This window comes from Streptomyces sp. NPDC044719 (genome assembly GCF_056433405.1).
In genome coordinates this window covers 1,013,287-1,128,629 of record NZ_JBWKHE010000001.1, presented here as the reverse complement: position 1 = coordinate 1,128,629, position 115,343 = coordinate 1,013,287, and the positions used below count along the sequence as shown (strand labels likewise).

Sequence of the window (115,343 nt, the reverse complement as noted above, 5' to 3'; positions counted from 1 at the left end):
TGACGACCTCGGCGACCGACTCGGTGACGTTCCAGTCACCCGATCCGGCCAGGGCGGCCTTGAACTCGGCAGCGGTGATGAATCCGTCGCCGTCCGTATCGATCCGCTCGAACTGCTTGCGTGCTTCCTCGATGTCCGCCACCGGTCCGCCCCTACTCTCGTGCTCTCGTGTTCTGCGTCGTGCTGACGCAGGTCAGATTAACCGGCCGTCCGTGCCTCCAGCGCGGCGACCACCCAGGCGAACTCCTCGTCGTAGGCCGGCTGGGGCCCGAGGCCGTTGACGACGGCCTGGAGTTCGCGGTAGCGGGCGACCCGTGCGTTGGAGGCGGCCGTGAGGCGTTCGAGCACGGCGGACCGGTCGGCGTCGCCGAGCAGGTCCCTCAGGACGTCGCCGGCCTCCGGTGCCTCGGGGGCGATGCCGCGCTGGCGTGCCTCGGTGGCGAGCTGGACGAGCCGGCTCATGAACCACAGGGACGAACCGGCCGGAACGTCCGGCCCCCGGTCGGCCGCGTTGAACTCGATCATCTGCCGCATCTGCGCGCGGAAGCCGGGGTCCTGGATCAGCTCGGCGAGCTCCACCCAGGCGTCCACCTGCTCGGGCGTGGGGTCGTCGGGCAGTTCGGCGGCCGCGAAACGCAGCCTGCCGCGGATGTCCGGGTCGGCGGTGTCGATCCCCTCGAAGATCTCCGCCATGAAGTCCTCGACGATCCGCCGGCGTTCGGCCGCCGAGAGCCGTGCCAGTCTGTTCATGAGTGTCATCTCCTCCACGCTGGAACCCCGCCTCGCGACCGTCGACAGCACCGCACGGGTCACCTTGAGCGACCGGATCTGCGCGTCCAGCGCGACCACGTGCGCCGCGGCGACCCGCGCGACCGTGGTCTCGCCGGCCAGGACCCGGCGGACGTCCGCCAGGCCGAGGCCGAGTTCGCGCAGGGTGCGGATCAGCTCCAGGCGGGCCACGGACGCGGCGTCGTACAGCCGGTAGCCGCCCGCGGACCGGGCCAGCGGGGGCAGCACGCCCTCGTCGGACCAGTAGCGGATGGTGCGCACGGTCAGTCCGGTGACCCGGGCCAGTTCCCCGATGGTGAGCAGTCCGGTGCCGTCGTCGGTCATGTCCGCGAGTCTGGGCCCTCCAGTGGGTGGAGACTCAACTCTCGCGCTCCCCCGCGGTCACCGGAAGATGCCCGTGTGACCGAGGGAGTAGCGGCCGGGCTGCGGGTAGACCGCGAGGCCGTGCGGGCCGCTGCCGACGGGGATGCGGGCGAGCTGGGCGCCGGTGCGGGTGTCGATGGCGTAGACCTCGGCGTCGTAGCGGCCGGAGAGCCACAGGACCTTGCCGTCGGCGGAGACGCCGCCCATGTCGGGGCTGCCGCCGTCGGGCAGTTCCCACTTCTTGGTGAGCTTGTCGCGGGTGAAGTCGAAGACCGAGATGGTGCCTTCGCCTCGGTTGGAGACGTACATCTCGCGGGAGTCGCGGCCGACGTAGAGGCCGTGACAGCCCTTGCCGGTGGGCAGCAGGGTGGGCTCGGTGAACTTGTCGCCGTCCAGGACCCACATCCCGTGGGCCATCATGTCGGCGATGTAGAACCTCTTGCCGTCCGGTGAGACCTTCACGTCCTGCGGCATGGCGCCCTCGAACGGCAGTCTCTGCTGCCCCACGACCTTCATCTTCTCGGTGTCGACCTTGAGCAGCTCGCCGCTGAACTCGCAGGAGACGATGAAGTAGCGGCCGTCGAGGGAGAAGTCGGCGTGGTTGACGCCATAGCAGGAGACCGGGACCGTCTTCTTCCGGTCCATGGTGTGCGGGTCGCGGAAGACCAGCTCGCGGTCGAGGGAGGCCATCACGACGGCGTACTTGCCGTTGGGCGTGAAGTAGAGGTTGTAGGGGTCGTGGACCTCGACCTCCTTGCCGGCCTTGCCGGTTTCAGGGTCGATCGGGGTGAGGGTGTGGCCGCGGTTGTTGTTGACCCAGAGCGTCTTGAGGTCCCAGGAGGGTACGACGTGCTGGGGCTGCCGGCCCACGGGGATCGTCTCGATGATCTCGTACGTCTTCGGGTCGATGACGGAGACGGTGTCGGACTCGGTGTTGGGGACGTAGACCCGGGACGGGAAGCCCTTGACCACGGGTGACAGCTTGTTCGGGCGGTCGGCCGCGTACACGTCCTTCGGGTCGAGGACGGGCGGCATGCCCGGCAGGCCCTGGACGGTCTTCTTCTCGGGCGGGGCGGGCACGGCGGCCTTGGTGGGGCGTGTCCCGGAGGTCCGCTCCTCGCCCTGGGTGCCGCAGGCGGCGAGAACGGCGAGGGCGGCGCCCGCGACAAGGGCGCGCTTGACGAAGTGGCGGTGCATTGGACCATTTAAGGGGCGCCCCACCAGGAAACCGGTGATTCGCCCGATCGACGTCCAGGTGAGTCGTCGCAGGTCACACCCACGGTCGAGCCCCCGCCCCGCCTGCGGCCGTCAGCGGTCGGCGACCCGCATCTCGAACCATGTCGTCTTGCCCCGGGGCAGCAGATCGACCCCCCAGCGGTCGGCCAGCTTGTCGACGAGGAAGAGGCCCCGGCCGCTGACGTCCATCTCCTGGACCGGCATCAGACAGGGCAGCCCGCGGGAGGGGTCGCGGACCTCGACGCGGATCCAGCCGCGGCGCCGGTGCAGACGCAGCCCGAAGACGCGGGCGCCGGTGTGGCGTACGGCGTTGCCGACCAGTTCGGAGACGAGCAGGACCGCCTCCTCGGTGATCTTGGGGGTGAGTCCCCAGTGGCGCAGGACCACGACCTGGGTGAGCCGTCTGGCGGTGGCCGCGGACTCGGGGCGGGACGGGAGTGGGACCTCTGCCTCCGTCGGGTTGCCGTACAACTCCAGCGCCTTCAGCGCGCGTTCGTCCTCGACGGTCGGCGACCAGCGCGCCGCGGCCGCATGTGCGTGTCCCCGCGGCTGTTCCATACCCTCCAGCCCCGCCATGCCCCCCATCATGGCCGTCCGGGGGGCCCGACGGGGCCGTTCCCGGGGAATAGACCCCCCGGAATGGGCCCGGAACCGGCAGTCGGACGGCATATGCCGACGGCACTTCGGAGTCCTCCACAGCCCACTTGACCTGCGGATACGGCACGTTTCGGGGCAAGCGGCGAAGCTCCCCGGCCGGACACGCTTAAGGCTGCCTTAAGGCTGCCATAAACCGCTCCGTCGAGGGACCCCGGATCAGACGCCGTGTCAATTGCAAGCCCCTGGAGGGGTGTTCAGAGGAATGGTTCAGAGGAACTTCGCCTTGCCCGGCCCCTCCTCCACGAAGCTGCGCATGCCGCGCTCGCGGTCCTCGGTGGCGAACAGGCCCGCGAACCAGTTGCGTTCGATCGTCAGGCCGGTCTCGATGTCCGTCTCCAGACCGGCGTCGATGGCCTCCTTGGCGGCGCGCAGCGCGAGTGCCGGGCCCTGGGCCAGCTTGGCGGCCCAGGCGTGCGCCTGCGCGTACACCTCGTCGGCGGGCACGACCCGGTCCACCAGGCCGATCTCCCGCGCCTCGTCGGCCTTCACCATCCGGCCGGTGAAGATCAGGTCCTTGGCCTTGGAGGGACCGACCAGGCGGGCCAGGCGCTGGGTGCCGCCCGCGCCGGGGATCAGGCCGAGCAGGATCTCGGGCTGGCCGAGCTTGGCGTTCTCACCGGCGATGCGGTAGTCCGCGCACAGCGCGAGTTCGCAGCCGCCGCCGAGCGCGTAGCCCGTCACGGCCGCGACGACCGGCTTGGGGATACGGGCCACCGCCGTGAAGGAGTCCTGCAGGGCGCGGGCGCGCAGGACCATAGCGGCGTGGTCCATCGCCTGCATCTCCTTGATGTCCGCGCCGGCCGCGAACACCTTCTCGCCGCCGTAGACCACCACGGCCCGCACGTCGTCGCGGCGCGTGGCCTCCTCGGCGAGTTCCTTCAGCCGGTCCTGCGTGGCGATGTCCAGCGCGTTCATGGGCGGGCGGTCGAGACGCAGCGTGCCGACGCCTTCAGCGACTTCGAGAGTGACGGTCATGTGCAGCAGGTTAACCAGGACTAACGCCGAAGGCCCCGGTGCTGTCCGTCACACCGGGGCCCTTGTCGTCAGCTCGGAGCTACTTCTTCCACTTCTCCCACGACATGTTCCAGCCGTTGAGCCCGTTGTCCGGGTCGACGACGCGGTCCTCGGAGTTCTTGACGACCACCACGTCGCCGATCATCGAGTGGTTGAAGAACCAGGCCGCCGGCACCTTCTTGTCCCAGCCGCCGCGCACGTCACGCAGACCGATGCAGCCGTGGCTGGCGTTGTACTCGCCGAAGGCGCCGCCCGCCCAGTAGTTGCCGTGCAGGAAGGTGCCGGAGGTGGTGAGGCGGATGGCGTGCGGGACGTCCTTGATGTCGTACTCGCCGCCGTAGCCGACGGTCTCGCCGTTCATCCGGGTCACGGGGAGCATCTCGCTGACGACCATCTGGCCGTTCCAGGTCTCCATTCCGGGCTTGCCGGTGGTGACCGGGATGGTCTTGAACAGCTTGCCGTCGCGCATGACCTTCATCGTGAGCTTCTTGGCGTCGACGACGGAGACCTGGTTGCGGCCGATGGTGAAGTCGACCGTCTTGTCCTGCTCGCCGTAGACACCGGAGCGCCCCTCGACGCCGTCGAGGTTCAGGTCGACGGTCACCTTGGTGCCGGTCTTCCAGTACTTCTCGGGCCGGAAGTCGAGCCGGTCGTTGCCGAACCAGTGGCCCTCGACGTCCACGGCCGGCTCCGTCTTGATGCGGATGGCCTTCTCGACGTCCTCCGGGTTGGTGATGCCCCGGTCGAAGCGGATGGAGAACGGCATCCCGACGCCGACCTTCGAGCCGTCCTCGGGGGTGAAGGTGCCGGTGAAGGTGTTCTTGGGCGTCAGCGTGGTGAAGTCGGCGTCCTCGGCGGCCGTACGGCCCTCGGAGTCCTTGGCGACCGCGTGGACCGTGTACTTGGTGGCGGCGGCCAGATGGATGGACGGCGTCCAGGTGGCGCCGTCATCGGATATCTCGCCGTCGACCTTCTTGCCCTTGGCGTCCTTGACCTCGACCTCGGTCAGCTTGCCCTTGGCCGCAGTGACCTTCAGCTTCCCGCTGGTGTCGACGGACTTGGCTCCGTCCTTGGGGGTGATGCTCACCACGGCCTCGGACTGCTTGCTCTGCGCGCTGTCCGAGCCCTTGCCGGTGCCGTCGCCCCCGCCGGCACCGGCTCCGCTCTCCCCGCCGCCACACGCCGTGACGGCGAGGAGCAGCGAGCCGAGTATCAGCGCGAGCAGTCCGTGCCTGCCCCCAACCGACGCCCCCGATATCGGTCGCCCGTTCAAGTCGTTCTCCCCTCCCCGGGCCTGGTCAGGCCCGCAACCCCTGCGCGTCCCCCGCGCACCGGCGCATAGTAACCACAAGGCGCCGGGCACCGGCGGCCCGCGAATGTCACTGTTCCGTCCCAACGGCAGCGCCGGGTCGATCCGCCCCTGTCCGACTACTTCACCGCACTGCCCGCTTTCCATGCGTTCCAGGTCATGTTCCAGCCTCCGAGGCCGTTGTCGGGAGAGACCTCTTTGTCCTTGCTGTTGACGACCTCGACGACGTCCCCGACCAGACTGCGGTCGAAGAACCAGCCGGCCGGGGTGTCCGAGCCGCCGCCCTTCACATCGCGCAGTCCGATACAGCCGTGACTGACGTTGCTCCGTCCGAAGACGGTGTGGTCCGCCCAGTAGTTGCCGTGCAGGAAGGTGCCGGAGTCGGTCAGGCGCATGGCGTGCGGGACGTCCGGGATGTCGTACTCGCCCTTGCCGTCGCGCTTCTTGAAGCCGACCGTGGCTCCGTTCATGCGGGTGACGTCGAGCATCTCGGTCACCACCATCTTCCCGTTGTACGTGGTCGTCTCGGGGGCGCCGGCCGTGACCGGCACGGTGGCGAGGGTCTCGCCGTCGCGCCGGACCTCCATGGTGTGCCGGGCGGCGTCGACCACGGAGACCTGGCCGCGGCCGACGGTGAAGGAGAACGTCTTGTGCTGCAGGCCGTAGACGCCGGGCGCGCCCTCGACATCGCGCAGGCGCAGGTCGACGGTGACCTGGGTGCCGGGTTTCCAGTAGTCCTCGGGACGGAAGTCGAGGCGGCTGCGGCCGAACCAGTGCGGGCGGATCTCGACGGCCGGGCGGGAGGTGACCCGCACCGCGCGTTCGACGACGGCACGGTCGGCGATCTCCCGGTTGAACTCCAGGGAGACGATCATGCCGGTGCCGACCGTGGCACGGTTCTCCGGGGCGACGTAGCCGATGAAGCGTTCCTCGGGGACGTACGTCGTGAAGGTGGTGTGCCGGGCCGAGCGGTGACCGTCGCCGTCCACGGCCACCGCGTCGACCGTGTACTTCGCGGCGAGCGCCAGCCGCTTCTCCTTCGGCGCCCAGCTCAGGCCGTCGGCCGAGACCCGCCCGGGCACCGGGGACTCCTGCGCGTCCTGGGACCTGGTGACCTTCACCGACTCCAGCCTGCCGTCGGGCACGCGCACCCGCAGCGTCCTTCCGGGGCGCACGCCCCTGCTGCCGTCCTCGGGCGACACCTTGATGACGTCCTCGGGCGCCGGGGGCGCGCCGAACGCCCCGGCGATCCCGCCCGCGTCGTCCGAGGTACAGCCCGTGGCCCCGGCCAGGAGCCCTGCCCATGTCACTACGGCGGCCAGCGCGGCCCTCGCGCGCCGCGCGCGCCCTTGTACGTGCCTCACGGGGTACCCAACGACCGGCCGCGTCCCCGGGAAACGACCATGCCCGCCCCCGGGGAAACGTGAGTGCGACCCATGCTCTGGGCAGAACAGTGTGGAGGACGACGCGCAGGGGAGCCCCGGCCCGGGCCGCAGTACAGGACCGCACCCCCCTGTCCCCCGTCGTTCCACGAGCCGCGGGAGGCTGACAGGTGTCCAGCGCAGCCGAGCAGGAGGCGGTGGCCGGCCATCAGGCCACCGGGAACGGGCGCCAGGCCGCCGCCGCGAACGGCGTACGGCGGCCCGCGCCGCCACCCACGGTGCCCGCCTGGCCGGGCGCGGCGACTCCGCTGGGCGCCCGGTTCCGGGTCGGCCCCGACGGGGTGGCGGGAACCAACTTCGCCCTGTGGGCGGGCGGGGCGGAGGGGGTCGAGCTGTGCCTCTTCGACGAGGCCGGCAAGGAGTCGCGGGCCACACTGACCGAGCTGACCCACGAGATCTGGCACGGCTTCGTCCCGGGCGTGCTGCCCGGCCAGCGCTACGGCTACCGGGTCCACGGCCGCTGGGACCCGTGGACCGGCGCCCGCTGGAACCCGGCGAAGCTGCTGCTCGACCCCTACGCGCGCGCGGTGGACGGGGACTTCGGCCTGCCGCCGGAGGTGTACGGGCACGTGCGCGACTGGCCGCAGCAGCACGTCGCCGACACCGTGCGCGACGACCGGGACTCGGCGCCGTACGTCCCCAAGGGCGTCGTCGTCCACGATGACGACGACTGGGCCGACGACCGCCGCCCGAAGACCCCGTGGGCGGACTCCGTGATCTACGAGGTGCACGTCAAGGGCTTCACCCGGCTGCACCCGGACATCCCCGAGGAATTGCGCGGCACCTATGCCGGCCTCGCGCACCCGGCCGCGATCGAGCACCTGGTGAAGCTGGGCGTGACGGCGGTGGAGCTGCTGCCGGTGCACCAGTTCGCGCACGAGGACCATCTGCTGCGCAGAGGCCTCGGCAACCACTGGGGCTACAACTCCATCGGCTACTTCGCCCCGCACGCGGCCTACGCGGCCTCCGGGACGAGGGGCGAGCAGGTCGGCGAGTTCAAGCGCATGGTGCGCGCCCTGCACGCGGCCGGGATCGAGGTCATCCTCGACGTGGTCTACAACCACACGGCGGAGGCGGGCGAACTCGGCCCGACGCTGTCCCTGAAGGGCATCGACAACCGCGGCTACTACCGCCTCCAGGACGACCCCCGCCGCTACGCCGACTACACCGGGTGCGGCAACACCCTGCACGTGGTCCAGCCACAGGTGCTGCGCCTGATCACGGACTCGCTGCGGTACTGGGTCACTGAAATGGGCGTCGACGGCTTCCGCTTCGACCTGGCGGCGGCGCTGGCCCGCTCGATGCACGACGTCGACATGCTCTCCCCGTTCCTGGCGGTCATCGCCCAGGACCCGGTGCTGCGCCGGGTGAAGCTGATCGCCGAGCCGTGGGACGTGGGGTCGGGCGGCTACCAGGTGGGGGCGTTCCCGCCGCTGTGGACGGAGTGGAACGACCGGTACCGCAACGCCGTACGGGACTTCTGGCGGCACGCGCTGCCCGACGTACGGGAGATGGGATACCGGCTGTCGGGCTCCAGCGACCTGTACGCCTGGGGCGGGCGCCGGCCGTACGCGTCCGTCAACTTCGTCACCGCGCACGACGGCTTCACCCTGCGCGACCTGGTGTCGTACGAGCGCAAGCACAACGAGGCCAACGGCGAGGGCAATCGCGACGGCACGAACGACAACCGGGCCTGGAACTGCGGGGCCGAGGGCGAGACGGACGACGAGGAGATCAGGGCCCTGCGGCGCCGGCAGCTGCGGAACCTGCTGACCACGCTGCTGCTGTCCACCGGTGTGCCGATGCTGGTCGCGGGCGACGAGCTGGGCCGCACGCAGCGCGGCAACAACAACGCGTACTGCCAGGACAACGAGATCAGCTGGGTGGACTGGGGGCTGCTGGAGGAACCCGGCTGGCGCGCCCTGTTCGAGCTGACCTGCCGGCTCATCGAGCTGCGCCACCGGCACCCGGTGCTGAGGCGCCGGGCGTTCTTCTCGGGCCGGGCCCAGACCGCGGACGGGCTGCGCGACCTGGCCTGGTTCACGTCCCGGGGCACCGAGATGACGGAGCAGGACTGGTACGCACCGGCCGCCACGCTGGGGATGTACCTGTCCGGCCGGGACATCCCGGGCCGGGACGAGCGCGGGGCGCAGGTCCTCGACGACAGCTTCCTCGCCGTGCTGCACGCGGGCGAGGCGCCGGTGCGTTTCGAACTGCCGGGGCCGCCCTGGGCGGAGCGGTACGAGGTCGTCGTCGACACGAGTCTGGAGGAGCAGGGGGAGGCACCGGGCGTGGAGCACCGGGCGGGGACGGAGATCACGATGCCGGCGCGGGCGGTGCTGCTGCTGCGGGTGGCGGGCTGAGGCATCGTTTCGCCTGGTAAGGCTGCCGCATTGTTGCGGGGCGTTGCGGGGTGTTGCGGCGCGTTGCGGGTCCGTGAACTCGGCGGGGATCTTCTTGACCCCGTCGCCGGGCCGCTGGCAGCGTCCCTGCTGAGCCGTGGCCTCCCCTTCCCCTCCCTTCTTCCGAGACTCCAGGACCCCGCATGCCCGAAATATCCCGTCGTGCCCTCGGTGCCCTCGTCGGCGGTGGTGCCGTGGGCGCCGTCGCCGGTACGGCCACCGGTGCCGAAGCCGCCCCCGCCGAGCGGCCGTTCAGGGCCCGCCCCGGTGCCGGGTCCGGCCGCCGTCCCAACGTCCTCGTCATCCTGGGCGACGACCTCGGCTGGGCCGACCTGTCCTCCTACGGCGCCCCCCACATCAAGACGCCGAACCTGGACCGGCTGGCCCGCCAGGGTGTGCGGTTCACCGACGCCTACTCCGGCTCCTCGACCTGCTCCCCGACCCGGTTCAGCCTCTACACCGGGCGCTATCCCGGCCGCACCGAGGGCGGACTCGCCGAGCCGATCGCAGACCGGTCGCAGGGCCTGGACCCGAACCACCCCACCCTGGCCTCCCTGCTGAAGAAGACGGGCTACGCCACCGCGCTCATCGGCAAGTGGCACTGCGGCTGGCTGCCCGACTACAGCCCCACCAAGTCCGGCTGGGACGAGTTCTTCGGCAATCACGGGGGCGTGCTGGAGTACTTCTCCAAGCTCGGGCAGCTCGGCGAGCACGACCTCTTCGAGGGGGACGCCGAGTACAAGGACCTGCGGTACTACACGACCGTGCTCACCGAGCGGGCCGTCGAGTACGTCGGCCGGGACCACGACCGGCCCTGGCTGCTCAACCTCAACTTCACCACCCCGCACTGGCCCTGGCTCGCCGAGGGCGACGAGGAGACCGGCGCCGCGATCGCGGCGAAGATCGCAGCGGCGAAGTCCCGGTCCGAGGTCAGCAAGGCCCTGAACCACTACGACGGCGGCTCGGTCGAGAAGTACACACAGATGGTTCAGAGCCTGGACGCGGCCGTCGGCGAGGTGCTCGCCGCCCTGCGCCGCTCCGGGCAGGAGGAGAACACCGTCGTGCTGTTCGCCAGCGACAACGGCGGCGAGCGCTGGTCGTACCTGTGGCCCCTCAGCGGCGGGAAGTTCTCTCTCCAGGAGGGCGGCATCCGGGTGCCCACGATCCTGCGCTGGCCCGCGCGTGTCGATGGCCGTCAGGTCAGCCACGAGCCGAACTTCTCGCCCGACTGGACCGCGACCCTGCTGGAGCTGGCCGGCGCCCGGCCCGACCCGGCGTATCCGCTGGACGGCACGAGCCTGGCCGGATACCTGCTGCGGGGCGAGCGGCTGCACGAGCGGGATCTGTTCTGGCGGGTGCGCGGCAATCGGGCACTGAGGCGCGGCGACTGGAAGTACTACCGGGACGACAAGGGCACCGACCACCTGTACGACCTGGCCGCCGACTCCCGCGAACAGGCCGACCTCGCTCCCGACAAGCCGGAGTTGCTCACCGAACTGAGGGCCGCCTGGGAGAAGATCGCGGCAGGTCTGCTGCCGTACCCGGGCTAGCCCAGGATGCCTCGTTCATAGGCCGTGGCCACCGCTGCCGCCCGGTCCTTCACGCCCAGCTTCGCGTAGAGATGCGTGAGGTGGGTCTTGACCGTGGCCTCGCTGATGAAGAGCTCACGGGCGATCTCGCGGTTGGAGGTGCCCTTGGCGACGAGGGCCAGGACCTCGCGCTCGCGGGCGGAGAGGGTGTCGCTGCCGGGGGCCCGGGGAGTACGGACCGCCGAGACCAGGCGGGAGGCCACGGCCGGGGAGAGGACGGTCCGGCCTTCCGCCGCCGCGCGGACCGCCGCGAACAGTTCGTCCCTCGGGGCGTCCTTCAGGAGGTAGCCCGTCGCGCCCGCCTCGATCGCGGGGAGGGTGTCGGAGTCGGTGTCGTAGGTGGTCAGGACGAGGACCTTGGCGCGGGCACCGGTGCGGGTCAGTTCGCGGATGGCGTCCACTCCCCCGCCGCCCGGCATGCGCAGATCCATCAGGATCACGTCCGGGTCCAGGGCGGCGGCGAGCGCGACCGCCTCGACGCCGTTCGCCGCCTCCTCCAGGACACGGAAGCCCGGCGCGGACTCGAACATGCCGCGCAGACCGTCCCGTACGACGGGGTGGTCGTCGACTATGAGCAGGGTGATCGCGGCGTCATCGGTCATGGCGGACCAACGGTACGCGAGCCGAGACGGCCGTACCGAGGCCCGGCTCGGACTCGACGGTGAGCGAGCCGGCGACGCGTTCCGCGCGGGCGCGCATGCCGTCGAGGCCGAAGCCGCCGGAGCCTGTGCGTTCGGGGACGGCGAGCGGGTCGAAGCCGCGGCCGTCGTCGCGGATGTCGAGGATGACCTCGTCGCCGAGGAAGGACAGAGTGACACCGACCCGGCCGGCGGCGGCGTGCCGGGCGGTGTTGGAGAGGGCCTCCTGGACGATCCTCAGGAGCGTGGCCGCGATCTCCTCGTGGAGTCGCTCGTCGGTGCCGGTGACCGTGAACTCGGCGCGCACGCCCGTCCGTTCGCCCCATTCGGCGACCGTCTTCTTCAGGGCCTCCGGCAAGCCGGCGTCGGCCAGCGCCACGGGGGCGAGGTTGTGCACGGAGCGGCGGGCCTCGCCGAGGCTGTGCCGGGCCAGGTCCGAGGCGCGTTCGAGGTGAGTGCGGGCCACGGCCAGGTCGGGGGCGTTCGCGACGACCTGGAGCTGGGCGATGATGCCGGTCAGCCCCTGGGCGATGGTGTCGTGGATCTCGGCGGCCAGCCGCCGGCGCTCGTCGGCGACTCCGGCCTCCCGGGCCTGCACCAGGAGCTGGGCGTGCAGGGCGGCGTTCTCGTCGAGGGCCTGCTGCAGGGCCGCGTTGGTGCGCTCCAGTTCGGTGATGCTGGCGGTCTGGATCCGGGTGCGTTCCTCCTCCCGCGCGGCCAGCTGGCCGAAGACGACCAGCAGCGCGATGTGGACGCAGAGCAGCGCGCCGAACACTGCCCAGTTCAGCAGCCCGTGCAGGGGCATGCCACCGGACTGCGACCCCGCGATGGTCACCGCGGTCGCCAGCAGGCCGAGTTTGAGCGGCCGCCCACGCAGCAGCCGGTCCGGGCCGACGAACCCGGCGGCGGCGTAGAACGCGAAGAACGGGTTGCACCAGCTGAGCGCGAATCCCAGCGCCGAGCGCGTGAAGTAGTAGCAGGCGCCCGGCACCGACGGGGCCAGGGGCCGGCCGCGGGACCAGCGCCCCCACCACACCTGGAGGATTACCGCCGCGCCGACCAGGGCGACGGCGGTGTACCGTTCCGCGGTGCTCATGCCGACCGCGTCGACGGTCGTCAAGGCGAGCACGGTGCCCGCCGCCAGCATCCCGTACGGCCCCCAGCGGAAGTACACCGCCCACCGCTGCTCCACGCCCGCCACATCCGTCATGCCCACAGTGTCGGCCACGGCCGTGCCCCCTCCCCGGGCGCCGGTCAAGCCCAGCGGAACCAGCGCGCGGCCGACGTCGAGAGCGCCGCGGTCCACGCGGCGAGGACGGCCAGGTGGCCCCAGCTCGGCCAGTCGCCCGCTGCGGCCTGGTCCAGGGCCCGTGCGGCGGCGCCGAAGGGGGTGCACTGGACCATGCGGCCCAGCAGATCCGGCATGGCCTGCACGGGCACCCAGACCCCGGCGCAGAACATCATCGGGAAGAACACGGCCGTCCCGATCGCGGTCGCGATCTTCGTCGTACGGGCCCGTGCCGAGATCACCGCGCCCAGTGAGATGGCGGCGAGTACGGCGAGGAGCAGCGCGAGCAGGTATCCGGCGGGTTGTGCGGGCAGCCGTACGTCATAGGCGAGCCGTCCGACGACGAGCGTGAGCAGCGCGGAGGCCAGGGCCGCCACGCCGTTCACCAGCATCTGGGCGGCCAGCAGGGCCGAGGGCCGGACGGGAGTGGTGGAGAGCCGGCGCAGGATGCCGTTCTCGCGGTAGCCGGTGAGGGTCGGCGGCATCGCCTGGACCCCTGCCATGATGAGGGCGACCAGCACGCAGACGGGCACATAGACGTCGACGATCCGCAGCCCGCCGAGTCCGTCCTGCGACTCGCGGAAGGACGGCACGGAACCGAGGACGCCCAGCAGCAGGGCCGGGAACAGCAAAATCCAGAAGAGACTGCCCGGCTCGCGCCGGAAAAGCCGGAACTCGCTGCGCAGAACCGCGGGGTTGATCAGTGCGGTGCTCATGCCGAGGCCTCCGTGAGGTCCAGGAACGCGTCGTCCAGCGTGGCGTCGGTGACGCGGAGTTGACGGGCGGTGATGTGGTGGCGGGCCAGCAGCGACAGCAGCGCGTTGACCGTTTCGTCCGTGCCGGACAGCGTGATCCGGCCGTCCTTGTTCTCGACGGCGACCAGGGCGGGGAGCGTTTTCAGCTCGCGGTCGTCCAGGGGCGTGGTCGGGGTGAAGCTGATGACGGTGGCGCCCGCCGAGCGGCGGATCAGCCCGGACGGGGTGTCCAGGGCCGCCACCCGGCCCTTGTCGATCACCGCGATCCGGTCGCACAGCCGCTGCGCCTCCTCCATGAAGTGGGTGACGAGGAGGACGGTGACGCCGTTCGCGCGGATGTCCTCGATCAACTCCCAGGTGTCGCGGCGGGCCCGCGGGTCGAGGCCGGTGGTGAGCTCGTCCAGGACGACGACCCGGGGGTCGCCGATCAGGGCGAGCGCGATGAACAGGCGCTGCTTCTGGCCGCCGGACAGCTTGGCGAACCGGGTGGTCAGCTTCTCCTCGAGGCCGAGGCGTTCGGCCAGCGGGCGCCAGTCGACGGGGCGCGGATAGAACGCGGCGTAGAGCTCCAGCGCCTCACGGACGGTGAGTTTGGGCTGGAGCCGGCTCTCCTGGAGCTGGGCGCCCAGGATCTGGGCGACCCGCTCGTGGTCGGCGACCGGGTCGAGGCCGGTGACGCGGACGCGGCCGGAGTCGGGGACACGCAGGCCCTCGACGCATTCGACGGTGGTGGTCTTGCCGGCGCCGTTCGGGCCGAGGATCCCGAAGATCTCGCCCTCCTCGACGGCGAAGGAGACGCCGTCCACGGCCGGGCGGCCGGCATAGGCCTTGCGCAGGTCGGTGACTTCGATGACGGACATGGATTGAGGGTCCCGGTGCGGCGGGGCCGCGCACATCGCCCGTCGCGCTCGAACGGGCATCAGCCGATCGGCTGATGCCCGCCCTACGACCCCCCGAACAGGCAGGTCGTAGGACCAAGGAAGGACCCCGGCTCGGAGAAAACTCGGTGGGCAGTGTCAGTGGCGATCCGTAGGCTCACTGCTGATGGCCACCTCAGCTGCCCCCACCCGGAATCGTTCTGCCGTGCGCACGCTGCTGCGCCTGTGGCCGTACGTGCGGCCCGCGCGGGCACGGCTGTTCAGCGCCGCGTTCGTGGCGATACTCGCCTCCAGCACGGGCCTGGTGATCCCGCTCGTCCTGAAGTGGATGGTGGACGGGCCGGTCGCCGACCGGGACCCGGCAGGGGTGTGGCTCGGGGCGCTGTGCCTGCTGCTGCTCGGCTTCGCGGAGGCCCTGCTGTTCGGGCTGCGGCGCTGGCTGGTGGCGCGGCCGCTGGCGCACGTCGAGGCGTCGATGCGGGCGGATCTGTACCGGCACCTGCAACGGCTGCCGGTGTCCTTCCACGACCGGTGGGCCTCCGGGCAGTTGCTGTCCCGGGGGATGACGGACCTGATGCTGCTCCGTATGTTCCTCGCCTTCCCGTTGACGTTCCTGCTGGTCAACGGGGTGACGATAGTGATCGGCGTGGTCATCATGCTGCTCCAGGACTGGACGCTGGGGCTGGTGATCCTCGGGCCCGCCGTGCCCGTGATGGTGACCTGCGTGATCTTCGAGAAGCGCTACGCCGAGGTGGCGCGGCGCGCGCAGGACCAGGTCGGCGACCTGACCACGGTGGTCGAGGAGAGCGTGCTCGGCATCCGCATCATCAAGGGTTTCGGACGCCACCGGAGTCAGGCGCGGGCGTTCCGCGACCTGTCGGGGAAGCTGCGCGGCACGGAGCTGCGCAAGGCGCGGCTGCTGGCATCGATCTGGGGCGTCATCGTGACGCTGCCCGAGTTGGCCATCGGGGCGGCGCTCGTCGTCGGGGTCGTACAGGTCGCCGACGGGGGCTTGTCGGCGGGGACGCTGGTGGCCTTCCTGTCCACGGCGCTGGCCCTGCGGTGGCCGGTGGAGTCGATCGGCTTCCTGCTGGCCATGAGCCAGGAGGCGGCGACGGCCACCGAGCGGTACTTCGAGGTGATGGACGAGGAGGTGGAGGAGGCCGACGAGGGCGACGAGCGGAGGGCTGCCGCTTCGCCCGGTCGCTCACCGGACCGGGAGGACAGGGGACTGCGCTTTCACGACGTCCGGTTCCGCTACCCCGACGCGCCCGCGGACTCCTCACCCGTCCTCCAGCACATCGACCTCCACATCCGCCCCGGCGAGTCCATGGCCCTGGTCGGCTCCACCGGCAGCGGCAAGACCACCCTCACCGCGCTCATCCCCCGTCTCTACGAGGTCACCTCGGGCCGCATCACCCTCGACGGCGTCGACATCACCGAGCTGTCGAGGGACGCGCTGCGCGCCAAGGTCGCCGTCGCCTTCGAGGAGCCCACGCTCTTCTCGGCCGCGGTCGGCGACAACGTTCTCATGGGGGCCGACGGCACGGCCGGGACGATGGAGCTGGAGCGCGCTCTCGCCGTCGCCCAGGCCGACTTCGTGCACGCCCTGCCGCAGGGGACGGACACCCAGGTCGGCGAGCAGGGCCTCAGCCTCTCCGGCGGGCAGCGGCAGCGTCTCGCGCTGGCCAGGGCTGTCGTCGGACAGCCGGAGTTCCTGGTGCTGGACGACCCGCTGTCGGCCCTGGACGTGCACACCGAGGCCGCCGTGGAAGCCGCCCTGCGGCACGTCCTGGCGGACACGACCGCCCTGATCGTGGCGCACCGCCCCTCCACCGTGCTGCTCGCCGACCGGGTCGCGCTGCTGTCCGGCGGCCGGATCGCCGCGGTCGGCACCCACCACGAACTGCTGCGTACGAACGCCGAGTACGCGCACTTGATGTCCGGAGAAGAGTCAGGGGAACCCTCAGGGGAACAGGAGGGCGCACGATGACGGCGGCCACCGGCACACCGGCCGACAGGAAACCCGGCGACGAACCCGACGACCGGCCCGCCGCCACCGGCGACCCCTTCGACCAGGACCTGCTGCCCACTCCCCCGGGTGCCACCGCCGCCCTGCTGCGCTCACTCCTCGCGCCCCTGAAGGCCCGCGTCACGGTCACGACGATCCTGCTGCTGCTCCAGCAGGCGGTCGTGCAGGCGGGCCCGCTGCTCGTGGCGTACGCCATCGACCGTGCCGTGCCGGCGTTCCGGGCCGGGGACCACGGGCCGCTGATCACGGTGGGCGTGGGCTATCTGGTGTGCGCGCTGGCCGCGGGCGGGCTGCAGTACGCCTTCGTCTCCGCCGCGGCCCGCGTCAGCCAGGACGTGCTGCTCGATCTGCGCGGCCGGATCTTCCGCCACGCGCAGGCGCTGAGCGTCGACTTCCACGAGCGCTACACCTCGGGCCGGCTCATCTCCCGCTCCACGGCGGACGTGGAGTCCCTGCGCGAACTGCTCGATGAGGGCCTGCAGGAGCTCGTGACGGTCATCCTGTCCTTCGTCTACATCTCGGCGATGCTGCTCTGGCTCGACCTGGGCCTCGGGGGCGTGGCGGTGGCGTCCCTGGTGCCGCTCTACGCCCTCGTACGGCTGTACCAGCGGCGCGCCGGGCGGGTGTACCGGGCGCGGTCCACCGCCATCGCGGCGGTCATCGTGAAGTTCGTCGAGACGATGAACGGCATCAGGCCGGTGCGCGCCTTCCGCCGCGAGGCCGTCAACGACGCGGACTTCGGCGTGCTCAACCAGCGGCACGAGCGGACCAACGGCAACGCGCTGCTGGAGATGGCCCGCTACGTCACCGGCTCACGGCTGGTCGCCAACACGGCGGTCGCGGCGATCGTCCTGTGGGGCGCCTACCGGGTCGCGGGCGGCACCCTGGCCCTCGGTGTGCTGGCGGCGGCCGTGCTGTACCTGCGGCGGCTGTACGACCCGATCGACCGGCTCGGGATGTTCCTCAACTCGTACCAGTCGGCGGCGGCCTCGCTGGAGAAGATCGCCGGGCTGCTCGCCCAGACCCCTTCCGTCCCCGAGCCGGCGGACCCCCGGCCGCTCCCGCCCCTGGCGAGCGAGCACCCGGGCCGCGAGGTCGTCTTCGACGGCGTGAGCTTCGGCTACCGCACCGGCGGTGAGGTGCTGCCCCGCTTCGACCTCACGATCCCGGCCGGGCAGACGGTCGCGGTCGTCGGCTCCACGGGCGCCGGAAAGTCGACCCTGGCCAAGCTGCTGGCCCGGTTCTACGACCCCTCGGACGGCCGGGTGCTGCTGGACGGTGTGGACCTGCGCGACCTCGCCGTGCCCGACCTGCGGCGCGGGGTGGTCATGGTGACGCAGGAGTCGTTCCTGTTCTCCGGCACGGTCGCCGAGAACATCGCGATCGGCCGCCCGGACGCCACCCGGGCGGAGATGGAGCAGGCGGCCAAGGAGATCGGCGCGCACGACTTCATCAGCGCCCTGCCCGACGGCTACGACACCGACGTACGCAAGCGGGGCGGCCGTATCTCGGCCGGGCAGCGGCAACTCGTCGCGTTCGCCCGGGCGTTGCTGGCCGACCCGGCGGTGCTGATCCTCGACGAGGCGACCAGCTCGCTGGACATCCCCGGCGAGCGTGCCGTGCAGCGGGCGATGGCGACGGTCCTGAAGGGGCGCACGGCGGTGGTCATCGCGCACCGGCTCTCGACCGTCGAGATCGCGGACCGCGTCCTGGTGATGGAGCGGGGAAAGATCGTCGAGGACGGCGGCCCGGCCGAACTCGTGGCGGGCACGGGCAGGTTCGCGGATCTGCACCGGGCCTGGCGGGACAGCCTGGCGTAGCGGAGCGGCGGAGGCGGGCGGATGATCGACGCGTACGAGGACCCCGGCACACCCGACCGCCGTGGCGGTGCCCGCTACCTGTGGTGGCTGGTCACCCGGCAGCCCTGGCGGTGTGCGGCCGGGGCCGTGTTCGGCAGCGTGTGGATGGTGCTGCTGGCGGCCACGCCGTACCTGATGTCCCGGGCGATCGACGACGGCCTCGAGCCCGGCGACATGGGCGAACTGGTCCTGTGGAGCGGGGCGCTGTTCGCGGTGGGAGCGTTCAACTCCTGGCTGAGCATCATGCGGCACCGCACGATGACCCGGGTGCGGATGGACGCCAACTTCCGCACGGTGAAGGTGGTCGTCGGGCAGGCTGTGCGGCTCGGCGCCTCCCTGCGGCGGCAGGCGGGCGCCGGGGAGGTCGTCACGATCGGCGTGGGCGACGTGCAGACGGTCAGCCAGTCCCTGACGGTCGTGGGGCCCGGGATCGGTGCGGTCGTGGCCTACCTCGTCATCGCCGTCCTGCTGGTGTCGGTCTCTCCGCTCATCGCCGCGGTCGTCCTGCTCGGCATCCCGGTGATCGTCCTGCTGGTCGGGCCGCTGCTCGGCCGGTTGCAGGGCTCCGAGACGGAGTACCGAGAGCGGCAGGGCGTCCTCACCGCCCGGATCGGCGACCTGGCGGGCGGACTGCGGGTCCTCGCCGGCCTGGGCGGCAAGCAGCTGGTGGCGGACGCCTTCCGCGGCGACTCACGGCGGCTGAAGGAGCAGGGGTACCGGGTCGGTGCGGTGACCAGCTGGGTGCAGGCCCTGGGGATGGGCCTGCCGACCCTGTTCCTCGCGGTGGTGACCTGGCTCGCGGCCCGCATGGCCGCGCGGGGTGACATCACCGTGGGCGAGCTGGTGTCGGTGTACGGCTATGTGGCGGTGCTGGTGGGCCCGGTGTCCTTCTGGGTCGAATGCGGCTACCAGATCAGCCGCGGTGTGGTGTGCGCGCGGCGGGTCGTGGCTTTCCTGCGCCTGGAACCGATGCCCGACACCGGCACGCTGGACGCGCCTTCCGAACCCTCGGCCCTGCACGACCCCGAGTCGGGTGTACGCGTCCTGCCGGGCCGGTTGACGGCCTTGGTGGCTGAACACCCGGCAGACGCCACAGCAGTGGTGGACCGCCTGGGCCGGTACGCCCCGTCGAACGTGACCTGGGGCGACACCCGCCTGGACGAGATCGCCCTGAGCCAGATCCGGGCACGCATCGTGGTGGCCGACCACGAGGCCGACCTCTTCGCAGGAAGCCTCCAGGAGATGATCGCCCCTTTCAGGGGCGCGGGGAACTGCGCGAACCACCCCGACGCACCCGCAGACGCCACTCCAGACCACGCGGCACGCCGGATGGCGCTCCACACAGCCGCAGCCGAAGACATCGTCCAAGCCCTCCCCCACGGTCTGAACACCCCGATGACCGCCCAGGCCCGCAACCTCTCCGGTGGCCAACGCCAACGCATCCGCCTGACAAGAGCCCTCCTGGCCAACCCCGAAGTCCTCCTCGGCATCGAACCCACCTCAGCCCTGGACGCCCACACGGAGGCCACCGTCGCCGCCCGGCTCGCAACGGCCCGCCAAGGCCGTACCACGGTGGTCACCACCACCTCCCCCCTGGTCCTGGACCACACGGACACCGTCCACTACCTGAAAGACGGCAAGGTCGCGGCCTCCGGCACCCACCACGAGCTCCTCGACAGCACCCCCGGCTACCGCGCCCTCGTCGCGAGGGACACCGAGGAGGTCCTGGGATGACCCGCGGCCACCTCCCCGTCGCCGAACGGACCGACGTCCGACGCGCCCTGCTCGAACTCGTCCGGGCCGACGGACAGGCCTTCACCACCGTCCTGGCCCTGAACGCCCTCGCCGCCGTGGCCGGTCTGGCGGGCCCGTGGCTGCTGGGCCGGATGATCGACGACGTCCGGGCCGGGCAGGGGGTCACCGCCGTCGACCGGCTGGCACTCGTCCTCCTGCTCTGCGCACTCGCACAGTTGCTCCTCGCCCGCTGGGCCCGCTACGTGGGCCACCGCTTCGGCGAACGCACGCTCGCCCGGGTACGGGAGCGGTTCGTGGACCGCGCACTGACCCTGCCGGCCTCGGTGGTGGAGCGCGCCGGCACCGGTGACCTGACAGCCCGGGGTACCTCGGACGTCACGACCGTCGGCAACACACTGCGCGACGCCGGCCCGATGCTGCTCATCAACCTCGTGCAGGCCCTGTTCCTGGCCGGCGCGGTGTTCTTCCTGGACCCGCTGCTCGGCGCCCTCGGCGTGCTGGGCCTGACGCCCATCTGGCTGGCGTTGCGCTGGTATCTGCGCCGGGCCCGGGACGGCTATCTCGCCGAGGGGGCGGCGACCTCGGAGGTGGCGGAGATCCTCGCGGCGACCGCGGCCGGAGCGCGCACGGTTGAGGCGTTCCGGCTCCAGGAGCAGCGCACCGCCGCGAGCCGGGACGCCCTGGAGACGTCCCGCCGTACCCGCTTCCACACCCTCTACCTGCGCAGCGTGTTCTTCCCGGCGGTGGAGGTCTCGTACGTCCTCCCGGTGGCCGGGGTGCTGGTGACCGGCGGGGCGCTGCACGCGTCGGGCTCGATGAGTCTGGGGGCGGTCGTGGCGGCGGCCCTGTATCTGCACCAGCTGAGCGGGCCGCTGGACGAGATCCTGGTCCGGGTCGAGCAACTGCAGAGCAGCGGCGCCTCGTTCGCCCGGGTGGAGGGACTGGCCCGGGCCCCGCGCGCCCCCGGTGAGGGCGAGTGTCCGGATCCGGTCGGCGACCGCATCGACGTCACCGGCGCGCGCTACGCCTACGAGGGGGGCGCCGAGGTGCTGCGCGGCGTCGACCTGACGGTGACACCCGGGGAGCGGCTGGCCATGGTCGGGCCTTCCGGGGCCGGCAAGACCACGCTGAGCCGGCTGCTGGCGGGCGTCGACGCGCCGACCGCCGGCTCGGTGACGGTCGGCGGCGTGCCCGTGGCCGGGCTCGGACCGGAGCGGCTGCGACGCCAGGTCGTCCTGGTCACCCAGGAGCACCATGTGTTCCTCGGCTCGGTCCGTGACAACCTGCGGATCGCCGATCCGTCCGCCGGTGACGCGCAGGTGTGGAAAGCGCTGGCCGTGGTCGGCGCCGACACCTGGGTGCGGGAGCTGCCGGAGGGCCTGGACACCCGGCTGGGGCAGGGCGGTTGCCGTACGGACGGTGCACAGGCGCAGCAACTCGCGCTCGCCCGGGTGGTGCTGGCGGACCCGCACACGCTGATCCTGGACGAGGCGACCGCCCTGCTCGACCCGACGACCGCCCGGCACACCGAGCGTGCCCTGGCCGCCGTCCTGGAGGGGCGCACCGTCATCGCCGTCGCCCACCGGCTGCACACCGCGCACGACGCCGACCGGGTCGCGGTGATGGAGGACGGACGGCTGACCGAACTCGGCACGCACGACGAGCTGGTGGCGGCCGGCGGGGCGTACGCGGCCCTGTGGCACTCCTGGCACGGGGACCCGCCCGAGGACCGCGAAGGGTCCGAGAACCGCGAAGGGTCCGTATAGCGAACATGAACTTCCGGTCAACGAACCTTTTCCGGCCATAGTCTTGACGCGGTCCTGACAGAAAGCGCACTCCCCTGCCACGCTTCCCACGACTGCTCTACAGAAACCCCACTGCAACACCTCCACCTCCCCAGGCCGGGCGACCCCCGGCCATGCAGAAGGAGTCAGTGTTGAGAAGCAGTTCCTCGCGAAGAGGCACCTCCCACAGACGCACTCCCCACACCCCTCGTCGTACCGCGGCCGTGGCCCTCGCCGGCGTCGCCGCGCTGATCGCCACCGCCGTCCAGGCCGGCACCGCCACCGCGGCCCCGGAGGACAGGGCTCCGGCGGCCGCGAGCAAGGCGAAGCCGGGCTCGGAATCGGTACGGCTCACCCCCGCCCAGCGCGCCGCGCTGATCCGGGAGGCGAACGCCGGCAAGGCCGAGACCGCCAAGGACCTGGGCCTCGGCGCCCAGGAGAAGCTGGTCGTCCGCGACGTCCTGAAGGACCGCGACGGCACCGTGCACACACGCTACGAGCGCACCTACGCGGGCCTGCCCGTCCTCGGCGGCGACCTGGTCGTCGAGAGCACGAAGGCGGACGCCACCGCGTCCGTCACGAAGGCCACCCGCGCCGCGATCGCGCCGGCCACGACGAAGGCGGCGGTGTCCGCCGCGAAGGCCCGGCAGCAGGCTTTGACCGCGGGCAAGGCCGACGAGGCCAAGAACCCCGGCATCAACCGGGAGCCCCGCAAGGTGATCTGGGCCGCGAGCGGCAAGCCGGTCGTGGCGTACGAGACCGTCGTCGGCGGCTTCCAGCACGACGGCACCCCGCAGGAACTGCACGTGGTCACCGACGCCACCACCGGCGCGAAGCTGTACGAGTGGGAGGCCATCGAGACCGGGACCGGCAACACGGTCTACAGCGGCACGGTCGACCTCACCACGACCCAGTCCGGGTCGACGTACAACCTCACCGACGGCGCCCGCGGCAACCACAAGACGTACAACCTCAACCGCGGCACCTCCGGCACCGGCACCCTCTTCTCCGGCCCCGACGACGTGTGGGGCAACGGCACCCCCTCCAACCTGGAGTCGGCCGGCGCCGACGCCCACTACGGGGCCGCGCTGACCTGGGACTACTACAAGAACGTGCACGGCCGCAGCGGCATCCGCGGCGACGGCGTGGGCGCGTACTCCCGGGTCCACTACGGCAACAACTACGTCAACGCGTTCTGGTCGGACAGCTGCTTCTGTATGACCTACGGCGACGGCTCGGGCAACGCGAACCCGCTGACGTCGATCGACGTGGCCGCCCACGAGATGACCCACGGTCTGACGTCGAACACCGCCGGCCTCAACTACAGCGGCGAGTCCGGCGGTCTGAACGAGGCCACCAGCGACATCTTCGGCTCGACCGTCGAGTTCTACGCCAACAACTCCTCCGACGTCGGTGACTACCTCATCGGCGAGGAGATCGACATCAACGGCGACGGGACCCCGCTGCGCTACATGGACAAGCCGAGCAAGGACGGGGCGTCCAAGGACAGCTGGTACTCCGGCATCGGCTCGATCGACGTGCACTACTCCTCGGGCCCGGCGAACCACTTCTTCTACCTGCTGAGCGAGGGCAGCGGCACCAAGACCATCAACGGTGTCACGTACAACTCGTCCACCTCGGACGGCCTTCCGGTCACCGGCATCGGCCGGGACAAGGCGGAGAAGATCTGGTTCCGCGCGCTGACCACGAAGTTCACCTCGACCACCAACTACGCGGGCGCCCGCACCGGCACCCTCGCCGCGACCGGTGAGCTCTACGGCACCGACAGCGCCGAGTACAAGGCGGTCCAGCACGCGTGGGCGGGCATCAACGTCGGCACCCGCCCCGGCGACGGGGGCGGCGGCGGCACGTCCTTCGAGAACGCGGCCGACGTGGCGATTCCGGACCGGGGCGCGGCGGTCACCTCGCCGGTCACCGTGACCGGCCGGACGGGCAACGCGCCCGCCAACCTCCAGGTCGCCGTGGACATCGTCCACACCTACATCGGTGACCTCAAGGTGGATCTGGTCGCACCCGACGGCACGGCGTACACGCTGAAGGGCTACGGCACCGGCGGCAGCGCGGACAACATCAATGAGACGTACACGGTGAACGCCTCCTCCGAGGTCGCCAACGGCACCTGGCAGCTCCGGGTCCAGGACAACGCGGCCATCGACACCGGCTACATCAACAGCTGGAAGCTCACGTTCCCGTAGGCCGCAGGCAGTAGGCCGCGACGGGTTCCCAAGTCAGGGCGCCGCCCCGGTGGGTTCGACTCCCCCGGGACGGCGCCCGCTTCACATGCCCGGAACCGTCAGCCCGGTCGTCGATTTCCGGCCAACATCACGCGTTACTCCTGACATGTACGCGCCCTTGGTGCCACTCTTCCCCCACCCGCCGCACAGCACCCCAGCAGTTCCCCCACATCAAGGAGCTCGTGTGACCCCCCTCTACGCGCGTCACAAGCGCACCACGCTGGCCATCGCCACCGCCGTCGCCGCCGGCGCCCTGCTCACCACCGGTCTGACCTCCGGCAGCAGCGTCGCCGCCGACTCCTCTTCCGAGCCGGCCCTCGCCGCCGCCCCCGTCCTGCTCTCCGCGCCCGCCCGCACGGCTCTGGTCAAGGAGCAGCAGGCAAACGCCCCGGAGACCGCCGACGAGATAGGCCTCGGCGAACAGGAGAAGCTGGTCGTCAAGGACGTCGTGAAGGACGCCGACGGCTCGGTCCACACCCGCTACGAGCGCACCTACGCGGGCCTGCCGGTCCTCGGCGGCGACCTCGTCGTGCACGAGTCGAAGTCCGGCGCGACAAAGGGCGTCACCAGAGCGACGAAGGCCGCTCTGAAGGTCGCCTCCCTCAAGCCGGCGGTCGCCGCCGCCAAGGCCGAGAAGCAGGCCGTGACGCTCGCCAAGGCGGCCGGCTCGGAGAAGACCGAGGCGAACTCCGCTCCCCGCAAGGTGATCTGGGCGGCCGACGGCAAGCCCACCCTCGCCTACGAGACCGTCGTCGGCGGCCTCCAGGAGGACGGCACGCCGAACGAGCTGCACGTCGTCACCGACGCCGCCACCGGCAAGAAGCTCTACGAGTACCAGGCCATCGAGACGGGCACCGGCAACACCACGTACAGCGGCAAGGTCGACCTGACCACCACCAAGTCCGGGTCTTCGTACAACCTCACGGACGGCACGCGCGGCGGCCACAAGACGTACAACCTCAACCGCGGCACCTCCGGCACCGGCACTCTCTTCTCCGGCACGGACGACGTCTGGGGCACCGGCAACCCGTCCAACCTGGAGACCGCCGCCGCCGACGCGCACTACGGCGCCCAGGTGACCTGGGACTTCTACAAGAGCGCGTTCGGCCGCAGCGGCATCCGCAACGACGGCAAGGCCGCCTACTCGCGCGTCCACTACGGCAACGCCTACGTCAACGCCTTCTGGTCGGACAGCTGCTTCTGCATGACCTACGGCGACGGCGAGGGCAACGCCAACCCGCTGACCTCGCTCGACGTGGCCGCCCACGAGATGAGCCACGGTCTGACCTCGGCCACGGCCGGCCTCAACTACAGCGGCGAGTCCGGCGGTCTGAACGAGGCCACCAGCGACATCTTCGGCGCGGGCGCCGAGTTCTTCGCGAACAACTCCTCCGACGTCGGTGACTACCTCATCGGCGAGGAGATCGACATCAACGGCGACGGCAGCCCACTGCGCTACATGGACAAGCCCAGCAAGGACGGCTCGTCCAAGGACGCCTGGTCCTCGAGCCTCGGCGGCCTGGACGTCCACTACTCCTCCGGTCCCGCCAACCACTTCTTCTACCTGCTGTCCGAGGGCAGCGGCTCGAAGACCATCAACGGCGTGACCTACGACTCGCCCACCTCCAACGGCTCCACGGTCACCGGCATCGGCCGCACCAAGGCGCTGCAGGTCTGGTACAAGGCGCTGACGACGTACATGACGTCGACGACCAAGTACGCGGCCGCCCGCACGGCGACCCTGAACGCGGCCAAGGACCTCTACGGCGCGAGCAGCACCGAGTACAAGGCGGTCGCGGCCGCCTGGTCCGCCGTCAACGTCGGCTGACCGAAGCACGACCCGCGGGCGGTACCCGGAGCGAAGGCAGGTCCGGGTACCGCCCTACTCTTGGGGACCATGTCTTCGGAGGACTTCACGTACGCCGATGTCGGCGCCACCCGCGAGGAGCACTTCTGCCCGCCGGGATTCCACCCCATGAACGTGCGCACCCGCCTCGGGGAGGGCGAGGAGGTCTTCCGCCGGGCCTCTGAGGCGGTGCTCACCTGGGAGATGCACCGGGCCATGGGCGTCGGCGTCGACGCGAGCGCGGAACGGGCCGCCCCCGGCGTCGACGTCACCGTCACCCTCGCCGGCATGATCAAGGCCCCCTGCCGCGTGGTGTGGACGGTGGAGGAACCCCGCCGGGCGGGCTGGGCCTACGGCACGTTGCCCGGCCACCCGGAGACCGGCGAGGAGTCGTTCATCGTGGACCGCACGGGAGACGGCACGGTGTGGCTGACGGTGAACGCGTTCAGCCGGCCGGCCAAGTGGTACGCAAAGGCGGGCGGCCCGGCGACCAGGGGATTCCAGCACGCGTACGCACGCAGGTGCGGCAACGTCCTACGGAACATCGCAACGCAGGGTGGTGACGGTACCTAGGGGCGCGGGGCTGTATCTGTTTGCGGCTCCGCCGCGTGGGCGCGACCAGCCCCCACGCACCCGCAGACAACCCTCAGCGCATCAACAGCCCCGCAGCCTCCACAAGCTCCTCAGAAGGCCCGGCCACCAAGCCCAACTCCGCACTGGAAGCGAGCAGCCGGTGAGCCGGCAGAATCCGCACCGTGTACCCGAACGGCCCGGTGCGATCCAGGGACAAGGCCCCTTCGTACACCCACCGCCCGTCCTCCCCGGGGGACCCGACCGGCTTCAGAGGAACAACCGCCGCGTCCCCGATCCGGTCCTCCTCGTCCACCCGCCCCGAGACGACCTGCACATCCACATCGTCCGGCCCGAGCTCCCCGAGCCCGATGCGCACCCGCAACCCCAGCGTCGTACCGAGCTCGGCCAGCGCCTCGGACGCCGACGTCTCCACATGGTCGACGGTGACGCCCGGCCAGGCCCCCCGCACCCGTGCCTTCCACTCGGCGAGCTCCCGCGCCGCGTCCGGCCGCATCGACCGGTGGGCCAGCGCAGCCGGCGCATAGAGCCGCTCGACGTACTCGCGGACCATGCGCCCGGCCAGCACCTTCGGCCCGAGCAGGCTCAGGGTCTGGCGGACCATCTCGATCCAGCGGTCGGGAAGCCCGCTGCGGCCGCGCTCGTAGAAGCGGGGCGTCACCCGCTGCTCCAGCAGGTCGTACAGCGCCGCGGCCTCTATGTCGTCGCGCCGGTCAGGATCGGTCCCGACCCCGTCGGCCGTGGGGATGGCCCAGCCGAAGTCCGGCTGGAACCACTCGTCCCACCAGCCGTCGAGGACGGACAGATTGAGACAACCGTTGAGCGCCGCCTTCATGCCGGACGTGCCGCAGGCCTCCAGCGGCCGGAGCGGGTTGTTCAGCCAGATGTCGCAGCCCGGGTACAGCTTCTGCGCCATGGCCATGCCGTAGTCGGGCAGGAACACGAGCCGGTGCCGCACCCGCGGATCGTCCGCGAACCGCACCAGCTCCTGCACCAGCCGCTTGCCGCCGTCGTCCGCGGGGTGCGCCTTGCCCGCCACGACGATCTGGACCGGCCGCTCGGAGTGCAGCAGCAGGTCCATCAGCCGGTCGCGGTCGCGCAGCATCAGCGTCAGCCGCTTGTACGACGGGACGCGCCGGGCGAAGCCGATGGTGAGGACGTCCGGGTCGAGCACTCCGTCGATCCAGCCCAGCTCGGCCGTACCGGCCCCGCGCTGCCGCCAGGAGGCCCGCAGCCGCTCCCGCACCTCGGTCACGAGCTGCTCGCGCAGGCCCCGCCGCAGCTCCCAGATCTCCTGGTCGGCGATGTCCGCCACCGCGTCCCAGCGGTCCGAGCCGCCGACGGTCAGCGCGTCCTCGGCGCGCTGCACGCCGATCTGCCGGGCGCCGAGCCGGAACACCTCCGGGGCGACCCAGGTGGGCGCGTGCACCCCGTTGGTCACGGACGTGATGGGCACCTCGTCGGCGTCGAAGCCGGGCCACAGGCCGGAGAACATCTCACGGCTGACGTTGCCGTGCAGCAGGGACACCCCGTTGGCGCGCTGGGCCAGGCGCAGGCCCATCACGGCCATGTTGAACAGGTTGGGCTCCCCGCCGGGGTAGGTCTCCATGCCGAGCTTGAGGACGCGCCCGACGTCGATGCGGGGCAGCTCCGCGTCCGGGCCGAAGTGACGGGCGACCAGCTCACGGTCGAAGCGGTCGATACCGGCCGGGACGGGGGTGTGGGTGGTGAAGACGGTCCCGGAGCGGACCGCCTCCAGTGCCGCGTCGAAGTCCGAGCCCGCCGCGCAGAGTTCGGCGATCCGCTCCAGACCGAGGAACCCGGCGTGCCCCTCGTTGGTGTGGAACACCTCCGGCGCGGGGTGCCCGGTCAGCCGGCAGTACGTCCGGACCGCCCGCACACCTCCTATCCCCAGCAGCATCTCCTGCAGCAGCCGGTGCTCGCTGCCGCCGCCGTAGAGCCGGTCGGTCACGCCGCGCTCGCCGAGGTCGTTCTCCTCGACGTCCGAGTCCAGCATCAGCAGCGGGACGCGGCCGACCTGCGCCAGCCAGATCCGGGCGCGCAGCTGCTTGCCGCCGGGCAGGGCGAGGGCGACCTGGGCGGGGGTGCCGTCGGGCTCCTCGAGGAGGACGAGGGGCAGCTCGTTCGGGTCGAGGACGGGGTAGTGCTCCTGCTGCCAGCCGTCCCGGGAGAGGGTCTGGCGGAAGTAGCCGTGCCGGTAGAGCAGCCCGACGCCGATCAGCGGGACGCCCAGGTCGCTGGCCGCCTTCAGATGGTCGCCGGCCAGGATGCCGAGGCCGCCGGAGTACTGCGGCAGGGCGGCCGTGATGCCGAACTCGGGTGAGAAGTAGGCGACCGCGGCGGGAAGTTCCTCGGGCTGGGTCTGGTACCAGCGGTCGCCGGTCATGTAGTCGTGCAGATCGCCCGCGACCGCGGCGAGGCGGCGCAGGAACCGGCGGTCCTCGGCCAGGTCCGCGAGCCGCGCGGGTGGCACGCTGCCCAGCAGCCGGACCGGGTCGCACCCGGAGGCGGCCCAGCGCTCGGGGTCGACGGACTGGAACAGATCACGGGTCTCCGCGTGCCACGACCACCGCAGATTGCGGGCCAGATCGCCGATCGGCCGGAGGGGGTCGGGGAGAACGGGTCGGACGGTGAATCGACGGATCGCCTTCACGGGTTCCACCTCGGCGCGTTCGCTGGTTGACGCAGGGCTTGGACACAGGGCTTCATCGACGTCTCCTACGACAGTACCGGCGGATGTGCCGCCGCCGCTGAGGCTCCGCCGCCGCACCCTCGATCGGCCTGAACAGCACCATCCACGGATATGGCCGATTCCACCCCCATAGGCGTCCTTGTGGTGTTTCACGGGCCACGAGAGGCTGCCCCTGGCGTACTGGCCCGTGCCCGCCGTACGCGGCGCCGCGCGGCAGCCGTACGCCGAGTCGAGGAGGGGAACTCGGACCATGGCACGGACGCGCACCCGGCGCCCGCGCTGGACGGGGGGCCTGACCGCGGCGATCTGCGCCGTGGTGCTTTCGGCCATCACCCTGCCCGCGCACGCCGTACCGGAGGGGCGGATACTCGGCGCCGGAGGACCCGGCTCCGTGCACGGCAGTTATCTGGTGACACTGGAGGAGGGCACGCGGGCACCGTCGGCGGCCGGGCAGGGCCTGGCCGAGACATACGGGGTGGACATCAGCCACACCTACGGCACGGTCCTGAACGGCTACGCGATCAGGGCGAACGCGAGACAGGCAGCGCGGCTGGCCGCCGATCCACGGGTCGCCTCGGTCGTCCAGGACACTCGCGTGCGGCCGGACCGCACGCGGCAGGACCCGGCGCCCTGGGGGCTGGACCGCGTCGACCAGCCGAGTCTCCCCCTGGACCGGAGCTACACCTGGCCCGCTTCGGCGGGCGCCGGGGTGACGGTGTACGTGATCGACAGCGGCGTCCGGACCACCCACCGGGACTTCGGCGGCCGGGCGAGCCACGGCTGGGACTTCGTCGGGAACGACAAGGTCGCGGCGGACGCCAACGGCCACGGCACGCACGTCGCCGGCACGGTCGCCGGGAAGACCCACGGCGTCGCCAAGAAGGCCCGGATCGTCTCCGTGCGCGTCCTCGACGCCGCGGGCGCGGGCACCACGGCCCGGGTGATCGCCGGGATCGACTGGGTGACCCGGCACGCGAGGAAGCCCGCAGTGGCCAACCTCAGTCTGGGCGGCCCGCGCAACGAACGGCTGGACGCCGCCGTCCGCGCCTCCATCGCCTCCGGCGTCACCTACACGATCGCCGCGGGCAACGACGGCAGGCCCGCCGGGCTCTACTCCCCGGCGAGCGTCAAGCAGGCGATCACGGTCGGCGCGACCGACCGCGGGGATACAAAACCGGCCTTCTCCAACCACGGCCCGGCCCTCGATCTCTTCGCCCCGGGCGTCGGCATCACCTCCGCGGCCGCCGCGAGCGACACCGCGCGGGCCACGTTCTCGGGCACCTCGATGGCCTCTCCGCACGCGGCGGGCGCGGCCGCGCTGTATCTGGCCGACCATCCGAAAGCGGCTCCGTCCCAGGTCGGGAGGGCTCTGACGGCGGGAGCGGCGACCGGGAAGATCTCCGGCCGGGGCATCGGTTCGCCGGACAAGTTACTGCGGGTGCCGCACCCGTAGGGCGAAGGAGCAGCCACACACAAGGGCCGGCCTCGTCCTTCGCGGACGAGGCCGGTCTTGTGTGTCGACATACCCCTGAGTAGTTAACAAAGTGCCGGATTGCCCACCCGAATAGGGTGGGAAGGCTCCTCCGGGTACCCCTCTCTGGAGCACCACGCAGGACCCACCTCCCCATAGACATCCGCCCACCCACGTTGACGCGGACAGGAGCGGTCATGCCCGCCAAGCACCATTCGTCACCACCCCCGACCCGCCGCACCGGGGCGCGCGCGCCCGGCGGCGAGGAACGTCCCGTGCGCCCGGCCGACGCCGGTCCACCGGTCCCGCAACCACCCCCCGCGGGCGAGGCGACCGCCGTCGGGCGCATACCCGTGCTCGATGTCCGTCCGGTCGTCCAGCAGGGACGCCGGCCGGCCAAGGCCGTGACCGGCGAGACCTTCGAGATCTCGGCGACCGTGTTCCGGGAGGGGCACGACGCGGTCGCCGCCAACGCCGTCCTGAGGGACCCCGAGGGCCGCCCCGGGCCGTGGACGCCGATGCGGGAGCTGGCCCCCGGCACGGACCGGTGGGGCGCCACGGTCACCGCCGGGGAGCCCGGCCTGTGGACGTTCACCGTGGAGGCGTGGGGCGACCCGATCGGAACCTGGCGCCACCACGCGCAGATCAAGATCCCGGCCGGCATGGACACGGACGTCGTCCTGGAGGAGGGCGCACGCCTGTACGAGCGGGCTGCCGACGGCGTACCCGAGGAGAAAGGCCTGCGGGACGTGCTCCTGGCCGCCGTCGACGCCCTGCGGGACGAGAGCCGCCCGGCGGCCGCGCGGCTCGCCGGTGCGCTGACGCCGGAGGTGGAGGAGGTGCTGGCCCGGCATCCGCTGCGGGACCTGGTCACGACCTCCGAGCCGCTGCCGCTGCTGGTGGAGCGGGAGCGGGCCCTGTACGGCTCCTGGTACGAGTTCTTCCCCCGCTCCGAGGGGACCCGGCAGCAGCCGCACGGCACGTTCCGCACCGCCGCCCGCCGGCTGCCCGCGATCGCCGCCATGGGCTTCGACGTCGTCTACCTGCCCCCGATCCACCCCATCGGCACGACCTTCCGCAAGGGGAAGAACAACACCCTCTCCCCCGGCCCCGACGATGTCGGGGTGCCCTGGGCGATCGGGTCCCCGGAGGGCGGTCACGACGCCGTCCACCCCGCCCTGGGCACCCTGGAGGACTTCACCTGGTTCGTCGGCCGGGCCCGGGAGCTGGGGATGGAGGTGGCGCTGGACTTCGCCCTGCAGTGCTCCCCCGACCACCCCTGGGTGCAGAAGCACCCCGAGTGGTTCCACCACCGCCCCGACGGCACCATCGCCTACGCCGAGAACCCGCCCAAGAAGTACCAGGACATCTACCCCATCGCCTTCGACGCCGACATGGACGGCCTGATCGCCGAGACGGTGCGGGTGCTGCGGCACTGGATGGACTGCGGGGTGCGGATCTTCCGCGTGGACAACCCGCACACCAAGCCGGTGGTGTTCTGGGAGCGGGTGATCGCGGAGATCAACCGCACCGACCCGGATGTGATCTTCCTGGCCGAGGCGTTCACCCGCCCGGCGATGATGGCCACCCTGGCCCAGATCGGCTTCCAGCAGTCCTACACCTACTTCACCTGGCGCAACACCAAGCAGGAGCTGACCGACTACCTCACCGAGCTGTCCGGGGAGGCCGCGTCCTATATGCGGCCGAACTTCTTCGCCAACACCCCCGACATCCTGCACGCCTACCTCCAGCACGGCGGCCGGCCCGCCTTCGAGGTCCGGGCCGTCCTGGCCGCGACCCTCTCGCCGACCTGGGGCATCTACTCCGGCTACGAACTGTGCGAGAACACCCCGCTCAGAGAGGGCAGCGAGGAGTACCTGAACTCGGAGAAGTACCAGCTCACCCGCCGCGACTGGGACGCCGCCGAGCGTGAGGGGCGCACCATCACCCGGCTGCTGACCAGGCTCAACACCATCCGCCGGGAGAACCCGGCCCTCCAGCAGCTGCGCGATCTCCACTTCCACGACGCGGACCAGGAGGCGGTGATCGCCTACTCGAAGCGGAAGGGTTCGAACACGGTTCTGGTGGTCGCCAACCTCGACCCCCACCACACCCAGGAGGCGACGGTCTCGTTGGACATGCCGCAACTCGGCCTGGACTGGCACGAGTCGGTGCCGGTGCGCGACGAGCTCACCGGCGAGACCTATCACTGGGGCAGGGCCAACTACGTGCGTCTCGAACCGGGCCGGAGCCCCGCGCACGTCTTCACGGTGCTGCGACCGTCCACCCCGCAGATCGGAGGGTCACCCACAACATGATCGTCAATGAACCCGTTCAGGACACCTTCGAGGACACTCCTGCCAGGGACCGCGACCCGGAGTGGTTCAAGCGCGCCGTCTTCTACGAGGTGCTCGTCCGCTCGTTCCAGGACAGCAACGGCGACGGCGTCGGTGACCTGAAGGGCATCACCGCCAAGCTCGACTACCTCCAGTGGCTCGGCGTCGACTGCCTGTGGCTGCCGCCGTTCTTCAAGTCCCCGCTCCGCGACGGCGGCTACGACGTCTCCGACTACACGGCCGTCCTCCCGGAGTTCGGCGACCTCGCCGACTTCGTGGAGTTCGTCGACGCCGCCCACCAGCGCGGCATGCGCGTGATCATCGACTTCGTCATGAACCACACCAGCGACCAGCACCCCTGGTTCCAGGAGTCGCGCAAGGACCCCGACGGGCCCTACGGCGACTACTACGTGTGGGCCGACGACGACAAACAGTTCCCTGACGCGCGGATCATCTTCGTCGACACCGAGGCCTCCAACTGGACCTTCGACCCGGTCCGCAAGCAGTACTACTGGCATCGTTTCTTCTCCCACCAGCCGGACCTCAACTACGAGAACCCGGCCGTGCAGGAGGAGATGATCTCCGCGCTGAAGTTCTGGCTGGACCTGGGCATCGACGGGTTCCGGCTGGACGCGGTGCCGTACCTGTACCAGCAGGAGGGCACGAACTGCGAGAACCTCCCGGAGACGCACGACTTCCTGAAGCGGGTGCGCAAGGAGATCGACGCGCAGTACCCGGACACGGTGCTGCTCGCCGAGGCCAACCAGTGGCCCGAGGACGTCGTCGACTACTTCGGCGACTACCCCAGCGGCGGCGACGAGTGCCACATGGCCTTCCACTTCCCGGTCATGCCCCGCATCTTCATGGCCGTGCGACGGGAATCCCGCTACCCGGTCTCCGAGATCCTGGCCAAGACCCCGGCCATCCCCTCGAACTGCCAGTGGGGCATCTTCCTGCGCAACCACGACGAGCTCACGCTCGAGATGGTCACCGACGAAGAGCGCGACTACATGTGGGCCGAGTACGCCAAGGACCCCCGCATGCGCGCCAACATCGGCATCCGGCGCCGGCTCGCCCCGCTGCTGGACAACGACCGCAACCAGATCGAGCTGTTCACGGCCCTGCTGCTGGCCCTGCCAGGCTCGCCGATCCTCTACTACGGCGACGAGATCGGCATGGGCGACAACATCTGGCTCGGCGACCGCGACGCGGTGCGCACGCCGATGCAGTGGACGCCCGACCGCAACGCGGGCTTCTCGTCCTGTGACCCGGGGCGGCTGTTCCTGCCGACGATCATGGACCCGGTCTACGGCTACCAGGTCACGAACGTCGAGGCGTCGATGTCATCGCCGTCGTCGCTGCTGCACTGGACCCGCCGCATGATCGAGATCCGCAAGCAGAACCCCGCCTTCGGGCTCGGCACGTACACCGAGCTGCCGTCGACGAACCCGGCGGTGCTGGCCTTCCTCAGGGAGTACGAGGACGACCTGGTGCTGTGCGTGAACAACTTCTCCCGGTTCGCGCAGCCCACGGAGCTGGATCTGAGCGCCTTCGAGGGGCGGCATCCGGTGGAGCTGTTCGGCGGGGTGCGCTTCCCGGCCATCGGCGAGCTGCCGTATCTGCTGACCCTGGCGGGCCACGGTTTCTACTGGTTCCGGCTCCGCGGTGACACCGTATGAGGGCCGTGTGAGGCCTGGAACGGCCTGCTGAGGCCTGATCCGCGGGGCAGGCCGCAAACCCCCGCGGCGGGGCGTTTCTCCTGCCCCGCCCGGGGCACGCATCAAGAACACCCCACCCGGTGACGCATCACACATGGGTGAAAGGACGCGACGTCATGTCGGAAGCCGTCACACGCACCGTCACCACCCCGCCCGGCCTTCTCGCCTCCCTGGATCCACTGCTGCGGGAATGGCTGCCACGGCAGCGCTGGTTCGCCGGCAAGGGACGTCCGGTCACCGGGTTCACGCTGGTCGAGGCCACCGAGCTGCTCCCCTCCAGTGCCAAGCTGGGCCTGTACCACCTGCTGGTCCGCGCCCATCAGCCGCTCGTGCCGTCCCACGGCGCGCCCGGCCACCCCGGCGACTGCTACCAGCTGTTGATAGGCGTGCGCGAGGCGCTGCCGCCTCGGCTGGCGCCCGCGCTCATCGGACACGTACCGACGGGGCCGCTGGCCGGCCGCACGGTCTACGACGCCCTGCACGACACCAGGCCCGCCGAGCTGCTCCTGGAGGCGCTGCGCACCCAGGCCCGTATCGGCAGGCTCCGCTTCGAGCGGGACCCCGGCCAGGACATCCGGTCCGGCCTTGTGCCCCGTGTGGTGACCGCCGAGCAGTCCAACTCGTCCGTCGTCTACGGAGATACGTTCATCCTGAAGCTGTTGCGCCGGATCGTGCCCGGGGTCAACCCCGATCTGGAGCTGCCGCTGGCGCTGGCCCGCGAGGACTGCCCCCGGGTGCCCGCGCCGACGGCCTGGATGGTCGCGGACATCGACCCCATGGCGGACCCGGTCGTCTCGGCGGGCCCGGGGGACCTCGCCGGCCAGCCGTATGTGCTGGGGGTGCTCCAGCCGTTCGTGCAGGGCGCCTCCGACGGCTGGGAGCTGGCGCTGCGCGAGCTGGCCAAGGGCGAGGACTTCGGCGCCGAGGCACGGGCGCTGGGGCGGGCCACCGCCGAGGTGCACACCGCGCTGGCTCGCGCGTTGCCGACGGTCACGCTCGGTCACATGCAGCTCCAGATCATGGTGGACGGCATGCTCGAGCGGCTGGAGGCGGCCGTCCAGGCGGTGCCCGCGCTGCGGCCCTACGCCGACGGGCTGCGGTCCGCGTTCGCGGCGCTGGGCGATCTGGCCGCCGAGGGCCGCACCTGGACCGCGCAGCGCGTGCACGGCGATCTGCATCTCGGGCAATGCTTGCGCTCACCGGCCGGCGAGTGGTCGCTGATCGACTTCGAGGGCGAGCCGGCCCGGCCCCTGCCCGAGCGGCGTATGCCGCAGCCGGCGGTGCGGGATGTCGCCGGCATGCTGCGGTCCTTCGACTACGCGGCCCGCTCGGCCGATCCGCCCCAGCCGGACTGGGCCGAGACGTGCCGGTCCGCGTACTGCTCCGGCTACGCGGAGGCCTCCGGCCGCGATCCGCGCACCGACCCGGTGCTGCTGCGCGCCTACGAGACGGACAAGGCGATCTACGAGGTGGTGTACGAGGCCCGGCACCGCCCCGACTGGCTGCCGGTGCCCTTGGCCGCCATAAGCCGGCTCTCCTCGTCCGGCCATCTGACCTGACTGACCCACCTGCGCCCAGGAGGCTGCGCCCGTGACCCCCCGCTCCGAGTCCAGCGGTTCGCACCCGAAGAAGACGGCCGGGGAGAAGATCCCCGAGCAGCCGACGGCCGCCCAGCGCAAGAGCGCCGCGAAGAAGACGGCGGTACCGAAACAGGCGGCGGCGAAGAAGGCCGCCGCCAGGAAATCGGCCCCGGCGCAGTCACCGGCGACGAAGTCGACGGCCGCGAAGCCGACCGTGGCGAAGAAGGCTGCCGCGAAGAAGGCCGTGACGAAGAAGGCCGTGGCCAAGAAGGCCGTCGCGAAGAAGGCGGACCCCGCGAAGGCGACCGCGGCGAACTCGACCGCCAAGAAGGTGGCCGCGACGAAGGCAGCCGCCAAGAAGACCCCTGCGAAGAAGACGGCCACGAAGGCGACGGCCGCGAAGCCGACGGCCGCGAAGAAGACAACGGCCACGAAGGCTGCCGCCAAGAAGGCCACGACCGCGAAGGCGGCGGGCACCAGGACCACGGCCGCCAACCCCCCTGCCACGAAGGCGGCGCCGAAGAAGGCCCCCGCCAAGAAGGCCCCCGCCAGGACAACGAGCGCCACGAAGGCCGCCCCCGCCCAGGTCGTCCCGCCGGAGATGGAGATCGCCGTCTCGCCCGCCGTCGACGCGGTGGACCGGGAGCGGCTGCTCGGCGGGACGCATCACGACCCGCACTCCGTGCTCGGCGCGCACCCCGTGCCCGGCGGGGTCGCGTTCCGGGCGTTCCGGCCGTACGCCCTGTCGGTGACCGTCGTCGCCGGGGAACTGCGGGCGGAGCTGCACGACGACGGGGAGGGGTTCTTCTCCGGGCTGCTGCCCCTGCGGGAGGTTCCGGAGTACCGGCTGCTCGTGGAGTACGAGGGCACGGTCCTGGACACCGAGGACGCATACCGCTTCCTGCCCACGCTGGGCGACCTCGACCTGCATCTGATCGGCGAGGGCCGGCACGAGGAGCTGTGGACGGCGCTGGGCGCGCACCCGATGACCCACGAGGGCGTGACGGGCACCCGGTTCTCGGTGTGGGCGCCGAACGCGCGCGGCGTGCGCGTGGCCGGCACCTTCAACTTCTGGGACGGCACCGGCCATGTCATGCGGTCGCTGGGCTCGTCGGGCGTGTGGGAGCTGTTCCTGCCGGACATCGGCGAGGGCGAGCTGTACAAGTTCGAGATCACGCGGCCCGACGGTTCGAAGACGCTGCGCGCCGACCCGCTGGCCCGCCGCACCGAGGTGCCGCCCGCGACCTCGTCGGTCATCACGTCCTCGGCGTACGAGTGGGGCGACGCCGAGTGGCTGTCCCGGCGCGCCGAGGCCCCGGCACATGAGGCGCCGTTCTCGGTGTACGAGGTGCATCTGGCCTCCTGGCGCCCGGGACTGACGTACCGGCAACTGGCCGATCAGCTCCCCGGGTACGTGAAGAACCTGGGCTTCACGCACGTCGAGCTGATGCCGGTCGCCGAGCATCCGTTCGGCGGCTCCTGGGGCTACCAGGTCACGGGTTTCTACGCGCCGACGGCCCGGCTGGGCACGCCCGACGACTTCCGGTACCTGGTCGACTCGCTGCACCGGGCCGGGATCGGCGTCCTCATGGACTGGGTGCCGGCCCATTTCCCGCGGGACGACTGGGCGCTGGCCGAGTTCGACGGGCGGCCCCTGTACGAGCACGAGGATCCGCTGCGGGCCGCGCACCCCGACTGGGGCACGCTGGAGTTCGACTTCGGGCGGCGGGAGGTGCGCAACTTCCTCGTCTCGAACGCCCTGTACTGGTGCGAGGAGTTCCACATCGACGGGCTGCGCGTGGACGCCGTCGCCTCGATGCTCTACCTCGACTACTCGCGCGAGGCGGGGCAGTGGACGCCCAACGAGCACGGCGGCCGGGAGAACCTGGACGCGGTGGCGTTCCTGCAGGAGATGAACGCGACGGTGTACCGCAGGGTGCCCGGCGTGGTCACCATCGCCGAGGAGTCGACCGCCTGGGACGGGGTCACCCGGGCCACGCACCACGAGGGCCCGAGCGGCTTCGGCGGGCTCGGGTTCGGGCTGAAGTGGAACATGGGCTGGATGCACGACTCGCTCCAGTACATGAGCCATGAGCCGGTGCACCGCAAGTACCACCACCACGAGATGACGTTCTCGATGGTGTACGCGTACAGCGAGAACTACGTCCTGCCGATCTCCCACGACGAGGTCGTGCACGGCAAGCGTTCCCTGGTGTCGAAGATGCCGGGCGACTGGTGGCAGCAGCGCGCCGGGGTGCGGGCCTACCTCGGCTTCATGTGGGCCCACCCGGGCAAGCAACTGCTCTTCATGGGGCAGGAGTTCGCCCAGGGCGCCGAGTGGTCGGAGGCGCACGGCCCGGACTGGTGGCTGCTGGACCCGGGCTACGGGGCCGAACCCGACCACCGGGGCGTGCGCGACCTGGTCCGCGACCTCAACACCGTCTACCGGGCCACCCCGGCGCTGTGGCGCCTCGACACCGACCCGGCCGGTTTCGAGTGGATCGTCGGGGACGCCGCCGACGACAACGTCCTCGCGTTCCTGCGGCTTGACCCGGAGGGCACCCCGATCCTGGCGGTGTCGAACTTCGCGCCGGTCGTCCGCCAGGACTACCGCCTGGGCGTGCCCGAGGACGTCCCCGCCTGGCACGAGGCCGTGAACACCGACGCCGCCCGCTACGGCGGCAGCGACGTCACCAACCCCGACCCGGTCAAGCCCGAGGCCCAGCCCTGGCACGGCCGCCCGGCCAGCATCCGCCTCACCCTGCCGCCGCTGTCGACGGTGTGGCTGCGCCCGGCGTAGGCGGCCGCTGTGACACCTCTGTGACAGGAGGAGTGGCTTCCGCCACAGCCCGTGCGGTCGGGCCCTGGTGGGGTGGCGGCATGCGCCGTGCCACTTCACCGGGCCGTGGGGGCCCGTCCGCGCGGGAGGGCGGTGAGGGCGTGGTGATCGGGCTCCGCGCCCGGAAGGCCGGGGCGTCGGCATGACGCTGCTTCCCGTCTTCGTCGGACTCGTGGTGGCCCTGGTCGCGCTGCGCGGGCTGCTGGCGCATCCGCTGCTCCCGCTGTGGGTGCGGACCACGGTGTTCTGGGCACTGCCGTGCGGTGCCGTCACCTGGGTCGTGATCATGACGGCGGACGACCCCGTCCTGTTCCCGGAGACCGCGCCCTGTCCCGCCGAGCCGATGCGGGAGGGCGTCCTCGGGGACGGGAAGGCCTGGGGAGTCTCCACGCCGTTTCCGCCCCGGGCCTACTGCGAGTGGGAGGACGGCACCACCTACGACCTCGCGCCCGGCGCCGAGTTCCTGTTCTGGGTCTTCTTAGCCCTGACGGTCGTACCGCTCACGGCCGGGCTGTGGCACGCCCTGCGGGATCCGAAGTCGCTGCTCCGGTAGGCGCGGGCCCGCCCGCCAGGCAACTGGTCGGGCGGGCGGGTGAGTTCCACGGCGGCGAAGCGGTCGAGTGTGACTACGACACGAACTGTCATCGCTCCTGCACGAAGGATTCCGACAGCGCTTCCGGCAGTTCCCCGGTGTGCAGCACGCCGAGCCGCTGGGTGGCCCGGGTCAGGGCCACGTACAGGTCGCTGGTGCCGTACCGGCCGGGCTCGACCACCAGGACGGAGTCGAACTCCAGGCCCTTGGCCTGGCGCGGGTCGAGGAGGACGACCGTCTGCGTGAGGTCGGGTTCGGCGCCCGCCGTCACGCCGTCCAGCCGGGCCGCGATGCCGCGGTGGAGGTCGCGCGGCGCGATCACCGCGAGCCGCCCCTCGGCCGGGGTGAGCTCCTCGACCGCCTTGGCGACCGCGCCCGGGAGGTCGTCGGTGGCCCGCGCCCACGGCCGTACACCCGTGGAGCGGACCGAGCTCGGCGGCTCGAACTCCGGGTCCTCGGCGCGGACCACGGCCGCCGCCGCGTCCATGATCTCGGCCGGGGTGCGGTAGTTGACGCCCAGTCGGTTGTGCTCCCAGCGGTCCTCGACGTACGGGCCGAGGATGCCCGCCCAGGAGCCGACCCCGGCCGCCTCCGCCGTCTGCGCGGGGTCGCCGACCAGGGTCATCGAGCGGGTCGGGCTGCGCCGCATCAGCAGCCGCCAGGCCATCGGCGACAGCTCCTGCGCCTCGTCGACGATGATGTGCCCGAACGCCCAGGTGCGGTCGGCCGCCGCGCGCTCGGCGGCGCTGCGGTGGTCGTCCTCCTCGTGCCGCTCGGCGAACCGCTCGGCGTCGATGACGTCGTGCGCGGACAGCACCTCGCTGCCGTCGGGGTCGCTGTCCTCCTTGTCCTCGAACTCGTAGGTCCGGGAGGCGTACGACACCTCCAGCACGCCCTGCGCGTAGGCGATCTGCTCCTCCCGCTCGCGCGCGGCGCGCTCCCGGGCCAGCCGGTCGTCCTCGCCGAGGAGCTCGGCGGCCTCGTCGAGCAGCGGCACGTCCGCGACCGTCCAGCGCCGGGTCACCGGGCGGCGTACGGCCTCGGCGTCCTCGGCGCGCAGGAACTCCTCGGGCGCGGCGAGGAAGTCGGCGACGAGCCGCTGCGGGGTGAGCACCGGCCAGAGCTGGTCGATGGCGGACCAGACGTCGGGGTTCTCGGCGATGTCGTCGCGGATCTGGGTGATGTCGCTGGGGTCGAGCAGGCTGGATCCGTCGAAGGGGTCGGTGCCGATCCGCTCGGCGTACAGATCCGTGAGCGCGTTGAGGATGTGGCCCTCGAAGTGCTCGCGGGCCGCGTTGTGCGGCAGCTTGGCGGCGCGGGTGCGCTCGCGGGCGACGTTCACCAGACCGTCGTCGAGCATGAGGATTTCGCGGTCGTGCTCGATGGCGATGACGGGGTCGGGCAGCGCCTGCCGGCTTCGGACGACCTCGGCGAGGACGTCCGCCATGCCGGCCCGGCCCTTCACGGCGGCGGCCTCGGGCGTGTCGGTCGCGGTCGCCTTCACGCCGGGGAACAGCTCGCCCACGGTCGCGAGGAGCACGCCCGTCTCACCGAGGGAGGGCAGCACCTCGCCGATGTAGCCGAGGAACGCCGGGTTGGGCCCGACGATCAGTACCGCCCGCTTGGCGAGCAGCTCGCGGTGCTCGTACAGCAGATACGCGGCGCGGTGCAGGGCGACGGCCGTCTTGCCGGTGCCCGGGCCGCCCTCCACCACCATGACGCCGCGGTGCGGGGCGCGGATGATGCGGTCCTGGTCGGCCTGGATGGTCTGCACGATGTCGCTCATCCGGCCGGTGCGGGCCGAGTCGAGGGCGGCGAGCAGCACGGCGTCGCCCGTCGGGTCCTCGTGGCCGGTGCGGGTCTCGTCGCCGAGGTCGAGGATCTCGTCGTGCAGCTGGGTGACCCGCCGGCCGTCGGTGGCGATGTGCCGCCGGCGCCTCAGGCCCATCGGGGTGTGACCGGTGGCCAGGTAGAAGGGACGGGCGACGTCGGCGCGCCAGTCGATCAGGACGGGGGTGCGCTCGGCGTCGTCGGTGCGCAGCCCGATCCGGCCGATGTGGTGGGTGACGCCCGAGGTGAGGTCGATCCGGCCGAAGCACAGGGAGCCGTCCACCGCGTTCAGCGCGGCGAGCAGCCCGGAGCGCTCGGCGACGAGGATGTCCCGCTCGAGTCTGGCCTGCATGGGCGTGTTGCCCTGCGCGAGCGCGTCCGTGACGGAGGTCTCGGCGTCGCCGCGCAGGGCGTCGACGCGCGCGTACAACCCGTCGATGAATTCCTGTTCCTGCCGCAATTCATCGTCCGGAAATTCGGTGTTTGACAATTCCACTCCCGCCCGGATATACTGTGCTCACTGAACTTCGCGTGACTTCTTTCGAGTCGAAGTCGCGAACAAACAAATATACGCAGGGAAATCCCCCGAGCGCAATTGCTCGGGGGATTTCCTGTTGTCCGGGCGGGTCGCCTAGAGCACCTCGGCCAGCTCCTCCAGCAGCCGCCGCTTCGCCCGCGCCCCCACCATCGACTTCACGGGCTCACCGCCGCGGAACACCATGAAGGTCGGCATGGACAGCACCTTGTAGGCGTTTGTCGTCTCCGGGTTGGAGTCCACGTCCAGCTGCACCACCTTCAGCCGGTCGCCCTCCTCGAATGCGAGCGCCTTCAGCACCGGGGCCATCTGCCGGCACGGCGGGCACCAGCCGGCGGTGAACTCCACCAGCACCGGCAGATCGGCGCCGATCACCTCCGCCTCGAAATCCGCGTCCGTCACGTCGGTCACCATGTGTCCCCTCCCAGCTCGCACTGCGGCTCCGGACCGCCCGGAGTCTCCGCCTCGGCGGCCAGCTCGGCCCGCGCCAGCTGCCGCGCGACCGTGTCCCGGACGGTGGTCAGCTCACCGATCAGGGAGTCCAGTTCACCCAGCTTGCGCCGGTAGACCGCGAGCGACGCCGGGCACGAGTCGCCCTCGGGGTGCCCGGCCCGCAGACACTCCACGAAGGGCCGCGTCTCCTCCAGGTCGAACCCGAAGTCCTGCAGCGTCCGGATCTGCCGGAGCAGCCGCAGATCGGTCTCGTCGTAGCTCCGGTAGCCGTTGCCGGTGCGCCGCGCGGGCAGCAGCCCCCGCGACTCGTAGTACCGCAGCGTCCGCGTCGTGGTCCCGGCCCGTGCGGCCAGCTCGCCGATTCGCATGCGTCGAACGTATTCCTTGACGCCCGCGTCAAGGCAACAGCGGTTTCCGCTCCACCGGGGAGGTCAGCACGATCGACGTCGTCGTGCGCCCCAGCGCGGAGACGCCCTCCAGGACCTCCTCCAGGTGGACGGTGTCCCGGACGGCGACCTTGAGGATCCAGCAGTCCTCGCCGACCACGTGGTGCACCTCGGTGATCTCGGGCCGCTCGATCAGCTCCAGGGTCCTCGGGTGCTTCAGGTTGTAGCCGCCGTGCGGGTTCACGCGGATGAACGCCTGGATGCCGTAGCCGAGCCGGGCCGGGACGACCTGGGCGCCGTAGCCGCTGATCACGCCCGCGGCCTCCAGCCGCCGCACCCGCTCGGTGACCGCCGCCGGACTGAGCCGGACCCGGCGGCCCAGCTCGCTGAGCTTGATCCGGCCGTCGGTCTGGAGCAGGTGGAGGATCTGCCGGTCCAGCGCGTCGAAGATCGCCGAGGTTTCGTCGGCGGCGGGACGCAGATGCCGTGGTTCTTTCGGTGCTGCGGCCTGAACTCCCATGGTTCCCCCTTCAGTACACGGATGTACGCCAGGAGAATTATGGCCATGGAAAAGGTCCGGAACGTACTGGTCATCGGTGGAAACCGTTACGTCGGAAAGCGCCTGATCGCACAGCTGCGGGACGAAGGGCACCGGGTGAGCGTGCTGAACCGGGGGTCCTCCCCGCCGCCGGCCGGAGTGGAGCAGCTGGTCGCTGACCGGGACAACGAGCACGCGCTGACCGAAGCGCTCGGCTCGCGCGTCTTCGACGCCGTCGTCGACCAGGTCTGTTACACCCCGCGCCAGGCGGCACTCGCCCGCCGTGTCTTCGCCGGCCGTACCGGCCGCTATGTGATGACCTCGACGGTCGAGGTGTACGAGTACGAGGACTCCCCCGCCCTCGTGCGCGAGGAGGCCGTCGTCCCGTCCACGGTGCCCGTGGACCTCGAACTGCCCTGGGACGACCCGGTGTTCCGGGAGGCGCACTACGGGGAGGGCAAGCGGCAGGCCGAGGCGGTCCTCGCGGCCGACGGCCCGGCGCTGCCGTACACGGCGGTGCGGGTGGCCCATGTGCTGGGCGGGGACGACGACTTCACCGGACGGCTGGCCCACTACGCCGAGCGGATACGCACCGGCGAGCCGATCGCCGTCCCGGCCGTGAACCGGCCCGCCACGTACATCCACGTCGACGAGATCGCCCGCTTCCTCGCCTGGGCGGCGGGCGAGGAGTTCACCGGGCCGGTGAACTCCGCCTCGCACGGGGCGTTGAGCACCGAGGAGTTGTGCGAGGCGGTGGCGGCGCACGTCCCGGGCGGCCGGGCCGTGTTCCGGCCCGTGGAGGTCGGCGAAGTCTCCCCGTTCTCCTTCCGCCGCTCCTACGGCATGGACAACGGCCGTGCCACCCGGCTCGGCCACACCTTCACCGACGCCCGGCAGTGGTTGCCGCGTGCTGTCGCCGAGACCCTCGGAAAGGGCGACTGACGTGCGGTACAGGACACTGGGCGGACTGCGGGTGAGCGCGATCGGGCTCGGCGCGATGCCGCTGTCCCTCGAAGGCCGGCCGGACGAGGAGCGTGCCCTGGCCACCGTGCACGCCGCGCTCGACGCGGGCGTGACCCTCCTGGACACGGCCGACTCCTACCATCTGCCGGGCGCGGAGCCCGGCCACAACGAACGCCTGCTGGCCCGGGCACTCGCCACGTACGGCGGTGACACCTCGGACGTGCTGGTCGCGACGAAGGGCGGCCGCGGCCGGCCGGCGGGCGGCGACTGGACGGTGAACGGCCACCCGCGTCATCTCAAGGCCGCCGCCGAGGCCTCCCGCGAGCGCCTCGGTGTGGAGGCGATCGGCCTCTACCAGCTCCACAAGCCGGACCCCGCGGTGCCGTTCGAGGAGTCGGTCGGCGCCCTGCGGGAGCTGCTCGACGCGGGCACGATCCGGCTGGCCGGGGTGTCCAACGCGGACGCGGAGCAGGTCCGCCGGGCGCGCGAGGTCCTCGGCGACCGGCTGGTGTCGGTGCAGAACCGCTACTCCCCCGCCGTCCGGGACAGCGAGCCGGAGCTGCGGCTGTGCGCGGAACTGGGGCTGGCGTTCCTGCCGTGGAGTCCGCTGGGCGGGCTGGCCCGCAGCTCCCTGGACGGCCCGTCGCGGACGGAGGGAGCGGACCGTTTCGCGGCCTTCCACGCCGTGGCGGCGGAGCGCGGTGTCAGCCCCCAGCGGGTCGGGCTGGCCTGGCTGCTGGCGCGCTCCCCGGCCGTCATCCCGATTCCGGGGTCGAGCCGGCCGGAGACGGCCAGGGACTCGGCGGCCGCGGCGGACCTGCTCCTCGGCGAAGAGGAACAGGCCCGCCTGGACGAGGCCGCCGAGCAGGGCCCGGTCACGGTCAACGGGGGTCGCTAGTCGACCAGTTCGGGGTCCCGGCGCCGCGGCGCCACCTGCCCGGCCGGGGCCGTGCCGGAGAGCTTCGCGCCTTCGACGTCGAGGTCCGGAAGCAGCCGGTCGAGCCACCGCGGCAGCCACCAGGCCGACTTGCCGAGCAGGGCGAACAGGGCGGGGACGATCGTCATACGGACCAGGAAGGCGTCGAAGAGCACCGCGGCCGCGAGGCCGAAGCCGATCATCTTCACGAAGTCGTTGTCCTCCACGATGAAGCCGGAGAACACGCTGATCATGATGGCGGCGGCCGCGGCCACCACCCGGCCGCCGTAGCGGAAGCCGGTGACGACGGCCTCGGCGGGCCGCGCCCCGTGGACGTAGGCCTCCCGCATCCTGGTCACCAGGAACACCTCGTAGTCCATGGCGAGTCCGAAGACCACGCCGATCATGAAGATCGGCATCGTGCTCATGATCGGGCTCGGCTGGTCGACGCCGAAGACATCGGCGAGCCAGCCCCACTGGAAGACCGCGACGACGGCGCCGAGCGCGGCGGTCACCGAGAGCAGGAAGCCGAGCGCGGCCTTGAGCGGCACGAGGACCGAGCGGAAGACCAGCATCAGCAGCAGGAAGGCCAGGCCCACGACCAGGGCGAGATAGGGCAGCAGCGCGTCGTCGAGGGTCTCGGAGAAGTCGATGAACATCGCGGTCTGGCCGGTGACCAGGACCTCGGCGCCGGTGTCGGCCCGGAAGCCGTCGGCGAGGGAGCGCAGATGGCGCACCAGGTCCTCGGTCGCGGCGTCGGTGGGGCCGGTGGCCGGGACGACGTTCAGGATCGCGGTGTCGCCGGCCTCGTTGGGCGTGGCCGGGGTGACGGTGGCGACGCCGTCCTGCCCGGCGATCCGCTCGCCGACGGTGTCGGCCGCGGCCTTGGCGTCCGGGCCCTCCACGGTGATCGTCAGCGGCCCGTTGAACCCGGGGCCGAAGGAGTCCGAGAGCAGGTCGTAGGCCTTGCGCTGGGTGGTGTCGGGGGCCATGGTGCCCTCGCCGGGCAGTCCGAGCTCCAGGCTTGCGGCGGGCAGGGCGACCGCGCCGAGGCCCAGGACGGCCAGGACCAGTACGGCGACGGGGTGGCGCAGGACGTAACCGGCCCAGCGGGAGCCGAGGTTGGGCTTGCGACGGGCGTCCTTCGCGGCGAGCTTGTCGGCCTTGCGCTGCCGGCGGGCGCTGAGCGGCTTGCCGGAGAAGCGGTGGCGGTCCCGGCGGCGCAGGACCTTGACCGGCGCGAAGCCGAGCAGCGCCGGCACGAAGGTGAGGGCGACCAGGACGGCGATGGCGACGGTGCCGGCGGCGGCCAGGCCCATCTTGGTGAGCATCGGGATGTTCACCACGGCCAGGCCCGCGAGGGCCACGATGACGGTGAGCCCGGCGAAGACGACCGCGGAGCCGGCGGTCCCGACCGCCCGTCCGGCGGCGTCGGCACGGTCGCGGCCCTCGGTGAGCTCGGCGCGGTAGCGGGAGACGATGAACAGGGCGTAGTCGATGCCGACGGCGAGGCCGAGCATCATCGCCAGGGTCGACGTGGTGCTGGACAGCCCGAGCGTCGCGCCGAGCGCCGTGATCGCGGATATCCCGACGCCGACCCCGATGAGGGCCGTGAGCAGGGGCATCCCGGCGGCGATCACCGAGCCGAAGGTGAGGAGCAGGACCACGGCGGAGACCAGGATGCCGATCTTCTCGCCCGTGCCGCTCATGGCGGCGTCGATCTTCACGGCGTCGCCGCCGGCCTCCGCGGTCAGGCCGGCGTCACGGGCCTCGGCAAGTGCGTCGTCGAGGGCGTCGTGCGCCTTGTCGCCGACCTCGGTGGCGGGGACCTTGTAGGTGGCGACGGCGTAGGCGGTGGAGCCGTCCTCGCTGACCGCCTTCGTCGTGAACGGGTCGCTCACCGAGGCGACCTGCGGGGACTTCCTCAACTCCGCCACCAGCGCGGCGACTTGGGCCTTGCGCGCGGGGTCGGAGAGCTTCCCGCCCTCGGGCGCACGGACCACGACCCGGGCGCTCGCGCCGTCGGCGCTCGCGTCCGGGAATTTCTTCTCCAGCAGGTCGAAGGCCTTCTGCGACTCCGTGCCGGGCATCGAGAAGGTGTCCGCGGGCGGCGCCGGGGCGGCGGATGCGGCGAAGCCCGCACCGCCGAGGACCACCACCCACAGCAGCACCATCAGCCATCGGCGCCGGAAGGCGAGACGGCCCAGTTTGTAAAGGAAGGTAGCCACGGCTGGGAACTCCTGTCGGTGGGCGAGGGACGGCATCAGTGTTGGCGCTGAAGTGATGCCACCATGGCACCACTTCGACGCTCCCGCAAGCTCCTTCTTGCCCTTCACGGCATGGCGAAGCCTCAAAACGAGAAAGAAAGGCCAGGTCAGATGGCCTCAAAACAAGATGAGGTCAAGATGGCTCGCCCTGGCGCCACTCATGTGCCATCATGGCGTCATGGACCTCACGCCCTACGTCGACGCCCTCCGGCGCGAGCTGGCTGTCGCCGCGGATGCCGGTGGTGACGACGCCCGCGCCCTGGCCGAGCGGCTCACCGCCCCGCTGGAGTCCGCCGTCCGCCTGACCCTCCTCGACGCGCTGGCCGCCGCCATGGGCGAGGTCACGCGGGAGCTGGCGCCGGGTTCGGTCGATGTGCGGCTGCGCGGATCCGAGCCCGAGTTCGTGGTGACGGCGCCGCACGCTCCCGAGCCGTTCCGGGAGGCGCGGGAGCCGGTCGCGGCCCCCGTCGCGCCCGCGCCGCCGCCCCTGCCGGCGGAAGCCGACGACGGCACCATGGCGCGGATCAACCTGCGTCTCCCCGCCCGGCTCAAGGCCCGCATCGAGGAGGCCGCCGCGACCGAGGGGCTGTCGGTCAACGCCTGGCTGGTGCGGGCCGTGTGCCTCGCTCTCGACGGCGGGGAGCGCGCGAGCCCGCCGGGCCGCGACAGGGACCCGGTCGGCCGGAGCCTCACCGGCTGGGTCCACTAGGCCGCTCATCACCCGCCTCACCGGCGGGACCACCCACCCAAGCCAAGAGGACGGGACAGTCATGCCTGCTTTCGACACCCCCGAACCGATCTCCGTCACCCTCGAGCTGGAGGTCGGCACCGCCCGCGTCACCGCGGGCAAGCGCACCGACACCGTCGTGGAAGTGCTGCCGCGCAACGGCTCCGACGACAACGACGTACGCGCCGCGCAGCAGACCCAGGTCACCTGCTCGGGCGGCCGCCTCACGATCAGGGCGCCCAAGAAGCGCTCCCTGTTCGGCAAGCCGGGCGCCATCGAGGTGAGCGTCGAACTCCCCGCGGGATCCGATGTCCGCGGCACCTCCGCCATGGGCGGCTTCCTCTGCGAAGGACGCCTCGGAGACGTCACGCTCAAGACCTCGCTCGGCGAACTCCAGGTCGACGAGGCGGACGGAGCCGTCCTCAAGACCGACCACGGCGACATCCGCCTGGCCCGCTCGACCGGAGACGTCGAGATCACCGGCGCCGGCCGGGTCGAGGTCGGCACGGTCGCGGGCACGGCGACCGTCAAGAACAGCAACGGCGCCACCGAGGTCGGCGAGGTCACCGGCGGTCTGAAGACCAACGCGGCCAACGGCGACATCTCCGTCGGCATCGCGCACGGCGACGTGGGCGCCAAGTGCGCCAACGGCCGGATCGAGATCGGCGTCGCCCACGCCGGGGTCGACGCGATGGCCTCCAACGGCCGTATCCGCGTCGGCGACGCCAGGCGCGGCCGGATCGAACTGCGCACCTCCGTCGGCGACCTCGAAGTGGGCATCCACGAGGGCACCGCCGCCTGGCTCGACCTGAACGCCAAGTACGGCACGGTGCGCAACTCGCTCGGCTCCTCGGCCGGCCCGGCGGACTCCGACGAGACCGTCGAGGTGCACGCCCGGACCTCGGCCGGCGACATCATCATCCGCCGCGCCTGACCTCGCCCACCCCGGCCCGGTACGCACCACACACCCCGCCCGGACGACCGCAGGAGGACCCATGCCGTACGACCCGACGGCCGCCGACACCACCACGGCCGGCACCACCGCCGAGGAGCCGCCCACCCTGCCCACCGACCGGCACACCGGCTGCCCCTTCGACCCGCCCGCCGAACTCACCGCGCTGAGCGACCATCCGCTGCGCCGCCTGCGCTACGCCGACGGACACACGGGCCGGCTGGCCACCGGCCACGCCGCGGCCCGCGCGATCCTCGCCGACCGGCGCTTCAGCTCACGCTACGAACTCCTGCACATGCCGGTGCCGGTCCCCGGGGCGCCGGCGGAGCTGCCGCCGGCCCCGGTCGGCGACATCACCGGCCTCGACGCCCCCGAGCACACCCGCTACCGGCGTCTGCTCACCGGCAAGTTCACCGTCCGGCGCATGCGCCGGCTCACCGAGCGCGTCGAGCGGTTCACCACCGAGTGCCTGGACGCCATGGCGCAGGCCGGGCCCACGGCCGACCTGGTCGAGGCACTGGCGCGGCCCGTGCCCGCGCTCATGATCTGCGAGCTGCTCGGCGTGCCGTACGCCGACCGCGAGCGGTTCCAGAGCCAGGTGGCGACCATCTTCGACCAGGCGGCGGACGCGGAGGCGAGGGGCGGTGCCTACGCGGCGCTGCTCCAGTACCTGAACGAACTGGTCCTCGTCAAGCGCGCCGACCCCACCGACGACCTGCTCAGCGATCTGACCACCTCCGACCTCACCGACGAGGAACTGGCCGGGATCGGCGGGCTGCTGCTCGCCGCCGGGCTCGACACCACCGCGAACATGCTCGCCCTCGGCACCTTCGCCCTGCTGAGCAACCCCGACCAGCTCGACGCACTGCGCGCCGACCCCGGCCTCGCCGAGCAGGCCGTGGAGGAACTGCTGCGCTACCTCAGCGTGGCCGACCCGATTCTGCGGTCGGCGCTCGAGGACGTCGAGGTGGAGGGCCGGTTGATCAGGGCGGGCGAGACGGTGACCGTCTCCGTGCAGGCAGCCAACCGTGACCCGCGCAGGTTCCCCGACCCCGACCGGCTCGACATCCACCGCGAGGCCACCGGGCACCTCTCCTTCGGGCACGGCCCCCACCAGTGCCTGGGCCAGCAACTCGCCCGCGTCGAGATGGCCGTCGTGTTCCCCGCGCTCCTCGCCCGCTTCCCCACCCTGCGCCTCGCGGTGCCGCCCCAGGAGGTGCCGCTGCGCGAACGCTCCAACATCTACGGCGTGATCAGCCTGCCCGTCACCTGGGACGAGGAGTAGCCGCATGAGCGACGAGCCGCTGCGGATCAACGTCGACCGTGAGCGCTGTGCCGGCGCCGGCATGTGCGTCCTGACGGCTCCCGAGGTCTTCGACCAGGACGACGAGGAAGGCCTGGTGGTGCTCCTGCGCCCCGACCCGGCCCCCGAGCACCGGCCCGCCGCCCGGACGGCCGCCGGTCTCTGCCCCGCCGGAGCCATCGCCCTCGGCACTGCGGACTGACGGGCCCGGCTACTCGAAGTCGCCGCCCTGCCACCCCTCCTCGCCCTCGGCATCCCCGCTGCCCTCGGCGCCCGGCACCCCGAGCAGACGCCGAGTCAGCCGGTCGTGGTCGGAGAGGAGTTCGTCGAGGGCGGCGCGGACGTCCTCCGCCTCCGTGCGAGCCGACTCGCGCTCGGCGGCGATCAGCACGGACCTGCGGACCAGCTCCCGGGTGAAGGACGCCGTCGTGCCCTCCGTGCGGGCCACCACCTCGTCGGTGATCTCCTTGCCCAGACCGAGGCCGGAGCCGTACAGATCGAGCAGCCGGGCGCGCCCGCCGGCGTCCGGCAGGGGGATCTCCACTGCGAGGTCGACCCGGCCCGGGCGCTGTGCCAGGGCCGGTTCCAGGAGGTCGGCGCGGTTGGTGGTGAGCAGGAAGGCGACATCGGCGTCGTCGCCGAGGCCGTCCATCTCGTTCAGGACCTGGAAGAGCAGGGGCTGCTCGCCACCGCCGTGGTCGCGGGCCTCGGCGACGAGGTCGCAGTCCTCCAGGACGACCAGCGCCGGCTGGAGCATCCGGGCCAGGGCGCAGGCCGGCCCGATGGCGTCGATGCTCGTCCCGGACAGCACGACGACCGTGAACTCGGGGAGATGGGAGAGGAGGTACCGGATGGTGTGGGTCTTGCCGGTGCCGGGCGGGCCGTACAGCAGCAGTCCGCGCCGCAGGTGCTGACCGGCCGCGCGCAGTCGCGCACGGCGCCGGGCCACTCCCACGACCTGCCGCTCCACGCGCTCCAGCAGCCCGTCGGGGAGCACGATGTCGTCGCGGGTCAGTCCGGGCCTGCGGTGGAAGCGGAACGGTCCGAGGCCGTGGCCGAACTCCGACCCCTCGAAGGAGAGGACCTGGCCCCGGAAGATGTTGAGTTCGCGCACGAGGGTGTCGAGCTCGGCGAGCAGCCGGTCGGCGAACTCCTTCTCCCCGGCCAGCACCTCGATCTCCACCTTGTCGCGCCCGTACTCGTCCTGCGGGCCGCGCAGCAGCACGGCGAACCGCTCGTCGCCCTCCGCCCCGAGGTAGAACCCGCAGGAGACACAGGCGAGTTCCGTGTCGGGCGAGACGGGCAGCTGGGCGTAGTCGACGGCGCCGACGGTGAACCGGTCGTAGCGGTCGGCCGCTTCGAGGATGTCGCCGAGGGTCAGCTCACCGTGGTGCTGGGCACCGCGCATCCCGACGAGTTCGTACGACCGTCCGACCCCCTCGAACCAGCGCTCCAGGGCGAGATGCACATTGGGCAGGTCGTACGGCGGATAGGCGGCCTTGACCACGGGCCGGTCGCCCGGGGTGGAGCCCAGATGCTCACGGAGCCTCTTGGAGAGGTCGCGGCTGCCGTCGTCGTCCCGCCGCTTCGGGCGGGCCACGGCCATCAGGAACTCCTGGAACAGCTCACCGATCTGCTCCATGGAGAGGGCGGACGCCTCCCGTCCGGCCCCGTACCGCGCCCCGTACTCGTCCGAGCTCATGATTTCGACGTGCTGTGAGTCCCCCATGCCCCGCCTCCGTGCGTGCGCTCTGCGGCCAAGGTGTCCCAGCCTGTGCCCCGGCGTCCGGACGGGTCAACGCATTTGGGGGTGCGGGTGAGGAGCGGCGGCGGAAACGGCGACGCCGAGCGGACAGGTCCTGGGGGAGGTGGACCTGTCCGCTCGGCGTTTCAGGACCGGGCGGCTGAGCGACGGGGGGACGTTCAGCCGCCCGGAGTCTCGGGGAGCGTGGCGCGACCGTCAGGTCTTCGCCAGTTCCTTCTCGCCGCCCTGCTCGGGCACCTCGACGTGCTCGTCGGACGAGCCGCCGTGGTCGTCGTCCAGCAGCGTCTTCTCGTCGAAGGGCAGCTGACCGCTGAGGACCTCGCCCACCCTCTCCTTGTCGATCTCCTTCGTCCAGGTACCGATCAGCACGGTGGCCACGGCGTTGCCGGCGAAGTTGGTCAGGGCGCGGGCCTCGCTCATGAAGCGGTCGATGCCGACGATCAGGCCGATGCCGTCCACCAGGGCCGGCTTGTGCGACTGCAGACCACCGGCCAGGGTCGCGAGGCCCGCGCCGCTGACACCGGCGGCGCCCTTGGAGGCGACCAGCAGGAAGAGCAGCAGCGGGATCTGCTCGCCGATGGACATCGGCGTGCCCATGGCGTCGGAGATGAACAGCGAGGCCATGGTCATGTAGATCATGGTGCCGTCGAGGTTGAAGGAGTAGCCGGTCGGGACGGTGATGCCGACCACCGGCTTGCTGACGCCCAGGTGCTCCATCTTCGCGATGAGCCGCGGCAGCGCGGACTCGGAGGAGGAGGTGGACACGATCAGCAGGAACTCACGGCCCAGGTACTTGAACAGCGTGAGGATGTTCAGGCCGGAAATGACGCGCAGCAGCACGCCGAGCACGATGAAGACGAACAGGAAACAGGTGACGTAGAAGCCGAGCATCAGCACGGCGAGACTCTTGAGCGCTTCCAGGCCGGCGGAGCCGGTGACGGCGGCGATGGCGCCGAAGGCACCGATCGGGGCGGCCCACATGACCATGGCGAGGATGCGGAAGACGAGCCGCTGGATGTGCTCGATGCCGCGCAGGATCGGCTGGCCGGCCGAGCCCATGCCCTGCAGGGCGAAGCCGGCGAGCAGGGCGATCAGCAGGGTCTGCAGGACCGACTCGTTGGTGAAGGCGGAGACGATCGTGGTCGGGATGATGCCGAGCAGGAACTCGCTGGCGCCCTTGGCCTCGGTATCGATCTGCTCGTGACCGGCGTTCTTGATCGCGTCGGTCACCGCGAGGCCGGTGCCCGGCTCCAGGATGTTGCCGACGATCAGGCCGATGCCCAGGGCGACCAGCGACATCACGGTGAAGTAGACCAGGGCGATACCGCCGACGGCACCCACCTTGGCGGCGTTCCTTACCGAGCCGATGCCCAGCACGATCGTGCAGAAGATGATGGGCGAGATCATCATCGTGATCAGGTTCACGAAGCCCGTGCCGATCGGCTTCAGCCCGACAGCGAAGTCCGGTGCGGCCATACCCACCGCGATACCGGCAGCGACCGCGATGATCACCGCGATGTAGAGATAGTGGGTGCGGTCCCGCTTGGGTTTGCGTGCGGCAGGTGCCGTATCGGCTGCGCTGGTCACGGCGGCCCTCCTTGACGACGTCGTCGGCATCACCGGCGTGCGGCTCACGTCCGGGAATTCCGGGAAACACAGAGCGGAGCTCCCGGAGATGCGTTATGGGGAATGCCGTGACTATGTCCTGCCCTGTGAGCGCGGTCACCCTTCCGTTCATTTAGTTCACAATCAGCCACGAGGCAGACTGACGACATGCGCTTCTCCGTCCCCCGACCCCGCAGCCTGGCGGCCCAGCTCTTCGCCATGCAGGCCGTACTGATCGCGGTCGTCGTGGCCGGATGTGCTCTGTTCACCTATGTCAGCGACCGCAGCCAGGCCGAGGAGGCCGCGAAGCGCCAAGCCAGGGCCGTGGCGCTGTCCGTCGCCGACTCCCCGTCGGTGCTGGCCGCGGCCCGCGCCCCCGACCCGACCGCGGAGCTCCAGCCGTACGCGCTGAAGGTCATGCGGGACACCGAGGTCGACTTCATCACGATCATGAACCCGCAGGGCATCCGCTGGACGCATCCCGACCCGGACCAGATCGGCCAGACCTTCCAGGGCCACACCGAGCGGCCCCTGCGGGGCGAGACCTTCACCGAGACCTACACCGGCACCCTCGGCCCGTCGGTCCGCGCAGTCACCCCGATCAACAACGGCAAGCAGATCGTCGGCCTGGTCAGCGCGGGCATACGGGTCGAGGCGATCAGCGAGCGCGTGCAGAGCCAGGTCACGGCCCTGCTGGGCGTCGCCGCCGGGGCACTGGCCCTGGGCGCCATCGGCACCTATGTTGTCAACGCCCGGTTGCGCCGCCACACCCACGGGATGAACGCGGCCGAGCTCAGCCGGATGCACGACTACCACCAGGCCGCCCTGCACGCCGTACGGGAGGGGCTGCTGATGCTGGACGGGCAGTACCGTGTGGCGTTGATCAACGACGGGGGGCGGGAGCTGCTCGGCGTGGAGGGGGACGTGGTGGGCAGGTCGGTGGCGGAGCTCGGGCTCCCCGCCCCGCTGACGGGCGCGCTGCTGGCGTCGGAGCCGCGGGTGGACGAGGTGCATCTGACGGCGTCGCGGGTCCTGGTCATCAACACCTCGCCGGTGTCGGGCGGCGAGCGGCGCGGTACGGTCGTCACCCTGCGTGATGTCACCGAACTCCAGTCGTTGATGGGCGAGTTGGACTCTGAACGCGGCTTCACACAGGCGCTGCGCTCGCAGGCGCACGAGGCGGCGAACCGGCTGCACACGGTCGTCTCGCTGATCGAGCTGGGCCGGGCGGAGGAGGCGGTGGAGTTCGCGACGACCGAGCTGGAGCTGGCGCAGGCGCTGACCGACCAGGTCGTGGCGGCGGTGAGCGAGCCGGTGCTGGCGGCACTGCTGCTGGGCAAGACGGCCCAGGCGAACGAGCGGGGCGTGGAGCTGATGGTGTCGGAGGACAGCAGCCTGGACGACGGCCTGCTGCCCGAGACCCTCCCGGCGCGGGACCTGGTGACGATCCTCGGCAATCTGATCGACAACGCCGTGGACGCGGCGCAGGGCAGCGAACGGGCGCGGGTGACGGTGGCGGCGTACACCCGGGACACCGAGGACTGCCCCGAGCTGGTGCTGCGTGTCTCGGACACGGGCCCGGGCGTCGACCCGGAGCACGCCGATGCGGTCTTCCAGCGGGGCTTCACGACCAAGCCGTCCGGCCCGGGCGGGCGAGGTCTCGGACTGGCGCTGGTACGGCAGGCGGCGCAGCGGCACGAGGGGACGCTGTCGGTGGCGGAGGCCGACGGGGGCGGGGCCCAGTTCGAGTCACGGCTCCCGCTGCGCGAGTCCGGCGCGGTCGCCGCAGGCGTGACATCCGGAGGCCCGGTGTCCGAGGGCTCTGGAGGCTCCGCATGACGAGCGACACGACACATGCGAATGCCATCCGGGTCCTGGTGGTGGAGGACGACCCGGTGGCCGCCGACGCCCATGTGATGTACGTCGGACGGGTCCCCGGGTTCGTGGCCGTGGGCAAGGCGCACACGGGCGCGGAGGCCCGCCGGGCCCTGGAGCGCACCCCGGTGGACCTCCTGCTGCTCGACCTGCACCTTCCGGACGTGCACGGCCTGCAGCTCGCCCGGTCCCTCAGAGCCGCCGGCCACCACGCGGACGTGATCGCGGTGACCTCGGCGCGTGATCTGACCGTCGTTCGCGAGGGCGTCTCGCTCGGCGTCGTGCAGTACGTCCTGAAGCCGTTCACCTTCGCCACGCTGCGCGACCGTCTCGTCCGGTACGCCGAGTTCCACGCGTCGGTCGGCGAGGCGAGCGGCCAGGACGAGGTGGACCGGGCCCTGGCGGCCCTGCGCGCCCCCGGCCCGGCCGCCCTGCCCAAGGGCCTGAGCGCGCCGACGCTGGAGCGGGTGACCGTGACGCTGCGGGACAGCGCGGAGGGCCTCACGGCCGCCGGCGTCGCGGAGACCGTGGGCATCTCCCGCATCACCGCCCGCCGTTATCTGGAGCATCTGGTGGACGCGGGCCACGCGGCCCGCCGCCCGCAGTACGGCACGGTGGGGCGCCCGGAGTTGCAGTACCGCTGGGTCACGGGTCAATGACGGTTCACCGTACGCCGATCAATCCACCGCACACGCATTGACCTGACTAGACCACTCAACTTAGGTTCACGACGCAGCCGTCCAGGCCACAAAGAAGTGCGCCCGCAGGAGGTCGTGCCCGTGCGCCCCACCGCCGCTCTCACCCCCCTCGTCGCCCTGGCCCTCGCCGTGTCCACCCTCACCGCCTGCGGCGGGGGCTCCGGCAGCGACCCGGACACCGTGAAGATCTCCTTCAAACAGTCCACGGACAACTCCATCAAGGTGATGGACACCTATCTCGCGGACATCAAGAAGCAGTTCGAGAAGGCCCACCCGGGCAAGAAGGTCGAGCTCGTCCCGATCAAGGCCCCGGACTCGGAGTACTACACCAAGCTCCAGCAGATGCTCCGCTCCCCCAAGACCGCCCCCGACCTGGTCTACGAGGACACGTTCCTCATCAACTCGGACATCACCAGCGGCTATCTCAAGCCCCTCGACCCCTATCTCGCCAAGTGGCCGGACTGGGACAAGTTCATCGACACCGCGAAGGCGGCGGCCAAGGGCGAGGACGGCAAGACGTACGGCGTCCCCGACGGCACGGATACCCGCGGCCTCTGGTTCGACAAGGACATCTTCAAGAAGGCGGGCCTCCCCGCCACCTGGCAGCCGAAGACCTGGAACGACATCCTCACTGCCGCCCGCACCATCAAACGCAAGGTCCCCGACACGATCCCCCTCAACGTCTACACGGGCAAGCCGGTCGGCGAGGCCGCCACCATGCAGACCTTCGAGATGCTGCTCTACGGCACGAACGACGGCACCACGGACCCCCTCTACGACAAGTCGAGCAAGAAGTGGATCGCCGGCGGCCAGGCCTTCAAGGACGCGCTCTCCTTCGTCGAGACGGTCTACAAGGAGAAACTCGGCCCGGACGTCTCCGACGCGCTCGACCCGAACGTCATGACCCGGGTCCGCGGCGAGTGGCTCCCGCAGGGCAAGCTCGGCATCGCCCTCGACGGCTCCTGGCTGCCGCAGGACTGGCTGCCCGGCAGCGGCCACGAGTGGCCCGAGTGGTCTCAGAAGCTGGGCCTGGCCGCCATGCCGACCCAGAACGGCCAGGCGCCCGGCAAGGTGAGCATGTCCGGCGGCTGGACCTGGTCGATCCCGGCCAAGGCGGGCAACCCGGACCTGGCGTTCGAGTTCATCAAGACCATGCAGACCAAGGCCAACGCGCAGAAGTGGTACGTCGCCAACTCCGGCATCGCGGTCCGCGAGGACGTGGCGAAGGACCCCGCGTACGCCACGGCCCAGCCCGGCACCAAGTTCTTCACGGACCTCGTGGCGAACACGCACTACCGCCCCGCCTACCCGGCCTACCCCAAGGTCTCGGTGGCCGTCCAGGAAGCGATGGAGGGCGTCACGACGGGCGACACGTCGGTGGACGAGGCGACGAGCGCCTACACGGACGCGCTCAGGGACGCGACGGACAACCAGGTGGCCGAGAAGTGACCCGATGACCGCCACGGCCCCCCACCCCCGGCTCACCGAAACCTCCAAGGACACGCACCCGGCAGCGCGCGGCCCCCGCCTGCCGGTGCGGCTCCTCCCCCTGACCCCCGCGGTCGTCCTGCTCCTCCTCTTCCTGGCCGGCCCGATCGCCTACAGCGTCTACATCGCCTTCACCGACCTCCAACTGACCGGCCAGGCCCAGGAGTCGTTCGTCGGCCTCGACAACTTCACCCGGGCCTTCGGGGACGAGGCGTTCCTGAACGCCGTATGGCTGACCCTGGTGTTCACCGTCCTGTCCTCCCTCATCGGACAGAACACGCTGGGCCTGGCCCTGGCGGCGCTGATGCAGCGCGCGTCGAAACCGGTCCGCACGCTCACCGGCGGCATCGTCGTCACTGCATGGGTCCTGCCGGAGGTCGTGGCGGGCTTCCTGCTCTACGCCTTCTTCCGCCGCGAGGGCACTCTCAACGCCATCCTGGACTGGCTGCACCTGCCCTCCCAGAACTGGCTGTTCACGCTGCCGATCCTGGCGGTCTCGTTCGCGAACGTCTGGCGCGGCACGGCCTTCTCGATGCTGGTCTACTCAGCGGCCCTGAACGAGATCCCCAAGGAGATCACCGAAGCCGCGGAGGTCGACGGGGCCGGGGGCTGGCGCCGCATGTGGCACATCACCCTGCCCATGATCCGCCGGTCCATCGGCACGAACCTGATGCTCAACACCCTCCAGACCCTCTCGGTCTTCGGCCTGATCTGGGTGATGACGCGAGGCGGCCCGGGCGGCAGAAGCCAGACACTGCCCCTCTTCATGTACGAACAGGCCTTCCAGAACAGCCTGATCGGCTACGGCACCGCGGTGGCCCTGCTGCTCCTCCTGGTCGGCTCCCTCTTCTCTCTCGTCTACCTGCGCCTGCTACGGACGGAGGTCTGACCGGGCATGGCCCACACCCTCTCCTCCCGCCGCACGACCCGTCGCCTCGCGGCCGACGCGGGGCTCCTGGTCGTCGCCGCGGCCTTCGTGCTCCCCCTGGCCTGGGTGGTCCTGTCCGCCCTCGACCCCCACGCCGGCCTCCGGGTGAAGGCTCCCGACGGCCTCACCCTGGACAACTTCGACGCGATCCTGACCCCCGAGATCACCTTCACCCCCCTCCTCAACAGCCTGATCCTGTGCGGCGGCGCGACCCTGCTCACGGTGGCCTCAGCCGCTCTCGCGGCCTACCCGCTCTCCCGCTTCCGCTCCCGCTTCAACCGCCCGTTCCTGCTGACGATCCTCTTCGCCACCAGCCTGCCCATCACGGCGATCATGGTCCCGGTCTACGCCCTCTTCGTCCAGGTGGACCTGATCGACACCACGCAGGGCACGATCTTCTTCTTCGCCGCCTCCCAACTCCCCTTCGCCATCTGGCTGATGAAGAACTTCATGGACGGCGTACCGAAGGAACTGGAGGAGGCGGCGTGGACGGACGGGGCGTCGGCGTTCCAGTCCCTGGTCCGCATCGTCCTGCCTCTCATGGGCCCCGGCGTGGCCGTCGTGACGGTCTTCTCCTTCGTCATGATGTGGGGCAACTTCTTCGTCCCCTTCATGCTCCTGCTCACCCCCGACCAGATGCCGGCGTCCGTCAGCATCAACGACTTCTTCGGCAACCGGGGCATGGTGGCGTACGGCCAACTGGCCGCGTTCTCCATCATCTACTCGACGCCGGTCATCCTCCTGTACGTACTGATCTCCCGCCGCCTGGGAGGAGGCTTCGCCCTGGGCGGGGCGGTGAAGGGCTGAACGCGTCGGGGATGGGGCCGGAGTGGGTGCGCAGCTCGGCGCGACGAGGCACCGCTGCGCCCACCCGTGCCGCCCCTAGCGGCACGCATGCCCGCAGCTAAGCCGCTACGGCGGGCCCGCAGCGCGGCGACTGCGGCAGCTGGGGCTGGTGGCGCGAGCCGAGACGCGCCCGCAGCCGCCGGCTCACGGAAGGGGATGTGTCGGGGGGTGTCCGCCCGCAGCGGTTGTCGCGTCAACGAACAGTCAGTCGGTTCGCAACCCCATCGCGACGTTCCGAGGACGGACACCCCCGGCGCGGCCCCGACCCACCACCACCGCGCAGGCGACTACCGCACCAGACACGGCCGCTTCCCGTCGAACTCCCACCCCGGGACCAGGTACCGCATCCCCACCGCATCGTCCCGCGCCCCCACCCCCTTCTCCCGGTACAGCTCGTGCGCCGCGAGGAGCCGGTCCATGTCGAGCCGCACCCCCAGCCCCGGAGCGTCCGGAACCGCGACCTCCCCGTCCACGATGCGCGGCGGCGAAACGGTGAGCCGCTCCAACCCCTCCTGCCAGATCCAGTGTGTGTCGAGCGCGTTGTACTCCCCCGGAGCCGCGGCCCCGCAGTGCGTCACCATCGCCAGCGAGATGTCGAAGTGGTTGTTCGAGTGACACCCCCACGTCAACCCCATCGCGTTGCACAACTGCGCCACCCGCACCGACCCCCGCATCGTCCAGAAGTGCGGATCGGCCAGCGGAATGGACACCGACTGCAGAGCCAGCGCATGCGCCAGCTGACGCCAGTCAGTAGCGATCATGTTCGTCGCCGTGGGCAATCCCGTGGCCCGCCGGAACTCCGCCAGCACCTCCCGCCCGGAGTACCCACCCTCCGCCCCACACGGATCCTCGGCGTACGCCAGCGTCCCCACCAACGGCCGGCACAGCTCTACCGCCTCACGCAACGACCACGCCCCGTTCGGATCGAGCGTGACCCGCGCCTCGGGAAACCGCTCCTTCAGCGCCCGCACCGCCGCGACCTCCTCCGCCCCCTCCAGCACACCCCCCTTGAGCTTGAAGTCCCGGAACCCGTACAGGCCGTACGCCGCCTCCGCCTGCCGCACGATCGCCTCCGGCGACAGCGCCTCCTCGTGCCGCACCCGGTACCACTCCACATCCGAGTCCGGCTCCCGGACATACTCCAGATCGGTCCGGTCCGGATCACCCACGTAGAAGAGATAACCCAGCACCCGCACCGAGGTCCGCTGCTGCCCATCCCCCAGCAACGCCGCGACGGGCACGTCGAGATGCTGCCCGAGCAGATCGAGCAGCGCCGACTCCACCGCGGTCACCGCATGAACCGTGGTCCGCAGATCGAACGTCTGCGCACCCCGCCCACCGGCGTCACGGTCGGCGAACCGTTCCCCGATCTCCCGCAGCACCCGCTGGTAGTCCCCCACCCTGGCCCCGACGACGAGCGACTCGGCGTCCCGCAGCGTCCGCGTGATCTTCTCCCCGCCGGGCACCTCGCCCAGCCCCGTGCGCCCCTCGGAATCGGTGAGAACGACGATGTTGCGGGTGAAGTACGGCCCGTGCGCACCGGAGAGGTTCAGCTCCATACTGTCCCGGCCCGCGACGGGGTAGACGGCGAACTCGACGACGGTCGGCTGACGGCTACTCATGTTGATCCAAATCCCTTGTGTCATAGATGAACCGGCCTACAACCCGAAAACGTCAAGCGCCCACTCGACCGCCAGCACGCCCCCGAGCCCGAGCACCGCGAGCACCGTCGTATAGGACGTACGCACCTTGATCGCCTCGACGACGGACAGGTTGAAGTACTCCTTGAACAGCCAGAACCCGGGGTCGTTCACGTGGGAGAACGCGATGGATCCACACGCCACGGCGAGCACCATCACCTCCGGGTGCACCCCACCGCCCGCCAGCAGCGGCAGCGCGACACCGGAGGCCGTGACGACGGCGACCGTGGCCGAGCCGAGCGCGATACGGAGGATGACGGCGACGAGCCAGGCGAGGACGATCGGCGAGACGGACCAGCCGTCGGTGACGTCCTTGATGTAGTCGGAGATACCACCTTCCACCAGGACGTTCTTGAACGCCCCGCCCGCACCGATCACCAGCAGGATCATCGCCATCGCCTGGGCCGCCGAAGCGCAGGAGGCGCCGACCTCGCTCAGGCTCCGCCCGATCCGCGGCCCGAACACCCAGATCGCCAGGCACAGGGTCAGCAGCAGGGCGATCGGTGCCGAGCCGATGAAGGCCACGACGTGCAGGAACGGGCTGTCTCCCGAAGCCGCCATGTCGGTCACGGCCGCGGCCACGATCAGCACCACGGGGAACAGCGCCACGAACAGCGACCACCCGAGCCCGGGCATCTCCTCCTCGCTGAACTCGCGCTCGCTGACCAGACCCTTGGGGATCGTGGGCGTCATCCGGGCGACGAACGGAAGACGCGGCCAGGTCAGGGCGATGAGCGCCCCGGCGGGTACGGCGATGAACAGGCCGTAGAACAGCGTCAGTCCGACGGAGGCGTGGAAGGTCGCGGCGACGGCGGTGGGGCCGGGGTGCGGCGGCAGGAAGCTGTGCATGGTGGACAGGGCGATGGACATCGGCAGCCCGACCCACAGCAGCTTCGCTCCGGTGACCCTGACCAGCGTGAACGCGATGGGCACGATGATGACGAAGGCGACCTCGTAGAACATGGTCACGCCGATGAGCATGGACGTGACCACCATGGCCACTTGGACCCACCGCGGGCCGAAGGCGTCGAGGAGCTTGCCGGCTATGCGCTGTGCGGCGCCCGAGTCCCCCATCACCCGGCCGACCATGGCGCCGAGTCCGATAGTCAGCATGGTGTCGCCGATCTGGTCCCCGATGCCCTCGGAGAGGACGTCGGGGATCGTCGCCACCGGAATGCCACGGACCAGCGCGACACCCACCGCGACCAGCAGCAGGGCCGCGAAGCCGTTCATTCTCAGCCGGGTCATGAGCAGGAGCAGGATCAGAACGCTGATCCCGACTACGAGCAGAGGCAAGGCAGTTCCCCTTTGAACTGGTGAGAAGCTCTCATCCCTATATGCAGATGGCGTCCACGTATGCAGATGGAGGCTAAGTGCGTGAACGGGAGGGGTCAATGCCCCGGGCGATCACAGATTGATGTGGACCTACGATGAGCCCATGCAGGAGAGGAGAGGCGTCCGCGGGGTGAAGTCGGCGACCCGGACCGTCGCACTGCTGGAACTGCTCGCCGAGCGGGGCGAGCAGCCCTCACGCCTCGACCAGCTCGCGGAGGACCTGGACGTGCCGCGCAGCAGCATGTACCAGCTGCTGCAGACGCTCGTCGACTCCGGCTGGGTCCGCACCGACGCCACCGGCTCCCTCTACGGCATCGGGATCCGCGCGCTGCTCACCGGCACCGGCTATCTCGACGGGGACCGCAGCATCCGGGTGGTCCGGCCGTACCTGGACGAGGCGTCGGACGCACTCGGCGAGACGATCCACATGGCACGGCTCGACGGCCGGGACGTCGTCTACCTCGCCACCCGCGAGTCCCACGAGTATCTGCGCACCATCAGCCGGGTCGGCCGCCGTGTCCCCGCCCACGCCGGCGCGCTGGGCAAGGCGCTGCTGGCCGAGCGCGCCGACGACGAACTACCCCTCGGAGACGGGCCGTTGACCGGCCTCACGGACAACACGCACACCGACCGCGCCACCCTGCTCGCCGACCTGGCCCGGGTGCGCGAGCGCGGCTACTCCATCGACCGCGAGGAGACGGTTCCGGGCATCGCCGGCTTCGGCTTCGCCCTGCGCTACGGGACACCGGCGGTCGACGCGATCAGCTGCTCGGTCCCGGTGGCCCGGCTGACCCCGGAGCACGAGGCCCGCATCGTCTCCGTGATGAACGACGTCCGAGCGAGGATCGAGTCCCGGCTGCCCCCGGTGTCGGGCGTACCGGACTGGCGCTGAAACGCGGAAGGCCGTGGTCGGGACTGCCCGACCACGGCCTCGCGCACGACGCTTCAGGGGATTCGCGAAGGACCCCTCAGCCGGTCGCCCCGTCCGGCAGTACCCCCGGCCGAAACGGCTCCACACCCTCGAGCGTCCGCACCCGAGTCGGCTCGATCAGGAGCATCACCCGGCGCTCACCGGGCAGCATCCACGGATACCGGTCCTGCCCGAGGTACTTGCGCGTCAGCCGGTCCATGCCCCGCTCCGCCTCCTCGCCCTCCACGAAGCGGACGACCTTCCCCCGGATCTCGGCCCGGTCGTACGGGTTCTCCGGGTCGTGATGGGACAGCGAAACGTACGGATTGCGCCGCAGATTCTCCTCCTTCACCCGCCCGATCGAGGTGTTGACCATGACGTACTCGTCTTCGATGTCCGCCCACATGGGCGACACCTGAGGCGCCCCGTCGGCCCCGACCGTCGCGAGATGCCAGAAGTTCGGCGCGAGGAGTCGCTCGCGAATATGCCCGTTGAGCTTGCCGTTCACGTCATTCACTGCCTTTCCGGACCCATGATCATCGGGCCCGGGGTCATCCCTACCCCCAACCCGCCCCGACCTACAAGCCGATCTTCAGCCCCGGCCGAACCCGCCGGTAGCCGTAGTTTCCTACAATCCGTGATCCTGGCCGAACAGACCGTAGTCATCGCACCACCGTCCCCCTAGCTTGTGGCGCGTGCGCCGACCTTCAGCCCGCCCGAGCCAGACCACCCCCACTCCCCCTCAGTCCGCCCCGACGGCCCCGCCCTTCAACGCCCCGGCCGCCCGCCGCCTGCGCGCGGCCCTCGGCATGACGCCCGAGCACGTCGCCCACGGCATGCGCGTCTCGTACGGACACCCCCGCGTCACCCCGGACCACGTCATCGACTGGGAGCGCGGGGCCTCGGCCCCGTCCAACTCCGAACTCACCGCCCTCGCAGGCGTGCTGTGGTGCTCACCCGGCGAGCTCATCGGCAGACCCCGCACCCTGCGCGAGCACCGCATCGCCCGCTGCCTCGCCCCGGAGGACGTGGCCCGGGCCGTGGGGCACGACGTCCACGCGTATCTGCGCATGGAGGAGACCGACACCTGGCGCGGCACGGAGCGCCAGTCCGGCGCCCTCGCCGACATACTCGGCCTGTGCCTGCGCGACTTCGTCACCGTCACGGGCCGGAACGCCAAGCTCGGCGACCTGTTGCGCAGCGCGGTCAGCACCCGCTGGCAGGCCTATGTGCGTCCGGTGGGCAAACTCGTACCGCTCGACCGGCCGTTCCTGGAGGGGGCCCTGCGGGCACTGCACGAGGACTACCAGGGCCACATGGCCGCCACCCTGAGCTGGGGCGGCGGCAGCGGCGACGCGGGCGGCACCGCCCGCGACTTCCTCGACCGGATCGTCGAGCACTTCTGGACGAGAATCCAGGAAAGCCCGGCCGGGAACACCGGCGCCTAGAACGCGAGGACCGGAACACCAGGCCCGGAACACCAGACCTGGAACACCAGACCTAGAACACTGACTCGGCCTCGTCCATCCGGTCCTTCGGTACCGTCTTCAGCTCGGTCACGGCCTCCGCCAGCGGCACCATCACGATGTCCGTCCCGCGCAGCGCGGTCATCCGGCCGAACTGTCCCTGGTGCGCCGCCTCCACCGCGTGCCAGCCGAACCGTGTGGCGAGCACCCGGTCGTAGGCGGTCGGTGAGCCGCCGCGCTGGACGTGGCCGAGAATGACCGGCTTGGCCTCCTTGCCGAGCCGCCGTTCCAGCTCGTGGGCGAGGGCCGCGCCGATGCCCTGGAAGCGCTCGTGACCGAACTTGTCGATCGCGCCCTTGCCGTAGTCCATGGTGCCGTCGGCGGGGTGGGCGCCCTCGGCGACGCAGACGACCGCGAACTTCTTGCCGCGGGCGAAGCGCTCCTCGACCATCTTGACGAGATCAGCGGGGTCGAAGGGGCGTTCCGGCAGGCAGATGCCGTGCGCGCCCGCCGCCATGCCGGACTCCAGCGCGATCCACCCGGCGTGCCGGCCCATGACCTCGACCACCATCACCCGCTGGTGGGACTCGGCGGTGGTCTTCAGACGGTCCATCGCCTCGGTGGCGACTCCCACCGCCGTGTCGAAGCCGAAGGTGCGGTCCGTGGAGGAGATGTCGTTGTCGATCGTCTTCGGGACGCCCACGACGGGCAGGCCCGCGTCGCTCAGCATGCGGGCGGCCGTCAGCGTGCCCTCGCCGCCGATCGGGATCAGCGCGTCGATGCCGAACTCGTGGATCATGTCGGAGGCGTTCTCACAGGCCTCGCGGAGCCGGTCGCGCTCCAGCCTGGACGATCCCAGGATCGTGCCGCCGCGGGCCAGGATGCCGCTGACCGCGTTCAGGTCGAGGGCGCGATAGCGGCCGTCCAGCAGGCCGGAGTAGCCGTCCTCGAAGCCGATGACCTCGTCGCCGTAGTTGTCGACCGCCCGGTGCACGACCGACCGGATCACGGCGTTCAGGCCGGGGCAGTCGCCGCCTGCGGTGAGAACTCCGATACGCATCGTGCTGTGTCTCCTGCTCGCTGTTGACACCGGTGAGCCTCTGCCGATTGTTTCACGCTCCCCAGCCCGGCGGGGTACCCGACTCTGACGGGCGCCTTATCCATCGGCGGAGGTACTGTCAAGACGGTTCTGCTCACCTCGGTGGGCGATTTTTCGACCCCCCACAGAGACATACCGGACATCCCACTGAGACGAAACGGAGAGCGCGCGTGACCCGCAGCGTGTACGTGACCGGCATCGACCGCGGCGACGGACGCCAGGTCGTCGAACTGGGGGTCATGGAGCTCCTCACCCGGCAGGTCGACCGGGTCGGCGTCTTCCGCCCCCTCGTCCATGACGGACCCGACCGCCTCTTCGAGCTGCTGCGCGCCCGCTACCGGCTCGCCCAGGACGCGGTGACCGTCTACGGCATGGACTACCACGAGGCGTCCGCCCTCCAGGCCGAGGCCGGCACGGACGAGCTGGTGTCCACGCTCGTCGAACGCTTCCACCTGGTGGCGCGCGAGTACGACGTGGTCCTGGTCCTCGGCACCGACTTCGCCGACACCCAGCTCCCGGACGAGCTGTCGCTCAACGCCCGGCTCGCGAACGAGTTCGGCGCGTCCGTGATCCCGGTCGTGGGCGGCCGCAAGCAGACCGTCGAGTCGGTTCTCGCCGAGACGCGCAACGCCTACCGGGCCTACGACACGCTGGGCTGCGACGTCCTGGCCATGGTCACCAACCGTGTCGCCCGCGAGGACCGCGACGAGATCGCCCGCCGGCTCGATTCCCGGCTCCCCGCGCCCTGTTACGTCCTGCCCGACGAGCCCGCGCTGTCCGCCCCGACGGTCTCGCAGATCAGCCACGCGCTCGGCGGCAGAGTGGTGCTCGGAGACGACTCGGGGCTCGCCCGGGACGTGCTCGGTTTCGTCTTCGGCGGTGCGATGCTGCCGAACTTCCTGGGCGCCCTGACCCCGGGCTGCCTCGTCGTCACCCCGGGCGACCGGGCCGACCTGGTCGTCGGCTCCCTCGCCGCGCACAGCGCCGGCACCCCGCCGATAGCCGGTGTGCTGCTCACCCTGGACGAGGTGCCCGGCGCGGACATCCTCACCCTCGCCGACCGCCTCGCGCCGGGCACCCCGGTGCTGTCGGTGGCCGGCACCAGCTTCCCCACCGCCGAGCAGCTCTTCTCCCTGGAGGGGAAGCTGAACGCGGCCACCCCGCGCAAGGCGGAGCGGGCACTGGGCTTGTTCGAGCGGTTCACCGACACCGGCGAGCTCACGCGCCGGGTTTCCGCGCCCAGCAGCGACCGCGTCACACCGATGATGTTCGAGCACAAGCTGCTGGAGCAGGCCCGTTCCGACCTGCGCCGCGTGGTGCTGCCCGAGGGCACCGAGGAGCGTGTGCTGCACGCCGCCGAGGTGCTGCTGCGCCGCGGCGTGTGCGAGCTGACCCTGCTCGGCCCCGTCGACCGGATCCGCAAGAAGGCCGCCGACCTGGGCATCGACCTCGGCGAGTCCCAGCTGATCGACCCGGCCGAATCCGACCTGCGCGACGCCTTCGCCGAGAAGTACGCGGCCCTGCGCGCCCACCGGGGCGTCACCGTGGAGCTGGCGTACGACGTGGTCTCCGATGTGAACTACTTCGGCACGCTGATGGTCCAGGAGGGCCTCGCCGACGGCATGGTCTCGGGCTCGGTGCACTCCACGGCCGCGACCATCCGCCCGGCCTTCGAGATCATCAAGACGAACCCGGACGCCGACATCGTCTCGTCGGTGTTCTTCATGTGCCTGGCCGACAAGGTCCTCGTCTACGGCGACTGCGCGGTCAACCCCGACCCGAACGCCGAGCAGCTCGCGGACATCGCCATGCAGTCGGCGACGACGGCGGAGCGGTTCGGCGTGGAGCCGCGCATCGCGATGCTGTCGTACTCCACCGGCACGTCCGGCTCCGGCGCCGACGTCGACAAGGTGCGCGAGGCGACCGAGATCGTGCGCACCCGCAGGCCCGACCTGAAGATCGAGGGCCCGATCCAGTACGACGCCGCCGTGGAGCCGTCGGTCGCGGCGACCAAGCTGCCCGGCTCCGAGGTCGCCGGGCAGGCCAGTGTGCTGATCTTCCCCGACCTGAACACCGGCAACAACACCTACAAGGCCGTGCAGCGCTCGGCCGGCGCGATCGCCGTCGGCCCGGTGCTCCAGGGTCTGCGCAAGCCGGTCAACGACCTGTCCCGGGGCGCTCTCGTCCAGGACATCGTCAACACCGTCGCCATCACGGCGATCCAGGCCCAGTCCCCGGCCCCGGCCCCGAGTGAGAAGGCAACCGCCCAGTGAGCGCCTCCCGTGTCCTCGTCCTCAACTCCGGCTCGTCGTCACTGAAGTACCAGTTGCTCGACATGGGCGACAGCAGCCGGCTGGCGGTGGGTCTTGTCGAACGCATCGGCGAGCAGACCTCCCGGCTCAAGCACACGCCGGCCGGCGGCGAGAGCCGGGAGCGCGGCGGGGCGATCGCCGACCACGACGCGGCGCTGAAGGCCGTGGCCGAGGAGCTCGCCAAGGACGGCCTCGGTCTGGACTCGCCCGAACTGGCCGCGATCGGGCACCGGGTGGTGCACGGCGGGAAGCACTTCACCGAGCCGACCGTCATCGACGACGCCGTGCTCGCCGAGATCGAGCGGCTCATCCCGGTGGCCCCGCTGCACAACCCGGCCAACCTCACCGGGATCCGCACGGCCCAGGCGCTGCGGCCCGACCTGCCGCAGGTCGCCGTGTTCGACACCGCGTTCCACACGACGATGCCGGAGTCGGCCGCCCGCTACGCGATCGACGTGAAGACGGCCGACGAGCACCGCGTGCGGCGCTACGGCTTCCACGGCACCTCGCACGCCTACGTCTCCAGGGCCACCGCCGAGCTGCTGGGCAAGGACCCCGCCGAGACGAACGTGATCGTGCTGCACCTGGGCAACGGGGCGTCCGCCTCGGCCGTGCGGGGCGGTCGTTGCGTGGACACCTCCATGGGTCTTACGCCTTTGGAGGGGCTCGTGATGGGTACGCGCTCCGGAGACATGGACCCGGCCGTCATCTTCCATTTGATGCGTGTTGGTGGAATGTCCGCCGACGAGATCGACACTCTTCTCAACAAGAAGAGCGGTCTGATCGGTCTGTGCGGCGACAACGACATGCGGGAGATCCGCCGTCGCGTCGACGAGGGCGACGAGCAGGCGGAGCTGGCGTTCGACATCTACATTCACCGCCTGAAGAAGTACATCGGTGCCTATTACGCCGTGCTCGGACGGGTGGACGCGGTCGCGTTCACCGCCGGTGTCGGCGAGAACGCGGCGCCCGTGCGGGAGGCCGCCCTGGCGGGCCTGGAGGAGCTGGGCCTGGTGGTGGACGGCGAGCGCAACGCCGTACGCGGCGACGAGGCGCGGCTGGTCTCGCCCGACGGCGCCCGGGTGGCGGTGGCGGTCGTACCCACTGACGAGGAATTGGAGATCGCGACACAGACCTACGCGCTGGTAATTGGTTCGGGGAATCACACCTGAGCGGCATCCCGCCCTTTTGTATTTTCCGCCAGACGGAATATTCCGTTGCGAAACAAACCGATAGGATCGCCCCCATGCGCCGTTCGAAAATCGTCTGTACTCTCGGCCCCGCGGTCGACTCCCACGAGCAGCTTGTCGCGTTGATCGAAGCCGGCATGAACGTGGCCCGCTTCAACTTCAGCCACGGCTCGCACGCCGAGCACCAGGGCCGGTACGACCGGGTCCGTGCCGCCGCCAAGGAGACCGGCCGGGCCATCGGTGTCCTCGCCGACCTCCAGGGCCCGAAGATCCGTCTGGAGACCTTCGCCGAGGGTCCCGTGGAGCTGGTGCGCGGTGACGAGTTCACCATCACCACCGAGGACGTCCCGGGCGACAAGACGATCTGCGGGACGACCTACAAGGGCCTGCCGGGTGACGTGACCAAGGGCGACCAGGTCCTGATCAACGACGGCAACGTCGAGCTGAAGGTCACCGAGGTCGAAGGCCCCAAGGTGAAGACGATCGTCATCGAGGGCGGCGTCATCTCCGACCACAAGGGCATCAACCTCCCCGGCGCGGCCGTCAACGTGCCCGCGCTGAGCGAGAAGGACATCGAGGACCTCCGCTTCGCGCTGCGCATGGGCTGCGACCTGGTCGCGCTGTCCTTCGTCCGCGACGCCAAGGACGTCCAGGACGTGCACCGGATCATGGACGAGGAGGGGCGCCGCGTCCCGGTCGTCGCCAAGGTGGAGAAGCCGCAGGCGGTGCAGAACATGGAGGACGTCGTGATGGCGTTCGACGGCGTGATGGTCGCCCGTGGTGACCTCGCCGTCGAGTACCCGCTCGAGAAGGTCCCCATGGTGCAGAAGCGCCTGATCGAGCTGTGCCGGCGCAACGCCAAGCCGGTGATCGTGGCGACCCAGATGATGGAGTCGATGATCACCAACTCCCGTCCGACCCGCGCCGAGGCCTCCGACGTGGCCAACGCGATCCTGGACGGTGCGGATGCCGTCATGCTGTCGGCGGAGTCTTCGGTCGGCGCGTACCCGATCGAGACGGTCAAGACGATGTCGAAGATCGTCACCGCGGCCGAGCAGGAGCTGATGTCCAAGGGGCTCCAGCCGCTCGTCCCGGGCAAGAAGCCGCGCACGCAGGGCGGTTCGGTGGCCCGTGCGGCGTGCGAGATCGCCGACTTCCTGGGCGGCCGGGGCCTGGTGGCCTTCACCCAGTCCGGCGACACCGCCCGCCGGCTCTCCCGCTACCGCGCCCAGCAGCCGATCATCGCCTTCACCACCGACGAGGGCACCCGCAACCAGATGGCGCTCAGCTGGGGCGTGGAGCCGTACGTGGTGCCGTTCGTGAACAGCACCGACGAGATGGTCGACCTGGTGGAGCAGGAACTGGTCAAGCTGAACCGCTTCAACGACGGCGACATCGTGGTCATCACCGCCGGTTCGCCCCCCGGCGTCCCCGGTACCACCAACATGGTCCGCGTCCACCACCTGGGCGAAGCCAAGTCCTGACCCGGAACGGGCCGTGAAGGCCCCTGAACGGCACCGAGGGCGCCCCCTGGATCCCAGGGGGCGCCCTCGTCTCTTACGTGGCCTTTGCCACTGAGAATCCCTCTACCGCTCTTTCGCTTCCTGTGTAACTCTTGTGAAGCCCTTGGGGAGAGGGTGCGGGGGAAGCGTGCCTGACCAGCGCGCGAGTGCATCTGTCCAGCTTGGACAACTCCTGACGAAGTGACCTGCCGGCAGTCCGACCACGACTGCCGCGCAGCCATGTCCGCCTGCCCTCCTCCTGGGTCGACCATTCATCCAGCAGACAGGCGACGACATGCGAAAAGCCCTGCGCTCACGGGGGTTAGCCGGTACCGCCCTGGTGGCGGCATCGGCCGTACTGACGGGACTGGTGTACGCGGCACCGGCCCGGGCGGACGATCCGCCGGCCGAGGACCCGGACGCCGGCCAGTTCCGGATCAGTCTCGGTGCGGACGCCCGGACGAACCGGTGCGTGGCCGGTACGGCGCTGCACATCGGCGGCCCCTCGCTCAAGGCCGCGGCCGCCAAGGCCCTGAGCGGCACCGACGCCGAGCTCACCGGGGCCCTGGAAGGGCACCAGGTGGGCCTCGGCACCCTCGGTGACGCCCGCACCAAGGACAACGACGGCGTCATCGACTACCTGGACCAGTCCCGCAAGCGCAAGACGCGCTGGGAGACGGCCAACAAGATCTACGCGCAGACGGGCTGGACCTCGGGCACCGAGTACCACGCTCCCGAGTTCGACGCGGACGTCGTCGCCTTCACCCTCGGTCCGCAGCGGGACCTGTACGGCCGGCTCGGGCAGGACGGCCGCAGCGTGCCCACCAAGGCGTCGGTCGACCAGGCGAAGAAGATCGCCGCCGACATCAAGGGCCAGGACGACTGGAACGACTTCGCGGCCGACTCGATGTTCCGGGACACCGACGTCCGCGGCCCCTACAACTGGACCACCGCCAGTGACGTGGCGTCCTTCCTGCGCCACGGCGGCTTCGTCACCAAGCCGCTGGAGGAGGGCTCCGCCGAGTACCGCATGGAGGTCGAGGCCCTCAAGGTCGCCTGGGGCGGCTGTGACAGCGCCAACCCCGTCGACGCCCGGCGGATCCTCACCCCCGCGGTCCTGACGGCACATCAGGAGTGGGAGCAGGAGTACGCCGCGCAGGCCAAGCCCCGCGCCACGGTCATGGCCGCCGAGGCGACCGCGTCGGCCGAGGCCCGCAAGGCCACCGAGGCGATGATCGAGTCCATCGGACAGGCCTGGCTGGCCGAGCAGATCCTGCTCTGGCAGAAGTACTGGGCGGGCCAGCCCAAGGACAACATCCACCGGCCCAAGGCAGCGGTGTTCACCCAGGCCAAGACGGACATGGCCAACGCCCAGAAGCGGGCCGCGGAGCAGCTGACGCTGGCCAACAAGGCGGTGGCCTCCGCCAAGACGGCCTCCGGACAGGCCACCACAGCGCAGAACGACGCGTACGCCATCGCTGACGCGGCCAAGACGCCGCGCGGCCGGGGGCTGCTGTACACCCAGCAGTCGGTACAGGTCGCCAAGGCCTCGTACGCAGCGGCCCAGGCGGCGGCGAAGGCCACCCAGACCGCGGTGAACGCCGCCAAGGCGACGGTGGCCGACAGCAAGGCGCTGTTCGCCCTCTCCCAGACCCAGGCGCACGCCATCAACACCGAGTTCCGGCGCATCGCCGCGCAGGAGGCCGCCGCCCAGGCGAAGGCGGCCCGGGTGTCCGCGGACGCGCTGGCCAAGGAGGCCGCCGCCAACGCCACGAAGGCGAAGAACGCCCAGGCGACGGCGGAGGCGGCCGAGAAGACGGCGAAGGCGGGCGCCGCGACGGCGGCGGCCGAACGTGCCAAGGCCGAGAAGGAACGCGACACCGCCAAGCGAGAGCGGGCCAACGCGGCGGCCGAACGGGCCAAGGCGAAGGATGCCGAGCAGCGAGCGCAGGCGGATCGAGATGCCGCCGGCCGGGCACGCGGCGCCGCGGAAACGGCGGGCGGCACCGCCGCCGCCAAGCGTCAGGAGGCCGAGGAGGCCGAAGCGCAGGCGTACTTGGCCCGCGATCTGGCCGTCTCGGCCGAACGCAAGCGTGACTCCGCCAAGTCCAGGGCGGCCGCCCTGGAGGCCGCCGCCGAAGCTGCCAAGGGTTCGGCGGCCGCGGGTGAGGCCCGTGAGGCCGCGACAGAAGCCCGCTCCGCCGCCACCGAGGCGACCGACGAGGCGCGCGACGCCCGGGCCGCTGCCGACGATGCGAGCGAGGCCGCCGTGAAGGCTCGGGCAGCCGCGACGCGCGCCGACGCCGCCGCGTCCCGTTCCCGCGCCGCTGCTGACAACGCGTGGTCCGCGTACGAGACCACGCGCGCCGCGGCCGCCACGGCACACGCCGCCGCGGCCGAGGCGATCGACGCCGCAGCCGCGGCCAAGAAGAACGCCGACGACGCCGAGGCCGAGGGCAAGAAGGCCGCCGCCGCGGCAGTCACGGCACGCCAGGAGGCCACGGCCGCGAAGGCCGAGGCCGCCAAGACGGCCACCTGGGCCGCCACCACGGCCGGTCACGCCTTCGCGGCGGGTGAGGCGGCCACCGCCGCCCGCGACTCGGCCGCCGAGGTGATCAAGCCTGCCAACCAGGCCATCGCCACGGGCACCCCCTACAAGGAGACCGACGTCTCGGCCGCGTTCGCGGTCCTCGTGGGACAGACGTCCAAGCCGATCGCGGAACGCCAGGCCGCCGCCGCCAAGGCCAAGGCCGATGAGGCCGCCAGGGCGGCCAAGGAGGCCAAGGCCCTGGCGGAGAAGGCGAAGGGCGACGCCAAGCTGGCCGCCCAGGCCGCCGCCGCGGCAGCCGACGACGCGGCACAGGCCGCGGCCTCGGTGGCCGCCGCGCGCGCCTCCGCGGCCGAGGCCGCCACCGCCGCGGAAGCGGCGAAGAAGGCCGACGCCAACGCCCAGAAGTACGACCAGCAGGCCGGTACGGACGCCGTCTATGCCGGGATGGCCGCGAACGAGGCGGAGTCCGAAGCCGCCGCAGCGGACCGTGAGGCCGACGAGGCGGAGAAGGACGCAAGCAGTGCCCGCTCTGCCGCCACCGCGGCGGAGAAGGACGCTGCGAGTGCCCGCGGCACCGCCACCAAGGCGGAGCAGGACGCCACGGCGGCCGAGACGGCGGCCAAGAACGCCGACGGTGCCGCGAAGGAAGCCGACCAGGCTGCCGATCGCGCGGAACAGGAGGAGCGCAAGCGGCTCGAACAGCAGCGCCGTGAAGCCATGGAGACGGGCGACACCGGTGTGTCCGGAGGGAATCCGGGACCGGCCCTGAGCGCCGACGACGAGGCCATCCTGCGGGCCCAGTGCGGCCAGCAGTGCGTCGACGACTTCCGCGCCGCTCAGGCGGCCGTCTCATTGAGCGTGATCGACTGGGTGAAGGCCAACGGCGGCGAGATCCTGCTGGAGGTGCTGGGCGTCAACAACGTCAAGCGCTGCTTCGGTGAGGACGACATCGAAAGCTGCCTGTGGTCCTTCGTCGACGTGGCGTCCCTCGCGCTGGTCGTGGGCAAACTCCCCGCCGTCGGCAAGGCGATAGTCCGGGTCGCCAGCGGTATCTCCGAGTTCTTCGAGAAAGCCGCGTGGGGCAAGAAGACCCTCGCCCGGCTGAAGGACATCATCGAGAAGTACCGCAAGGGCCAGCTCGGCGAGTGCGTGCTGGACGCCGCGGACCTGTTCAGCGGCGCGGCCGGGGTCTCCAAGGCCAAGGGTCTCGCAGCCGCCAAGGCGGCCGGGGGCAAGAAGCGGTTCTGCGGGATCGACCACATCTCGCCGATCGACGGGGACTGGTGCACCAAGCGGGGTGCGCACGTCAACCTGAAGAACGGCCGCGAGGTCGGGTTGCAGACCACCAACGTCAAGGGCGGCATCATGGGCTACCCGATCGACGTCAAGGCGGGCCCGGCCACCAACGACGAGATCCGTGCGGTCGTCCAGACGCTCATCGACGACGACCGGCTCCGTGAGGACCTGATCGCCAAGTCCAGGGACGCGATGCGCATCTTCAACCAGGACGCCGCGAACCAGAGGTACAACGAGAAGCTGGAGACTGGCCAGAAGCCCAAGCCGCTGAGGTGGGGCTGCAAGACCAACTTCGCGCCGAAACTGAAGTTCCTGATCGACGCGTTGAACGAGATCAGCCGCCAGAAGGGCGTCGGGTAGGCACCTACGCAGAGCTGAAGGGGGCCGGTCCGCGCTGCGGGCCGGCCCCCGTCTTCGCCTCAGTGGCAGACGTGAGGGGCGCCCCGGGCGATCGCGCTGTGCAGGACCGTGCCGCTGTCCCCGGACTCGTCCGGGGCGGTCCGGCGAAAGGTGAAGTGCACGTCCGCGAGGGAATGGCGCACCACGAAGGTGATCTGGTCGGCCGGCTCGGGCCAGGGCCCCTCCTCGGCACGTATTCCGGCCGAGGAGAACGCATCGCGAAGCTGCGTGGCGGTCACGGCCGACGGCAGTTCCTCCGTCTCGCCCGGTGCGCCGCTCGGAAGATCGACGGGCCCGGCCCCGGTGCTCAGTGCCACCGCCTGGAGGATGTCGCAGCAGACCTCGAGACGTACGTCGCCGTAGCGCACGTTGCGCGGCTCGCCCCTCTTCCTCCGCCGGCCCGGGAAGTACTCCCCGTCCTGAGGCGGTCCCAGCCGCTCGGAAACGTCAGCGAGAGACGCCCCCGGTTTGAGAGCGCCGATTCCGCCGGACTCGGCGAACCCCGTCAGCACGTCCACGATGGTCATGCCTCGATCATCCCCCATCTGTCCCGTACAGCGGCGAGGGCGCCCCCTGTGGCCAGGGGGCGCCCTCGAGTCCGTCGGGTACGTCAGTCCGTGACGTACTGGTGCAGCCCCGGCACCGTCAGCGTGCCGCCGAACTGGCCGGCCTGGACGACCTTCACGTTGGTGAAGTAGATCAGCGGGATGTTCAGGGGCGGCGGGTGCTCCGGGTCGAAGGTGACCGGGATCAGGCCGAGCAGGTTGCCCGAGATCTTCTCCGTGTACATCACCGTCTTGCCGTCGGTGATCGTGGACGTCGACCCCTTCGCCGCCTGGACGTGGTGGGTCTTGCCGGACGCCTTGTCCGTGACGAGCTGGTGCAGGTCCCCGATGTCGGTCCCGTCGTTGATGACGTACTTCAGGACCTTCTTGGTGGCGCCGCTCGCGGTCTTCACCTGGACGATGCCCTGGTAGTCGGCACCCTTCAGCGTCAGCGAGCTGGCCTCCAGGCGCCAGGGCTCGTCGGGGACGAGGAGCTCGTTGTCCACCCCGCCCTCGGCGTCCGTGGCGGCGGGGCAGTCCTCGGGGTCCACGGAGGGGCTCGCGGACGGGCTGGGGGAGGCGGTGGCCTTCCCCGCCGCGTCCTCGGCCTTCTCGGCCGCCTTCTCGACGGCGTCGGTCGTGTCCCCGGCCGCCTTCGTCGCCGCGTCCGTCGTGTCCTTGACGGTGTCCTCGACCGTGTCGGTCGTCTTCTTGACGGCGTCGGACGCGTCGCCCTCGCTCGTGTCCGAGGACTTCTCGGTGTCCTCGGCCGTGCTCGTGTCGCCGGACGGCGAGGCGGACGCGGAGGGCGTGGGGCTCGGGCTCTCGGTGGACTTGCCGCCCGTGAGGATGCCGCCGATCGCGTCGCCGATGTCCTCGAGGACGTTGCCGCCGCTCTCGGACGGCGACGGGCTGGGCGTCGCCTCGTCTTCGTCGCCCGACGTGCCCTCGGATGCCGAAGGGGTCGGGGTGGGCTCGGTCTTGTCGCCCTCGTCGTCGGAACCTGAATCCGACGAAGAGGACGAGCTCTCCTTGTCCGCGCCCGCGTCCGAGCCGGCGGACGCCGAGGGAGTCGGCTCGGCCGTGCCCTTGTCCTCGTCCGCGGCCTCGCTCTCGCTCGGCGAGGGCGACGGGGAGGCGCCGTCCTTGTCGTCCTCCATCGCCGCGAGGCAGTCCTTGTACTCGTCGGCCTTCAGGCTGTTGGAGGTCGACGGCTGCTCGTCGGCGAGGGCGAGCGTCGGGGTGAATCCCATGCCCATGAGGACCGCGGTGGGCATCGCCGCCATGGCTATCGCCTTGCCGGCCGGCATCTGGAACCGGGTGAAGAGCGGCTTCTTGGGAGCCGCGTGGCGTGGCCCCGTTCTCGCCTTCGCCTGGGCGGCGGGAGAACCGTCGCGGTGGTCAGCCGACACGGTACCCCCCGTTGTGGGCCTCGGACCGGACGCCGTCCGCGGGGCCGCCGTCGCCGGTCCCGAACGGAGGGTGCGTCCCGCCCGTCTCACCGGCCGGGCTCTCGGGAGAGGGCTCCACGGCTCCTTCTCCCGTCGGTCCCTGACCGGCCGCCCGAGGCCCCTTCCCCGTGTCCTCCGTCTTGCCCGGCACCCAGGCGACGGCGAGAGCGCCGCCGAGCATGGCCAGCAGGAAGCCGATGAGGAAGCCCCCGATGTTGGAGACCACCAGCGACACCAGGGCGAGGATGATCGCCGCGACACCGGCGAAGACCCGCGTCGCCTGCTGGAACCACATGGTCAGTCCCAGGGTGATCAGCAGGACCCCGATGATGAGGGAGCCGGCACCCGCGGTGGTCGCCATGGTGAGCGACATGGTGCCCAGCTTGAGGGTGGCGTAGGGGAAGTAGGCGATCGGCACCCCGCCGAGGATGGTGAACAGGCCTGCCCAGAACGGCCGGGTGCCCCGCCAGTCACGGAATCGCCGACGCAACCGGGCGAAAGTCCCGGCGCTCTGGACCGGAGTCTCGGCACTCATGGAAAACAGCTCCCTCGGTCCGATGGAGGTACGTACCGGCTCGGCCGTAGGCGTGTGGAGAAGCCGGAAAGTCTAAGTCTGTGTAGTGGTCCGGCGCTGGGCCGGGCCCGAGGGGCGGGGAAGCGACGGCCTCCCCGCCCCTCGAAGGGGACGGGTCAGCCGCCCCCGGACACCCGTGGGACGGAGGCTGTCAGTAGCACTCCATACCCTTGTCCATGCCGAGCTTCATCGACAGGCCGCTCAGCTTGAACGTGCCCGCCGTGGTCGCCCACGCCGTCTGCTTGACGCCGTAGAGGTCGGCCTCCCTGGCCTGCTGGGCGAACCCGCCCGGCAGCGTGGTCTTCGTGTCCTTGACGGCAGGACCACGGGTCTTGTCCTTGACCGCGACACCGATGTCGATGTCCTTGAACTCCGCGTCGGCGTCGAGCTGAGCGACGTCGATGTAGAGGTTCTCGGCCTTGACCGGCTTCTTGGCGTCGTTCCCCGCCTCAAGACGGAGGTAGACCGTCTTGCCTATGAGGGGGATCGGCGTCGCGACCGACTGGCACATCTTGCTGATCGTCGCGTCGTCGAACGACGAGATCGCGACGGGAACCTGCGTCTTCTTCTCACCGTCGGTCGAGGTGTAGACGCTGTCGATTCCGCCGTACTGAGCGAAACCCTCACCGTGCAGGTGACTGGCCGACACCTTGAACTGCTGGCCGGAGACGCTGAACGACGCGGCCAGCGCGCCCTGCGCGAGTCCTACACCCACACATGCCGCAGCGGCGACGCTGGGCACCATGACCACAGCGAACCGCTTCCATCTGGTCCCGCCACGCACCTGGGACTCCATATTTCCTCCTTCTCGGACGTACATCTCCTGTCCTGGCTCGCCCCAAGTAGCGGCTCAGCCGGGCAGGGATGGGAGAAGTGCTACGTCCTCGGGAAGGAGAGCGCCTGCACTCGGCGGCGCAACTCGCGCCCGAATCACCGGCGATCACCCCCGAGCGACAACCACTGGTCGCGCCTGACACGCATCACGCACAACCCTGCTGGACAGGCTTCGCCGGATGGGCGAAGACCCCCCTGTCCAAGAGCCGGCGCCACTGCCGCCGGCTCTGCTCGGTGGGGACCCAGGACGTCCCGCGACCCAACCGGCTGCCGGGGTACGGGAATGGACCGAGCGTGGCCGATCGTGGTGCATTCTCGCCGCCCGCACAAGGGGGTTCGTTACTGGCTAGTAACGGCCGTATAACCGAACAACGACCCATCGGTCTCGGGCGACGACACAGGGTGGCCCCGACCGGCGGTACAAAGCTGTTGATCGATGGACAGAAACCGACAGATCAACGCCTGCGACTTACTCGCAGTAACAGCGGCCGCGATTACCAAGTTTTGGTAAAGCGCGGCCGCAGTGACGCTCTGTGGGCAAATCTTTCACGTGGGCACCACAAGCCCACGTGTTTAACGACTGGTCAGAACAGGGCGCGTGCCAGGGCCCTGCGTGCCGCGATCACCCGCGGATCCTCCGGCCCGACCACCTCGAACAGCTCCAGCAGCCGCATCCGCAGGGTGTCCCGGTCGTCACCCACCGTGCGCTGCACGGTCTCGATCAGACGGCCGAAAGCGTCCTCGACATGGCCGCCCACCAGATCCAGGTCGGCCGCGGCGATCTGCGCCTGCACATCAGCGGGCTTGTCGGCCGCGTCCTTGCGCACCTGCTGCGGATCGACGCCCTGCACGCGCTGGAGCAACTCGGCCTGGGCGAGGCCCAGTTTGGCCTCTTCGTTGCCCGGGTCCTCGTTCAGCACGTTCTTGTACGCCTGGATGGCGCCGCCCAGATCACCCGAGTCCAGCGCCTGTACGGCGGCCTCGAGGAGCGCGTCGTACGGACCGGCCGGGCGCTCGGGAGCCGCCGGGGCGCCGCCCGCCTCGGCATCGGGGTCGACGGTGAGGCCGGTCAGGCCGAAGCGCTGCTCGGCGACCTGCACCAGCTGGTCCAGGGTTCCCCGGATCTGCTCCTCGCCCGCGGCCCCCTGGAAGAGCGGCAGCGCCTGCCCCGCGACGACCGCGAACACCGCGGGGATCCCCTGGATGCCGAACTGCTGCATCAGCATCTGGTTGGCGTCGACGTCGATCTTGGCGAGCAGGAAACGGCCGTTGTACTCGACGGCCAGCCGCTCCAGGACCGGGCTCAGCTGCTTGCAGGGCTGACACCACTCGGCCCAGAAGTCGATGACGACGGGCACTTCGGCGGACCGCTGCAGGACTTCGGTCTCAAAGCCCGCCTCATCGACGTCGATGACGAGGTCGGCCGGGGAGATCGCCCCCGCACCACCCTCCCGGGCGGCTTGGGCACGTGCCTGCTCCGCCTTCGCCTTGGCCTCCTGGGCCGCCTTCACCGCGGCGAGGTCGACGACTCCGCTCATGGACATGTTCCGTGGCTGCATGCGCCTATCCTCCCCCGTACTGCGCGCGTGTGTGAAAAACGGTGTGAAAGCCGGGCTGGTCGGGTCCCGTCGGCGCCGGGTCCCCACCCCACGCCGTGCCACCGAAGCCCGTGTACGTCCATCACGGGCTTTCGCTACGAGACGTAGCGTAATGCCACGCCTGACCGGCGGACCACCACCCCCCGGTGATCTCCCTCACGGCCACACAGGAACCGCCCGTTATGGTCATGGCATGCACAGCCGCAGCCCAGCCAGCCGCACGGGGCGCCCGCGCAGCGCCGCGGCGGACGCCGCGATCCTGGCTGCCACGCGGGCGGCACTGGTGGAGCTGGGCTGGTCCAAACTCACCCTGGGAGACGTCGCGACCCGCGCCGGGGTTGCGAAAACAACCCTCTATCGCCGCTGGGCGGGCAAGAACGAGCTGGTCGTCGACGCGGTGGCGGAGCTCTTCGACGAACTGGAGCTGCCGGACAGCGGCTCGCTGGCCACGGACATCGAGGGCGTCGTGCTCCAGTTCGCGGCGATCCTGGCCCGGCCGGAGGCGAAAAGCGGCCTGATGGCGGTGGTCTCGGAGGCCACCCGCGACGACGCCTTGCGTGAACGCATCCGCGCGTCGGTGGTCGAGCGCCAGAAACGCCTGGTCACGGAGGGCCGTTCCCGGGCCCAGGCGAGAGGCGAGCTGCCCCCCGAGCCGGACCAGGACTCGGCGGCCCGCACGGCCGACCTGATCTTCGACATGGTCGCGGGTGCGGTGGTCCACCGCACCCTGGTCAGCGCGGAACCGGCAGACGAGGAATGGGTCCGCGGCTTCACGAGGGTGCTGCTGCACGGTCTGGCTTAGCTGCGGGCATGCGTGCCAGACGCCGCGGAGCAGGCGTGGATTTGTCAGACAGGCCCTAGGGGCGGCACGGGTGGGCGCAGCACCAACGCCGAGCACTCAGAACCCCGCAGGCTCCGTGTACACCCCCCACTCGTCCCGCAGCACCCCACAGATCTCCCCCAACGTCGCCTCGGCCCGCACAGCCACCAGCATCGGCTCGATCATGTTCGCGCCACTGCGCGCAGCCGCCAGCATCCCCTCCAGCGCGCCACGCACCGCGGCATCGTCGCGCCCGGCCTTCCGCCCGCCGAGCAGGCGCACCTGCTCCCGCTCCACCTCGTGACTGACCCGCAGGATCTCCAGGTCCCCGGTCACGGACCCGTGGTGTGCGTTGACCCCGACGACCCGCTTGTCCCCCTTCTCCAAAGCCCGCTGGTACCGGAACGCCGACTCCGCGATCTCCCCGGTGAACCACCCGTCCTCGATCCCGCGCAGGATCCCGGAGGTGATCGGCCCGATCGGGTGCCGCCCGTCGGGGTGCGCCCGCAGCCCCCGCTCCCTTATCTGCTCGAAGATCTTCTCCGCGTCGGCCTCGATCCGGTCGGTGAGCTGCTCGACGTACCAGGAACCGCCCAGCGGATCGGCCACGTTGGCGACCCCCGTCTCCTCCATCAGTACCTGCTGCGTCCGCAGCGCGATCTCCGCCGCCTGCTCGCTGGGCAGCGCGAGCGTCTCGTCGAGGGCGTTGGTGTGCAGCGAGTTGGTCCCGCCGAGCACGGCCGCCAGCGCCTCCACGGCCGTCCGTACGACGTTGTTGTACGGCTGCTGCGCGGTGAGGGAGACCCCGGCCGTCTGGGTGTGGAAGCGCAGCCACTGTGCCTTCTCGCTCCGCGCCCCGTACACGTCCCGCATCCACCGCGCCCAGATCCGGCGCGCCGCACGGAACTTGGCGATCTCCTCGAAGAAGTCGACGTGCGCGTCGAAGAAGAAGGAGAGCCCGGGGGCGAACACGTCGACGTCCAGCCCGCGCGACAGCCCCAGCTCCACGTACCCGAAGCCGTCCGCGAGCGTGTACGCCAGCTCCTGCGCGGCCGTCGCCCCGGCCTCGCGGATGTGGTACCCGGAGACGGACAGCGGCTTGTACGCGGGGATGCCGGCCGCGCAGTGCTCCATCAGGTCGCCGATGAGCCGCAGATGCGGTTCGGGCTGGAAGAGCCACTCCTTCTGGGCGATGTACTCCTTGAAGATGTCCGTCTGGAGCGTGCCGTTCAGGACGGCCGGGTCGACGCCCTGGCGCTCCGCCGCCACCAGGTACATGCAGAAGACCGGCACGGCCGGGCCGCTGATGGTCATGGACGTCGTCACGTCGCCCAGCGGGATGTCCTTGAACAGGACCTCCATGTCGGCGGCCGAGTCGATGGCGACACCGCAGTGTCCGACCTCGCCGAGCGAGCGCGGGTCGTCGGAGTCGCGGCCCATGAGCGTCGGCATGTCGAAGGCGACCGAGAGCCCGCCTCCGCCGTTGCGGAGGATCATCTTGTAGCGCTCGTTGGTCTGCTCGGCGTTGCCGAACCCGGCGAACTGCCGGATGGTCCAGGTACGCCCTCGGTAGCCGGTCGCGTACAGGCCGCGGGTGAAGGGGTACTCCCCCGGCCAGCCGATCCGCTCGAACCCCTCGTACCTGTCTCCGGGCCGCGGCCCGTACACCGGCTCCACAGGGTCGCCCGAGAGCGTGGTGAAGTCGGCCTCGCGCTTGCGCGAGGCGTCGTACCGGGCCTGCCAGCGACGGCGGCCTTCCTCTATGGCGTCAGCGTCCATACCATCGAATTTACTAGGACGTCCAAGTAAATGTCGATGGGAGACCGCCGCACGTTCGTCCGTACGGCGGTGTTGTTACGCCTTGACCGGCGCCGGCGAGTCCTCGGCGAGACGGGACTCCAGCTCGTGGCTGATCTTGCGCTCCACGAAGAACGCGGCCGTCGGGACGGTCCCGGCGAGCAGCACCCACACCTGCTTGCCGACCGGCCACTTCGCCTTCGAGCCCAGGTCGAAGGCGAAGACCAGGTACAGGACGTACAGCCAGCCGTGCGCGATGCTGACGACGCGCGTGAAGTCCGCCGCGCCGTTCAGGTCGAGCACATACTTGCCGATCATGCCCAGGGTCAGCAGGACCAGCAGCACGCCGGTGACATAGGCCATCACGCGGTAGCGCGTCAGCACGCTCTTTTTCATGCCGTCGAGCGTAACGACCCGTTCCGGGGGATCTTGCCCCGGGTCACTGCTCCTCGAAGTCCCCCGCCGCGATCCGCAGCGGCCGCAGCATCGCGAAGATCTCCCCGCACTCCTCGGCGTCGTACACCCCGAGCCCGAAGTCCATCGCCATCAGGTCGCGGGTGGCCGCCTCGACCACCTCGCGACCCTTCTCCGTGATGCTCGCGAGGGTGCCGCGCCCGTCGTTGGGGTTGGGCCGCTTGTCGACGAGGCCCGACTTCACCAGCCGGTCCACGGTGTTCGTCACCGACGTGGGGTGCACCATGAGCCGCTCGCCGATCTTGGACATCGGCAGCTCGCCGGACTTGGAGAAGGTGAGCAGCACCAGCGCCTCGTAGCGCGCGAACGTCAGCCCGTACGGCTTGACCACCGCGTCGACCTCGGCGAGGAGGATCTGCTGGGCGCGCATGATCGAGGTGATCGCGCCCATGGACGGCACGTTTCCCCAGCGCTGCTTCCAGCGTTCGTCGGCGCGCGCGATCGGATCGAAGGAGAGACTGAGCGGCTTCGGCACGAACCCGACCTTACCGGCCGGTCACATGGTGGCCAGCCCCGTCTCGCCCTTCGGTCCGCCCGCCTTCCGGCTGCGCCATCCGGGGGCAGGGCAAGGCCATGTCCTTTAGATGGTGATTCATACGAGTATGTAACTATTGGCATCCGATGCATCACCGAACGTCACCTTCCTCACAGGGAGCGGCATGAGACGGCTGAACCACGCCCTCGCGGTACTCGCGGTGCTCGGTCTCGCTGCGGGCTGCTCGTCTGCTCACGGCCGCGCCGACACGGCGTCCGACACCGGCGACGACACCACGAAGGCCGGCTACGCGGCCGGCTCCCCCTTCTGGGTCGACCCCGAGAGCCCCGCGGCCCAGCAGGCACAGCTCTGGCAGCAGCAGGACCGGGAGGAGGACGCCGAGCTGATCCGGCGGATCGCCGACCGGCCGCTCGCGCTGTGGCCGCCCGGCGAGACCGATCCGGCACCGACGGTGCGGGCGGCGGCCTCGGCCGCGAGCGAGGAGGGGAAGACGGCGGTCTTCGTCGCGTACAACATCCCGCACCGGGACTGCGGCCAGCACTCGGCGGGCGGGTCGGAGGACGCGGACGCCTACCGGGAGTGGATCGGGCAGTTCGCCGACGCCCTCGGCGAGGCGGAGGCCCTGGTCGTCCTGGAACCCGACGCGGTCGCGCACATCGTGGACGGCTGCACGCCCGGCGAGTACCACGCCGAGCGCGAACAGCTGCTCAGCGAGGCGATCACCCGGCTGAAACAGCAGCCGAACACCAAGGTGTACCTGGACGCGGGCAACGCGGACTGGATCCGGGAGCCGGACAAGCTGGTGGAGCCGCTGCGGCGGGCCGGCATCGAACAGGCCGACGGCTTCGCGCTCAACGTCTCCAACTTCCAGACCGACGACGAGACCACGGAGTACGGCGTCCGGCTCGCCGAGGCGCTCGACGGCAAGCACTTCGTCATCGACACCAGCCGCAACGGCAACGGCCCTCTGCCCGGCGTCTGGTGCAACCCGCCGGGCCGGGCGCTCGGCACCCCGCCCACGACCCAGACCGGCGAGGAGACCCTCGACGCCTACCTGTGGATCAAGCGGCCCGGCGAGTCGGACGGAGACTGCGAGGGAGGCCCGGACGCCGGACGCTGGTGGCCGGAGTACGCCCTGGAGCTGGCGCGCAACGCGGAGGACTGAGCCGGCCCTCCCCCGACGCCCGACCCCCTCCCCCCGGGCCCTCCCCCGACGCCCGACCCCCTTCCCCCGGCCCTCCCCCCCCTCGCTCACTTCACGTGGATCCACTTGGCCCGCGAGGGCGTGCCCTCGGCGTCCGTCACGAACAGCATGTACCAGCCGGGCGGGACCAGGGCCGGGTCGCGGGGCACCTCGAACGTCACCGAGCCGCCCTTCCTGGTGATGTCCAGCTCGATGGAGCGCTGCTCGACGTCGGTCGTGTGCGTGACCGCGCTGGGCCGCATCAGCCGCGCCTCGGCCACGCGTTCCGGGTGGTCCGTACGGAACGTGATGGTGTGGTCCTTGTCCAGCTTCTCCGGGCCGCCCTTCAGTACGGGGCGGTTCCGGGGGTTCTTGTGCAGCGCGGGCGGGGTGAAGACCTCCATGCGCTGCTCGAAGTGGCCCAGCTTGGTGTTCTGCTGGTTGTCGAAGAGCGGGTCGGAGCCGAAGGTGGCGATCCTGCCGTCGGGCAGCAGCAGCGCCTCGGAGTGGTAGTTGCGCCCCACCCTCGGCGCGGCGGCCTCCCGGAAGGCGTTGCTCTTCGGGTCGTAGAACTGCGCCTTGAGGATGTTGCTGGCACTGCGGCCGCGGTAGTCCCTGGAGCCGTTGGACGTGAACACCGTGTCGTCCGGCATGATCACGCTGTTCAGGTAGCGCGTGCCCTGCGGCAGGTCGGGGCCGTCCCGGAAGGCCGGGTTGTCCTTGTTCAGGTCCACGACGGCCGTGCGCGGGGTCGACTTCCTCGACTCGCCGACGCCGCCACCGCCCAGGATCATCACCTTCTGGTCCTGCGCCGGGGGCAGCAGCACGGAGGCCGAGGTCTCGGTCTGGTCGAGGTCCGTCAGCCCGGGCACCTTGCGGAACGTGTTCTTCTCCAGGTCCCACAGGCCGGGCTCACGGCCCCGGTCGGCGGGCCCGTAACCGGCGTTGGAGGCCGGGTAGAACAGCTTGCCGCCCTTGGTGAGGAACAGCGCGGGGTACGTCGGGAAGTACCGCTTGGGCCCCGGCGACCACTTCTTGGTCTCCGGGTCGTAGATCTCGTTGTCGCCCGGGTCGATCATGCCGACGTCGTCCAGGCCGGACACCGCCAGGACCCGGCCGTCGTCGAGGCCGACGAGCGTCGGGTACCAGCGGGCCTTGTCCATCGGGTCGACGGGGATGTACTTCTCCGCCTTCGGGTCGAACTCGTAGGCGCCGCGGATGCCCTGGAAGTCCTGCTTGTCGAGGTTGATCTTCTCCGACAGGCCGTACACGTTATTGCCGGCCTTGCCCGTCAGGCCGACGACGGCGTACTGCGCCTGCTTCCGGGTGGCCGACAGGGGCCCCTCGTCCACGGCCTCCACCCAGACCCGGGCCTCGCTGGCGGTGACCTTGGTCTTCCAGGGCTGCATCACACCGCGGCTGTTGTAGGTGATCTTCTGGGTGCGCTTGGCCTTCGGGACGGTGACGTCGAACTTGGTGACGTACTCGAAGCCGGCCGGTGAGCGGAAGCGGGTGCCCTTCTTCAGGAACACCGCCTTGTCGGGACTCTCGTTCTTCACCCGCATGCCGCCGCCGGCCCGGGTCACCTCGGCGCCGAGGCGTTCGTAGCGTGCGGTGCCACCGGCCACCAGCAGGCGGCCGTCGGGGAGCTGGGCGTGGCCTGCGCAGAAGAAGTCCTCCGGGGTGGGGATCTTCTTGTAGGTGTTCTTCTCCGGGTCCCACAGGATGGTGTCGAAGTCACCCGCGTCGAACTTGCGCTGCTCGTTGCCCGACCCGGCGACGATCAGCACTTTGCCGGTGTGCAGCAGGGCCGCGTGGATGGCGTTGGTGCGGTACTCCTCCGGGATGTCGAGCTGGGTCCAGGAGCCGTACTTCGCCATGTACTCGGGCTGGGCGATCTTGTACTCGTGGTACTGCCTGGACACGAAGTCCAGCGCGGCCGGGGCGTTGAGGCCTGCCAGGACCGCGATGCCGCCGATCCCCAGGACGGTTTTCTTGGTCTTCTGCGAGAGCTGGTAGGCCATGGCCTAGCTGCCTCCTGTCGGGGTGCCGGAGACCGGGGCCGCGGGGGACGCGGTGGCGAGGGCGGGGGCGGGCTCCTTGCCTTCGGGCACGCGTGGGTGCGGGTGCGGGGGTGCCGCTTCCTGCACCTGTCCGGGTGCCTGTTCCTGTGCCTGCGCGTCGGCGTCGGTGAGCTGCCGCTCCCGGCGGTCCTTCCAGGCCGTACCGGCCCATACCGCGGCCGGTGCCAGGGAGATGGCCATGCCGAGCAGGGCCCAGGTGCGCATCGCCGCATGCGTGTGGTCCAGGGCCACCGAGGCGGCCAGGGAGGTGGCCAGCAGGCCCGCCCAGAAGAGGTGGATACGGAAGGTGGCCAGCTGGTCGGGGGAGGCGTCGTTGCCCTTGGGCGTGACGACGAACCGGCTCGGGCGGCGCATGACCGCCTCGCTGAGGGACTTGAGGTAGATCGGCGCGGACAGGGCCGACATCCCCATGCCGGCCAGGCCGCCCGAGCCCTCCGGTTCGTGCGGTGAGACGTTGTGCCGGCGGTTCCACAGGTACAGCCCGATCTGGCAGGCGGCGGCGTCGCTGTAGAGCATCATCCAGACCGACACGGCGACCTCGGTGCCGGAGGCGCCGAACCAGAGGAAGAGGAAGCAGCTGAAGATGCCGAGGAACCAGTTGACCGCGGTCATCGGGTAGTACACGAGCATGAGCGTGTAGGAGAGCAGCCGGCCCGGCGGCATGCTGAGGGGTGCCTTCCAGTACTGCGTGATGAGCGTCTCGTAGGTGCCTCGCGACCAGCGCATCTGCTGGGTGAAGAAGTCGGTCCAGGAGGCGGGGCCCTCGCCGACGGCGAGCACGTCCGGGGTGTAGACGGACTGCCAGAAGCGGTTGGTGTCCGGGTTGCGGTGCTGGTGGATCTCGAAGCCGGTGGCCATGTCCTCGGTGATGGAGTCGTACAGCCCGCCGATCTGCTTGACGACGGAGATCCGTACGACGTTGTTCGTGCCGACGAACATGGGGGCGCGATAGTGGTTGCCGGCGCGCTGGATGAGGGCGTGGAAGAGGAACTGCTGGGACTCGGCTGCCTTGGTGACGGGGTTGTGGTAGTTGCCGTACACCTGGGGGCCGACGACGAAGGCCACGTCGGGGTCCCTGAAGTAGCCCATCATCCGCTCCAGGAAGTTGGGCATCGGGACGTGGTCGGTGTCGACGGACGCGAAGAAGTCGTACGCGTCGCCGTGCATGGCGATCCAGGCGTTGTAGTTGCCGTGCTTGGTGCGGGCCTTGTGGACGCCCGAGTCGCGGTTCCACTCGGGGACGCCGCGCCGGGTGAAGTGGCGTACGCCGAGTTCCGCGCACATGGCCTTGACCTCGGCGTCGTCGCCCTCGTCGAGGAGCCAGACGTCGAGGGTTCCGGGGTGGTGGATGCGGGTGGCTCCTTCCAGGGTCGCGCGGACCATGGCGAGGGGTTCCTTGCCGGGGACGTAGGTGGTGAGGAAGGCGACGCGGGTGCCCGGTTCGGGGACCACGGGGACGGGGTCGCAGGCGACCATCGTGGCGTGGGCGACGGAGGCGACGTTGACGAGCATGAAGAGTTCGATCAGGCCGATCGCCATCAGCATGGTGACGTCTAGACCGATGAGCCAGCGCTGGGCGCCCTCGCGTTCCACCCAGTGGGTGGGCCAGACGAGGTAGACCATCAGGGCACCGGTGAGCAGCGGTGCGAGGCTCATCAGGAGGACGGCTCGTATTCGGCGGGGCTCGCGGGCGAGAAGCGAGACGTACTGCACCCGGTACTCCTCACCGGACGGCTCCGTGAGCGGTCCGGCGAGTCGGCTGTAGGAGTCGTAGTCGTAGCCCTCCGGCCGCACAGTGCCCTCCAGTAATTGAGGCCTGATCGGAGAACCGATACCCCGATACCCATACAAAAATGGATCTTTGGGGCGCTGTCGAACTGAGAGCGTCCAGGTGGGTGGCGGGACGGGCATATGCCCGCGGCAGCATCTATCCCAGCTGCGGGCATGAAAGAACCCCGGCCCGCATCGGACCGGGGTTCCCGTCGTCACTTCTGCTCTCGAGCACACCTACTCGGCGAGATACCGCTCCACCGTCGCGACCTTGGAGGTCAGACCGTCCGTCACACCGGGCCGGATGTCCGCCTTGAGGACGAGGGACACGCGGGGCGCCCGCCGCTCGACCGCGGCCACCGCACGCCGGACGACGTCCATGACCTCGTCCCACTCCCCCTCGACGGTCGTGAACATCGCGTCGGTCCGGTTGGGCAACCCCGACTCACGGACCACCCGCACGGCATCGGCGACGTACTCCCCCACGTCCTCACCGACCCCCAGCGGCGTCACGGAAAAGGCGACGATCACGCCTTCACCGCCCCTTCCTGACGCGCCCGGGAGGCGATGACCGCGTCCTCGGCCTCACGCCGCAGCTTGCGGTCGGCGAAGAAGCCGCCGGCGGGCAGCACCGAGAGCACGAAGTACAGCGCGGCGGTCTTCACCGGCCACTTCGTCCGGTTCCACGCGTCGGCCCAGAAGATCACGTACAGGATGAACAGAACACCGTGCACCATGCCCATCACCGGGACGGCATTGAAGTCCGTGGTCCGCTTCAGCACCGAGCAGATCAGCAGGAGGAGGAAGGAGATCGCCTCGGGTGCCGAGACCAGGCGGAGGCGGCGGAGGGCGGTGGCGGTCTTGAGGTCCACGGGTCACCTTCGGTGGGAGAGACGCGGCGGTCTGAACGGGCTGGACGGTCTGAGGGTTTGTGAACGCACGCACAAGCGTCCGCCCATTGTGGCAAACAGCCGAGGGGCCCTTGGCCCGGGGTCCGGCTCCCCGCCCCCTAAGGGTGCGATCAGGGACTTTCTCCACCCACGGGCCCTGTCCACAGGGCCCGGCCTGCGGATACCTTCCCGTACGTGGCGATGTTCCGACTTCAGAGCAACAAGGTGCTCGCCGTCGACATGACCGGAGATGCCGTGAAGGCGAAGAACGGCTCGATGGTCGCGTACGACGGCGAGATGGCCTTCAAGAAGCTCAGCGGCGGCGGCGAGGGCATCCGGGGCATGGTGACCCGGCGGCTGACCGGTGAGCAGATGACCTTGATGGAGGTGAAGGGGCGCGGCACCTGCTGGTTCGCGGACCGCGCCTCCGAGATCAACCTGGTCGGTCTCCAGGGGGACAAGCTCTACGTCGAGTCGAGCAACCTGCTCGCGACCGACGGCGGGCTGCGCACGGGGACGGAGTTCACCGGCCTGCGTGGCGCCTCGCAGGGAAACGGGCTGTTCACGACGTCCGTCGAGGGCCACGGCCAAGCGGCGATCATGTCGGACGGGCCGGCGGTGGTGCTGCGGGTGAGCCCGCAGTATCCGCTGACCGTCGACCCGGGGGCCTATGTGGCGCACCAGGGCAATCTCCGGCAGTCCTTCCAGTCCGGTGTGACGTTCCGCACGTTGCTCGGGGAGGGCGGCGGCGAGGCCTTCCAGATGCGCTTCGAGGGGGACGGGCTGGTGTACGTACAGCCGAGCGAGCGGAACACGATCGCGGGAGACGTCTGACATGGCCTTCCGGGAGATCAACGCGAAGATGGTCGAGGCGACGGTGGCGCCCGGTCAGCGGCTGTTCAGTCAGCGCGGCGCGATGCTCGCGTACAAGGGCGAGGTGTCCTTCACGCCCAACACGGCGGGCGGCCAGGGCGGGATCATGTCGATGATCGGCCGCCGGGTCGCCGACGAGGACACGCCCCTGATGACCGTGGAGGGCAGCGGCACCGTCCTCTTCGGGCACGGCGGGCATCACATCCAGGTGATCCGGCTCGCCGGCGACACGCTGTACGTCGAGGCGGACCGCCTGCTGGCCTTCGAGGGCTCGCTCCAGCAGGGCACCATGTTCCTCGGCTCGCAGGGCGGCGTGATGGGCATGGTCCGCGGCCAGGTCAGCGGCCAGGGACTGTTCACGACGACGCTGAAGGGGCACGGGGCCGTCTCGGTCATGGCTCACGGCGGGGTGATCGAGATCCCCATCACGCCCCAGCGGCCGGTGCATGTGGACCCGCAGGCCTACGTCGCCCACCACGGCGACGTCCGCAACAAGCTGTCCACCGCCCTGGGCTGGCGGGACATGGTGGGCCGCGGCTCGGGCGAGGCGTTCCAGCTGGAGCTCAGCGGCAGCGGTGCGGTGTACGTCCAGGCGTCGGAGGAGAAGCTGTGAGCACCTACGGAACTCCGGGCGCCGGCCCCGCGGTCTTCGACCCGGCATCGCTGCCGCCCGACGACAACGTCACCCCGTACACCTTCTGCGTGGAACTGAAGGGGAGTCAGTGGTTCCTGCAGAAGGGGAAGATGATCGCCTACTACGGCTCGATCGACTTCAACGGCGTGGGGCACGGCCGGCTGGACCGTCTGGTCCGTACGTCGTTCCATTCGCCTCTGCACGCGAGCGACTGGGTCGTGGCGGAGGGCTCGGGCAAGATGCTCCTCGCCGACCGGGCCTTCGACGTGAACTCGTTCGACCTCGAGGACGGCAATCTGACCATTCGCTCGGGCAACCTCCTCGCTTTTCAGCCAACTCTGGCACTGAAGCAATCAATCGTGCCGGGTTTTCTGACCCTCATCGGAACCGGAAAGTTCGTGGCCGCGTCGAACGGGCCGGTGGTGTTCATGGAACCCCCCATTCGGGTCGACCCCCAGGCCCTGGTCGGATGGGCCGACTGCCCCTCGCCCTGCCACCACTACGACCATGGGTACATGACCGGTGTCATGGGCGGTCTACGTGCGCTGACGGGCCTCGGAGGGGCCTCAGGCGAGGAGCACCAGTTCGAGTTCGTCGGCGCCGGCACGGTGCTGCTGCAGTCGTCCGAGACCCTGATGGCCGAGCAGGCCACGGGGGCCGTTCCGCACCAGGCCGGTGTGCCCGGCGGCGGGGCATCCGGCCCCCCGCACGGTCAATCCGGCGCACCGCGTCTTCCCGGACAGCTGGGGGACCTCCAGCGTCGCTTCGGGCTGTGAGCGGTAGTCTGCGGAGTGTGACATCGAACGCCTGCGCACCAACGTTCGGCAGGCGTGCGATGTCACGCGAAAACCCTCACTAGTTCGCCTTTCAACATTTTAGGTAGACTTCATTCATGGAGACCGAGACGGCCACGCGCTGGCTGACCGATGCGGAGCAGTGCGCTTGGCGCACCCACCTGGAGGTCAACAGGCTGTTGACGTACCAGCTCGAGAAGGACCTGCAGCCGTTCGGCCTGACAATGAACGACTACGAGATCCTGGTGAACCTCTCCGAGTCGGAGGACCAGCGGATGCGGATGAGCGACCTCGCCTCCGCCACCCTCCAGTCCAAGAGCCGCCTCTCGCACCAGATCACGCGCATGGAGAACGCGAACCTGGTCCGGCGGGAGAACTGCGAATCCGACCGCCGGGGGCTCTACGCGGTCCTCACCGATCACGGCATGGCGACGATGCAGAAGGTGGCGCCCCACCACGTGGCGTCCGTGCGCAGGCACTTCATCGACCTGCTGTCCCCCGAGGCCCTGACGGAACTCGACAAGGCTCTCAAGCCCATCGCGGAGCACCTGCGCGGACAGCGCGGGCGCCCCTGACCCGAACGGCACACCCCCGCCGGTCGGGCGACAAAACCTAGGCGAGCGGCAGGCGGAGTTCGAACAGGGCTCCGCCTGCGGGTCCCTGTGCGGCCGTGAGCGTCCCGCCGTGCCGTACGGCGACGTCCCGGGCGATGGCGAGCCCCAGGCCGGCACCGCCGTCGTCCCGGCTGCGGGCGGCGTCCAGCCGTACGAACCGTTCGAAGATCCGCTCACGGTCGGCCTCGGGCACCCCGTCCCCGTCGTCCGCCACGCCGATCACGGCCCGGTCCCCCTCCCGCCGTACGCTCACGGTGACGGCCGACCGGGCATGCCGCTGGGCGTTGTCGAGCAGATTGGCCAGCACCCGCCGCAGCTGCCCCCGCGATCCGGCCACTTCCACCGGCTCCGCGTCCACCGTCACCCCCGTGCGTCCCTCGGCCTCCTCCCGGGCCAGCCCGGCGAGGTCGACCCCCGCGTCGCTGGGCCGCTCCCCCGCGTCCAGCCGGGCGAGCAGCAGCAGGTCGGCGGCCAGGTGCTGGAGCCGCACGGTGTCCTCCACGGCCCCGTCGAGGTCCAGCAGTTCGGGATGCGCGGCGGCCACTTCCAACTGCGTGCGCAGCGAAGCGATGGGACTGCGCAGCTCGTGGGACGCGTCGGCGACAAAGCGCCGCTGCCGCTCCACGGAGGTCTCCAGCGCCGCGAGCGTCTCATTAGTAGTGCTGGCCAGCCGGGCGATCTCGTCGTGCGTGTCCGGCTCCGGGACGCGCCGCGCGAGGTCCTCGGACCGGGTGATCGCGGCCATCTCGCTCCGGATGCCCTCGACCGGCCGCAGGGCCCGCCGGGTGACCAGCCAGGTCACTCCCGCGACGACCCCGAGCAGCAGCGGGAACCCGATCAGCATCACCGTCAGCGCGGTCCGCACGGCCCCGTGCTCGGCGGCCAGCGGCGAACCGGCGTAGACCTTGAGGGTCCCCCGGTCCTTGGTCTCCACCTCCACGGCGGCGAACCGGTAGTCCTCCGCGTCACCGTCGATCGTGGCGGACCCGTTGCTGAAGACACTCTCCCCGGCGATCTCCCCCGGTTCGAGGGCCTCTTCGTGGTCGTCGGCGTCGTCGTCCTCGTCCCCGCGGAGCGCGGCCGGCGGCTGCGGCTTCACCTGGTCGGAGTCGGTGCCGCTGATCTTCTGGAGATCCTCGCTGGCCGCGACCAGCCGCTTGTGCTCGTCGAGGACCTGCACCGGCCCGTCGTCACCGTCCAGCCCGGACAGCTTGTCGTACGGCGTCCCGGTGGCGAGCTCGGAGGCGACAGCCCGGGCGGACTGCTCGGCCTGCGTCCCGGCCTCGCCGATCAGATTGGACCGCAACGACAGCAGCACGGCGGCCCCGGCCGCGACGAGCGCCACCGCGACCACAAGCGTGGCGCCCAGCGTGGCCCGCGCCCGGACGGACCCGAACAGCCGCCTCATGGCGACTTCTCCAGCCGGTACCCGGCCCCGCGCACGGTCCGGATCAGCCCCGGCCGCAGCTTCCGCCGCAGGGTGCTGATGTACACCTCGACGATGTTGGGATCACCCTCGTAAGCGAAGTCCCAAACATGCTCGAGGATCTCGGACTTGGACACGACCTCCCCGGCCCGCAGCACAAGCTGCTCCAGCACGGAGAACTCCTTGGTCGTGAGGGCCACCTCCTCCTCCCCCAGAAACACCCGCCGAGCAGCCGTGTCCACCTTCAGGTCCCCGTGCACATGCACGGGCGAGGCCCCGGCACCCACTCCACGCCGCCGCAGCAGCGCCTTGATCCGGGCGACGAGCACGACGTACGAGAACGGCTTGGTCAGATAGTCGTCAGCCCCCGTGTCCAGCCCCTCAGCCTCGTCGTACTCACCGTCCTTGGCGGTCAGCATCAGGATCGGCACCTCGTGCCCGGCGGCGCGCAGGGCCGCGCAGACCCGGTAGCCGTTGAGGCCGGGCAGCATGATGTCGAGGATCACCAGGTCGTACGTCCCCTCCGAGGCCTGGTGCAGCCCCTCCCGTCCGTCGTGGACGACGTCCACGGCGTACCCCTCGGCCGTCAGGCCCCTGGCGAGCGACAGGGCCAGCCGCTTCTCGTCCTCCACGATCAACAGGCGCATGGGTAAAGAGTGGCAAAACCAAGCTGAAGATCCCTTCAGGGGGCTTCAGGTTCCTCTCAGCCTCGATCAGCCACCTTGGAACACGTCGAAAACAAAACGACTCGGGAGGAATCCGCATGAAGCGCAACATCGTGATCGCCGCTGTGACCGCTGCCGCTCTGATCGGAGGCGGTACGGCCACGGCTCTCGCGACCACGGGAGACGGCGGGGACTCGGCGCGGCAGGCGGCGAACACTCGGCTGTCGGACGACGACACCCGTGACGACCAGGACGACGACAACGGCCGCGACGACGACGCCGCGCAGACGGCTTCCGGCGACGTGACGGCGCCCGAGGCGATCGCCTCCGCGCTGAAGCACACGTCCGGCACGGTCGTCTCCGCCGAGCTGGACGACGAGGACGACAGCGACAAGGTGATCTGGAAGGTCGACGTCCTGTCCGGTGACAACACCTGGCACAGCGTCCGCGTCGACCCGTCCAACGGCAAGGTCCTCGGTGCGCAGACCGACGACGAGGACGACACGGCGCAGGTGCGGACGGCCCTGAAGGGCTCCTCCGTGACGGCCGAGGAGGCCGCGAAGGCTGCCGCCGGCAAGGGCACGGTGACGTCCGTCGACCTGGACGAGGACGGCAAGAACAAGTCCTGGGAGGCCGAGACCCGCACGTCCGGCGGCGCCGAGCAGGACTGGAAGATAGACCTCACCACGGGCAAGGTCACGGCAGACCGCTCGGACGACCAGGACGACACGGACGACCAGGACTGACCGCCCCCTCCCCGATTCCAACGCCCCGGCGTCTCCACTGGCGCCGGGGCGTCGCACGTCTCGCATTGCCCGCAGCTAAACGGTACGGCGGGTCTGCAGCTAAGCGGCTACTGCGGGTCTGCAGCTAAGTGGCTACGGCGGTCCCGCAGCGCGGCGACTGCGGCCACTGTGGCCGATGGCGCGGGAGCCACGACGCGCACCCGCACCCGCCGGCTCACGGAAGGGGACGTGTCGGGGGGTGTCCGCCCGCAGCGGTTGTCGCGTCAACGAACAGTCAGTCGGTTCGCAACCCCATCGCGACGTTCCGAGGACGGACACCCCCCGACGCGGCCCCGACCCACCACCCGGCGCAAGGCGCGAACGCGCACCCCCACCAAAGGGCCACAGGCCGCCGCAGGCACCCGCTCAGCCCTCCGTCAACCCCGCCACCAGCTCATCAGCCGCCCGATAAGGATCCAGCTCCCCCGCCACGATCCGCTCGGCCAACGCCCCCAGCCGCCGGTCCCCGTGCAGATCCCCGATTCGCTCCCGCAGCGCCGTCACCGCGATCGTCTCGACCTCCCGCGCCGCCCGGGCCGCCCGCCGCTCCGCGAGCACCCCCCGCTCCTCCATCCAGGCACGGTGCTTCTCCAAAGCCTCGACGACCTCGTCCGTGCCCTCCCCCCGCGCCGCGACCGTCTTCACGATCGGCGGACGCCAGTCACCCGGCCCCCGGGACTCCCCGAGCCCCAGCATGTGGTTCAGCTCGCGAGCCGTCGCATCGGCCCCGTCCCGGTCCGCCTTGTTCACGACGTACACGTCACCGATCTCCAGGATCCCGGCCTTGGCCGCCTGGATCCCGTCCCCCATCCCGGGTGCCAGCAGCACCACGGACGTGTCCGCCTGCGAGGCGATCTCCACCTCGGACTGCCCGACCCCCACCGTCTCGACGAGGACGACGTCGCAGCCCGCCGCGTCCAGCACCCGAATCGCCTGGGGCGCGGCCCAAGCGAGCCCGCCCAGCTGCCCCCGCGTCGCCATCGAACGGATGTACACCCCGGGATCCGACGCGTGCTCCGACATCCGCACCCGGTCCCCGAGCAGCGCCCCGCCCGAGAACGGGGACGACGGGTCGACGGCGAGCACGCCGACCCGCTTCCCCTGCTTGCGATACGCCGTCACCAGCGCCGACGTGGACGTGGACTTGCCGACCCCGGGCGACCCGGTCAGCCCCACCACATACGCCCCACCCGTCAGCGGCGCCAGCGCCGCCATGACCTCCCGCAGCTGCGGGGACGCCCCCTCCACCAGGGAGATCAACCGGGCCACGGCCCGCGGCCGGCCCTCCCTGGCCTGGGCGACCAGCGTGGAGACGTCCTGCATCACAGCTCCGTTCATGTCCTGAAGGCGAAGGCGAAGGCGAAAACCAAGTGCCGAAACCCGCTCCTCAGCCCTTCGGCACCCGCACGATCAACGCGTCACCCTGACCACCGCCACCGCACAGCGCCGCCGCGCCCACGCCACCGCCCCGCCGCTTCAGCTCCAGCGCGAGGTGCAGCACGAGACGCGCACCGGACATCCCGATCGGGTGACCCAGGGCGATGGCACCGCCGTTGACATTCACCTTTTCGGTGGACAGCCCAAGATCCTTCATTGACTGCACGGCCACCGCCGCGAACGCCTCATTGATCTCGACGAGATCGAGCTCCTCGACGCCCAGGCCCTCCTTCTTCAGCGCGTGCAGGATCGCGTTGGACGGCTGGGACTGCAGCGAGTTGTCCGGCCCGGCCACGTTCCCGTGCGCCCCGATCTCGGCGATCCACTCCAGGCCGAGTTCCTGGGCCTTGGCCTTGCTCATCACCACGACGGCGGCGGCACCGTCGGAGATCTGCGAGGCGGAACCCGCCGTGATCGTGCCGTCCTTGGCGAACGCCGGACGCAGCTTCCCGAGCGACTCCGCCGTCGTGTCACCTCGGATCCCCTCGTCCTTGCTGAACAGCACCGGGTCACCCTTGCGCTGCGGGATCTCGACGGGCGTGATCTCGGCGTCGAACAGGCCGTTCTTCTGCGCGGCGGCCGCCCGCTGGTGCGACTGCGCGGCGATCTCGTCCTGCTCGGCCCGGCCGATGCCCAGCCGGGTGTTGTGCTTCTCCGTCGACTCGCCCATGGCGACGTTCTCGAAGGAGTCCGTCAGCCCGTCGTACGCCATGGCGTCGATCATCTCGACCGCGCCGTACTTGAAGCCCTCACGGGACTTGGGCAGCAGGTGCGGCGCGTTGGTCATGGACTCCTGACCGCCGGCGACGACCACGTCGAACTCACCCGCGCGGATGAGCTGGTCGGCGAGCGCGATGGCGTCGAGACCCGACAGACACACCTTGTTGATGGTCAGCGCCGGCACGTTCATCGGGATGCCGGCCTTGACCGCGGCCTGGCGCGCCGGGATCTGCCCCGCCCCGGCCTGGAGCACCTGCCCCATGATCACGTACTGCACCTGGTCGCCGCCGATCCCCGCACGGTCGAGGGCGGCCTTGATCGCGAAGCCGCCGAGGTCGGCTCCGGAGAAGGACTTGAGCGATCCGAGCAACCGCCCCATGGGCGTACGCGCGCCCGAGACGATCACCGAGCTGGTCGTTGCAGAAGACATGAGCCGCAATCCCCTTACCGGCTGCACAGCCGAGGAGTGAACGAGGGTTTACTTCGAATGTACTGACCGGTACTCCACCCCGTCATCCGGCTGTCGGTGTGATCGCGCGCACGTTGCGTAACCACCTCCGGAGCGCTGCACTGAATCCATGCTGACGCGAATCGACCACATCGGAATCGCCTGTTTCGACCTCGACAAGACCGTCGAGTTCTACCGTGCCACCTACGGCTTCGAGGTGTTCCACTCCGAGGTCAACGAGGAGCAGGGCGTGCGCGAGGCCATGCTCAAGATCAACGATACGTCCGACGGCGGCGCCTCGTACCTGCAGCTTCTCGAACCCACCCGCCCGGACTCCACCGTCGCGAAGTGGCTCGACAAGAACGGCGAGGGCGTCCACCACATCGCTTTCGGTACGGCGGATGTGGACGCGGAGTCCGCGGACATCCGCGACAAGGGCGTACGCGTGCTGTACGAAGAGCCGCGACGCGGTTCCATGGGGTCACGAATCACCTTCCTGCACCCCAAGGACTGTCATGGCGTACTGACAGAACTGGTCACTTCGGCGCCTGTTGAGTCACCTGAGCACTGACCCTCGTACATAGGGGCCGGTAGGGTTGGGTGCGGTCGCCGCTCGGTGCAGGGTGACCGCGGTCCCGCCGTGCGACGGCAGGACCACCGGGGTCCGGGTTTCGGGGGACGAGCGTCGGGGCAGCAGCCTCTGCTCCGCCGATGATCTGACACCATTCCCCGGGGGCCCCGTTCGGCGGATGGACGGAGCTCGTTTGGAGAGAGTTGCGACCAGGGGACGGATGGGACCGCGCAGTGCGGGGCTACGAGAGCCAGGAGCGAGAGCCGGCGGCTGACGTCGACCACCTCTCTCGGTTCGAAGCCGAGATGAAGCGGCTGAAGACCGAGCGGGAAAAGGCGATCCAGCACGCCGAGGACCTCGGCTACCAGGTCGAGGTGCTGCGTGCGAAGCTGCACGAGGCGCGGCGCACCATCATGTCCCGGCCCTCCTTCGAGGGGGGCGACATCGGCTGGCAGGCCGAGCAGTTGCTGCGCAACGCTCAGATGCAGGCCGACCAGATCCGGACGGACGCCGACCGTGAGCTGAGCGAGGCGCGGGCGCAGACCCAGCGGATCCTCCAGGAGCACGCCGAGCAGGCGGCCCGGCTCCAGTCGGAGCTGCACCAGGAGGCGGTGACCCGCCGCCAGCAGCTCGACCAGGAGCTGGCCGAGCGCCGCCAGACGGTCGAGTCGCACGTCAACGAGAACGTGGCCTGGGCCGAGCAGCTGCGGGCCCGCACCGAGCAGCAGGCCCGGCGCCTGATGGAGGAGTCCCGGGCCGAGGCCGAGCAGGCCCTGGCCACCGCCCGTGCGGAGGCCGAGCGGCTGACGACGGAGGCCCGGCAGCGCCTGACGGGCGCGGCCGAGGAGGCCCGGGCCGAGGCCGAGCAGATCCTGCGCCGCGCCCGCACGGACGCCGAGCGCCTGCTCAACGCCGCCTCCTCACAGGCCCAGGAGGCCACGGACCACGCCGAGCAGCTGCGGACGTCCACCGCCACCGAGTCGGAGTCCGCGCGCCGCGAGGCCACGGAGCTGAGCAAGGCCGCCGAGCAGCGGATGGCCGAGGCCGAGGAGGCGCTGCGCAAGGCGCAGGCCGAGGCGGAGAAGCTGGTCACGGAGGCCAAGGAGGCCGCCGCCAAGGCCCTGTCGAGTGCCGAGGCCGCGAACGAGACGCGTACGCGCACCGCCAAGGAGCAGGTCGCCCGGCTGGTCGAGGAGGCCACGAAGGAGGCCGAGAACACCAAGTCCGAGGCCGAGCAACTCGTCGCCGACGCCCGCGCAGAGGCCGAGAAGATCGTCGCGGAGGCCTCCGAGAAGGCCCGTACGACCACCGCCGAGGAGACCGCGACTCAGCTGTCGAAGGCGGCCAGGACCGCCGAGGAGGTCCTCAACAAGGCGTCCGAGGACGCCAAGAAGATGACCAAGGCCGCGGCCGAGGAGGCCGAGCGGATCCGCTCGGAGGCCGAGGCCGAGGCGGACCGGCTGCGCGCCGAGGCGCACGACATCGCCGAGGAGCTCAAGGGCACGGCGAAGGACGACACCAAGGAGTACCGCGCCAAGACGGTCGAGCTGCAGGAGGAGGCCCGCCGGCTGCGCGGCGACGCCGAGCAGCTGCGGGCGGACGCCGTCGAAGAGGGCGAGAAGATCCGCGCCGAGGCCCGCAAGGAGGCCGTGGCGCAGATCGAGGAGGCGGCGAGGTCCGCCGAGGAGCTGCTCGCCAAGGCCAAGGCGGACGCGGACGAGCTGCGCACGAACGCCCAGGGGGACAGCGAAAAGGTCCGTACCGAGGCCATCGAGCGGGCGACGACCCTGCGCCGGCAGGCCGAGGAGACCCTTCAGCGCACCCGGCAGGAGGCCGAGCGGCACCGCGAGGAGGTCGTCGAGCAGGCCGAGAGCCTCAAGGCGGACGCCGAGCGCGCGGCTCTGGAGCTGCACGAGGAGACCGAGCGCGCCATAGAGGCCCGCCGCGCGGAGGCCGCCGAGGAGCTGACGCGGCTCCAGACGGAGGCCGAGGAGCGGCTGGCGGCCGCCGAGCAGGCGCTGTCGGACGCCCGTGAGGAGGCCGACCGGATCCGCCGCGAGGCCGCCGAGGAGAACGAGCGGCTGCGCGCCGAGGCCGCGGAGCGGATCCGTACGCTCCAGCAGCAGGCCGAGACGGAGGCCGAGCGGCTGCGCGACGAGGCCGCTTCCGACGCGTCCGCCTCCCGCGCCGAGGGCGAGGCCGTCGCCGTACGCCTGCGCTCGGAGGCTGCGAACGAGGCGGAGCGGCTGAAGTCGGAGGCGCAGGAGAGCGCCGACCGGATGCGCGCGGAGGCGCAGGCCGCCGCCGAGCGGCTCGGCACGGAGGCGTCCGAGACGCTGGCGGCCGCCCAGGAGGAGGCCAACCGCCGGCGCCGGGAGGCCGAGGAACTGCTCGGCAGCGCCCGGCAGGAGGCCGACCAGGAGCGCGAGCGGGCCCGCGAGCAGAGCGAGGAGCTGCTGGCCTCGGCGCGCAAGCGCGTGGAGGAGGCACAGGCCGAGGCCGTACGGCTGGTCGAGGAGGCGGACCGGCGGGCCACGGAGATGGTGTCCGCCGCCGAGCAGCACGCCCAGCAGGTACGGGACTCCGTCGCGGGGCTGCACGAGCAGGCCCAGGACGAGATCGCCGGGCTGCGCAGCGCCGCCGAGCACGTCGCGGACCGCACGCGGCGGGAGGCCCAGGAGGAGGCGGACCGGGTCCGTACCGACGCCTACGCGGAGCGGGAGCGGGCGAGCGAGGACGCCGGCCGGCTGCGGCGCGAGGCGCACGAGGAGACCGAGGCCGCCAAGGCGCTAGCCGAGCGCACGATGTCCGAGGCGATCGCCGAGGCGGAGCGCATCCGTACGGAGGTCTCCGAGCACGCCCAGCGGGTGCGCACGGAGGCGTCGGACGCCATCGCCGAGGCCGAGCAGAACGCCTCGCGCACCCGGGCGGACGCCCGTGAGGACGCCAACCGCATCCGGTCGGACGCGGCGACGCAGGCGGACACCCTCATCACCGAGGCGCGGGGCGAGGCGGAGCGGCTCACGGCCGAGACGGTCACGGAGACGGACCGGCTGCGGATGGAGACGGTCACCGAGGCCGAGCGGGTCCGCACCGAGTCCCTGAACGAGGCCGAGCGGGTCCGGGCCGAGGCGGTCGCCAAGGCCGACCAGCTGGTCGGGGAGGCCACCGGCGAGGCGGAGCGGCTGCGGGCCGAGGCCGCCGAGACGGTCGGCTCCGCGCAGCAGCACGCCGAGCGGGTCCGCAGCGAGGCCGGGCGCGTCAAGGCCGACGCGGAGGCGGAGGCGGAGCGGCTCGTCGCCACCGCGCGCGAGGAGGCCGACCGCACCCTGGACGAGGCCCGCAAGGACGCCAACAAGCGGCGCTCCGAGGCGGCCGAGCAGGTCGACAAGCTCATCACGGAGACCACGGCCGAGGCCGACAAGCTGCTGAGCGAGGCGCAGCAGCAGGCGCACAAGACCACCGCTGAGGCCGAGACGCAGGCCGACAGGATGGTGGGCGCGGCCCGCACAGAGGCCGACCGGCTGGTGTCCGAGGCGACGGTCGAGGGCAACTCGCTGGTGGAGAAGGCCCGTACGGACGCGGACGAGCTGCTGGTCGGCGCCCGTCGGGACGCCACGCAGATCAGGGAGCGCGCCGAGGAGCTGCGCGACCGCATCACGGGCGAGATCGAGGAGCTGCACGAGCGGGCCCGCCGGGAGTCGGCCGAGACGATGAAGTCGGCGGGAGACCGCTGCGACGCGCTCGTCAAGGCCGCCGAGGAGCAGCTCGCGAAGGCGCAGGCGAAGTCGAAGGAGATCGTCTCGGAGGCCAACTCCGAGGCGGGCAAGGTCCGTATCGCCGCGGTGAAGAAGGCCGAGGGGCTGCTCAAGGAGGCCGAGCAGAAGAAGTCCACGCTGGTCCGGGAGGCCGAGGAGCTCAAGGCCGAGGCGATCCGCGAGGCCAAGCGCACGGTCGAGGAGGGCAAGCGGGAGCTGGAGGTCCTGGTCCGCCGCCGCGAGGACATCAACGCCGAGATCTCGCGTGTCCAGGACGTCCTGGAGGCGCTGGAGTCCTTCGAGGCCCCGGCCGGGAGCAAGGACAACGGAGTCAAGGCGGGTGCGACGGTCGGCGCACCCCGTTCGGGTGGCAAGTCCTCGGAGAGCTAGGGGCTTCGGGCTGCCCGTGCCACACTGGGACGGACGCTTCGGGCCATGGGGTTGCGCGGGGGCGTTGGGGCGCCCCTGCGGGGCTTTGACCGAGTTTTGGCAAGCCCTCTGCCGCTTAGCCACTCAAAAGGGGTCTCATTTTCCAGATCAAACGCGCATCCGCTCGATGACACACCGTTTCGGCCCCTAGGATTCCACCTATCACCTCACCGGTCTCATTCGACAGGAACCCCATGAGCGACACTTCCCCCTACGGCTTCGAGCTTGTGCGGCGTGGATACGACCGCGCTCAGGTGGACGAACGTATCTCCAAGCTCGTCTCCGACCGTGACAGCGCTCTCGCCCGCATCACCGCTCTGGAAAAGCGCATCGAAGAGCTCCACCTCGAGACGCAGAACGCCCAGGCCCAGGTCACCGACGCCGAGCCGTCGTACGCGGGTCTCGGTGCGCGCGTGGAGAAGATTCTCCGCCTCGCCGAGGAAGAGGCGAAGGACCTGCGCGAGGAGGCCCGGCGCGCGGCCGAGCAGCACCGTGAGCTCGCGGAGTCCGCGGCCCAGCAGGTGCGCAACGACGCCGAGGCGTACTCCGCGGAGCGCAAGGCCAAGGCCGAGGACGAGGGCCTGCGGATCGTCGAGAAGGCCAAGAGTGACGCCTCCCAGCTGCGTTCCGAGGCGCAGAAGGACGCGCAGTCCAAGCGCGAGGAGGCGGACGCCCTCTTCGAGGAGACCCGCGCCAAGGCCGCGCAGGCCGCCGCGGACTTCGAGACGAACCTGGCCAAGCGCCGGGAGCAGTCCGAGCGCGACCTGGCGTCCCGTCAGGCCAAGGCTGAGAAGCGTCTCGCCGAGATCGAGCACCGCGCCGAGCAGCTGCGCCTGGAGGCGGAGAAGCTGCGCACGGACGCCGAGCGCCGCGCCCGCCAGACGGTGGAGACGGCCCAGCGCCAGGCCGAGGACATCGTGGCCGACGCCAACGCCAAGGCCGACCGCATCCGTTCGGAATCCGAGCGCGAGCTGGCCGCCCTCACCAACCGCCGCGACAGCATCAACGCCCAGCTGACGAACGTCCGCGAGATGCTCGCGACGCTCACGGGCGCCGCGGTCGCCGCCGCCGGTACGCCGGCCGAGGACGAGCCGATCTCCCGTGGGGTCCCGGCCCAGCAGTCCCGGTAACACCGGGGCATACGGAGCCTGAATCTCCGCAAAGCCCTCTGCCGCTCGGGTGGCAGAGGGCTTTGTCACGTTCTAGCGTGGCGGCATGATTGAGCTCGAGGGGCTGACCAAGCGTTACGGCGAGAAGGTGGCGGTCAACAACCTGTCCTTCACCGTCAGACCAGGCATCGTCACCGGCTTTCTCGGGCCCAACGGCGCGGGGAAATCCACGACCATGCGGATGATCCTCGGTCTTGACCACCCCACCGCCGGCGACGTCCGTATCGACGGCAAGCACTACCAGCAGCTCAAGGACCCGCTGACGTACATCGGTGCCCTGCTCGAGGCCAAGGCCTGGCACGGCGGGCGCACCGCCTACAACCATCTGCTGTGCCTCGCGCAGAGCAACGGCATTCCGAGCCGCCGCGTGCGGGACGTGCTGGAGACGGTCGGGCTGACGGCGGTCGCGAAGAAGAAGACCAAGGGCTTCTCGATGGGCATGGGGCAGCGGCTCGGCATCGCGGCCGCGCTGCTCGGCGACCCGCGGATCCTGATGTTCGACGAGCCGGTCAACGGCCTCGACCCCGAGGGCATCCACTGGATCCGCACCCTGATGAAGTCGCTGGCCGCGCAGGGCCGGACCGTGTTCGTCTCCTCCCATCTGATGAGCGAGATGGCCCTGACGGCCGAGCACCTCGTCGTCATCGGGCAGGGGCGGCTGCTGGCGGACACCTCCATGGCCGACTTCATCGCGCGCAACTCACGGTCGTACGTCCGGGTCCGCAGCCCGCAGCGGGAGCGGCTGCTCGATGTGCTGCACCAGGCCGGGATCGTGGCCGTGGAGAGCGGTGACGGGGTGCTGGAGGTGGATGGCGGCAAGGCCGAGCACGTCGGCGAGCTGGCGGCGCAGCACGGGCTGACGCTGCACGAGCTGAGCCCGCAACAGGCCTCGCTGGAGGAGGCGTTCATGCAGCTGACCGCGGAGTCGGTGGAGTACCACGCACACAGCGAGACGAGCCCGCAGCCGCCACAGCAGCAGTGGGGCGACGGCTGGAAGAGGGGCTGAGCATGGCGACGACCCAGGTCGTACGGTCGGAGTGGACCAAGATCCGGTCAGTGGCATCCACGGTGTGGACGCTCTCGCTGGTGGTGGTCGTGACGGTCGCCCTCGGCATGCTGATCTCGGCACTGTCGAAGAACGAGTTCGACAGCATGAACGCGCAGGCCCGGGCGGAGTTCGATCCGACGTTCATCAGTTTCGCGGGGATGAGCCTCGGCCAGCTCGCGATGATCGTGTTCGGCGTGCTGGTGGTGTCGAACGAGTACAGCACCGGCATGATCCGCACCTCGCTGGCCGCCGTGCCGCAGCGCGGCTCCTTCCTGTTCAGCAAGATCGCGGTGGCCACGGGGCTGGCCTTGCTGGTCGGGCTCGTCACCAGCTTCGCCGCGTTCTTCCTCGGGCAGGCGATGCTCGGCGAGCACGCGGCGGAGATCGGTGACCAGGGCGTGCTGCGGGCCGTCTTCGGAGGCGGCCTCTACATGGCCCTGATCGCGATGTTCTCCATGGGCGTCGCCGCGATGCTGCGCTCGCCGATGCTGTCGCTGGGCATCCTGATGCCGTTCTTCTTCCTGATCTCCAACATCCTCGGCAATGTCGACGCGACGAAGAAGGTCGGCCGGTTCCTGCCCGACCAGGCCGGCAGCAAGATCATGCAGGTGGTCACGCCGATCGACGACGACACCCCGTACGGGCCCTGGGGCGGCCTCGGGATCATGGGGCTGTGGGTGCTCGCGGCCCTGATCGGCGGGTACGTGCTGCTGAAGAAGCGCGACGCCTGAGCGGCGGGGTCTGAAGGAGGCTGTCGGGGGGGCGTCGGCCCCCCACCCTTTACTTTGATTTGGGCGGAACCGTCAGCGCCTCGATATCCTCCTAACCCTTACGGGGGGCGTGCGCCCCGCTGTCCTGAACCTTGCGATGGGTGCGGAGCATGATCGAAGCAGTCGGCCTGACGAAGCGCTACGGCGACAAGACCGCTGTGTACAACCTTTCCTTCCAGGTGCGGCCCGGAGCCGTCACCGGCTTCCTCGGGCCGAACGGCTCGGGCAAGTCGACGACGATGCGGATGATCCTCGGCCTGGACAACCCGACGGCCGGGCAGGTGACGATCGGGGGTTATCCGTACCGCAAGCTGCCCAACGCCCCCCGCCAGGTCGGCGCCCTGCTGGACGCCAAGGCCGTACACGGCGGCCGGGCGGCCCGCAACCACCTGCTCTGCCTGGCCCAGCTGTCCGGCATCCCGGCCCGGCGGGTGGACGAGGTGCTCGGGGTCGTCGGCCTGCAGGACGTCGCCAGGAAGCGGTCCAAGGGCTTCTCCCTCGGTATGGGGCAGCGGCTCGGCATCGCCGCCGCGCTCCTCGGCGACCCGCAGGTGCTGCTGTTCGACGAGCCGGTCAACGGCCTCGACCCCGAGGGCATCCTGTGGGTGCGCAACCTGATGAAGGCGCTGGCGGCGGAGGGCCGCACGGTCTTCGTCTCCTCCCATCTGATGAGCGAGATGGCCCTGACCGCCGACCACCTCATCGTCATCGGGCGCGGACAGCTGCTCGCCGACATGAGCATCACGGACTTCATCTCCGCGAACTCCGCGGACTTCGCCCGGGTCCGCACGCCCGACACCGAGCCGCAGCAGCGCGAGAAGCTGTCGGCCGCGCTCACCGAGTCGGGCGGGCACGTGCTGCCCGAGCAGGACGGCGCGCTGCGGGTGACCGGGCTGCCGCTCCCCCGCATCAGCGACATCGCGCACAACGCCGACGTACGGCTGTGGGAGCTGTCGCCGCACCAGGCCTCGCTGGAGGAGGCGTACATGCGGATGACGCAGGGCGCCGTCGACTACCGCTCGACCATCGACCAGAAGGAAGGCCTCCAGCAGCCGCTGCCGCCCGGCGCGCAGCCGCCGATGCCGGTGCCGGGGCAGGGCCAGCCGGGCTGGTACGCCCCGCCGCCGCCCCAGCAGGGCGGGCAGCCGCTCCCGATGCCGCCGCAGGGCGCCCCGGGGCAGGCTCCGGCGGGCCCGTACGGCGCACCCGGGGTTCCCGGTGCGCCCGGGTCCGCTCCGGGAGCCCCTGGCGCCTCCGGCGCGGGAACACCCAACCCGTACGCCCAGCCCGCGCCCCAGACGCCGCAGGCCCCCGGGCAGCCCGCCGGTCGCACACCACAGGGCGGTCCCGCGGCCTCCGCCGCCACCGCGCAGCCCGCCACCGCGCAGCCCGCCGCCGCTCCGGCCTCGCAGCCGGCCGCACAGCCGTCCATGCCCCCGCAGGCGCCCGCCGCGCCGGCTCCCGCCCCGACCTCCGACCTGACCAAGCCCGAGGACGCCCGATGAGCAGCCCCCAGTCCCAGACACCGCAGGCCGCGCCCGGCTGGCAGACGGCGGCGCCCGGTACCGCATACCCCGCCTCCGGCCCGGCGGCCCCCGGCTACACCTCGCCGATCCCGGTCGTGCGCACCCACCTCGGGAACGCCATCGCCTCCGAGTGGACGAAGATCAGGTCGGTGCGCTCCACGATGTGGACGCTCGGCGTGTTCGTCCTGCTGGTCGTCGGCATCGGCCTGCTGACCGGCGTGGTGGTGGCGAACTCCGACCCGGCCCTGCAGGGTGAGAGCCCGCTCGGCCTGGGCTTCTTCGGGCTGCTGCTGGGCAGTATGTGCATCATCACGCTGGGCGTGCTGACCACGGCCTCGGAGTACGGCACCGGCATGGTCCGCACCACGATGGTCGCGTGCCCGAGCCGCGGCCGGGTGCTGGCGGCGAAGGCCATCGTGTTCTTCCTGGTCGCGTTCGTGGTGACGCTGGTGTCCGCGTCCCTCGTCGCCTTCCTGCACGTCGCCATGCTGGAGGGCGACGGCGCCAAGTCCCCCACCGGCGGGGAGTGGCTGAAGGCCACGGTCGGCATGTCGGCCTACATCGCGCTCCTGGGCCTGCTCTCGCTCGCCGTCGGCTCGATCATCCGGCACTCGGCGGGCGCCATCACCATCATGATCGGCGCCGTGCTCGCCCCGCTGGTGATCGCGCTGTTCATGTTCTCGGAGTCGCTGCGGGCCGTGCGCGACGCCCTGTTCGAGTACTCCATCCCGAACCAGCTGAGCATCTTCTACGCCAACTCCCTCAGCGAGTCCGGCCCGTCCGGCTGGGACCCGCTGTGGATCATCATCGCCGCGACCGCCGTCGCGTTCGCCGCCGCCTTCGCGCTGCTGGAGAAGCGGGACGTCTGAGTTCCCTCAGAATCTGGGCGAGTTACGGGACCGTCGCACCCCCGGGGTGCGGCGGTCCCGCGCGTTCCAGCAGGCCTTGTGCCAGTGGCGGCGGTCGTCGACGCCCGCGTGCTCGGACCAGGCCACCACGTGCGGCACACCGTCGGGGATCATCTGGTCGCAGCCGGGACAGCGGTAGGACTTGCCCTGCGCGCTGGCGCCGGCCACATGCCGCACGCTCCAGTTCTCGCCCTGCCAGTTCGCCGAGGACTGCCAGCCGCCGTAGCGGCCAGGGCTGTCGTCCTCGGCGCTCCGGCCGGACGGACCGGCATCCTTGGGTCGGTTGCGACGCGGGGACACGGGACACCTCTCGGGGCTATACAGGAAGCACGGGCCGTGTCCAGCCTACGCGGCGCGGACGAGGGTACGCGTACGGCACCAATCGCCACAAGTCCCTCGCCGGGCGAGGCGGGTGCTCCCCCGACCCGCAGCGGAACGCCCCATTCTGCAGACAATCCGCAAAATACTCCGCCCGGCCGTGTCCTCGGCACGTGTCAGACGGTTATGCCCTGTGGGGGAGCTCCGTGTCGGAGCCAAGGAAGCAGGAAAGCAATGCACGTTGGAAGTTTCGTGTTGGCGGCCCAGTTCCCCGGTCAGGGCGAGGGAGAGGCGCTGCACCGCGCGGTCCGCTCGGCCGAGGTGGCCGAGGAGTCGGGGCTCGACGCGGTCTGGCTGGCCGAGCACCACTTCGTGCCGTACGGCACATGCCCGTCGGCCATCACCCTGGCCGCCTTACTGCTCGGCCGCACCCGCCGCATCCGGGTCGGTACGGCGGTCAGCGTCCTGCCCACCGCCCACCCCGTGGCCCTCGGCGAACAGGCCGCGCTGCTGCACCACACGAGCGGCGGCCGGTTCACGCTGGGTGTCGGGCGCGGCGGCCCGTGGGTCGACCTGGAGGTGTTCGGCGCGGGCCTCGAGGCCTACGAGAAGGGGTTCCCGGAGGCCCTGGACCTCCTGGACCGCTGGCTGCGCGAACCGTCCGTGGCGGCCGCCGGGGAGCGCTTCCGCTTCCGTGAAGTCCCGGTGGTGCCCCGGCCGTCGGAGGCACTGACCGACGTCCAGGGACCCGAACTGGTCGTCGCCTGCACCTCACCGGCGAGCGTGCGGCTGGCCGCCGAGCGCGGTCTCTCGATGCTGCTCGGGATGCATGTGGGGGACGAGGAGAAGGCCGAGATGGTCGCCCTGTGGCGGCAGCACGCGCGGGCGTGCGGCCGGCCCGTCGAGGAGATCCTCGGCGCGTCCCATGTGTCGGCCGGCGTCTGCCAGATCGCGGACCGCCGCGTCGACGCGGCGGAGACCCTGATGAAGGCGATGCCGGGCTGGCTGAAGCAGGGCCTGGAGGCGCATGTCACGGTCGACGGGCGCACACGCCGGATGCGCGACCCGCTGGCGTACACCGAACTGCTCTGCGGGCTGCACCCGGTGGGGACGCCGCGGCTGTGCGCCGACCGGCTGGCGGCGACCAGCGAGCGGACCGGCATCTCCCGCTTCGCCCTGCTCGTGGAGGGCTCCGGGGACCTGGCGGCGACCGAGGAGAACGTACGGCGGCTGGGGACCGAGGTGCTCCCCCAACTCGTCTGAGCGGGCGGTGAATTCCTGGGGGCTTGCCGCTCCGGTGCAGAAACGCACCTCCCGCGTACGGAGCGGCAAGCAAGCGGCGCCGCGTCAGCAGTCCCGGAACTCGGGTGACTGGTTCAGCACCTGGCTGCGGACCGAGGTGAAGCGGTTCAGCTTCTCGTCGACCGAGGAGTCAAGCGGGAACACGGCTACCCGGTGGCAGTTCTGGAAAGCCAGCCGCACACCGAAGTGCCGTTGCAGCGCGCCGCGTATCGCGTCACTCGCAAGCGCACGCAGCAACTGACCGCGTGCCTGCTCGTCCGGCGGAGGCGTCTGGTTGTCGGCGAACGCACCGCCGTCCACCTTCAGCTGGGCCACCAGGGAGCTGATCATCTCCCACGCATAGGGCAGGGAGGTCCGGACGCAGTCGACGAATTCCGCTTCGTCGACCTCGCCTCGCTCGGCCTGTTCGAGTAGGGCCGGTGAGACGTCGAGCGACATGAGTTCTCCTCTCGCACCCCCGATGAGCGGGGGTTGCCGGACAGATAAGGGAGGTTCGCGATACCGGACACGCTGCGTACACACCTCGCGACCTCCCGTTCATACGGTAAGCAAGCGACGGTGACGGCACCAGGAGAATGCGCAGATGAGACACTCTCAATGAGCACACCCTGCACACAATCGGCCATTACCGAACACGTGTTTTCCAGGGCGAATCGCGTCGGCAGGCGCCCGTCGAGTAGCGTTGCCGACCATGCGTCTCGTCATTGCCCGCTGTTCCGTGGACTACGCCGGGCGGCTCACCGCCCACCTTCCCTCGGCCCCGCGCCTGATCCTGGTGAAGGCGGACGGCAGCGTCTCGATCCACGCCGACGACCGGGCCTACAAGCCCCTGAACTGGATGTCGCCGCCCTGCACGCTGAAGGAGGGCACCGGCGAGGAAGAGGGCGTCTGGACCGTCATCAACAAGGCGGGCGAGAAGCTCATCATCACGATGGAGGAAGTCCTCCACGACTCCTCGCACGAACTGGGCGTGGATCCCGGCCTGATCAAGGACGGCGTGGAAGCGCACCTCCAGGAGCTGCTCGCCGACCGCATCGAGACACTCGGCGACGGCTACACCCTGATCCGCCGCGAGTACCCGACGGCCATCGGGCCGGTGGACATCCTGTGCCGGGACGCCGACGGGAAGACCGTCGCGGTGGAGATCAAGCGGCGCGGTGAGATCGACGGCGTGGAGCAGCTGACGCGCTATCTGGAGCTGCTGAACCGCGACCCCCATCTCGCGCCGGTCCGCGGCATCTTCGCCGCCCAGGAGATCAAGCCCCAGGCCCGCGTCCTCGCGACGGACCGGGGCATCGGCTGCCAGGTCCTCGACTACGACGCGATGCGCGGCATCGAGGACGACAAGCTGCGGCTGTTCTGACACTCCCCCGTCCGACTGAAGTCAAGAGGGCCGGGTCCGTACAACGGACCCGGCCCTGCTGTGTGTACGGGTGTCAGATCACCTGGTCCGAGCTGCTGGGCGTGCCCGCGCCACTGCTCTGGGGCGCGCTCGCGCTGGTGCTCGTGGGGGCGCTCGGCGCCGGGCCGCTGGCCGAGTCGGACGTGGACGGGCTGGTCGTCGGCGGCGTCGTCGGCGTGGGTGTACCGGGGTCCGTCGGGGTCGGCGTCGGCGAGGTCGGCGTCGGGCTGGACGGCGGCTTGGTCGAAGACGACGGCGGCTTGGTCGGGGTGGTCGGGGGCTTCGACGACGTCGACGGCTTCGAGGACGACGGCGGCTTGGACGTCGACGCCGGGTCGCTCGGATCCTGCGAACCGCTCGGTCCGTCCGTCGGGGTCGGATCGTCCGAGGTGCCGGGCGTGCCGTCCGGCCCCGGGTCGGTCGGGCGGCTGGTCGCCGCGCCGGTGTCGCCGCCGCCCTCGTTCGCCGCCGGGTCGGCGCCCAGGCTGCCGTCGCCCAGGCCCTGGCTGGCCGAGGGGTTGACGCCGACCTGGTCGGAGGGCGGGTTCCGGTCTTTGTCGGAGGTGGCGCCGAGGGTCACCACCGTGCCGAGCACGGCGACGAGCAGGGCACCGGCGCCCGCGGCGACGAGGTTGCGACGGGCCAGGCCCCTGAGGCCGCCCCGGGCCTTGTGCGAGGACGCGGGCGAGCTGTGGTGGCTGATCACGGTCGGCGAGGAGGGCTGCTGGAGCGTCGGGAAGGCCGCCGGAACACCGCCGGCCGGGGACGCCGACTCCTCGACCCGGGCGTCGGGCACCTCCTCCCCCGCGGTCGGCCCGAGCCCGATCGGGGTGCCCGAGCGGTCGGAGACCAGGGCCAGGGCACGACGCCCGGCGACGGTGCCGCGCTTGTCGGACAGGGCGCCGCGCAGGCCGATGGAAGCCTCCAGTTCGGCCCTGGCCCGGTCGAGCCGGCCACCGCACAGGGCGAGGATGCCGAGCTCGTGGTGGAAGTAGGCCTCCTCGGCGACGTCCCCGGCGAGCCGGGCGGCCTCGGCGCCGGCCCGCAGGGCCCGTTCCCAGGCGCTCCAGTCCAGTCCGGCGGCGAACGCGGGGGCGGCGGTGCGGGCCAGGTGTACGGCCGCGCTCTCCTCGCCCTCGGCGGGCGGCTGGGTGAGGGGCCCGAGAACGGCCAGGGCCGCGAGGACGGCGTCGGACTCGGCGCACACGCGTTCCGGGGTGACCGAGGGGTGCCCGGCCCACCAGGAGTAGTGCTGGGCGGCGCTGCGGGCGCCGGCCTCGGCCTCGTCGCCGTATCCGGCGGCCTCCAGCTGGGCCGGCACACCCGCGGCGAGCCGGTAGCGGGAGCCGACCGGGGAGACCAGGCCGCAGGCGGCCAGTTCGCCGAGGGCGGCGTCCGCGTGGGTGTCGCCGACCAGGGCGGGCAGATGCGCCTGGTGCGGGACCTCGCCGCCGAGGGCGACGGCGAAGCGCAGGGTGGCGCGGGCGGAGGCGCTCAGCCGGGAGGCGAGCAGCGGGGCGGGGGCGGCGGCCTCGCCGAGGGAGGGCAGCGGTACGTCGTCCCCGTCGGCGGCGTCGTACGCCTCGGCCGGGGGCGCGTCCTCGAACACGCCGAACTCGTCGACGGCGCTCGTCCCGGCGCGCAGATGGTCGCGCTGCCGCAGCAGGGCACCGGCCTGGACGAAGCGCAGCGGCAGGCCCTCGGACTCGAACCAGAGGTCACCCGCCCAGTTGGACTCCTCCTCGGTGAGGGACCGTCCGACGGCGTGCTCCAGCAGGTCGAGTCCGGCCGCGCGGTCCAGGCCGCCGAGGGCGACCTCCTCGACGGCGGAGCCTGCGGAGGGAGCGGGCACGTCCGGGGTGGCGCCGAGCAGGAAGGCGCACTCGGGGGTCGCCTCCAGCAGCTCGTCGAGCGCGGCGCCGCCGAACTCGATGTCGTCGAGGACGACGACCGCGCCGATCTCACGGAGGTGGGTGAGCAGTTCCTCCTCGTCCGGGCGGTACAGGGGGGCGCTGAAGACGGCGCGGAAGAGCTCGTACCGCAGGTCGCCGGAGGTGCGGCCGAAGCCGTCGAGGCGGACGACGCCGTCGGGGGCGAGGTCCGAGCAGTCCTCGGCGACGAGGTCGAGCAGGCGGGTGCGGCCCGAGCCGGCGGGTCCGGTGAGGCGGACGGAGCGGCCGCGGGCGAGCAGGCGTACCAGTCGCTCGCGTTCTTCCTGGCGGGCCAGCAGGGGCAGGGCGGGACGAGCGGGGCCCGGCGGGACGGGCGGCCGGGCGGCGCGCTCGGCCTCGGCGCGTTCGGCCGCGGTGAGCTTCACGGGCCGTGCGGGCCGTTCGGCGGGCGGACAGGCCTCTATCTCGCTGCCGTCGACGGGGTTGACCGTCAGCAGGAAGTCGCCGGTGACGAGCCGCACCGTGCGGGCGAGCGCCGGCGCGTGCTGCGCGAAGTCGGGTGTGAGGGATTCCCGGGGCGGGCGCTGGCGCGGCCCCTGGCCGTCGCCCTCGTGGCCGTACTCCTCGGGTCCCCGGGTGTTCGGGTCCATAAGTCAAGCCCCCCAAAAGCGGGTGTGTGCTGTGAAGCCCCTCCCGGCCTTGCTGCACACCGCGCTGTCGCTTCTGGTCCGGGCCCGCTCGAAGGGTGGCAAGGCAGCGGGCAGCCGAACCCTAAACCATTCGCACAGTATCTACGACAGTCCGGGGTACCGCGGCGTCCGAGACGTCACGGTCTCGTGAGGATTGTGCTCGTCGCACGATTCGACAAGGTCCGTCCGGGTCTCCCCGGTCGCCCGGTTCACACCCGTACTCCGGCGTCACACGCGAGGCAGTGTCTCCACTCCGATGCCCCCTTCGATCGCCAGGATCCGGTGCAGGCGGGTGGCCACCAGCAGGCGCTGCATCTGCGGCGGTACACCGCGCAGCACCAGGCGCCGGCCGCAGCGGCCGGCCCGCCGGTGAGCTCCCATGATCACGCCCAGTCCGGTGGCGTCCCAGGAGTCCAGTTCGGACAGGTCGAGCACGAGGTCGCCGACTCCGTCGTCGACGGCCGAGTGCAGGACCGTACGGGCGTCCGCCGCGCTCCGGACGTCGAGGCGGCCCCCGACGACCAGCTCGGCGTGGTCGCCCCTGATGTGCATATGCGCTCCCCGTGCGTGCGTCTCGTGCTCCGCGTTCTGATGCCGGTGATGCAACCTCTGACTGTGTGGAGGCGGCAGAGGTTGCTTCCTGTAAGCGAACCGATACCGAATTCACCCGGGGGTGTGATGCCCCCGGGGCATGTGCGGTTTCAGTGCTTGTAGAAGCCCTGCCCGCTCTTGCGTCCGATGTCACCGGCGTCAACCATCCGGCGCATCAGCTCGGGAGCCGCGAACTTCTCGTCCTGGGACTCGGTGTAGATGTTGCTGGTGGCGTGCAGCAGGATGTCGACGCCCGTCAGGTCCGCCGTCGCCAGGGGTCCCATGGCGTGGCCGAAGCCCAGCTTGCAGGCGAGGTCGATGTCCTCGGCGCTCGCCACGCCCGACTCCTGCAGCTTCGCGGCCTCGACGACCAGGGCGCAGATGAGACGGGTCGTCACGAAGCCGGCCACGTCGCGGTTGACGACGATGCAGGTCTTGCCGACCGACTCGGCGAACTCCCGGGCCTTGGCCAGGGTTTCGTCGCTGGTCTTG

Annotated in this window: 92 protein-coding genes (2 of these 92 only partly in view); 48 read left to right on the top strand and 44 right to left on the bottom strand. The window is 70.8% G+C overall.

Annotation, left to right across the window (positions count from 1 at the left end):
• From AC07DF_RS05270 to AC07DF_RS05240, 7 genes are all read right to left on the bottom strand, one after another.
• Positions 1 to 142, bottom strand: partial view of an EF-hand domain-containing protein gene (locus tag AC07DF_RS05270; protein ID WP_391102399.1) — the 5' portion only. It extends 71 nt beyond the left edge of the window; 142 of the gene's 213 nt are visible here — the first part of the coding sequence; its start codon is at positions 140 to 142; its stop codon lies off the left edge, out of view.
• Between the two features lie 56 nt (positions 143 to 198).
• A complete protein-coding gene (locus AC07DF_RS05265) occupies positions 199 to 1,113 on the bottom strand; it encodes a MerR family transcriptional regulator (RefSeq protein WP_478967059.1) in 915 nt (304 codons plus the stop codon).
• Positions 1,114 to 1,170: 57 nt separating this feature from the next.
• Positions 1,171 to 2,349 carry a YncE family protein gene (locus AC07DF_RS05260; RefSeq protein ID WP_478967057.1) on the bottom strand — a complete coding sequence of 393 codons (1,179 nt, stop codon included), beginning with the start codon at positions 2,347 to 2,349 and terminating at the stop codon, positions 1,171 to 1,173.
• Positions 2,350 to 2,460: 111 nt separating this feature from the next.
• Positions 2,461 to 2,964: an ATP-binding protein gene (locus tag AC07DF_RS05255; RefSeq protein WP_469420667.1), complete on the bottom strand. Its 504-nt coding sequence runs from the start codon at positions 2,962 to 2,964 to the stop codon at positions 2,461 to 2,463.
• Between the two features lie 288 nt (positions 2,965 to 3,252).
• Positions 3,253 to 4,020 (bottom strand): enoyl-CoA hydratase/isomerase family protein, encoded by a 768-nt coding sequence (locus AC07DF_RS05250; RefSeq protein WP_478967055.1) that lies wholly within the window; start codon positions 4,018 to 4,020, stop codon positions 3,253 to 3,255.
• Positions 4,021 to 4,099: 79 nt separating this feature from the next.
• Positions 4,100 to 5,332, bottom strand: a complete 1,233-nt coding sequence (locus tag AC07DF_RS05245; protein ID WP_478967053.1) for a L,D-transpeptidase — start codon at positions 5,330 to 5,332, stop codon at positions 4,100 to 4,102.
• A 155-nt stretch (positions 5,333 to 5,487) separates the two neighbouring features.
• Positions 5,488 to 6,732, bottom strand: a complete 1,245-nt coding sequence (locus tag AC07DF_RS05240) for a L,D-transpeptidase (RefSeq protein ID WP_478967051.1) — start codon at positions 6,730 to 6,732, stop codon at positions 5,488 to 5,490.
• 188 nt (positions 6,733 to 6,920) lie between these two features.
• On the opposite strand from AC07DF_RS05240, the gene glgX reads away from it, so the two are divergent.
• Together glgX and AC07DF_RS05230 are read left to right on the top strand one after the other, a co-directional pair.
• A complete protein-coding gene (glgX, locus tag AC07DF_RS05235; protein WP_478967050.1) occupies positions 6,921 to 9,173 on the top strand; it encodes a glycogen debranching protein GlgX in 2,253 nt (750 codons plus the stop codon).
• Positions 9,174 to 9,355: 182 nt separating this feature from the next.
• Positions 9,356 to 10,762 carry a sulfatase family protein gene (locus AC07DF_RS05230; protein WP_478967048.1) on the top strand — a complete coding sequence of 469 codons (1,407 nt, stop codon included), beginning with the start codon at positions 9,356 to 9,358 and terminating at the stop codon, positions 10,760 to 10,762.
• On the opposite strand, the gene AC07DF_RS05225 is transcribed toward AC07DF_RS05230, so the two are convergent.
• From AC07DF_RS05225 to AC07DF_RS05210, 4 genes are read right to left on the bottom strand one after another with little or no spacing between them, the layout of a single operon-like run.
• Entirely contained in the window at positions 10,759 to 11,403 is a 645-nt protein-coding gene (locus AC07DF_RS05225; RefSeq protein WP_478967046.1) for a response regulator, read from the bottom strand. The genes AC07DF_RS05230 and AC07DF_RS05225 overlap by 4 nt on opposite strands.
• A complete protein-coding gene (locus tag AC07DF_RS05220; protein WP_478967044.1) occupies positions 11,393 to 12,649 on the bottom strand; it encodes a sensor histidine kinase in 1,257 nt (418 codons plus the stop codon). The genes AC07DF_RS05225 and AC07DF_RS05220 overlap by 11 nt, the downstream gene beginning before the upstream one ends.
• 44 nt (positions 12,650 to 12,693) lie before the next feature.
• Positions 12,694 to 13,443, bottom strand: coding sequence for an ABC transporter permease (locus AC07DF_RS05215; RefSeq protein WP_478967042.1), 750 nt, complete (start codon positions 13,441 to 13,443; stop codon positions 12,694 to 12,696).
• Entirely contained in the window at positions 13,440 to 14,342 is a 903-nt protein-coding gene (locus tag AC07DF_RS05210; protein WP_478967040.1) for an ABC transporter ATP-binding protein, read from the bottom strand. The genes AC07DF_RS05215 and AC07DF_RS05210 overlap by 4 nt, the downstream gene beginning before the upstream one ends.
• A gap of 184 nt (positions 14,343 to 14,526) precedes the next feature.
• Here AC07DF_RS05210 and AC07DF_RS05205 point away from each other — a divergent pair, with 184 nt between their 5' ends.
• The 7 genes from AC07DF_RS05205 to AC07DF_RS05175 all read left to right on the top strand — a co-directional run bounded on the left by AC07DF_RS05205 (position 14,527) and on the right by AC07DF_RS05175 (position 26,464).
• On the top strand, positions 14,527 to 16,353 hold the full coding sequence (locus tag AC07DF_RS05205) for an ABC transporter ATP-binding protein (protein ID WP_478967038.1): 1,827 nt from the start codon (positions 14,527 to 14,529) through the stop codon (positions 16,351 to 16,353).
• On the top strand, positions 16,350 to 18,212 hold the full coding sequence (locus tag AC07DF_RS05200) for an ABC transporter ATP-binding protein (protein WP_478967037.1): 1,863 nt from the start codon (positions 16,350 to 16,352) through the stop codon (positions 18,210 to 18,212). The genes AC07DF_RS05205 and AC07DF_RS05200 overlap by 4 nt, the downstream gene beginning before the upstream one ends.
• A gap of 21 nt (positions 18,213 to 18,233) precedes the next feature.
• Positions 18,234 to 19,985, top strand: a complete 1,752-nt coding sequence (locus AC07DF_RS05195; protein WP_478967035.1) for an ABC transporter ATP-binding protein — start codon at positions 18,234 to 18,236, stop codon at positions 19,983 to 19,985.
• Complete coding sequence (locus AC07DF_RS05190) at positions 19,982 to 21,772, top strand: ABC transporter ATP-binding protein (RefSeq protein ID WP_478967033.1); 1,791 nt, start codon at positions 19,982 to 19,984, stop codon at positions 21,770 to 21,772. The genes AC07DF_RS05195 and AC07DF_RS05190 overlap by 4 nt, the downstream gene beginning before the upstream one ends.
• Positions 21,773 to 21,924: 152 nt before the next feature.
• The gene (locus tag AC07DF_RS05185) at positions 21,925 to 24,006 is read left to right on the top strand and encodes a M4 family metallopeptidase (protein WP_478967031.1); all 2,082 of its coding nucleotides are present in this window, start codon (positions 21,925 to 21,927) and stop codon (positions 24,004 to 24,006) included.
• Between the two features lie 223 nt (positions 24,007 to 24,229).
• Positions 24,230 to 25,873, top strand: coding sequence for a M4 family metallopeptidase (locus AC07DF_RS05180; RefSeq protein ID WP_478967029.1), 1,644 nt, complete (start codon positions 24,230 to 24,232; stop codon positions 25,871 to 25,873).
• Between the two features lie 69 nt (positions 25,874 to 25,942).
• Complete coding sequence (locus AC07DF_RS05175; protein WP_478967025.1) at positions 25,943 to 26,464, top strand: DUF1990 domain-containing protein; 522 nt, start codon at positions 25,943 to 25,945, stop codon at positions 26,462 to 26,464.
• Positions 26,465 to 26,537: 73 nt separating this feature from the next.
• Here AC07DF_RS05175 and AC07DF_RS05170 read toward each other — a convergent pair whose 3' ends face one another.
• A complete protein-coding gene (locus AC07DF_RS05170; RefSeq protein WP_478967023.1) occupies positions 26,538 to 29,156 on the bottom strand; it encodes a glycosyltransferase family 1 protein in 2,619 nt (872 codons plus the stop codon).
• 289 nt (positions 29,157 to 29,445) lie between these two features.
• On the opposite strand from AC07DF_RS05170, the gene AC07DF_RS05165 reads away from it, so the two are divergent.
• The 6 genes from AC07DF_RS05165 to AC07DF_RS05140 all read left to right on the top strand — a co-directional run bounded on the left by AC07DF_RS05165 (position 29,446) and on the right by AC07DF_RS05140 (position 39,692).
• Positions 29,446 to 30,648, top strand: coding sequence for a S8 family peptidase (locus tag AC07DF_RS05165; protein WP_478967021.1), 1,203 nt, complete (start codon positions 29,446 to 29,448; stop codon positions 30,646 to 30,648).
• Positions 30,649 to 30,863: 215 nt separating this feature from the next.
• Complete coding sequence (locus AC07DF_RS05160) at positions 30,864 to 32,984, top strand: alpha-1,4-glucan--maltose-1-phosphate maltosyltransferase (protein ID WP_478967019.1); 2,121 nt, start codon at positions 30,864 to 30,866, stop codon at positions 32,982 to 32,984.
• Entirely contained in the window at positions 32,981 to 34,681 is a 1,701-nt protein-coding gene (gene treS, locus AC07DF_RS05155) for a maltose alpha-D-glucosyltransferase (protein WP_391115164.1), read from the top strand. The genes AC07DF_RS05160 and treS overlap by 4 nt, the downstream gene beginning before the upstream one ends.
• A gap of 155 nt (positions 34,682 to 34,836) precedes the next feature.
• The gene (locus AC07DF_RS05150) at positions 34,837 to 36,279 is read left to right on the top strand and encodes a maltokinase N-terminal cap-like domain-containing protein (RefSeq protein WP_478967016.1); all 1,443 of its coding nucleotides are present in this window, start codon (positions 34,837 to 34,839) and stop codon (positions 36,277 to 36,279) included.
• Positions 36,280 to 36,310: 31 nt separating this feature from the next.
• Positions 36,311 to 39,100, top strand: a complete 2,790-nt coding sequence (gene glgB / locus AC07DF_RS05145) for a 1,4-alpha-glucan branching enzyme (RefSeq protein WP_478967014.1) — start codon at positions 36,311 to 36,313, stop codon at positions 39,098 to 39,100.
• A gap of 181 nt (positions 39,101 to 39,281) precedes the next feature.
• A complete protein-coding gene (locus AC07DF_RS05140; RefSeq protein WP_478967012.1) occupies positions 39,282 to 39,692 on the top strand; it encodes a hypothetical protein in 411 nt (136 codons plus the stop codon).
• Positions 39,693 to 39,780: 88 nt separating this feature from the next.
• Here the strand turns inward: AC07DF_RS05140 and AC07DF_RS05135 are convergent, their stop codons facing one another.
• The 4 genes from AC07DF_RS05135 to AC07DF_RS05120 form a co-directional block, all read right to left on the bottom strand.
• Entirely contained in the window at positions 39,781 to 42,051 is a 2,271-nt protein-coding gene (locus AC07DF_RS05135) for a HelD family protein (protein ID WP_478967010.1), read from the bottom strand.
• A gap of 141 nt (positions 42,052 to 42,192) precedes the next feature.
• Positions 42,193 to 42,510 (bottom strand): thioredoxin family protein, encoded by a 318-nt coding sequence (locus AC07DF_RS05130; protein WP_478967008.1) that lies wholly within the window; start codon positions 42,508 to 42,510, stop codon positions 42,193 to 42,195.
• A complete protein-coding gene (locus AC07DF_RS05125) occupies positions 42,504 to 42,917 on the bottom strand; it encodes a MerR family transcriptional regulator (RefSeq protein ID WP_478967006.1) in 414 nt (137 codons plus the stop codon). Before AC07DF_RS05125 ends, AC07DF_RS05130 begins: the two co-directional genes overlap by 7 nt.
• Positions 42,918 to 42,945: 28 nt before the next feature.
• Positions 42,946 to 43,455, bottom strand: coding sequence for an Lrp/AsnC family transcriptional regulator (locus AC07DF_RS05120; protein WP_478967004.1), 510 nt, complete (start codon positions 43,453 to 43,455; stop codon positions 42,946 to 42,948).
• A gap of 45 nt (positions 43,456 to 43,500) precedes the next feature.
• Between AC07DF_RS05120 and AC07DF_RS05115 the strand changes: the two genes are divergently transcribed.
• Both AC07DF_RS05115 and AC07DF_RS05110 read left to right on the top strand, forming a co-directional pair.
• Positions 43,501 to 44,415 carry an NAD-dependent epimerase/dehydratase family protein gene (locus AC07DF_RS05115; protein WP_478967002.1) on the top strand — a complete coding sequence of 305 codons (915 nt, stop codon included), beginning with the start codon at positions 43,501 to 43,503 and terminating at the stop codon, positions 44,413 to 44,415.
• Between the two features lies 1 nt (position 44,416).
• A complete protein-coding gene (locus AC07DF_RS05110) occupies positions 44,417 to 45,334 on the top strand; it encodes an aldo/keto reductase (RefSeq protein WP_478967000.1) in 918 nt (305 codons plus the stop codon).
• On the opposite strand, the gene AC07DF_RS05105 is transcribed toward AC07DF_RS05110, so the two are convergent.
• Positions 45,331 to 47,580 (bottom strand): MMPL family transporter, encoded by a 2,250-nt coding sequence (locus AC07DF_RS05105; RefSeq protein WP_478966999.1) that lies wholly within the window; start codon positions 47,578 to 47,580, stop codon positions 45,331 to 45,333. The two genes, AC07DF_RS05110 and AC07DF_RS05105, sit on opposite strands and share 4 nt — an antisense overlap.
• A 217-nt stretch (positions 47,581 to 47,797) precedes the next feature.
• On the opposite strand from AC07DF_RS05105, the gene AC07DF_RS05100 reads away from it, so the two are divergent.
• The 4 genes from AC07DF_RS05100 (at position 47,798) to AC07DF_RS05085 (ending at position 50,803) form a co-directional block, all read left to right on the top strand.
• Positions 47,798 to 48,328 (top strand): toxin-antitoxin system HicB family antitoxin, encoded by a 531-nt coding sequence (locus AC07DF_RS05100; protein WP_478966997.1) that lies wholly within the window; start codon positions 47,798 to 47,800, stop codon positions 48,326 to 48,328.
• Between the two features lie 61 nt (positions 48,329 to 48,389).
• Positions 48,390 to 49,280 carry a DUF4097 family beta strand repeat-containing protein gene (locus AC07DF_RS05095; RefSeq protein WP_478966995.1) on the top strand — a complete coding sequence of 297 codons (891 nt, stop codon included), beginning with the start codon at positions 48,390 to 48,392 and terminating at the stop codon, positions 49,278 to 49,280.
• Positions 49,281 to 49,341: 61 nt separating this feature from the next.
• A complete protein-coding gene (locus tag AC07DF_RS05090; RefSeq protein WP_478966993.1) occupies positions 49,342 to 50,583 on the top strand; it encodes a cytochrome P450 in 1,242 nt (413 codons plus the stop codon).
• Between the two features lie 4 nt (positions 50,584 to 50,587).
• Positions 50,588 to 50,803, top strand: coding sequence for a ferredoxin (locus AC07DF_RS05085; protein WP_478966991.1), 216 nt, complete (start codon positions 50,588 to 50,590; stop codon positions 50,801 to 50,803).
• Between the two features lie 9 nt (positions 50,804 to 50,812).
• On the opposite strand, the gene AC07DF_RS05080 is transcribed toward AC07DF_RS05085, so the two are convergent.
• The gene (locus AC07DF_RS05080) at positions 50,813 to 52,330 is read right to left on the bottom strand and encodes an AAA family ATPase (protein WP_478966989.1); all 1,518 of its coding nucleotides are present in this window, start codon (positions 52,328 to 52,330) and stop codon (positions 50,813 to 50,815) included.
• Between the two features lie 231 nt (positions 52,331 to 52,561).
• Complete coding sequence (locus AC07DF_RS05075; RefSeq protein WP_478966987.1) at positions 52,562 to 53,953, bottom strand: cation:dicarboxylate symporter family transporter; 1,392 nt, start codon at positions 53,951 to 53,953, stop codon at positions 52,562 to 52,564.
• 186 nt (positions 53,954 to 54,139) lie between these two features.
• On the opposite strand from AC07DF_RS05075, the gene AC07DF_RS05070 reads away from it, so the two are divergent.
• The 5 genes from AC07DF_RS05070 to AC07DF_RS05050 all read left to right on the top strand — a co-directional run bounded on the left by AC07DF_RS05070 (position 54,140) and on the right by AC07DF_RS05050 (position 59,767).
• Positions 54,140 to 55,810, top strand: a complete 1,671-nt coding sequence (locus AC07DF_RS05070; protein ID WP_478966985.1) for a sensor histidine kinase — start codon at positions 54,140 to 54,142, stop codon at positions 55,808 to 55,810.
• Complete coding sequence (locus tag AC07DF_RS05065; protein WP_478966983.1) at positions 55,807 to 56,505, top strand: response regulator; 699 nt, start codon at positions 55,807 to 55,809, stop codon at positions 56,503 to 56,505. The genes AC07DF_RS05070 and AC07DF_RS05065 overlap by 4 nt, the downstream gene beginning before the upstream one ends.
• 114 nt (positions 56,506 to 56,619) lie before the next feature.
• Positions 56,620 to 57,993, top strand: coding sequence for an extracellular solute-binding protein (locus AC07DF_RS05060; RefSeq protein ID WP_478966981.1), 1,374 nt, complete (start codon positions 56,620 to 56,622; stop codon positions 57,991 to 57,993).
• A gap of 4 nt (positions 57,994 to 57,997) precedes the next feature.
• On the top strand, positions 57,998 to 58,921 hold the full coding sequence (locus AC07DF_RS05055) for a carbohydrate ABC transporter permease (RefSeq protein WP_478966979.1): 924 nt from the start codon (positions 57,998 to 58,000) through the stop codon (positions 58,919 to 58,921).
• Positions 58,922 to 58,927: 6 nt separating this feature from the next.
• Positions 58,928 to 59,767 carry a carbohydrate ABC transporter permease gene (locus AC07DF_RS05050; RefSeq protein ID WP_478966977.1) on the top strand — a complete coding sequence of 280 codons (840 nt, stop codon included), beginning with the start codon at positions 58,928 to 58,930 and terminating at the stop codon, positions 59,765 to 59,767.
• 326 nt (positions 59,768 to 60,093) lie between these two features.
• Here the strand turns inward: AC07DF_RS05050 and AC07DF_RS05045 are convergent, their stop codons facing one another.
• A complete protein-coding gene (locus AC07DF_RS05045; RefSeq protein WP_478966975.1) occupies positions 60,094 to 61,428 on the bottom strand; it encodes an enolase C-terminal domain-like protein in 1,335 nt (444 codons plus the stop codon).
• Positions 61,429 to 61,464: 36 nt separating this feature from the next.
• Complete coding sequence (locus tag AC07DF_RS05040) at positions 61,465 to 62,802, bottom strand: gluconate:H+ symporter (protein WP_478966973.1); 1,338 nt, start codon at positions 62,800 to 62,802, stop codon at positions 61,465 to 61,467.
• A gap of 142 nt (positions 62,803 to 62,944) precedes the next feature.
• Between AC07DF_RS05040 and AC07DF_RS05035 the strand changes: the two genes are divergently transcribed.
• Entirely contained in the window at positions 62,945 to 63,733 is a 789-nt protein-coding gene (locus AC07DF_RS05035; protein WP_478966971.1) for an IclR family transcriptional regulator, read from the top strand.
• 76 nt (positions 63,734 to 63,809) lie between these two features.
• On the opposite strand, the gene AC07DF_RS05030 is transcribed toward AC07DF_RS05035, so the two are convergent.
• On the bottom strand, positions 63,810 to 64,268 hold the full coding sequence (locus tag AC07DF_RS05030) for a PPOX class F420-dependent oxidoreductase (RefSeq protein WP_478966969.1): 459 nt from the start codon (positions 64,266 to 64,268) through the stop codon (positions 63,810 to 63,812).
• 169 nt (positions 64,269 to 64,437) lie between these two features.
• On the opposite strand from AC07DF_RS05030, the gene AC07DF_RS05025 reads away from it, so the two are divergent.
• Positions 64,438 to 65,199: a helix-turn-helix domain-containing protein gene (locus AC07DF_RS05025; protein ID WP_478966967.1), complete on the top strand. Its 762-nt coding sequence runs from the start codon at positions 64,438 to 64,440 to the stop codon at positions 65,197 to 65,199.
• A 52-nt stretch (positions 65,200 to 65,251) separates the two neighbouring features.
• Here the strand turns inward: AC07DF_RS05025 and AC07DF_RS05020 are convergent, their stop codons facing one another.
• Positions 65,252 to 66,277: an ATP-dependent 6-phosphofructokinase gene (locus tag AC07DF_RS05020; RefSeq protein WP_478966965.1), complete on the bottom strand. Its 1,026-nt coding sequence runs from the start codon at positions 66,275 to 66,277 to the stop codon at positions 65,252 to 65,254.
• Between the two features lie 209 nt (positions 66,278 to 66,486).
• Here AC07DF_RS05020 and pta point away from each other — a divergent pair, with 209 nt between their 5' ends.
• From pta to AC07DF_RS05000, 4 genes are all read left to right on the top strand, one after another.
• The gene (gene pta, locus AC07DF_RS05015) at positions 66,487 to 68,589 is read left to right on the top strand and encodes a phosphate acetyltransferase (RefSeq protein WP_478966963.1); all 2,103 of its coding nucleotides are present in this window, start codon (positions 66,487 to 66,489) and stop codon (positions 68,587 to 68,589) included.
• The gene (locus AC07DF_RS05010) at positions 68,586 to 69,800 is read left to right on the top strand and encodes an acetate kinase (RefSeq protein WP_478966961.1); all 1,215 of its coding nucleotides are present in this window, start codon (positions 68,586 to 68,588) and stop codon (positions 69,798 to 69,800) included. The genes pta and AC07DF_RS05010 overlap by 4 nt, the downstream gene beginning before the upstream one ends.
• A gap of 74 nt (positions 69,801 to 69,874) precedes the next feature.
• Positions 69,875 to 71,302, top strand: coding sequence for a pyruvate kinase (pyk, locus tag AC07DF_RS05005; RefSeq protein WP_399024116.1), 1,428 nt, complete (start codon positions 69,875 to 69,877; stop codon positions 71,300 to 71,302).
• 313 nt (positions 71,303 to 71,615) lie between these two features.
• On the top strand, positions 71,616 to 75,527 hold the full coding sequence (locus AC07DF_RS05000) for a hypothetical protein (RefSeq protein WP_478966959.1): 3,912 nt from the start codon (positions 71,616 to 71,618) through the stop codon (positions 75,525 to 75,527).
• Between the two features lie 59 nt (positions 75,528 to 75,586).
• On the opposite strand, the gene AC07DF_RS04995 is transcribed toward AC07DF_RS05000, so the two are convergent.
• From AC07DF_RS04995 to AC07DF_RS04975, 5 genes are all read right to left on the bottom strand, one after another.
• Positions 75,587 to 76,093: a hypothetical protein gene (locus AC07DF_RS04995; protein WP_478966957.1), complete on the bottom strand. Its 507-nt coding sequence runs from the start codon at positions 76,091 to 76,093 to the stop codon at positions 75,587 to 75,589.
• Positions 76,094 to 76,176: 83 nt separating this feature from the next.
• Positions 76,177 to 77,523 carry a hypothetical protein gene (locus tag AC07DF_RS04990; protein ID WP_478966955.1) on the bottom strand — a complete coding sequence of 449 codons (1,347 nt, stop codon included), beginning with the start codon at positions 77,521 to 77,523 and terminating at the stop codon, positions 76,177 to 76,179.
• Positions 77,513 to 78,097 carry a DUF6114 domain-containing protein gene (locus tag AC07DF_RS04985; RefSeq protein ID WP_478966953.1) on the bottom strand — a complete coding sequence of 195 codons (585 nt, stop codon included), beginning with the start codon at positions 78,095 to 78,097 and terminating at the stop codon, positions 77,513 to 77,515. Before AC07DF_RS04985 ends, AC07DF_RS04990 begins: the two co-directional genes overlap by 11 nt.
• A 190-nt stretch (positions 78,098 to 78,287) precedes the next feature.
• A complete protein-coding gene (locus AC07DF_RS04980; protein WP_189723272.1) occupies positions 78,288 to 78,932 on the bottom strand; it encodes a DUF6230 family protein in 645 nt (214 codons plus the stop codon).
• Between the two features lie 622 nt (positions 78,933 to 79,554).
• Positions 79,555 to 80,529, bottom strand: a complete 975-nt coding sequence (locus AC07DF_RS04975; RefSeq protein ID WP_478966950.1) for a tetratricopeptide repeat protein — start codon at positions 80,527 to 80,529, stop codon at positions 79,555 to 79,557.
• Positions 80,530 to 80,761: 232 nt separating this feature from the next.
• Here AC07DF_RS04975 and AC07DF_RS04970 point away from each other — a divergent pair, with 232 nt between their 5' ends.
• Positions 80,762 to 81,370, top strand: a complete 609-nt coding sequence (locus tag AC07DF_RS04970; protein ID WP_478966948.1) for a TetR/AcrR family transcriptional regulator — start codon at positions 80,762 to 80,764, stop codon at positions 81,368 to 81,370.
• Positions 81,371 to 81,466: 96 nt separating this feature from the next.
• On the opposite strand, the gene AC07DF_RS04965 is transcribed toward AC07DF_RS04970, so the two are convergent.
• From AC07DF_RS04965 to AC07DF_RS04955, 3 genes are all read right to left on the bottom strand, one after another.
• On the bottom strand, positions 81,467 to 83,167 hold the full coding sequence (locus AC07DF_RS04965; protein ID WP_478966946.1) for an acyl-CoA mutase large subunit family protein: 1,701 nt from the start codon (positions 83,165 to 83,167) through the stop codon (positions 81,467 to 81,469).
• Between the two features lie 75 nt (positions 83,168 to 83,242).
• The gene (locus tag AC07DF_RS04960; RefSeq protein ID WP_399024131.1) at positions 83,243 to 83,581 is read right to left on the bottom strand and encodes a DUF3817 domain-containing protein; all 339 of its coding nucleotides are present in this window, start codon (positions 83,579 to 83,581) and stop codon (positions 83,243 to 83,245) included.
• A 43-nt stretch (positions 83,582 to 83,624) separates the two neighbouring features.
• Positions 83,625 to 84,134 carry a MarR family winged helix-turn-helix transcriptional regulator gene (locus AC07DF_RS04955; RefSeq protein WP_478966944.1) on the bottom strand — a complete coding sequence of 170 codons (510 nt, stop codon included), beginning with the start codon at positions 84,132 to 84,134 and terminating at the stop codon, positions 83,625 to 83,627.
• 184 nt (positions 84,135 to 84,318) lie between these two features.
• On the opposite strand from AC07DF_RS04955, the gene AC07DF_RS04950 reads away from it, so the two are divergent.
• Positions 84,319 to 85,320 carry a glycoside hydrolase family 6 protein gene (locus AC07DF_RS04950; RefSeq protein ID WP_478966942.1) on the top strand — a complete coding sequence of 334 codons (1,002 nt, stop codon included), beginning with the start codon at positions 84,319 to 84,321 and terminating at the stop codon, positions 85,318 to 85,320.
• 86 nt (positions 85,321 to 85,406) lie between these two features.
• Here the strand turns inward: AC07DF_RS04950 and glxA are convergent, their stop codons facing one another.
• The 4 genes from glxA to AC07DF_RS04930 form a co-directional block, all read right to left on the bottom strand.
• Complete coding sequence (gene glxA, locus AC07DF_RS04945; RefSeq protein WP_478966941.1) at positions 85,407 to 87,362, bottom strand: radical copper oxidase GlxA; 1,956 nt, start codon at positions 87,360 to 87,362, stop codon at positions 85,407 to 85,409.
• Positions 87,363 to 87,365: 3 nt separating this feature from the next.
• Positions 87,366 to 89,216 carry a glycosyltransferase family 2 protein gene (locus tag AC07DF_RS04940; protein ID WP_478966939.1) on the bottom strand — a complete coding sequence of 617 codons (1,851 nt, stop codon included), beginning with the start codon at positions 89,214 to 89,216 and terminating at the stop codon, positions 87,366 to 87,368.
• 213 nt (positions 89,217 to 89,429) lie between these two features.
• On the bottom strand, positions 89,430 to 89,723 hold the full coding sequence (locus AC07DF_RS04935; RefSeq protein WP_478966937.1) for an MTH1187 family thiamine-binding protein: 294 nt from the start codon (positions 89,721 to 89,723) through the stop codon (positions 89,430 to 89,432).
• The gene (locus tag AC07DF_RS04930; protein ID WP_478966935.1) at positions 89,720 to 90,064 is read right to left on the bottom strand and encodes a DUF3817 domain-containing protein; all 345 of its coding nucleotides are present in this window, start codon (positions 90,062 to 90,064) and stop codon (positions 89,720 to 89,722) included. Before AC07DF_RS04930 ends, AC07DF_RS04935 begins: the two co-directional genes overlap by 4 nt.
• Positions 90,065 to 90,283: 219 nt before the next feature.
• Here AC07DF_RS04930 and AC07DF_RS04925 point away from each other — a divergent pair, with 219 nt between their 5' ends.
• The 4 genes from AC07DF_RS04925 (at position 90,284) to AC07DF_RS04910 (ending at position 92,958) form a co-directional block, all read left to right on the top strand.
• Positions 90,284 to 90,916 carry an AIM24 family protein gene (locus AC07DF_RS04925; protein ID WP_184591833.1) on the top strand — a complete coding sequence of 211 codons (633 nt, stop codon included), beginning with the start codon at positions 90,284 to 90,286 and terminating at the stop codon, positions 90,914 to 90,916.
• 1 nt (position 90,917) lies between these two features.
• Complete coding sequence (locus AC07DF_RS04920; RefSeq protein ID WP_478966933.1) at positions 90,918 to 91,568, top strand: AIM24 family protein; 651 nt, start codon at positions 90,918 to 90,920, stop codon at positions 91,566 to 91,568.
• Positions 91,565 to 92,365 (top strand): AIM24 family protein, encoded by an 801-nt coding sequence (locus AC07DF_RS04915; RefSeq protein ID WP_478966931.1) that lies wholly within the window; start codon positions 91,565 to 91,567, stop codon positions 92,363 to 92,365. The genes AC07DF_RS04920 and AC07DF_RS04915 overlap by 4 nt, the downstream gene beginning before the upstream one ends.
• A 116-nt stretch (positions 92,366 to 92,481) precedes the next feature.
• Complete coding sequence (locus tag AC07DF_RS04910; protein ID WP_184590382.1) at positions 92,482 to 92,958, top strand: MarR family winged helix-turn-helix transcriptional regulator; 477 nt, start codon at positions 92,482 to 92,484, stop codon at positions 92,956 to 92,958.
• Positions 92,959 to 92,995: 37 nt separating this feature from the next.
• Here the strand turns inward: AC07DF_RS04910 and AC07DF_RS04905 are convergent, their stop codons facing one another.
• On the bottom strand, positions 92,996 to 94,405 hold the full coding sequence (locus tag AC07DF_RS04905; protein WP_478966929.1) for a sensor histidine kinase: 1,410 nt from the start codon (positions 94,403 to 94,405) through the stop codon (positions 92,996 to 92,998).
• Positions 94,402 to 95,070, bottom strand: coding sequence for a response regulator transcription factor (locus tag AC07DF_RS04900; RefSeq protein ID WP_391115636.1), 669 nt, complete (start codon positions 95,068 to 95,070; stop codon positions 94,402 to 94,404). Before AC07DF_RS04900 ends, AC07DF_RS04905 begins: the two co-directional genes overlap by 4 nt.
• 116 nt (positions 95,071 to 95,186) lie before the next feature.
• On the opposite strand from AC07DF_RS04900, the gene AC07DF_RS04895 reads away from it, so the two are divergent.
• On the top strand, positions 95,187 to 95,834 hold the full coding sequence (locus AC07DF_RS04895; protein ID WP_478966927.1) for a PepSY domain-containing protein: 648 nt from the start codon (positions 95,187 to 95,189) through the stop codon (positions 95,832 to 95,834).
• A 405-nt stretch (positions 95,835 to 96,239) separates the two neighbouring features.
• On the opposite strand, the gene meaB is transcribed toward AC07DF_RS04895, so the two are convergent.
• Positions 96,240 to 97,196: a methylmalonyl Co-A mutase-associated GTPase MeaB gene (meaB, locus tag AC07DF_RS04890; protein ID WP_478967598.1), complete on the bottom strand. Its 957-nt coding sequence runs from the start codon at positions 97,194 to 97,196 to the stop codon at positions 96,240 to 96,242.
• Positions 97,197 to 97,260: 64 nt separating this feature from the next.
• On the bottom strand, positions 97,261 to 98,460 hold the full coding sequence (locus AC07DF_RS04885; RefSeq protein ID WP_478966925.1) for an acetyl-CoA C-acetyltransferase: 1,200 nt from the start codon (positions 98,458 to 98,460) through the stop codon (positions 97,261 to 97,263).
• Positions 98,461 to 98,608: 148 nt separating this feature from the next.
• Here AC07DF_RS04885 and mce point away from each other — a divergent pair, with 148 nt between their 5' ends.
• From mce to AC07DF_RS04850, 7 genes are all read left to right on the top strand, one after another.
• A complete protein-coding gene (mce, locus tag AC07DF_RS04880; RefSeq protein ID WP_454365887.1) occupies positions 98,609 to 99,049 on the top strand; it encodes a methylmalonyl-CoA epimerase in 441 nt (146 codons plus the stop codon).
• Between the two features lie 233 nt (positions 99,050 to 99,282).
• Positions 99,283 to 103,197, top strand: coding sequence for a polarized growth protein Scy (gene scy, locus AC07DF_RS04875; RefSeq protein ID WP_478966923.1), 3,915 nt, complete (start codon positions 99,283 to 99,285; stop codon positions 103,195 to 103,197).
• A 233-nt stretch (positions 103,198 to 103,430) separates the two neighbouring features.
• Entirely contained in the window at positions 103,431 to 104,366 is a 936-nt protein-coding gene (locus AC07DF_RS04870) for a coiled-coil domain-containing protein (protein ID WP_454365891.1), read from the top strand.
• Between the two features lie 85 nt (positions 104,367 to 104,451).
• Positions 104,452 to 105,411, top strand: a complete 960-nt coding sequence (locus AC07DF_RS04865; protein ID WP_478966920.1) for an ABC transporter ATP-binding protein — start codon at positions 104,452 to 104,454, stop codon at positions 105,409 to 105,411.
• A 2-nt stretch (positions 105,412 to 105,413) separates the two neighbouring features.
• Positions 105,414 to 106,184, top strand: a complete 771-nt coding sequence (locus tag AC07DF_RS04860) for an ABC transporter permease (RefSeq protein WP_382497290.1) — start codon at positions 105,414 to 105,416, stop codon at positions 106,182 to 106,184.
• A gap of 149 nt (positions 106,185 to 106,333) precedes the next feature.
• Complete coding sequence (locus tag AC07DF_RS04855; RefSeq protein ID WP_478966918.1) at positions 106,334 to 107,728, top strand: ABC transporter ATP-binding protein; 1,395 nt, start codon at positions 106,334 to 106,336, stop codon at positions 107,726 to 107,728.
• Positions 107,725 to 108,618: an ABC transporter permease gene (locus AC07DF_RS04850; protein ID WP_478966916.1), complete on the top strand. Its 894-nt coding sequence runs from the start codon at positions 107,725 to 107,727 to the stop codon at positions 108,616 to 108,618. Before AC07DF_RS04855 ends, AC07DF_RS04850 begins: the two co-directional genes overlap by 4 nt.
• A gap of 6 nt (positions 108,619 to 108,624) precedes the next feature.
• Here AC07DF_RS04850 and AC07DF_RS04845 read toward each other — a convergent pair whose 3' ends face one another.
• A complete protein-coding gene (locus AC07DF_RS04845) occupies positions 108,625 to 108,957 on the bottom strand; it encodes an ATP/GTP-binding protein (RefSeq protein WP_478966914.1) in 333 nt (110 codons plus the stop codon).
• Positions 108,958 to 109,209: 252 nt separating this feature from the next.
• Here AC07DF_RS04845 and AC07DF_RS04840 point away from each other — a divergent pair, with 252 nt between their 5' ends.
• Positions 109,210 to 110,238: an LLM class flavin-dependent oxidoreductase gene (locus AC07DF_RS04840; RefSeq protein ID WP_478966912.1), complete on the top strand. Its 1,029-nt coding sequence runs from the start codon at positions 109,210 to 109,212 to the stop codon at positions 110,236 to 110,238.
• Positions 110,239 to 110,322: 84 nt separating this feature from the next.
• Here AC07DF_RS04840 and AC07DF_RS04835 read toward each other — a convergent pair whose 3' ends face one another.
• The gene (locus AC07DF_RS04835; RefSeq protein WP_382590517.1) at positions 110,323 to 110,715 is read right to left on the bottom strand and encodes an SCO5389 family protein; all 393 of its coding nucleotides are present in this window, start codon (positions 110,713 to 110,715) and stop codon (positions 110,323 to 110,325) included.
• A 253-nt stretch (positions 110,716 to 110,968) separates the two neighbouring features.
• Here AC07DF_RS04835 and nucS point away from each other — a divergent pair, with 253 nt between their 5' ends.
• Entirely contained in the window at positions 110,969 to 111,640 is a 672-nt protein-coding gene (gene nucS, locus AC07DF_RS04830) for an endonuclease NucS (protein ID WP_399024169.1), read from the top strand.
• Positions 111,641 to 111,713: 73 nt separating this feature from the next.
• Here nucS and AC07DF_RS04825 read toward each other — a convergent pair whose 3' ends face one another.
• From AC07DF_RS04825 to AC07DF_RS04815, 3 genes are all read right to left on the bottom strand, one after another.
• Complete coding sequence (locus AC07DF_RS04825) at positions 111,714 to 114,221, bottom strand: ATP-binding protein (RefSeq protein WP_478966910.1); 2,508 nt, start codon at positions 114,219 to 114,221, stop codon at positions 111,714 to 111,716.
• A gap of 267 nt (positions 114,222 to 114,488) precedes the next feature.
• Positions 114,489 to 114,812: an STAS domain-containing protein gene (locus AC07DF_RS04820; RefSeq protein ID WP_003993003.1), complete on the bottom strand. Its 324-nt coding sequence runs from the start codon at positions 114,810 to 114,812 to the stop codon at positions 114,489 to 114,491.
• A 149-nt stretch (positions 114,813 to 114,961) separates the two neighbouring features.
• A protein-coding gene (locus AC07DF_RS04815) for a 3-hydroxyacyl-CoA dehydrogenase family protein (RefSeq protein WP_382581231.1) crosses the window boundary here: on the bottom strand, positions 114,962 to 115,343 show its end. Its footprint extends 467 nt past the window's final position; the window shows 382 of its 849 coding nt (coding positions 468–849); its start codon lies beyond the right edge, outside the window; its stop codon occupies positions 114,962 to 114,964.

Coding starts and splice junctions, on each gene's coding strand:
- AC07DF_RS05050 (WP_478966977.1), top strand. CDS start 58,928: ATGGCCCACACCCTCTCCTCCCGCCGCACGACCCGTCGCCTCGCGGCC.
- pyk (WP_399024116.1), top strand. CDS start 69,875: ATGCGCCGTTCGAAAATCGTCTGTACTCTCGGCCCCGCGGTCGACTCC.
- AC07DF_RS05220 (WP_478967044.1), bottom strand. CDS start 12,649: ATGACGGATGTGGCGGGCGTGGAGCAGCGGTGGGCGGTGTACTTCCGC.
- AC07DF_RS05195 (WP_478967035.1), top strand. CDS start 18,234: ATGATCGACGCGTACGAGGACCCCGGCACACCCGACCGCCGTGGCGGT.
- AC07DF_RS05020 (WP_478966965.1), bottom strand. CDS start 66,277: ATGCGTATCGGAGTTCTCACCGCAGGCGGCGACTGCCCCGGCCTGAAC.
- AC07DF_RS05255 (WP_469420667.1), bottom strand. CDS start 2,964: ATGGCGGGGCTGGAGGGTATGGAACAGCCGCGGGGACACGCACATGCG.
- AC07DF_RS04965 (WP_478966946.1), bottom strand. CDS start 83,167: ATGGACGCTGACGCCATAGAGGAAGGCCGCCGTCGCTGGCAGGCCCGG.
- AC07DF_RS04960 (WP_399024131.1), bottom strand. CDS start 83,581: ATGAAAAAGAGCGTGCTGACGCGCTACCGCGTGATGGCCTATGTCACC.
- AC07DF_RS04905 (WP_478966929.1), bottom strand. CDS start 94,405: ATGAGGCGGCTGTTCGGGTCCGTCCGGGCGCGGGCCACGCTGGGCGCC.
- AC07DF_RS05205 (WP_478967038.1), top strand. CDS start 14,527: ATGGCCACCTCAGCTGCCCCCACCCGGAATCGTTCTGCCGTGCGCACG.
- AC07DF_RS05095 (WP_478966995.1), top strand. CDS start 48,390: ATGCCTGCTTTCGACACCCCCGAACCGATCTCCGTCACCCTCGAGCTG.
- AC07DF_RS04820 (WP_003993003.1), bottom strand. CDS start 114,812: ATGCACATCAGGGGCGACCACGCCGAGCTGGTCGTCGGGGGCCGCCTC.
- AC07DF_RS05165 (WP_478967021.1), top strand. CDS start 29,446: ATGGCACGGACGCGCACCCGGCGCCCGCGCTGGACGGGGGGCCTGACC.
- AC07DF_RS04970 (WP_478966948.1), top strand. CDS start 80,762: ATGCACAGCCGCAGCCCAGCCAGCCGCACGGGGCGCCCGCGCAGCGCC.
- AC07DF_RS04870 (WP_454365891.1), top strand. CDS start 103,431: ATGAGCGACACTTCCCCCTACGGCTTCGAGCTTGTGCGGCGTGGATAC.
- AC07DF_RS05225 (WP_478967046.1), bottom strand. CDS start 11,403: ATGACCGATGACGCCGCGATCACCCTGCTCATAGTCGACGACCACCCC.
- AC07DF_RS04840 (WP_478966912.1), top strand. CDS start 109,210: ATGCACGTTGGAAGTTTCGTGTTGGCGGCCCAGTTCCCCGGTCAGGGC.
- AC07DF_RS05160 (WP_478967019.1), top strand. CDS start 30,864: ATGCCCGCCAAGCACCATTCGTCACCACCCCCGACCCGCCGCACCGGG.
- AC07DF_RS04910 (WP_184590382.1), top strand. CDS start 92,482: ATGGAGACCGAGACGGCCACGCGCTGGCTGACCGATGCGGAGCAGTGC.
- AC07DF_RS04895 (WP_478966927.1), top strand. CDS start 95,187: ATGAAGCGCAACATCGTGATCGCCGCTGTGACCGCTGCCGCTCTGATC.
- AC07DF_RS05130 (WP_478967008.1), bottom strand. CDS start 42,510: ATGGTGACCGACGTGACGGACGCGGATTTCGAGGCGGAGGTGATCGGC.
- AC07DF_RS05140 (WP_478967012.1), top strand. CDS start 39,282: ATGACGCTGCTTCCCGTCTTCGTCGGACTCGTGGTGGCCCTGGTCGCG.
- AC07DF_RS05115 (WP_478967002.1), top strand. CDS start 43,501: ATGGAAAAGGTCCGGAACGTACTGGTCATCGGTGGAAACCGTTACGTC.
- AC07DF_RS05035 (WP_478966971.1), top strand. CDS start 62,945: ATGCAGGAGAGGAGAGGCGTCCGCGGGGTGAAGTCGGCGACCCGGACC.
- AC07DF_RS04855 (WP_478966918.1), top strand. CDS start 106,334: ATGATCGAAGCAGTCGGCCTGACGAAGCGCTACGGCGACAAGACCGCT.
- AC07DF_RS05230 (WP_478967048.1), top strand. CDS start 9,356: ATGCCCGAAATATCCCGTCGTGCCCTCGGTGCCCTCGTCGGCGGTGGT.
- AC07DF_RS04825 (WP_478966910.1), bottom strand. CDS start 114,221: ATGGACCCGAACACCCGGGGACCCGAGGAGTACGGCCACGAGGGCGAC.
- AC07DF_RS05150 (WP_478967016.1), top strand. CDS start 34,837: ATGTCGGAAGCCGTCACACGCACCGTCACCACCCCGCCCGGCCTTCTC.
- AC07DF_RS04995 (WP_478966957.1), bottom strand. CDS start 76,093: ATGACCATCGTGGACGTGCTGACGGGGTTCGCCGAGTCCGGCGGAATC.
- AC07DF_RS04975 (WP_478966950.1), bottom strand. CDS start 80,529: ATGCAGCCACGGAACATGTCCATGAGCGGAGTCGTCGACCTCGCCGCG.
- AC07DF_RS04985 (WP_478966953.1), bottom strand. CDS start 78,097: ATGAGTGCCGAGACTCCGGTCCAGAGCGCCGGGACTTTCGCCCGGTTG.
- mce (WP_454365887.1), top strand. CDS start 98,609: ATGCTGACGCGAATCGACCACATCGGAATCGCCTGTTTCGACCTCGAC.
- AC07DF_RS05090 (WP_478966993.1), top strand. CDS start 49,342: ATGCCGTACGACCCGACGGCCGCCGACACCACCACGGCCGGCACCACC.
- AC07DF_RS05055 (WP_478966979.1), top strand. CDS start 57,998: ATGACCGCCACGGCCCCCCACCCCCGGCTCACCGAAACCTCCAAGGAC.
- meaB (WP_478967598.1), bottom strand. CDS start 97,196: ATGCAGGACGTCTCCACGCTGGTCGCCCAGGCCAGGGAGGGCCGGCCG.
- AC07DF_RS05250 (WP_478967055.1), bottom strand. CDS start 4,020: ATGACCGTCACTCTCGAAGTCGCTGAAGGCGTCGGCACGCTGCGTCTC.
- treS (WP_391115164.1), top strand. CDS start 32,981: ATGATCGTCAATGAACCCGTTCAGGACACCTTCGAGGACACTCCTGCC.
- AC07DF_RS04865 (WP_478966920.1), top strand. CDS start 104,452: ATGATTGAGCTCGAGGGGCTGACCAAGCGTTACGGCGAGAAGGTGGCG.
- AC07DF_RS04980 (WP_189723272.1), bottom strand. CDS start 78,932: ATGGAGTCCCAGGTGCGTGGCGGGACCAGATGGAAGCGGTTCGCTGTG.
- AC07DF_RS05265 (WP_478967059.1), bottom strand. CDS start 1,113: ATGACCGACGACGGCACCGGACTGCTCACCATCGGGGAACTGGCCCGG.
- AC07DF_RS05190 (WP_478967033.1), top strand. CDS start 19,982: ATGACCCGCGGCCACCTCCCCGTCGCCGAACGGACCGACGTCCGACGC.
- AC07DF_RS05070 (WP_478966985.1), top strand. CDS start 54,140: ATGCGCTTCTCCGTCCCCCGACCCCGCAGCCTGGCGGCCCAGCTCTTC.
- AC07DF_RS04850 (WP_478966916.1), top strand. CDS start 107,725: ATGAGCAGCCCCCAGTCCCAGACACCGCAGGCCGCGCCCGGCTGGCAG.
- AC07DF_RS04885 (WP_478966925.1), bottom strand. CDS start 98,460: ATGTCTTCTGCAACGACCAGCTCGGTGATCGTCTCGGGCGCGCGTACG.
- AC07DF_RS05080 (WP_478966989.1), bottom strand. CDS start 52,330: ATGGGGGACTCACAGCACGTCGAAATCATGAGCTCGGACGAGTACGGG.
- AC07DF_RS04860 (WP_382497290.1), top strand. CDS start 105,414: ATGGCGACGACCCAGGTCGTACGGTCGGAGTGGACCAAGATCCGGTCA.
- AC07DF_RS04950 (WP_478966942.1), top strand. CDS start 84,319: ATGAGACGGCTGAACCACGCCCTCGCGGTACTCGCGGTGCTCGGTCTC.
- AC07DF_RS05000 (WP_478966959.1), top strand. CDS start 71,616: ATGCGAAAAGCCCTGCGCTCACGGGGGTTAGCCGGTACCGCCCTGGTG.
- AC07DF_RS04900 (WP_391115636.1), bottom strand. CDS start 95,070: ATGCGCCTGTTGATCGTGGAGGACGAGAAGCGGCTGGCCCTGTCGCTC.
- AC07DF_RS04925 (WP_184591833.1), top strand. CDS start 90,284: ATGTTCCGACTTCAGAGCAACAAGGTGCTCGCCGTCGACATGACCGGA.
- nucS (WP_399024169.1), top strand. CDS start 110,969: ATGCGTCTCGTCATTGCCCGCTGTTCCGTGGACTACGCCGGGCGGCTC.
- AC07DF_RS05125 (WP_478967006.1), bottom strand. CDS start 42,917: ATGCGAATCGGCGAGCTGGCCGCACGGGCCGGGACCACGACGCGGACG.
- AC07DF_RS05260 (WP_478967057.1), bottom strand. CDS start 2,349: ATGCACCGCCACTTCGTCAAGCGCGCCCTTGTCGCGGGCGCCGCCCTC.
- AC07DF_RS05215 (WP_478967042.1), bottom strand. CDS start 13,443: ATGAGCACCGCACTGATCAACCCCGCGGTTCTGCGCAGCGAGTTCCGG.
- AC07DF_RS05120 (WP_478967004.1), bottom strand. CDS start 43,455: ATGGGAGTTCAGGCCGCAGCACCGAAAGAACCACGGCATCTGCGTCCC.
- AC07DF_RS05210 (WP_478967040.1), bottom strand. CDS start 14,342: ATGTCCGTCATCGAAGTCACCGACCTGCGCAAGGCCTATGCCGGCCGC.
- AC07DF_RS05100 (WP_478966997.1), top strand. CDS start 47,798: ATGGACCTCACGCCCTACGTCGACGCCCTCCGGCGCGAGCTGGCTGTC.
- AC07DF_RS05185 (WP_478967031.1), top strand. CDS start 21,925: ATGCAGAAGGAGTCAGTGTTGAGAAGCAGTTCCTCGCGAAGAGGCACC.
- glxA (WP_478966941.1), bottom strand. CDS start 87,362: ATGGCCTACCAGCTCTCGCAGAAGACCAAGAAAACCGTCCTGGGGATC.
- AC07DF_RS05200 (WP_478967037.1), top strand. CDS start 16,350: ATGACGGCGGCCACCGGCACACCGGCCGACAGGAAACCCGGCGACGAA.
- AC07DF_RS04835 (WP_382590517.1), bottom strand. CDS start 110,715: ATGTCGCTCGACGTCTCACCGGCCCTACTCGAACAGGCCGAGCGAGGC.
- AC07DF_RS05065 (WP_478966983.1), top strand. CDS start 55,807: ATGACGAGCGACACGACACATGCGAATGCCATCCGGGTCCTGGTGGTG.
- AC07DF_RS05175 (WP_478967025.1), top strand. CDS start 25,943: ATGTCTTCGGAGGACTTCACGTACGCCGATGTCGGCGCCACCCGCGAG.
- AC07DF_RS05045 (WP_478966975.1), bottom strand. CDS start 61,428: ATGAGTAGCCGTCAGCCGACCGTCGTCGAGTTCGCCGTCTACCCCGTC.
- AC07DF_RS05085 (WP_478966991.1), top strand. CDS start 50,588: ATGAGCGACGAGCCGCTGCGGATCAACGTCGACCGTGAGCGCTGTGCC.
- AC07DF_RS04920 (WP_478966933.1), top strand. CDS start 90,918: ATGGCCTTCCGGGAGATCAACGCGAAGATGGTCGAGGCGACGGTGGCG.